Below are 100,021 nucleotides of genomic sequence, written 5' to 3'. Positions count from 1 at the left end.
TTGCTATGATACTAAAACATGCGAGCTATACCCCCTGAGTTTTTAAAAATTCTATTTGTTCAAATGTGAATTGTTCCTATCAATTATAGTAACAAATAATTGTTTTAATCCCTTACTTTTTAAATTAAATCCGGCACTAAAATGTTAAAAAAATGTTAACATAAATAAGCTTAATTTCTATTTTTTAGATAATAGGATGCTGATAATAATTATTTGATTAATTAATAATTGACTTTCTTATTATCATATTAGTTCTGATTTGATTCTAATTGTGTTACGAAAATATTAACATTTATAGCATTTCTATTTGTAATTTTGTAGTCCGTACTTCCTGTTACAGAAACGATAATAAGACGTAATATTAGTACATTTTAAGGGCTATTAGCGATTTTCCACTTCTTCATCTTAATAAATCGACTACTAAATAAATCAAAATGAAATTCTTTTTTCGATGAAACGTTTATTTCACACGATAAGCGGCAGGATATTTATTTTTTAAACGTTCGGGTTATAAATGTAAAAAAAAGCTATTGCTTTTATTACTATCTTATTTTCAAGCACTTAAAATTTTACATAATATCTATTAAATAGATAATGTCAGAAATGCCGATGAAATAACGTTGTAATGTATTAATTATCAATTATTTATGTTTTGAATTTTGCTAACATTGTCATGTAAGAAATGCCTAAATAAATTAAGGAAATGAAAACGAATGCTTTCTTACAAAAGATGAATAATGAAATTAATGATTTACGACATGAGCAAAATTACATCTTACGTAGTACTACTAGTGTGTTTGTTTTCTGTACAATTGCATGCACAACTTTCTGATTTTATATTAAACGTTACAAAAACCGACGAAACATGCCGCGGAAATGGGTCGTTAACGGTATCTGCGTCGGGTACTACTCCAAATGCTATTATTGTATACAAGGTTTTTAAACTCCCCGAAGTAAATAATCCATTTTCAATTTTAACATCAACAAACTACCTGGGTGGCCTTGTAGCAGGAAATTATAAGGTTGTGGCAATACAATCTTTTGGGAGCCTGCTTAATTCTAAGGAAGAAACGGTAACTATTGATAACAGCATTGGTACTTTTAGTTTCAATGTGTCGTCCTTAAATCACAATTGTGCGCAGGGTGGTGCAATAACCTTAGCTGCGGTATCCGGTACTATAGCGCAATGCGAAATTACCTCTGGCCCGGTAACCAGGCCGTTACAGGCTTCTACTACATTTGATGACCTACCAGGGGGGACTTATAAAATACGCGCATTTAACGAATGTGGCGTAGGCAAAGTGAAAACATATACGCTTTCGGTAATTAATTCTACACTAAACATTTCTGATCCGGTGTATCAGGATATGCCGGTAGGTATTTGCGATTCTATCAGGGTAATAAATACCATTACACCATCTTCGGGGCCTATTAATTATCCTTTAACTGTTAAGCATACATTACCTATTCTGGACATTAACGGTTCTAATATTGAAATCAATCAAATTTTTGAAACGGGTAGCGAAAATGCCCTTGAGGTGAGTGTCGTCGTGCCACGTCATTTAACAGAATCATATACTTTTGAACTTTCTGTTAGCGACAACTGTAATGCTTCTTATGCAAAAAATGACAATGTTGTAGACCCTGCTATTGGCTTATCGCTAAGTACGGGTGATGCAAAGTGTGCCGAAAAGTTTCTTATTGTAAACGCTTCAAAATACATTGGGCCTTATTCACTTAATTTTTTAAGTTATCCTGAAGGTTTTATCCCGCAGGACTATATAACCAACCCAGAGGGGCCGTTTACCGAAGCAAGTGTAAGTTTTGGTGATGCTACGCATTCAGTCCCATTTGGCAACTATGAAGTAGAGATAACCGATTTTTGCGGAAGGACTGCTACTGCATCATTACTTATAGAATTTATTAAGCCCGTGCCTAGTGGTAGTGGCGTTAATAACGGATGCTTTTCAGATTTTGGGTACTTATCTATACAGGTGCCGCCGCAAAAAATTGTTTCGGCAACCTTAGTGACAGTCGAGTTGCTAAACCCTAATTCTACTTACCCGGCTACTTTACCTCAAAATATCGATTCAAACATTACTACACAAGGCGGCATAAAATTATTGAATCTTCCATTAGGTAAGTATACCATAACCTTTACAGACGACTGCGGTTTTGAATATACAAAAACAGTTATAGTTCCTGAATATAGAGATAAAGGCTACAATATTGCAGCCTTGCCCTCTTGCGAAGAGCACTTTGGGGGTGTCCGCTTCAGAAGTGGCAACGGAGATATTACAAATGTAAAAATTATTGCCGCGCCGGCTGCTTTTGGGCAAACCTTGCCATATGATGTTACTTCGAGCCTTAATAGTGATGGCGACTTATACCTGAATAACCTTCCTGAAGGAACATACAAATTTCAGGGTACAGACGTGTGTGGGGTGATTGGAGATAAAGAAGTAAATGTAGAAGGTTATTTACGCCCAACAGATCCATACAGTTTTACTCCATATTGCGGTACTTTTAAAGTTAAAATAAAAGACGAAAGCAATGGCCTTGAAGGTGCTACTTACTGGCTGCAAAAATACTTTCCTGCAACTAACAGCTGGGGACACCCACAAACCGGAGGAAGCTATACCGAAGGCATGGAGCCTACTAACGCAAACGCCATACGGCTGTATAATAATGCAGAAAAATCTAATTTAGCCTTTACAGGCAAGTTTAGGGTTGTTAAGAAATTTGAATCCTTTGGCAACGGTACTAATGTTAATACAATTTGCGTAGAAACCTTTACGCCATTTAATTATACCGATGTGCTAACTATAAATGCAGCATATACGCTTGCCTGCCAGGGCCAGCCAAATGATGTTGCCCTGGAGGTTGGTGGTTTCCCTACTAAGTTCAGTATAAAATCTAAAAATGGAGTTAACATAAACTTTAATAACGGTAGCAGTAATATATTTACTAACCTTGAGCCGGGAGAATATGTATTTGCCATAGAAGATGATTGTGGTAATATAATTACACAGGGATATAATGTGCAGGAGCTTCCATCTATAAGTGAAGCGCAGCAACCGGCCGATTTGGTTAATTGTACCGATGTAGGCATGCCTGTTAATAATGTTTTTAACCTTACCGACCTTGATGCTGCTATATTAGGCCCCCTTTACAGCTCTATGTATACTATTACCTACCATCTTACCGCAGAAGATGCCGATGCGGGTGTGAATGCACTGCCTACTACCTACACAAGCGTAGTAAACGGCCAGCAGATATTTATAAGGTTAGTTAATAATATTGTAACCATTTGCCATGACAGCAGTAAATCGGTAAGGCTATATACTGGCGACACGCAAACAGTAGATATACAAGCAGCAGGTACTATTTGTGATGGTAAAGAACTGTCTCTTACAGCTAAGGCAGGCTTTGACAGCTACCGCTGGAGTAATGGCGAAACAACACGGACAATAAAAGTGACAGAGCCGGGCACATACACTGTAGAGGTAACAAGAAGTTATGGCACCTCATATTGCACCGGTACTACATCAATTGATGTTGAGGAGTCTTTTACGCCCAATATCAGAGATATAGAAACTTCAGACTGGACCCTTGATGAAAACATGATAACTGTAAGTACCGAAGAGGAGGGCGATTACCAGTACTCTATTGATGGACAAAATTATCAGGAAGACAATGTATTTACAGGCCTTAAACCCGGTATATATACTGTGTTTGTAAAAGACAAAGCCGGATGTGGTATAAGCAAAGAAGAAGTAGTATTGTTACACTACCCTAATTACTTTACGCCTAATGGAGACGGCCAGCACGACAAATGGCATATAAAATATTCCTTTATGGAACCACACTTTAATGTAGCTATTTTTGACAGGTACGGAAAACTTATTACCACACTGAACGCTACCAGCGATGGCTGGGATGGTAGTCTTAACGGTGTCCAACTACCGAGTACAGATTACTGGTTTGTGGTAAACAGGGAAGACGGACGCCAGCTGCGGGGACACTTCAGCATGCTTAGGTAGTTATTAGTTAAGTGTACTTAAATCCCCCCAAAGCATCCTGGGGGGATTTTTTGTGCGCGGTAGTCAGGTATTGATATTGAGGTCGCGTATGTAATCTTCATACTCATAAAAAAAACGCTCAAAGGAATCCATAGTTAAAGAGAAAAACCGGAAAGTAGCCGCCCAGCTGGCCCTGTTATAAAGGCTTATGCCGCTAAGTTCTACCCATACACGGCTTATAATCTTGCCGTTTTCCAGGTAAAAGTCGCGCTCAAATATGGCTTCGGGCAAAAATTCCTCAAGGAGTATGCTTTTAAGCGACTCTATTTTTTCAAAATATATCTTTCGTTTTTCGTCTTCTTTTGGTTCTATGTCAAGCAGCACCTGGGCTTTTTTATTATCTACATAAAATTTGAACGATACATCTTTAATCTTAGTGTTATATAATAACCATTTCCGGGGATAGGCTTCGGCAAAAGCCGTCCAGAACTCTTTTTTCATTAATTGGGCTTCCGCTTTGCTAAACATAAATAGGCTGTTTTTGCATGCTTTTTTGTACCTTTAATAATTACTGATACAAACATGCTTTTTTCTGATTTTATAAATGTACTGCCAAAGGTACTAAAAGAGCAGTTACCGGCTTTTGCTGCGCACATAAAAATGGCACCCGAAGGCCGTAAGATAACACTTGAGCCCGGTTATTACCTTAAATACAACCCAAGAAAGTCTGCCGTACTTATGCTGGTGTATGAAAAAGAGCGGCGAGCTTGCCTGGTGCTCATTAAGCGTAATGCCTATAAGGGTGTGCATTCGGCACAAATATCATTTCCCGGAGGTAAGATGGAGCTTACTGATAAAGACCTTTCTTACACAGCCCTGCGTGAGGCTAACGAAGAAATAGGGGTAAGGCAGGAAGATGTGCACCTGGCGATGCCCTTTACCGAAATCTATATACCACCCAGCAATTTTTTAGTAGCACCATACCTGGGCATATTACAGGGTGAACCTGATTTTGTAGCCGATGTGCGGGAAGTCTCAGAAATTATTGAGTTGCCATTAAGCATGCTGCTTGACGATGCCATACTAATATCGGCACCCATATATACGGAATCTGGTATAAGTGTTAATGTACCCGCGTTTTTAGTAAACGGGCACGTGGTGTGGGGAGCCACCGCCATGATTTTGAGCGAACTTAAAGAAACAATAAAAACAGCAATTAAATAATATCGTTTTCGTAAATTTGTAGCTTACTTTGCTATATATTATGGGTTTATTTAAGAGAAATCCGTTCGGACATATTTTGTTTTTAAAACGGTGGATGATACGGGTATTTGGGGCAATGACGCACCGCCGCTACCGTGGTTTTAACCGCCTTGAAATAGAGGGCTCGGAGGTTATAAGGAAGCTACCCCATACAAATGTATTGTTTATATCGAACCACCAAACGTATTTTGCTGATGTCGTGGCCATGTTCCATGTGTTTAACGCCAGCCTTAAAGGGCGTGAAAACGACATTAATAACATAGGCTACCTCTGGAAACCCAAGCTAAATATTTATTATGTTGCTGCTAAAGAAACGATGAAATCGGGCTTGCTGCCGAGGATTTTGTCCTATGCCGGTGCTATTTCGGTAGAGCGTACCTGGAGGGCGGGGGGTAAGGATGTAACTGAAAAAAGAGACGTAAACCCTAACGATACCGAAAACATACGCATAGCGCTGGAAGACGGCTGGGTAATTACCTTTCCGCAGGGTACTACCAAGCCCTTTAAGCCCATCCGTAAGGGCACGGCACACATCATAAAGCAGCACAAGCCCATAGTAGTACCGATTGTTATAGACGGATTTCGGCGCTCGTTTGATAAAAAAGGGCTGCGCCTTAAAAAGAAGGGTATCTTCCAGTCATTCATTATCAAAGAACCATTAGATATTGACTACGATAACGAAACTATCGACCAGATTGTAGAGAAAATAGAATATGCCATAGAGCAACACCCCAGCTTTTTAAAAGTTATCCCGCTTGAAGTGCTTGAAGCTAACGAGGAACTAAATAAGCAAAGGGAATGGGGTGGGTATTAATTTCCTATCTTGTTTTGTTCGCCCGGCTGGCTTCCACTGTTTATAAGATTCGTTTCCCTATCCGGTTTATTTTTGGTAGGTATTTTATAGTTGAATGAAATACCGAATCGCCTTGAGTCATACTTTTCGGTATAAGAAAGCGGCGTGCCGTAAATTCCAAACCCTTGCTTGTTTATATTTAAAATATCATTTACATATAATGATGCAGAAAGCGCGTCTGATAGGAATTTTTTAGAAAAAGTAAGGTTTAGCTGCTGGTACAGCGGCCTTTTTACAGTATAGTAGTAGTAATTTCCACCGGTATTAGAGGTGTTGAAATTAGCATTCAGTTTTACTTTTGCAGGCAATAATACCTGCGCTGAAACATTGTACTCCCAAATGCTTTTTGTGTCGATTCCCGGTATTACATACTTTTGGTTGCCCGCATAAAGATACAAAAAGTTGATTTCATCGGGATTAAAGTCCATTTGCAGGGTTTGTTTCAGGCCTTTGGTAAACAGCATAAAGGGCACAGGTATCCCTATGTTAAAATTCCGCACTGTTCCCTCAGGCAGGTTTTCGGTAATGCTGGCAAATGCATTGTCTGTAGTCAATATCATCCGGTTAATAACCTGGTTTTTGGTGTCGGTAATGCCATAGCTTATGGTGAAATATTCAAAAGCGCTAAGATTTAACTCATAATTGTTGTAAATGGTGGGGTCAAGGTTTGGGTTACCAAAAAAGCCTACGTTAGGGTTTTGGTAGTTGGTGTTATTAGGGTTAAGCGAACTCGTATTGGGCAGCTGTATCTTGTTGTTATAGTTTATTTTGGCATACACCTGCTCCATTAAAGAGTATTGTATGGTACCGTTAGGAAAGAGGCGGGTTTTTCTAAATGGTATAAGGTCAGCGGTATCGGTAGTGCCTTCTATGTTATAGCTCTCAAGGCGCAATCCCGCTATAAACTGAAAATTTTTATAATTAGCCTGACCTTCGGCGTAGGCGGCCCCGGTTGTACGATTGTAATCCAGGTTTTTTGTGCCGAAGTTTATTGCCTCAAAGTCAAGACGATCCGCCAGCACACCTATGCTAAGCTTAGATTTGTCTAAAAAGCTAAGTTCCTGATTATAGTCCGTTTTAAACTGGTAAAAATCCTGGCTGGTTTTATTGTTCAAAGCGTTAAAACCCGTAAGGCGCGATTGCTGGTCGAATTTGTTTTTTGAGTCGTTAAACGAAAACTGAAAATCCAGCTTCCTCATTGGATTGTCAAAACGCTTTTGATAGGTAAGTGCCACATCATGGTAGTACGATTTTGTCTTGCCCTTGTCATCGGCCGTAAAACCTTCTCCCTCGGCTTCAATATGGGCCGCATTATTGCTGGTACTCAGGTTATAATTTACAAGTAGCCTGTCTTTTTTCAGGTCAAACTTAAGCCCGGAGTTTAGGTAATAATAACCGTTTACCCTATCGCTGTAGTTATTGCTCAGTACAACATCCTGGTTATTGAATTTTGTTTCCCTGAAATTTTCGCTATAGTTTTGCCCACCCTGCAACTGCCAGCTAAACAGTTTATTTGCTGCGCTTACCGTCATACTGTTGTTAAAACGGTAGCGCGACTTATCGTAATTTGTATAGCCAAAACCGTTAGAATAAGTAGCGCTAAGGTATTTATTAACCTTTTTTGAAGTAACAATATTTATAATCGCCCCGCCCGATGTGGCAGGAAATTCTGCGCCGGGGTTGGTAATAATTTCTACTTTTTCAATAGAGTTTGCGGGTAGGCCTTCCAGATACGATACCAGTTCGTTTGAATAGATATTTAGCGGGCGGCCATCCATATACACCTGCAGCTGTTTGCCCTGGTAGAGCATCCCTACCATATCAGATATAATTAGGCCGGGAAGTTTCTTAAGGCCTTCAAGCAGTGAGCCGGAATTAAGGTGTGCCTGTTCAGAAAAGTCAAAAATAGTACGGTCGGCCTTTCGTTCTACTGCCTTTTTCTTTTTTTCTACAACAATTTCATTAAGTTCTGTCTTTGTTTCGGCAATACTGTCTTTTTCGTTTTGCGCAAACATACCTATAGTGCACAGCAACAATGTGCCTGTAAGCAACAGTGGTTTCATATTTGATTGGTGATTGATTGGTGATTGATTGAAATTTCCTGTAAAATAAATTATTATACCATATAGCTTGCCGATACCCGGTTTTTCCGGAATGGTTACAAATGAGTTGATTTTACTTAACGGCCTCTACTTTATACCCTTTTTTGCGTAGCAGCATTATCACGCCCTTATCGCCTGCAAGGTGGGCGGCGCCTATCCCAAAAAAAGTCGCTTTCGCCTTAGCCGCTTCTTCTATTGTAGGTATCCAGTTTTTATTACGGCCTTCGAGCATAATGTCGCTGTGGGCAATTTCATCTTCTTTGGCTATATAATCAGAAATCGCGTTAAGGTCTTTACTCTTGTAAATCGCGTTAAGTTCTTTATTGGCTTTTATTTGTTCGCCCATTCCTTCTTTAGCCATTTTTACAAGTTCATCCATTTGTTCCTTGTAGGGTATCGCATCAAAAATAGCCAATTGGTATTCTATAGTTTCCAGCCCAAACATTTCCTCACCCTGTTCCGTGCTTATACTCATTAGGTTCATTTCTACCGATTCAGCCGGGCAATCCAGCGCTTTTGGTACTATCATCATGCTGATCAATCCGGGCTTAAAGGCGTCCAGCAGTGTGGCGGGCATCCCAATGTTTTCGTTCAGGAATTTATTTACCAGTTCAAAATCCTCAGGGGCGGCCAGCTGGCTCATTTTTTGGCCATCTTTCATCAGGGCACCCTGCATCATTTTAGCCTGTAGGGCGGGGTCGTCCATTTTTACTTCAAGATAGAGTTGCCCGGTAGCATCAAGTGCGGCCAGAACGTTGGCTTCTAAAGTGGCATCACATGTAATATGCATGGTGCCAAAAAGGTATGATGGCTTTATAAGCCCATTGCCGCTTATCTTCCACAGCAGTGCGTTGTCAAGTTTTTGGCTAAAGCCAATAGCAGAAATCAATAATGTACTAACTGCAAAAATTATTTTTTTCATTTCCCCTGAATTTTTTCGAGTTCCCTGTAGTTTTTATTCAGTTTTCGCAGCAGCCTTCCATATAGTATGTTGTAAATAAAAATGGCCAGGAGCAGCATCAAAATCACAACTACTATACCGGTTAGCAATACGCTTACATCGTCAGTATCCGGGTTATAATTAAGGTCGGTAAAAAGGGTATAAATCAATATAAAAGTGATAGTGCCTATTATGTAAAACATATAGGCACGCACAATGCGGCGTACGGTGATAATATTTCGCAGCAGTTCCTTTACCGGTTTTTCGGCCGATATTTTTCGGTAATTGATGTAAAACAGTGTAATGAACACGCCCAGTATGGTGTAATTTATATAATCAAGTACCGATACGATACGGGGTAGCTGTAAATCGTCTTTACTCATGTATGGGCTTACCACAGGCCCTATTGCCCAAAAGGCAAGCTCTATGATGCTTATTATAAGAATCCATCTTACAATAGAGGAAGACCGCTTATGCAGCATGGCATAAATATCGCTTTCAGAAACCTGTGGGTAGGTTTCCTGGCTGTTCTTCCAGTGGCTTTTTAATTTATCAAGTTCGTCCATTTTTCCTCCTTACGGATTTAATATTTTTTTCAGTTTACCTTTTATCCTGTTCATTTTTACGCGGGCATTAACCTCGCTAATCCCCAGGGTTTCGGCTATCTCAGTATAATCTTTATCTTCAAGGTACATAAATACCAGTGCTTTTTCTATATCATTAAGTTGTTGTACCGCGCTGTAAAGTTGCTTAATATGTTCTTCCTCTTCATAGTTATAATCGTCCTGGTCTATCTTGTGGATTTTGTTGTCAAACTCCACGGTATAGGGCGTGCGGCCCTTTTTGCGGTAAAGTGTAATGGCAGTGTTAAGGGCTACACGGTAGGCCCAGGTGGTAAATTTAGAATCCCCCCTAAATTGCGGGTAGGCTTTCCAGAGCTGTATGGTAATTTCCTGGAAAAGGTCTTTATGGGCGTCTTCATCACTTGTGTAGAGCCTGCAAATTTTGTGTATCAGGTTTTGATGTTCCTGAAGTTGTTGTACAAATGCCTTTTCGATACCTGAACTCATGCGCTATAAGTATGTGCCGGATGAAAATTGTTACAGCAGTTTGCTACAATTCTTTATCCTTATAGTAGTTTACCAGCAGCCCGGTAAACTTGCTGTAGGTTTCGAGGCCGTCTTTCTGCTCATTGGCCTTCAAATAATGGTCATAAAAATACTCAAATATATCCTCTATAAAGGACTCGTATTTTTTGTTGAAATCTTTACTCTCCTGAAAGTTCTTCCTTATACCGGGATGGATAAGTGGCAACAGGCTTTTGGCCCTGGCCTCATCAAATTTTGCAATATTATTGATACAGTAGCGCAACGCAAAGCTGTAGCCGGAATATTTAAAATATGCATCATTACTATGCACATTAGCCATGTAACCTATAAAATTTGCCTCGCTTTCATTAGCATAGCCTATCTGGTGGCTCATTTCGTGGCACACCGTGGCCGGGTAGTTATACAGTGGCAGTTTTAGGTTTACCTGAGCCTCGTTAGTAAACGGGTTTAGGTAACCACCAAAACCCATGTATGACAGCGGCACGCTCATAAGGCTTGACTTGACGCTCGCATGGCTGTAGGCAAAGTAAGGGAATTTTTTTTCAAGGCCATTATAAGCAGCAGGGGAGAGGCTGTAAATTTGTTCTACAGTATAAGGAACAAGCACTTTAACAGAATCATTTTTTTCTATTTGCGAATGTATAGCGTTGGTCTTGTCGATAAGCCTTTTGGTAAAGTCAATAAGTGCCTGCTCGGTATACTCACGCTCTATACCCATTTTTTTATATAGCGGCATACGGCGGTAGTTGAGTGCCCACAACAGCGTGAACAAAAAATATACTACCGAAAGACAGGCAGCGATACTGGTAAGGTTTTGGCCATACTTTTTACGCCAGGTTTTTCTTGTGTTCCACAGCCAGCGGAACGCGGCAAGTATCGCAATGCCATATATCAGATCACCTATTGAAAAACCAGCCCACCCAAACACAATACGCTCAAACCTGCTGATGTACACGAAAATACCATTGCTGTAATAAGTTTCTACAAACTCAGGAAAGTAAGAAAGCACGTTAACAATAAGTACTTGTACCGGTAAAAGCAGTGCTAGGATTTTAGTACGGGTCATTGTGCTCTGTAAAAAGGTTGAGTAAATATAATTACTATTTTTTGTAATTTATTATAATTGTAGAACTGAGCATTTTGAATGCTGCTCCGTGATTTAAGCCGCAAGTTGAATATTAACGGTATTAAAGTAAATCTAGAATACGCTCAAGAGCCATGCCCCGGCTGCCTTTTACCAATATTGTTTTGTGGATGAAATTTGGCGTACCCAAATACTCTTTTAAGTATTCAAAATCTTTGAAAAAATGGGTATGGGGTTTGTTTATTTTGTTGGCATAAAAATCCTTGCCAATAAAATACACCGTAATATCATCTTCGTCGGCTAACAACCCAATTATTTTTTTATGCTCTTCAGGGCTTTCGGGGCCAAGTTCAAACATATCCCCTAAAAATGCAATCTTATTTTTAAGATCCAGTTGTATAAAATTACTGATAGCTGCCGCCATGCTGCTGGGATTGGCATTATAAGCATCCAGTATAATGTGGTTACTGCCTTTTTCTATTATTTGCGAGCGGTTATTAGCGGGTACATAGCCTTCAATTGCATCCTTTATAAGATTGTCCGGCACATTAAAGTAAGCCCCTATGGTGATTGCGGCACTTATATTTGCTGCGTTATACAGCCCAATAAGGTTTGATTGTATGTGCAGGCTTTTATAATACAGGCTAACCATTGGGTTTGCTTCTATGGTATCTAATAATACATCGGCATTGTGTGCCCCGGCCGAAAATGTAAATCGGGGCAATTCTTTCGTCTTTTCATGCTGAATATTATCATCAAGGTTTACAAATGCCATTTTAGTTTGCGCATGCAGATAACTATACAATTCACTTTTTCCTTTGATAACGCCTTCAAACCCACCAAAGCCTTCCAGGTGTGCTTTTCCAAAATTAGTTATATAGCCAAAATTTGGCTCGGCTAAACTGCATAGAAATTCAATTTCTTTTTGATGATTAGCGCCCATTTCCACAATGCCTATTTCTGTCTCTTTTGTAAATGACAAAAGTGTAAGTGGTACGCCAATGTGGTTGTTAAGGTTGCCTATTGTGGCCGTAGTACTGTATTTTTTACTAAGTACAGCGTTGATGAGTTCTTTAGTAGTTGTTTTCCCATTGCTTCCGGTAAGGGCTATTACAGGCAGGCCCAATTCCCTGCGGTGGTACAGTGCAAGTTGTTGCAGTGCCGTAAGACTGTCTGCCACCAGTAACATTCGGTCATCCGTTTTATAAGCCGGGTTATCTATAACTACACAAGATGCACCCAGATGCAATGCCTGTGTGGCAAAGGTATTGGCGTCAAATCGTTCGCCTTTAAGGGCTACAAACAGGCAACCGGGTATTATTTTGCGAGTGTCTGTGCTAATACCGGTACTGTTTATAAAGTAGCTGTACAGCTGTGTAATATCAGTCATATATATAAAAAAATAATGCCCTAAAATTAGGGCATTATTTTTAAAGTTTATCTGTTGCAGAATTAGTTTCTGGCAGTTTTTTTATTGTTTTTAGGGCCTACTTTAGACATGGCACACCTAAAACCGATGTAGTCTGTAGCCATATCCTGCGGGTAGTACCTTCTTTGGGCAGGGTCTAACCAGTAAGCCCTGTCTCTCCATGATCCGCCTTTAAAAATCCTTACGTCATCATTTATAAGGGTTGTCCTTACTTTGGTATCAAGTTTTTTAACCATGCTGCCTTCATTCGCAGAGTCTTTACTAACACCTACATAATTTTGTGGTGAGTTGTACATTTTTTCGGTGTATTTACTGTCAGGAGAATTTCCATCTTCTGCACCAAATTTGTAGTAATCACGGATAGATTTTTTATCACCGTCGTTGTAGTTACGGTTATCGCCCCTTGTATAATTCTGGCGTAGGTAAGCATCTTCTTCGGTAATAGGCTCTACCGCTATCTGACCCGGAAGGCTCCTGTACTGTATGCGGCCATTTGCAAGGGTGTCATACTCAATAGTTTCAGGTGTTACAAGTTCAGCCCTTCCGTCTTCACCTATTTTGTTTTTCATATAAACGTTACCCCTGTAGTAGTTAAAATCGTTACCTTCGTCGTCTACCATTGGACGGTATACGTCGGCAACCCACTCGGCTACGTTACCGGCCATATCATAAAGTCCAAAGTCGTTTGGTGGGTATGATTTTACAGGTGCAGTAATATCAGCGTTGTCATCACTCCAGCCTGCAATTCCGCCGTAGTCACCTTTACCTTGCTTAAAGTTAGCAAGTTGGTCGCCCCTTTTAGTCCTTTTACCATTGCGGGTATAAGATCCTTTCCATGGGTATTTTTTATTACCCCTGTATAAGTTATATTCACGGTTACCTACAAGAGATATCGCAGCATATTCCCATTCTGCCTCAGTAGGCAGCCTGTATTCAGGTAGTATAAGGCCTGATGTCCTTTGGGCATACACGTTTTTAGCTTCTTCATTTCCGTTTAGCTTATTGCCTTTGCCTTTGTAAACAATCTCCTCGTTACCGCCAAAACTTTTATTAGGACTCTCAAGGTAAGACTCTGTACTAAAGGTACTTTCGGCAGTTACATCGGTAAGTTTTGCATCTTTTTTAAGATAGCCTTCTTTTTCAAGCACGCCTTCGTTTACACGGTCTGTTCTCCATTTACTAAACTCTACAGCCTGTATCCAGCTTACGCCTACTACAGGGTATTCGCTGTAAGCAGGGTGCCTTAAGTAGTTGTTAGTCATGGTTTCGTTATATCCAAGCGCGCTTCTCCACACAAGCGTGTCGGGCAGTGCGCCTACATATATATTTTTATAGTTTTCCTCTGTTGGTGGAAATACCCTTTTAAGCCAATCAAGGTATTCCATGTACATTACATTGGTAACCTCTGTTTCATCCATAAAGAAAGATTGTACGTGCTGTTGCGTTGGCGTGTTGTTCCAATCGTGCATTACATCGTCCTGAACCCTTCCCATGGTAAAGGTTCCACCTTCCACTGCCACAAGACCCGGAGCTGCCTCCTGTTTCTTGTACTTAGAGTTGTGCTGGAAACCACCTTTCTTGTCATTGATTTTCCATCCCGTAGCACTTGAGGTGTTGCCTCCACCTGAGCTCTTTTTGCTGCAGCTGGTAAAACCCAATGTTACCGCTAACGCAAGCAACATGTTTAAAGCCGTGATTTTGTTAACTTTCATCTTTCCGTAAGTAAATAATTTCGTGGCGCAATATAATAATTAACCATTAAACTGCAACACTGTTTTAAAATTTTTGCTAAAAATCCAAAATTATGTTAAATGTACGTTTTAATAACGCCAGTTTTGAACTAATATTGCAGTTACAATTATTAAATAATTTTTTTTGTTCCGTAATAATACGGTTCAATCTGCGTTCTCCTCATGATGAAAAACGGCATTATATCTATATTATTACTCTTTTCTGCATTATCTCTTGCCCAGCAGGGCGGTGAAGTGGTTTTAAGGTGGGATGAAGTTAAGGAAATTACCATTGGCGACCAAAAATTTTCGGTGCCCCATTTTAACGCAAGTTATATGGATTTCAGGGCAGGCAGCAATGAGCTTTTTTTTAACATGCATATAGATGCCAAGGCAAAAGCTAACGAAGCCTCTATACGTATTTATAATACCGTCTATGAGAGTCTACCCGCAGCCAGCCTTGGCAGCCTTAACAGGGCGGCACTACCCAACGCTATAACCCCGGTGTTTAAAAGCATAAACTCACGAGGGGAGTGGAGTGCTTTTTTGCGTTTAAGCCCTGTTATTAAAGACGGGAGCGGCTATAAGAGGCTAAAATCATTTTCCTACTCCTGGTCGTATGCGCAAAATACAAACCGTAGTGCCCAGGCTATTATACCGCCTATATCAAACTCGGTGCTGTCTACAAGTAGTTTTTATAAATTTTATGTAGAAAAATCGGGTGTTTACAAGCTAACCCGGAGTTTTTTACAGGGACTGGGATTTGATGCCAATGTAGATCCCCGCAGTATAAGGATATACGGAAACGGCGGCCGTATGTTGCCCATGGCAAATGCTGCCGACTACCCCATGGACCTTGCCGAAAATGCGATAAGGTTTATAGGGGAAGAGGATGGTAAGTTTGACGGTGGAGACTATATACTTTTTTATGCTGAGGGTGTAGACAACTGGAATGCCGAGAGCGGTACTAATAATAACCTTTTTACTGATCGCGCATATTATTATGTAACAACCGGAACAGGAAACGGCAAGCGCATACAGCCAATGGTACAACCTGCGGGTAATCCTGTACTTACTTTAGATACATTTGATGATTACCAGTTTTTTGAAGAAGATAAGGTTAACATAGCACGCCTGGGACGTAAGTGGCACGGGGAGGATTTTACTTTAGAGAATGAACAAAGCTTCACTTTTGCTATACCTGATATTGCTACCGGCAGCCCGGTAAAGATAAGGGTTAGCGCAGCGGCTAATTCGGTGGCCGCGTCTACTATGGCTGTTTCTGCTAATAATACTGCCTTAGGCGCAATAAGTTTTGCCGCTAATACAAACCAATCGCAAATATTTGGTGTTGATGGTTTTTACAGTGGCACCTTTACGGCATCAGGTATTGATAATACAATAAAACTGGCGTATAATAACGGTGGCGTGCCGGCGGCTAATGCGTGGCTGGACTATATAATTATAGAGGCAAAAAGAAACCTAAAAGGCAGCGGAAAACAGTTCAGGTTCCGCTACCGTGCTGCAAATACACTATTAGGCGCCATACAATATAACTTTACAAATGCTTCTGGTATTAGCGAGGTATGGGATGTTACGGATATTTATAATGCTACAGCCGCCATTAATGATGAGGAGGCAGCATCGTTCTCGTTTAAGGCAGATGGAGGCATGGCACGTGAGTATGTAACGGTGGTACCCACAGATTATATGACTCCGCTGCGCGAAGGCAAAACCCGTGTAGCCGCCCAGAATCTTAAAGGGACTATATTTAAAAATGCCCAGGGGCAGTTTCAGGACATAGACTATGTCATCGTAGCCCCCGAATTTTTAACGGCAAGCGCAGAAAAGCTGGCAAACATCCATAGGGAGCGCGAGAGCATGGTAGTTAAGGTGGTAAAGCTTGAAGACATATACCAGGAGTTTTCGTCAGGCCAGCAGGATATAGGCGCGATACGCAATTTTATGCGCTATGTTTATTTTAATGCCTCAACGCCAGCCAAACGCATAAAGTACCTTAACCTTTTTGGTGAAGCCTCTTTTGATTATAAAAACCGTATACCGCGAAATACCAATATTGTGCCCATAGTGCATGCTATTAACCTTTCGCAGGATAGTTTGCTTAACTACAGTATTATACAAACCTTTGTTACCGATGATTTTTACGGCGCCATGGATGAAGATGAAGGCGCTATGACAACCAGCAGCAACTATGGCCTTGATATAGCGGTGGGCCGTATGCTCGTAACAACCACAAATGATGCGGAGGTAATGGTAAATAAAGTGGTTGAATACCTTAGCGAAGAATCTTACGGTAGGTGGAGAAACGAATATATAATGCTTGCCGATGACCCGGATATCCCAACATCAGATAGCGTTTTTATGCCAACGCTTGATTCAATTTCTGGTTCAATTACTGCAAATAAGCCCTTTGTTAATGTAAGAAAGGTGTATATGGATGCATATGTACAGCAGGCTTCATCAGGCGGGCAGCGCTACCCTGAGGCAAAAGAGCAGCTATTACGCTACATTAATTATGGCGCGCTGGTGGTAAACTACCTGGGCCATGGCGGGCCGGGCGGCATGGCAACCGAACGGATATTTGAGTCGGGCGATGCACCTGATTTAACTAATAGGTATAAATACCCGCTGTTTATTACCACCACCTGCGACCTCACCAAGTTTGACAACCCGTACCTTGAGTCTGTGGGTGAACTGCTTTATAAAAATCCCTCCGGTGGTGCCATAGCAATGATTACCACAACAAGGGCTATATATGTAAGCGATGCCTTAACGCTTAACAGAGAACTTTCGGGCTACCTCTATTCGTACCAGCAGAATAATACATATAATTATCCCAGTATGGCCGAGGCACTACGCCGCACAAAGGCGGCCCATGAAGGGGGGCAGTTTGTAAATGTTACCTCATTTATTGGCGACCCGGCCCTCATGCTGGCCATACCGAAAATTAATGTGGTGCTTACCGCAATAAACGATATACCTGTTTCGCAGTTTACAGGAACATTACAATCGCTTGCTTATGCCAAGCTGTCGGGCAGGGTTACAGATGAAAGTGGAAATACCCTTGGAAGTTACAATGGTGAACTCGAAGCATCGGTTTTTGATAAACCTATTTCGAGAACAACCCTTGCTAATGACCATCCCACTGAGAATGCACTTAAAGTTCCCTTCGATACCCTGGGCGAAACCATTTTCCGCGGCAGTGCTACCGTTACTAACGGGCAGTTTAGTTTTGGGTTTGTAGTGCCGCGCGACATCCGTATACCGGTAGGGGCAGGCAGGGTAAGTTTTTATTCCAAGAAAAACAATGTGCTTGAAGACCAAACCGGTTATAACAATACCATACAGATAGGTGGCATTAATACCAGCGCAGTCGCCGATAACACTGCACCCATTGTAAAGTTGTTTATGAATGACGAAACATTTGTGTCAGGCGGTATTACTAATGATGCGCCCATTTTATTGGCATATCTTGAAGATGCACACGGCATAAACACTTCAAGTGGTATAGGCCATGATATTATAGGTATACTTGATGGTGATGAAACCCATCCGTACCTTATGAACGACTATTATGTTGCTGATCCAAATGACTATACCCGTGGTAAAGTTAACTTTCCTTTTGTAAATCTTGAAAAAGGATTGCATACCTTGCAGTTTCAGGCTTGGGATGTATATAACAACCTGGTAACAGCCGAAATACAGTTTGTTGTGGCAGGCAGTGATGAGCTTACGCTGGAAAGGGTGCTTAATTATCCTAACCCGTTTGTAAGCTACACCGAGTTCTGGTTTAACCACAACCGCCCTTTTGAGCCGCTTGATGTGCAGGTACAAGTGTTTACCATCACCGGAAAAATTGTTAAGACCATAAACCAGCAGGTAACCACTGATGGCTTTTTGAGCCGCGATATTAAGTGGGACGGTCGCGATGACTTTGGCGATAAAATAGGAAAAGGTGTATATATTTATAAATTAACCGTAAAATCAGCAAGCAGCAATAAACGGGCAGAAAAGTTTGAAAAACTTGTATTGCTGTAAAAAATAGTATATTTGTCTCCCTTAAATTTACAAAACCCATAATGAAAAAGATTTTTTTAGCAGCCCTTTGCTTTTTAGGGATCCAGTTTGCAAAAGCCCAAAATGATAATCGGGTAATAACCACCGGTGTACCATTTTTGCTTATCGCAGCTGATGCCCGCGCTGCCGGTATGGCAGACCAGGGTGTTGCCACATCAGCCGACGCCTATTCCCAGCAATGGAATCCGTCCAAATATGCCTTTGCATTACAGGAGCATGGTGTTTCATTTAGTTATACCCCATACCTTACCAGTATTGCAAATGATATATCGCTTGGGCAGGTTACCTACTATAATAAGTTTGAAGATCGTATGGCCTTTGCGGGCAGCCTCCGCTATTTTGGCCTGGGTGATATAGAGCTAAGGCAAACGCCAAGCCCTGATGAGGTACCTGTAGTGAGGAGCCCTAATGAACTTGCGGTAGACCTTTCGTATGCGCTTAAGTTACATGAGCGTTTTTCAATGGCTGTTACAGGGCGCTTTATTAGCTCTAATTTAAGGATACCCGAAGCCTCAGGCGGCAGTAGTGATGCAAGTGCGGCTAACTCTTATGCGTTTGATATTTCTGGATTTTACCAAAGCGAAGAAACAGCATATAATGATTTTGACGGGCGCTGGAGGGGTGGTATCAACTTCCAGAACCTGGGGCCTAAAATAAGCTACGACGGAAATGACATTAACGATAACTTCCTGCCTGCAAATATGAGGCTTGGTGCCGGTTTTGACTTTATTTTTGACGAGTATAATACTATAGGTGTTAATCTGGAATTTGCCAAATTATTAGTGCCTACGCCGCCCGCTGTGGTAACCGCTACAGATGACAACGGCGATGGCGATATAGACAGCGCGGAGCAAGCTGCGGCCAGTGCCGCATATCAAACTAAACTTGAAGACTATAATAACATCAACTGGGTTTCAGGTATCTTTAAGTCATTTGGCGACGCACCAGACGGTATTAGCGAAGAACTTAAAGAAGTTACCTACTCTCTGGGTGCAGAGTATACCTACAATCAGGCATTTAACCTGCGCGCGGGTTATTTTAACGAAAACCAGCTAAAAGGTGCCCGTAAGTTCTTTTCACTTGGTGCCGGATTTAAATATAACGTGTTGAGGCTCGACCTTTCTTACTTGTTCTCTGCCTCTACGGTAAGGAACCCGCTTGAAAATACGCTGCGCTTTTCGCTTACCTTTAACTTTGGAGACGAGTACGACGAATATTAGCAGATGGAGCACCTTACTATTACTACAACTTTTACCATATACCCATCCGTGGCATATTTACCTACAGATGTGGCACAGCTCATGGAGCAGGCAGTGCTTGTGCGTAAAAAATCGTACGCACCTTATTCTAAATTTCATGTAGGTACGGCACTTTTGCTTGATAATGGTGTTGTGGTATTAGGCTCTAACCAGGAAAATGCCGCATATCCCAGCGGCTTATGCGCAGAGCGTGTGGCTGTTTTTAGCGCCGGTGCTGTACATCCTGAGGCTAAAATCTTAAAAATGGCCATTACCGCAGCCGCTGAAAACAAGTTAGTAACAGACCCTATACCGCCCTGTGGTGCCTGCAGGCAGAGTATAGCCGAATATGAATTGAAACAGGAAACCCCAATAGAAATATATTTTATGGGTGAAGAAGGTAAAGTGTATTACTCAGCATCATTAAAAAACCTGTTGCCCCTAGTTTTTGGAGGCAGCTACTTATAAAAAACAAGGGGTTTGCAATAATCCCCTTTTTTATTGTCTCAGTGTTTTAAAAAATAGTAAAATACTTGATATAAATTTTTAGTTATAAAAGGGATGTGCTATTTTTGCCTTTCGCAAATTTATGTTAAAACTGGGTTTGCGGTTCTCTATAAATCTTTTTTAAGTACTACGAGCAACATTAATTAAGCAATGAAAGAAATAACAAAAGAAACGTACCTGAAATGGTATGAGGACATGCAGTTTTGGAGAAAATTTGAAGATAAACTTGCTGCTTTATACATTCAGCAGAAAGTTAGGGGTTTCCTCCACTTATACAATGGCCAGGAAGCAGTATTAGCTGGTGCCCTGCACGCTATGGACCTTTCTAAAGATAAAATGATAACCGCTTACCGTAACCACCCTCAGCCTATTGGTATGGGTGTAGACCCGCGCCGTGTTATGGCAGAGCTTCTCGGTAAAGCTACGGGTACCAGCATGGGGCTTGGCGGTTCTATGCACATCTTTTCTAAAGAAAAAGGATTTTACGGAGGCCACGGTATTGTGGGTGGCCAGATTCCACTTGGCGCGGGCATTGCCTTTGCCGATAAATATTTTGAAACAGGCGGTGTTACTCTAACCTATTTTGGCGACGGTGCCGCACGCCAGGGTTCGCTGCACGAAGCCTTTAACATGGCTATGCTGTGGAAGCTTCCTGTAGTATTTATAGTAGAAAACAATGGTTATGCCATGGGTACCTCGGTAGAGCGTACGGCTAACCATACTGATATATGGAAACTTGGTTTAGGCTACGAAATGCCATGCGGCCCAGTAGACGGAATGAATCCCGTAAAAGTGGCTGAAGCCATGACCGAAGCTATAGAGCGCGCACGCCGTGGAGACGGCCCTACCTTCCTTGAAATGAAAACGTACCGTTACCGTGGACACTCTATGAGTGATGCGCAACACTACCGCACTAAAGATGAGGTAGAAGAGTACAGGAAAATAGATCCTATTACACAGGTGCTTGATATTATTAAAGAAAACAAGTATGCTACCGACGAGGAAATTGAAGCGATCGACGAGAGGGTAAAAGACCTTGTTGCCGAGTGCGAGAAATTTGCGGAAGAGTCTCCGTACCCGGATGCTAATGTAATGTATGATGTAGTATACGACCAGGAAAACTATCCATTCTTACCACATAAACTATAACAAAAAAATGGCAAAAATTATTACCATGCCGCGACTGAGCGATACCATGACTGAAGGTACCGTAGCAACGTGGCTGAAAAAAGTGGGTGACACTGTAAAAGAAGGAGATATACTTGCAGAAATTGAAACCGATAAAGCCACTATGGAGTTTGAGGCTTTTGATGCAGGTACATTATTATATATAGGCATACAGGAAGGCGACACTGCCCCTGTAGACAGCGTTCTGGCCATAATAGGTAAAGAAGGCGAAGATTATAAAGCGCTTCTTGACGGCAAAGGTGGCGATGCCCCGGCTGAAGAGAAAAAAGAAGAACCTAAGGCTGAAGCCAAAGAAGAATCTAAAGATACACCAAAAGAAGAGAAGAAAGAGGAGCCAAAAGCGGCTGCCCCAGCAGAACTTCCTAAAGGTGTAATTGTGGTTACCATGCCGCGCCTAAGCGATACCATGACTGATGGCACCGTGGCTACATGGCTTAAAAAAGTAGGAGACGAGGTTAAAGAAGGCGATATTCTTGCAGAGATTGAGACCGATAAAGCTACTATGGAGTTCGAATCTTTTAATGCCGGTACGTTACTCTACATAGGTGTACAGGAAGGTGAAACTGCCCCTGTAGACAGCACCCTGGCCATCATCGGCCCTGCGGGTACTGATGTTAGCGCATTTAAAGATGGCGCTCCTGCGGCTGCCCCTGCTGCCAAATCTGAAGATAAAGCGGAGGCTAAAACCGAAGATAAAAAAGAAGCTGCCCCTGCTGCAGCCGAATCAAAAGAAGAAACTACCGAAGAAGTAGCTACTGCCGATGGCGGACGCGTATTTATATCACCGCTTGCACGCAAAATAGCTAAAGATAAAGGTGTGGACCTTGCCAAAGTGAAAGGTTCCGGCGAAAATGGCCGCATCGTTAAAAAAGACGTAGAGAACTATACACCGGCTGCTGCTCCGGCTAAAGAGGCTGCACCTGCTGCTAAAGAAGGCGCTGCTCCTGCCGCTAAGCCTGCCGCCCCGGCATATGTTCCGTCTGGTGAGGTTGCTACCGAAGAGGTTAAAAACAACCAGATGCGTAAGGTTATTGCGCGCCGCCTTGCTGAATCTAAATTCACCGCGCCGGAATACAGCCTTACTATAGAGCTTGATATGGACAACGCTATAGCCAGCCGTAACGTTATCAACGCGGTGCCTGATACTAAAGTGTCGTTTAACGATATGGTAGTTAAGGCATGTGCCATGGCGCTTCGCAAGCACCCACAGGTTAATACCCAGTGGAAAGATGACGTTACCATCTACAATAAGCACATCAGCATAGGTGTTGCCGTTGCCGTTGAAGACGGCCTTCTTGTTCCGGTACTTAAATTTACCGACAACATGAGCCTTACACAAATAGGGGCTTCAGTGCGCGACCTTGCCGGTAAAGCTAAAAACAAAAAACTTGCCCCTGCCGAAATGGAAGGAAGCACGTTTACCGTTTCTAACTTAGGTATGTTTGGTATCAGCGAGTTTACCTCTATCATCAACCAGCCTAACTCTGCCATCCTTTCTGTAGGTGCTATCATCCAGCAGCCCGTAGTTAAAGGCGGACAGATAGTTGTGGGCAATGTTATGAAAGTAACCCTTACCTGCGACCACCGTACTATTGATGGCGCTACAGGTGCGCAGTTCCTGCAAACACTTAAACAGTTTATAGAAAATCCTGTAACCATGCTTGCATAAGTTATAGTGTTTATCGTATATTGAAAAACCCATCTTCGGATGGGTTTTTTGTTTTACCTTCCTGTCGTATCTTTATATTATGCTAGACCTGTTTAACCCCGAGCCTGATACCTCCCGCAACCTCCTTCCTTACGATGGCACGGTGAACTATTACGGGCATATTATGCTATTGGCGCAAGCCAATCACTACCGGGATGCACTGCTTAATACAATAGAGTGGCGCAACGATGAAGCGGTAATTTTTGGAAAGCTGATTATCACTAAACGTAAAGTGGCCTGGTATGGCGACCGCCCGTTTGAATATACCTACAGCAACACCACTAAGCACGCCCTACCCTGGACGCCCGAGCTTATCGAACTTAAAAGACTGGCTGAAGAAGTTACCCGCGAAACTTATAATTCCTGCCTTTTAAATTTATACCATGATGGCAATGAAGGCATGGCCTGGCACAGCGACGCCGAAAAAGACCTGAAGAAAAACGGTGCCATAGCCTCGTTGAGTTTTGGTGCCGAACGCAAGTTTGCCTTTAAGCATAAGGCAGATAAAAGTGTAGTTGATGTGTTTTTAGAACACGGCAGCCTGCTGGTTATGAAAGGCACTACACAAACCCATTGGCTGCACCGCCTACCGCCAACTAAGAAAGTTAGTACGCCAAGGGTTAACCTTACCTTCAGGACTATTGACGAATAGCGCGGGAATATCATTTAATTTCTTATTTTAGCCCTACAAACACATAACCATGAAAAAAATATTCTTCATTGCTTTATCTATCGGATGTATAGCAACATCATGCGCGCAAAAAAAAGCGAAAGCAACTGATTATAAAGTGGACCAGAAGTCTGTTGAGGCAACACTAAAATTTTTATCGTCAGATGAACTAAAAGGCCGGATGTCAGGCACGAAAGAACTGGAAACCGCAGGCAACTACCTCGAGGATATTTTTAAAAAGAACGGTGTAAAGCCATACTTCGCTACTTATAAAGACACACTTACTAATTACGATAAGGCAACTACTTATAACGTAATAGGTTACCTTGAAGGTGCAGATCCCGTTCTTAAAAAAGAGTTTGTAGTACTGGGCGCGCATTACGACCACATTGGCATTGATAAGGCCGCCACAACGCTGGACAGTATTTACAACGGTGCAAACGATGATGCCAGCGGTACCACTGCCGTTGCCGAAATGGTGAACTACTTTGGCAAGATGAAAAACAACAAACGCAGCATATTATTCTGCTTTTTCTCTGGGGAAGAAGAAGGTTTGTTAGGTTCACGTTCTTTGGCTGCCAAGCTAAAGAAACAGGATTTTAACCTTTATGCCATGCTGGAGTTTGAAATGGTAGGCGTACCCATGAAACGCGATATACTGGCCTACGTTACCGGCTGGGCTACCAGCAATATGGGCGATAAGATGAACGAATATGCCGGAAAAAAACTGGTTGGTTATCTTGATGTGGAGATGAAGTACCAGCTGTTCCGCCGCAGCGATAACTACAGTTTTTATAACGAATTTCATAAACCGTCGCAAACGGTATGTACATTCGATTTTGAAAATTTCGATTACTACCACCACGTTGATGATGAGTATGAAAATATGGACCTTGTCGCCATGACTAACTTTATACAACAAATGGTCCCGGTAATCAGTGGTATGGTAAACGCGCCCAAAGGCGACATTGTAATAAAAAAATAATGGGTAAAAATATAATTATTACCGGTACCAGCCGGGGTATAGGCCATGAGTTGGCATTGCAGTTTGCCAATGCGGGGCATAATGTACTGGCTGTTTCCCGCAAAATTCCGCAATCGCTTTTAGGTAATGAGAATATTACCTGCCTATCAGTAGACCTTGCCGATGAAAATGCGCTGGAAAGCGTGGGCGAATTTTTAAAAACGTCGTGGCAAAAGGCGGATGTGCTCATACATAATGCCGGTGCATTGCTGCTAAAACCCTTCAGCGAAATAACTGCAACCGAGTTTGAATACATCTATAAAGTAAACGTATTTGGCGTAGCTGCACTTAACAGGGTAGTGCTGCCTTATATGCCTGCGGGCAGCCATGTGGTAACCATAAGCAGCATGGGCGGCATACAGGGCAGTATGAAGTTTGCAGGCCTTAGCGCCTACAGCAGCAGTAAAGGGGCGGTTATTACCTTAAGTGAATTATTAGCTGAAGAATACAAAGACAAGGGCATAGCTTTTAACGTACTCGCCCTGGGCGCGGTGAATACCGAAATGCTTCAGGAGGCCTTTCCCGGTTACGAAGCGCCGCTATCGGCTAGTGAGATGTCTGATTACATTTATGATTTTACGCTTAATGGCAATAAGTATTTTAATGGCAAGGTGCTACAGGTGTCATCCTCTACGCCCTGATAATTAGAAATGGTAGAAGTTTTAGCTAAATACATCCCTGAGCATGCTGTAGAGCCGGTTTTTGAACTCATCAAAATCTACGGGGTACATCTCAAGATTGTAAACGAGCGTGTTACCCGGCATGGCGATTACCACCGCGATGCTTCCGGTTACCACCGTATTACCGTAAACGCTAACCTGAATAAATATCGCTTCCTCATTACGCTTGTACACGAAATAGCCCACCTGGCTGCTTTTGAAAAATTTGGGCGTAATATAAAACCCCATGGCGACGAATGGAAGCTTACGTTCCAGAAACTTATGGTGCCATTTATAAGGCCAGAGATTTTTCCGCCGCAGCTGCTACCATTATTGGCCCGTCACTTCCGTAATCCCAAAGCAAGTAGTGACACCGATGCTACACTTTCTATCGCGCTAAAACAATTTGACCAAAAGGCTTCCGACAAAAATTACATATACGAGCTCCCCTACGGAGCATCTTTCCGCATATATAACGGCAAAGTATTTAAAAAAGGGGCGCAACGTGTTAAACGGTTTGAATGCCTTGAAATAGGTACGGGCCGAATTTACCTCTTTAGCCCTAACGCCGAGGTTGAACTTTTGCCATAAATAATTAGCAGCAGGTAGGGTAAACTTATTTTCAACGGTTATGTTAAAATGACAATTTCCCCTTTTTAATAAGGCTAAACCCGTTATATTTATCCTAACCAATCAAAACTGCAGGAATGAAACCATTTTTACATGTAGCGCGCTTTACACTTGCCTCTCTTTTATTTTTTATATCGTTAGGTGCTCTTGCCCAATTACCTGATTTTACACTAACTGTAACCCCTACTCCGCAAACCTGCCTTGGCAACGGATCGTTGTCTTTTGCGGTATCCGGTACTGCGGCCGGTGCTGATATATCCTATGCGCTATACCTTCTGCCCAATACGAGTACCGCCATTACTAATACAAGTGCCACTACTGTAAACAGTCTTACAGCAGGCAGTTATATTGTTGTGGCTACACAGTCGTTAAATGGCGAAAGCAATACAGCTTCAGCAAATGCTACAATAAGCAATAATGTTGTGCCTCTGCAATATACGCTTGTACCCGGTAACGTTACCTGCAATAATAATGGTACTGTAACGGTAATTGTGAGCAGCGGTACCGCCGTTTCATATGAAATTACCGCAGGGCCTGTAATTAAGCCGCTACAAACCACCCCGGTATTTACCGGCCTTCCGGTGGGTTTATACCAGGTGAGGGTATATGACAATTGCGGTGAGGCAGTTGTGGTTTCGGTAACGCTTACGCAGGTTGCCGCACAGGTAAACATCGGGCAGGTTACGCTTTTGGGTGGTGCGCTGCCATCATGTAACAGCATAGAGGTTTCTAATTTATATAGCTCTCCATCTATTAACGGTATAATATATCCTATAACACTCACATATACCGTTTACCCTCCGGGTGGTGGTGCGCCTACTGTTGTAACCCAAACGGTAACTGGTGGCAATAATGAGATGCAGGGTATAGTTACCCTACCATTTTATTACGACCAGCAATATTATTATAACCTTACAATTACAGATGCCTGTGGCAACGTATTTACTAAGAATAACAATATAGTAAATACTGATCTTATCGTAAACATTGAGCCGGATTACCCTAACTGTGCGGATAAAACGTTTGTGGTAACCCCATCTAATTATGTGGCACCCTATACCCTTACATTTACCGGGTTTCCTCCGGGGTTTATACCATCAGATTTTACCACAGGCTTCCCTACTTTTACATCTCAAAACGTTCAGTTTGGCAGTCCCGGAAACCCAGTTCCGGATGGCACTTATACAGTGCAGGTACTGGATGCGTGCGGGCATACCGGGACAGCTACCATTGAAATAGCGATACCACCTGCAGAGCCGCAGGATACAACATCGGCAATTTGCGGCAGTACAACAGGCGATATTACCATCATTATACCTAACCGAATCATAACTTTTGTACAAATAACAGATGCCCCCGATGCATATACAGGTACAGTACCGGCAGACCTGTCTGCTTTTATTAATGAATTTGGAGCATTTGAATTTTTAGGAGTACCCTTAGGCGATTATGTTTTTTATATTGTTGATAATTGCGGCGATACATACACATATCCGGTAACGCTTCAGCCTTCGGCAGGAGAAGCTGGTATAACAGTAATATCAAGGGCTGGCTGCGATGAAGGTGAAGGTTCTGTAAGGGTGTTTTCGAGTTCAGGCTTATTATTTGATAGTATAGTAATTACTGATGCCCCAGATGAGTATACAGAAAGTTTACCTGATGATATTTCAGACAATATCAACCATACCGGTAATACTGCAGGACAGTTATACATGAATTCGCTTCCTGAAGGTGATTATACTATAAAATTTACAGATCAGTGCGGCTTTATGCAGGAACAAACAGTAACTGTAATAGGCTATCATGAAGAAAACGAAATAACGATTATCCCGCATTGCGGATCTTTTTATGTAGATTTGGCAAACTCAAGCACGGGCAGCTATTCGCAGTCGTTCTGGTTGCAAGAGTATGACCCCGTTACCGGTAACTGGGGTCATCCTGGCACTGGTGTACCTTATACAACAGGTTTGCCAACTGCTGTTAACTCCGTACTGTTAACTAATAATACTGTTAACATCGATAACGCTTACACCGGGCAGTTCAGGATTGTAAAGAATTTTTATGTGTACAGCAACGGTAGTAGTGCTAACTTCCGTTGTTTCCATGAAATTTATAATTTTACTTTTGATGGTGGGCCGCAAATAACAAACGCTGTAAGTTTTCCTTGTGGCGAAGGGCTTACTGAGGTCGCTATTGAAGTTACCGGTGTGCCGCCGTTTACCTACGCTATAACCAGTAAAAATGGTGATACAACCTTTACAGTAGACAACGAAGGCAGTAATTTATTCTCCGGGCTGGAGCCGGCTAACTATAATTTCCAGGTTACGGATGATTGCGGAAACGTACGTAACCGCGACTTTACGATAACTGAAGAGCCACCTATCCTAATAACAGCTACCGGTTTTTGCGAGGGTGAACTAAGTACGCTAAGCGCACCTGATTTTACCTTTTTGGGTTACCAGTGGTATGAACAGGGTAGCCCGGGTACTATATTAGGCACTACGGCAACACTTACCTTCCCCGCATTTAATTCTGCTAATGATGCGGGTACTTATGTACTTGAAATTACTGCTCAAAATCCGGAGTCGTGCCTTAACCAGACGCTTGAATATACAATAGCGCCAAATTACATACCTAACGCCGGTACTAACGGTGGGGCAACACTATGTAATGACGGCACCCCCTTAAATCTTGCGTCTTACTTAGGTACCACGTTTGATACAGGAGGCACATGGACGGATGATGATGCTTCAGGCGCATTAAGCGGAAGTACTTTTAGCCCGGCAGGAATTGCTGCCGGAACCTACCATTTTACTTATACTGTAACCGGTTTTTGTAGTCTTAGTGATACCGCGTTGATAACTATTACATTAAAAGATATACCTGCCCTGCCGGTAATAAATGCCGTTAGCGGTGTGTGTGTAGGTGCCGATATACAGCTTAGGACGCCTGCAATAACAGGTGCTACTTATGCCTGGACAGGCCCGGACAACTTTACATCATCAGTTCAAAACCCGTTACTCCCTAATGTAACCGTGGCTCAGGGTGGTGATTATTATCTAACCGTGACGGTTAATGGCTGTAGTTCGGCTACGGCTACTGTAAACATACCGGTAAGCACATTGCCTTATGCGGGTCTCGATGGTGCTGATACTATTTGTAACAGTGGCACTGCAATAAACCTAAGCTCTTACTTAGGTGCTGCGGGAAGCTTTACCGCTGGCGGCACCTGGACGGATAACGACGTATCAGGGGGGCTGACAGCCGGTACATTTAATACTTCCGGTATAGCTGCGGGAACCTATCATTTTAGCTATACTGTAGTTAACTTTTGTGGCGTGCCAGACAGTGCCACAATTACCATCACCCTTAATGATATTCCGGCGGCACCCGTTGTAGCTCCGGTTGCGCCCTTGTGTGAAGGTGCAGACATACAATTATCTGTAGCTTTGGTTACCGGTGGTACATACTCCTGGTCTGGGCCAAACGGATTTACATCTGCCGTGCAAAACCCGTTAATTGAGGAAGTGTCAACCTTGGCTTCAGGAGTATATTCTGTTACGGTAACGGTTAACGGCTGTACTTCCCCGGCGGGCAGTACTACCGTAAATGTGCAAAGTTATCCTCAGTTTGCCATAGTGGGCGATGACGTATTGTGCGACGGGCAAACCATAACCCTCACGGTAAACCCGGTAAACTTTACAACTGGCGTAACGTACCAATGGTTTCTTGACGGCGCACTGCAAGCTGCCGCCACAACAGGCACGGTACAAATAAACGAAACCGGTTTGTATGAAGTTACCATTTCTAACGGTACCTGTACAACTACCAAAGAACACCTTGTGTCGCCAAATACCAATGCCTTTGATGTATTGCTTGAGGCAGGCTGTGTTGACGAGCGTTATATAATAAGCATAACAAACCTTGATGAGATAACTGATGTAGCATCTATAAGCTGGACAGGGCCGGAAGGCTTTACTTCCGTTACCGAAGCAGCAGATATTACTGATGGGGCAGAGGGTACATACATCGCCACTGTAACCACCTTAAACGGATGCAGCGCTACAGAAGAAATTGATGTAGACAATACCCATTGTTTTATACCAAGGGGAATTTCTCCCGGCGATGGGGAGTACAATGAAAACTTCGATCTAAGTAACCTTGAGGTAAGGCACATTAAAATATTCAACAGGTACGGAATGGAAGTATATGAAAAGGATAATTATATTAATGAATGGTATGGCCAGTCTGATAAAGGCGACCTGCCTACCGGTACTTACTTTTATGTAATTACCCTCTCGGCAGGCAAGCAGGTAACCGGATGGGTATACCTGCTCAAGAAAGTGTAGAAAAATTAAAACGCTATGAATAAATTTTTTACATTCTTCCTGGTAAACTTACTGTTTACCGGGCTTTTTGCCTATGCCCAGCCACCGGCCTTTACTATAAGCGGCACCTCTGTGGCACAAACCTGTTTAGGTAATGGCTCTATCTCTTTAACAGTTATTGGTAACGACCCTGAGGCTGCTATGGAGTATGCCGTTTACCTGTTGCCCAATACCACTAACCCTGTAACCACGGTAACCGTACCTCAGGTTGCAGGGTTAGTTGCAGGTAGCTACCAGGTAATTGCAACGCAGCTATTAAATGGCGAGAGCAATACAGCAACCACCACCGTTGTAGTAGGCAGTAATGTGGTCCCGTTGCAATGTACCGCTACCGGTATATATTGTAATGGCAACGGTACTATTACGGTAAATGTAACCTCGGGCAGTGCGGCATCTTACCAGATATTATCGGGGCCGGTAACAATGCCGCTGCAACCTTCTAACACGTTTACGGGCCTGCCCATGGGCCAGTACCAGGTAAGGGTATTTGATAATTGTGGAGAAGGCATAGTTACAACTGTGCAAATGTCTGTCCCGCCTTCATCTTTGTGGTTGCTCGACCAGTCTTTTGGCGCAGGAGCATTACCATCGTGTAACAGTATTTTGGTATATAATTATTATGGTAGTAATAATGTCATGCTGTTTCCTGTAACTTTTGAATACACGGTTTATCCTCCCGGGGGTGGCACACCTGCTGTTGTTAACGCAACGCAGGCACAATATAACGATGCCCAGACCGTTACGGTACAAATTCCCTATTATGGTACCCAGCAATATACGTATAACCTTAAGCTTACAGATGCCTGCGGTAACAATATAACAAAATTGTATACGGTAAATCAGCCACCTGCTGTATCGCTTACCGCTATTCCGCAGGTATGCGGAACATTTACTTTAGATGTTGGGCTAAACCATTACATCGGGCCATATACCGTTACATTTCTTTCTGCTCCGCCGGGCTTTAACCCTTTGCAGTATAACAGCCAGCACCCCGTATTTAGCGATCCTGCAATTACATATGGTACTGAGGCTAACACAGTTCCTTCAGGCAGTTATACTGTGCAAATTACCGATGCATGCGGCAGGACTTTTACTAAATCTATAGATATTCTTGATAACCCTGTTGCCGCATATTTAGCTGTTTTTGATGGAAAAACGGGCTGCGATGGTTCTATTTTAATAAAGTTACCACTGGGCAGGATTATTGTTTCCGGCGAAATTACAGCAGGGCCTCCCGGTTTTACTCCCATACCGATGGATGTGTCAGCATATATTAATCAGGATGAACTTACTATTGGCAATTTGCCACTTGGCACTTATACGGTTGTTTTAACAGACCAGTGCGGCACGGTTTATACTGTTAACGCTACCATTACTGCTCCGCCTGTATTACCCCTTATGGTGTATTCTAAGCCGGGATGCGGTACCGATGAAGGCACTTTTTCTGCAGGTATTTACTATTATAGTTTGCAACAGGCCTTTATAACGCAGGCACCTGCTGCGTTTAATGAGGTTTTGCCTTTTGATACATCAATGTATATTAGCCCAACTGGGTGGCTAACAATGGGCAGCATTCCTGCGGGCACATACCATCTTACTACTACAGACTATTGTGGTAATGTGCGCGATGCTGATTTTGTTATACAGGGTTACGAGATATATAACAATGCTGTAGAAATAATTCGAAATTGCGGATCTTTTGATGTAGACATTCAGTTTAGTGCCAATAATACCAATGGTGAAGGGCTTTGGCTTGAGGTTTATAATGAAGAAACGAGCAATTGGGAAAACCCTGCTACAGGCTTTCCGGTGTCGTACGCAGGGGGTCTGGCGTTACAAAATAACCAGGTAAATTACAATTTTCCTTATCAGGGACAATTCAGGATAAGGCACACTTTTGGGGTGGATGCATTTGGTAATTCCGAAGAATTTTATACGTCGTGTAGTGAAGAAATATATACTTTTTCCTATTATGATGCGCCAAAGATTGTTGAAGCCTATGCGTTTCCCTGCACAAACGGCTTTTCTGAAGTGGTGGTATATGCCGAGGGAAAGGCGCCATTGCTCTACCAGATTACCGAAAAAAATGGCATACCTTTTTTAATGAACGGCCAGGGTAACGTTTTTAGCGCACTTGAAGATGCTACCTATACTTTTACCGTTACCGATGCCTGTAATAATATTGTAAACAGGATATATGATATTACCGATCTTAAAGCCCTCGAAATTATACCGCAAGGATTTTGCCCCGGCGAAGCCAGCAGCCTTTCGGTACGCGAGTTTTCTTTTTTAACCTACCAATGGTGGAGGGCTGGCAGCCCAAACCAGATATTAAGCACATCGCCCGAGCTTTTGTTTCCGGCCTTTAACCCGCAAACTCAGGGTGGGACTTATTATTTAAAGATAGTATCTACCACGCCGGGTTCATGTATAGATACTATTTTAGAATATGAGGTGTTGCCCATCGCGCTGCCTAATTCGGGTAGCGATATGTTTCTGACTTTTTGTAACCAGGGACAGGAAATTGACCTTGCAGATTTTTTAGATGCCGGTACTGATACAGATGGCGCCTGGCAAGATACACTTGCCACAGGGGCCTTAAACGGTTCTGTAGTGTCATTTAACGGCCTTGATGCCGGGCAGTATCAATTTTCTTATATTACATCGGGCTGCAATAGTACCGATGAAGCAATGGTGAACCTTGAAATAGTAGGCATCAATTCTTTTCCGGTTGAAGTTTTTGGAAATTGTGTAGATGGAAATTATACTATTGTAATAACCAACATAGCCGAAATAGATGCCAATACAATAGAATGGACAGGCCCCGGTGGTTATAATTATACGGGCGAAACGGCAAATATAGATAGCAAGGAAGCCGGTGTTTATACTGTTACCGTAACAAATACATCGGGCTGTGTAAGTACGGCATCTATACCTGTAGATAATACCAACTGTTTTATACCAAGGGGCGTGTCGCCGGATGATGATGGCAATAACGACAGCTTCGATCTAAGTAACCTTGAGGTAAGACACATTAAAATATTCAACAGGTACGGAATGGAAGTATATGAAAAGGATAACTACATTAACGAATGGCACGGCCAGTCTGATAAAGGTGACCTGCCTACCGGAACCTATTTTTATATAATTACCTTAGCCGACAAACAAGTAACCGGGTGGGTATATTTGCAGAAGAAAGTGTAAATGACAGTAAATATAAAGCACAAAAAGCTTAGGTTTCCCTAAGCTTTTTTGTTGTTATCGTTTTGATGGTTTTCTTCTTCTTCTGCAAGCAGGCTTTCGCGCACTTTTTTAAACAGCTCAGACGAATATACAAATTCAACTATCGATTTATTTCTTGTTTCAAGTATTTGCTCTTTATCGCCTTCCCACTCCTTGAGTCCATTTTTAAGGAACACAATTTTTTCGCCTATCTGCAATACAGAGTTCATATCGTGGGTATTAATTACCGTGGTAATATTATACTCCTTTGTAATTTCCTGTACCAACTCGTCAATTACAATACTTGTTTCGGGGTCCAGGCCCGAGTTAGGTTCGTCACAAAACAGATATTTTGGATTATTTACAATGGCCCGGGCTATTGCCACCCTTTTTTGCATACCCCCCGATATTTCGTTTGGAAACTTTTTGTTTGCATCTTTCAGGTTTACACGATCCAGGACCTCATTTACACGATCCCGTATTTCTCGGGCGCGCTTAGAAGTAAACATTTGCAGTGGGAACGCCACATTTTGCTCTACCGTAAGGCTGTCAAAGAGCGCGCTGCCCTGAAACACCATGCCTATTTCGGTACGTAGCGCCCTTTTTTCGTCTGGCTTAAGGTCACCATAAATACGCCCGTCAAAAGATATACTGCCGCTATCGGGTTGGTGTATGCCCAGAAGGGTTTTAAGCATTACGGTTTTACCCGAGCCGCTCCGTCCTATGATGAGGTTGGTTTTTCCGGGTTCAAAAGATGTAGAAATACCTTTAAGCACGGTAACATCACCAAACGATTTTACTATGTTGTTTACCTCTATCATTTAGCTTAGCAATAACTGGGTTAATATAAAGTCAATTAAAATAATTACCACGCAGCTCCATACAAACGATATGGTACTGGCTTTTCCTACTTCGAGCGCGCCGCCTTTCATATAAAAACCGTGGAATGATGGTATGGTTGCAAGTATAAACCCGAATATAAACGTTTTGATAAAAGCGTAGGCAATATGAAAGGGCTGAAAATCTGTTTGTATACCCCTTAAAAATTCGTCGCTAGATATAAAGCCGCCGTTTACACCAGCCAGCCAGCCCCCTACAATTCCCAGGAAAATAGACACCGCAATTACAAATGGATATAAAATAAAGGCTATAATTTTAGGGAAAACAAGGTAGTTAATAGAATTAACACCCATAACCTCAAGCGCGTCTATCTGCTCGGTTACCCTCATTGTGCCTATGCTCGATGTAATGTACGAGCCTGCACGTCCCGCCATAATAATGGATATAAAAGTTGGCGAGAATTCAAGTATAACGGATTGCCGGGTGGCAAACGCAATAAGCGATTTCGGTATAAGCGGGTTAGTAAGGTTAAGCGCGGTTTGTATGGCCACAACCCCGCCTATAAAGAATGATATAAAGGCTACAATGGCCATGGAGCCTATAATAAGGTCGTCTATCTCTTTAAATATTAACGGCCTCATTACCTTCCACTTGGTAGGTTTATTAAAAACCTCCACAAGCATAAGGAAGTAGCGGCCTATCTGGTCTAAAGCTTTTATCATTTAATGTAAGGAAAATATTGGCTAATGTACCGATTTACATTCGTTTTTTGATTGTAGTTAATAGTTTTTTAATACTTCCACGACTAAAAAACCTTCTCTTTCATCTTCTTCCAGCGGTAGTTGCGTATCCACTTTGCCTGCTCTGTAGTAACGAGTAAAGGTTTTTTCTGGCTTTTTGCCTGTAAAAATCCTTTTATATAATCTATAAACAGTAGCGGCTTTCCCTTTCGCATGGCAAGCTTTGCCCCAGCAATAGTGGTAATGGTAAGCCCGTAGCCCAATGTATAAAACGCTTCGCCCTGTTTATAACGCGCTGCTTTATTATAATTAGCACCAGTGGGCTTAAGGTGTTTAACAACCAGTTGGGGTAGTGTTACCACCTTCCAGTTATGGAATTTTGCAATAAGCTCATCAGCGGTATCCCAACCCATGGCCGTGCGCAGGCCTCCCATTTGCATAAACAACGCTTTGCGGTAAGCTTTAAATGCCCCACGTATGTGGTCTTTATCGGTAAGGCTTTCTATAACCCAGTCGCCGTTTTTTTCTATATAGGCAAAGCCACCGGCCATACCCACGTTGTCATCCTGCTTAAAAGCATCAAGCACGGTTTCAAAATAATCAGGTGGGAGTATAAGGTCGGCATCCAGCTTTACTATAATATCATAATTTTCATCTACCGTGGCATAGCCTGCGTTAAAAGCTTGCACTACCTTGCTTCCGGGCAGGTGCACAGCTTCCGATTTCTTGTTTACCAACGATATCCACGGGTATTTTTCGGTATACTGCTGTACTATTTCTCCGGTGCGGTCAGTAGAATTGTCGTTTACTATTACAGCCTTTGCGGGCAGTACAGTTTGCGCGGCAAGCGAATCTAAGGTAACGCCCATAAAGGCTTCTTCGTTGTGCGCGGGTATTATTACGTAGTATTTCATAAGGATGTGCAGAATGCTGTGCAAATATCTTTAATTTTGCGCTAACCGAAAAGAGAAACCTTGGATAAGAACGTATTTGTAATTATTGTTACCTACAACGGCGCCCGCTGGATTGATAAAAACATCCAGTCCTTACTGGCTTCGTCGTATCCGGTGCGTATTATCGCGGTTGATAACCAGAGTACCGATAATTCGGTTGCGCTGTTGCAACAATATCCTGAAGTTAATGTAATACAGACGGGCAGTAACCTTGGATTTGGTAAAGCCAATACTATAGGCATGAAAAAGGCTCTGGCCGAAGGCGCCAATTACCTCTTTTTGCTTAACCAGGATGCGTGGATTTTTGAAGATACTATTAAAAGTTTGGTTGATGCTATGGAAACCAATACACAAATAGGCCTGCTAAGCCCGCTACATTTTCAGGACAATGAAACTGAGTACGATACCGCTTTTGCAACTTATCTTTCCCGTAAAAACGGGGAAATAAACGGCTTGCCTTTAGTGCCTTTTGTAAATGCCGCTGCCTGGATGCTGAGTAAAAAATGTGTGGAGAAAGTGGGTTATTTTGAGCCGCTTTTTGGCCATTACGGCGAAGACCGCAACTATTGCGACAGGGTACTGTACCATAAGTTTTTAATAGCTGTTGATACCAAATCACGCATAGTACACGACCGCGTTATTACGCGCAACTTTAATAAGGATGTTACCCAAAGCAAATACCGCATACTCAGTACCCTGATTAACCCAAACCTCTCTTTTGGTAAAGCCAAAGCACAAGGGTTGAAAGAAGCAGTTGGCCTGCCAAAATACTTCCGCAAATTTTATAGCTCAGGCCAAATAATAAAAATGGCTTCAACCCTTATGGGGTATTACCTGAAGTTTGTATGTAACCCCGCTTCCATAAAGGCGGCAAGAAAAAATGCCATGTAATGGAGAAAAAGCGCGTAGCCCCTATGAAGCAGGTGGTGCTTTTTGCCATCATCAATTACCTGGGCACCGGTATAGGGGTAGTGTCTTCATTACTTATTTACCCTAAAGATTTTGAGTTTCAGGGCATCATCCGTGCTATAGATGGCGTTTGGGGCATACTGTTCCCTATTATGGTGCTGGGTGCCAGCCAGTCGCTCATAAAATTTTATCCCGCGCTTGACGAGCGCCACCAGAAACAGCTGTTCAATTACAGTTTAGTATCGGTAGGTGCGGTAAGTATAATAACTTTTGCATTGGTAGCCACTTATATGCAACTCAGTAACGATGCTTTTAAGAACCTTATTTACTACGCTTTCCCCATTGCGGTTACGCTGGCTTTTGTAGAGTTGTTTAAAAAGCAGTTGCAAGATTTACAAAGGATAGCGGTACCTACACTTTTTGAGAAGATAATCCCTAAAATAGTACTCCCCGCGGCATTTTTGCTGGTGGTGTATAAGATAGCAAGCAGGGAAACCGGGATATTGCTGTATATGGCAGGCTATGTATTGATACTGGTTTTTACGGCACTCTACCTGTTTAAGCGCTACAAGCCGGGCTTCAATTACCGTTTTAAAACACTTTTTGGCGAAATTTCACGAAAAGATTACTACCGCTACAGCCTGTATTCACTGGCAGGAAGCCTGGGCTCGCTGTTGGCATTCCGTATAGATGCTATTATCATCCCGAGGATGCTGTCGTATACGGAAAACGGAATTTTTAGCACGGGATCTATACTGGCTACGACATTGCAGATACCCGCCGTTGGGATGTTTGCCCTATACGCACCCATAATTTCCAATTTCCTTAAAGACCACAACCTTAAAGAACTGAGCATAAAGTATAAAGAAATTGCGCGCCTGTTGTTTTTCATTGGGGCGGTGCTGTACGGCTGTATTTTTTTGGGGTTGGAAGACCTCTTTCGCCTCATGCCTGATTATGGCAAGCTGCAGCAAACCATGCCTATCATACTAATATTGGGTTTTAGCGTACTGATTAACATGGCTACGGGCTTTAACGGCGAAATTATTACTTACTCTAAGTATTACCGCTTTAATCTGGTGGCGGTGTTGTTACTCATTATAATAAACGTATCGCTCAATATACTTCTCATCAATTCCGGTTACGGCATAGTAGGGGTGGCATGGGCATCGTTTGTAAGCATGACACTATTTAACATCAGCAAGCTGATTTTTATTTATAAAAAGTTTGGCCTGTTGCCTTTTGATAACAAGTTTTTAAAAATGGCGTTCATTTTTGGGTTGGCAATGGTGGGCGTTTACTTTTTACCGTTTGTAGCGTCGCACATTATAAACCTGATATATAAATGCGGGCTATATGTAGTTATTACTGTAGTGGTAGTATACAGATTAAGGCTCGTGTACCAGCTAAATGTTTGGGTGGGGCAACTACTTAGCAAAATCAGGCCGTCATAGTTTACTGATTTTTTTGCAAAAGCGACTTGAATTATTGATATTTGGCATAACAAAATCAATCAATTATGAAAAGCAAGAAACCGGCCGAAATGACCAATGAAGAACTTCTAAAAAGCAAAAAGATATTAGCCCCTGTAACGTATATGCTGGCAGGAATGCTAGGATTACTGTTTTGTCTAAATATATATAATTCCCTTACTAAAGGTTTTAGCGCTTTATCGGTTGTGCCCATAGCGCTACTACCCATTTTGATTATCAACCTCAATGCAATTAAAGAAATAAACAAAGAGATTAAGGCGAGAAATTTATAAGTGACTGATTATAATTAATGTAAAAAGGGATTGCTTATCACTGGATAGGCAAGCCCTTTAAATTTTAAGATTGTTGCTAAACCTTATATTTTATAAATAAACGCATTGATGTTCATACCGGCGCCTACACTTGCAAAAAGCACCACGTCGCCTTTGTTAAGCTCCTGGTTAGCCAGCTGCCCTTTAATAAGCATGTCATATAAAGTAGGTATGGTCGCCACACTGCTGTTGCCCAGCGTATGGATGCTCATCGGCATAATACCTTCCGGTGGGGTGGCATCGTGCAGTTTATAAAAACGCTGCACTATGGCCTCGTCCATCTTTTCGTTTGCCTGGTGTATCAGTATTTTTTTAACGGCGCTAAGGGGCAGGCCGCTTTTCTCTACGCACTCTTTCATGGCCTTGGGCACATTACTAAGCGCAAACTCATATATCTTGCGGCCATACATTTTTATGTAGCGCACATCTGGGTCGTGTTCTTTATTAAACGAGTTACCAAAGAACAAAAAATACGCCTCGTCATAAGTAAACGACGCGCTGGAGTGTGCCAGTATACCGCCTTCATCATCAGTGCCTTCTATAATGGTTGCGCCTGCTCCGTCGCTGTATATCATGCTGTCGCGGTCGTGCGGGTCTATCACCCGGCTAAGGGTTTCGGCGCCTACAACAAGGCATTTCTTAGCCATGCCGCTTTTTATGAACGCCATAGCCTGCATAACGCCCTCTACCCAGCCCGGGCACCCAAAAAGGATATCATAGGCCACGCAACGAGGGTTTTTAATGCGCAGGCTGTGCTTTACGCGGCTGGCAATACTGGGAACCAGGTCGGTTTGTATGGCACCGTGTTTAACATTGCCAAAGTTATGGGCTAATATGATATAATCAAGGCTTTCAGCGTCAATGCCACTGTCTTCAATAGCCTTTTGGGCAGCAAAGAAAGCAATGTCGCTGGTAAGCAGGTCGTCGTCTGCGTAGCGGCGCTCTGCTATCCCGGTTATCTGCTGGAACTTCTCAGCTATTATCTCGTTAGAATAGGGCAGTGGCGTACCTTCATCGCTTAAAAACTCGTGTTTTGCGAAATCAGTATTGGGTACTATACGGTTTGGGATATAGCTTCCTGAACCTGTAATTTTAATATTCATTGTTTTAAAGGCCTGTTTGTTTTACAATAGCTAATGTAACGATAATATTAATGCAAACACGTTAAAATTACTATGCTTGCATATTATTTTTATTCGGATGCAAAATACAATTAAACCCCTTGTTGGGCAAACTTTATTTTCATTATAGTAGCAACAGAAAGCCCCCGCGTTTTTGCGTTTTCAGCGTTTTCTCCTACAAAAAGGCCATCGACTGTAGTATTGAAAGTGCTGAGCCAGATTTCGAAATGTTTCTCTGTCAAATGCTCCTTGGCGTTGAGGTCGAGGTGCAGCTGCATCACGTTTTTGCGGTAGCCGCCGGTATGAAACAGCATTTGCTCCCAGAAATCGACGAGGTGCGGCAGGTGTTCCTCCAAATTTATTTTAGCCACATCGGTAAAAATATAGCTTATGGCAGGGTCTTTCAAAAGTTTGCCGTAAAAACTCCGGAGGAGTATTTCGAGGTCGCGGCGGTTTAGGATATCGGTCATTATTCTTCACAATGTATTTCACATTTTATTACGCAATGGTCCACAAAGTTAAACGAAGGAGGTGCAAGTTGTGCAAAATGTATGCTTTCCATACTTCGTGATATAAAAAAAGCTGCCCGAAGGCAGCTTTTTATAGTATAAAAAATCTTAGTTTTCCATATACGCTTCAATAGGCGCGCATGAGCAAACCAGGTTACGGTCGCCGTAGGCATCGTCTACGCGGCGTACGCCCGGCCAGAATTTATTTTCGTGCAGGTACTCCAGCGGATAGGCAGCTTTCTCGCGGCTGTATGGGAAATCCCAATTGTCAGCCGTAAGCATAGCCAGCGTGTGCGGTGCATTTTTAAGCACGTTGTTCTTATCGTCAGCGCTTACTTCGTCAATCTCTTTACGGATGGCGATCATCGCGTCGCAAAAACGGTCAAGCTCCTCAAGGTTCTCACTTTCGGTAGGCTCTACCATCAGCGTACCCGCAACGGGGAACGACACCGTAGGCGCGTGGAAACCATAGTCCATCAAACGCTTGGCAATATCGGTAACCTCTACGCCATTCGCTTTAAACGGACGGCATTCCAGTATCATTTCGTGGGCAGCACGGCCCATTTCGCCGGTATACAGCGTGTCGAAAGACCCTGCAAGGCGCTCTTTAATATAGTTGGCGTTCAGTATAGCATGCTCAGTCGAGCTCCTAAGGCCTTCTTCGCCCAGCATGGTAATGTAGCCATAAGAGATAAGGCAAACCAAGGCCGAGCCCCAAGGCGCCGCCGATATTGCTGTAATGGCTTTGTTGCCGCCTGTTGCAATAACAGGGTTAGTAGGCAGGAACGGAACAAGGTGTTTTGCCACACAAATAGGGCCTACGCCCGGGCCACCGCCACCGTGAGGTATAGCAAAGGTTTTGTGCAGGTTAAGGTGGCAAACGTCAGCGCCTATGGTGCCCGGGTTAGTTAATCCCACCTGAGCGTTCATGTTAGCTCCGTCCATATATACCTGGCCGCCATTTTCATGGATGATGTTTATAACCTCGATGATAGAAGCCTCATATACACCGTGGGTAGACGGGTAGGTTACCATAAGGCAGGCAAGGTTATCCTTGTGCAGTTCTGCCTTGGCTTTAAGGTCTTCTACATCTATGTTTCCGTTTTCAGATGTTTTTGTAACCACAACCTCCATACCGGCCATGTGGGCGGTAGCAGGGTTGGTGCCGTGTGCCGAAGCAGGTATCAGGGCAATGTTCCTGTGGCTTTGGCCAATAGATTCCTGGTACGCGCGTATTACCATAAGGCCCGCGTATTCGCCCTGGGCGCCACTGTTAGGCTGTAGCGTAGTACCTGCAAAACCGGTAATTTCGTTAAGCTGCTCCTCCAATTTTTTAAGCATCGTCTGGTAACCTTCTGCCTGGTTAACCGGGGCAAATGGGTGAATGCTGTTCCAGTTCGGCTGGCTAAGTGGCAGCATTTCGGCAGCGGCGTTAAGCTTCATGGTACACGAACCCAGCGAAATCATACTGTGGTTAAGAGCAAGGTCAAGGCGCTCCAGTTTTTTAATGTAGCGCATCAACGCCGTTTCGCTGTGGTATTTGTTAAACACATCGTGCTTAAGGAATTCGGTAGTCCTTACAAGGCTTTCCGGTATGTGAACCGTTTCAGTTAGCGCCGTAACAGCTTCAGCAGTTTTACCGGTTGCTTCCGAAAATACACCAGCAATATCGTTAATGTCTTTTAGCGAAGTGGTTTCGTTAAACGAAATTGAAATCGTGTTTTCGTCAACATAATAGAAGTTGATCTCCTTAGCTTCGGCAACGGCCTTAACTTTAGCAGCATCAGCCTTAACTACTATCGTATCGAAGAATGATGTATTGGTCTGGTAAACGCCAAGTTTGTTAAGCGCATCGGCAGTTGTAACGGCAGATGCGTGAACTTTATCGGCAATGTACTGTAAGCCTTTAGGCCCGTGGTACACCGCATACATACCCGCCATAACGGCAAGCAGTACCTGTGCGGTACAAATGTTAGAGGTAGCTTTTTCGCGTTTGATGTGCTGCTCACGTGTTTGAAGCGCCATACGAAGCGCACGGTTGCCATTCATGTCGATGGTTACACCAATGATACGGCCCGGCATAGAGCGTTTGTACTCTTCCTTCGTAGCAAAGAACGCCGCATGAGGCCCGCCATACCCCATAGGGATACCAAAGCGCTGGGTGGTACCCACCACCACATCGGCACCAAGTTCGCCCGGCGCTGTAAGTTTTACAAGGCTTAGTATATCGGCGGCAACGGCTGTCTTAATATTGTATTCTTTCGCTTTTGCGATAAAAGCGGCATAATCATGCACCTGGCCAAATTTGCCCGGGTATTGTAGTATGGCTCCAAAGAACTCTCCTGAAAAATCAAACTCCTCGTGGTTGCCTATTACCAGTTCTACGCCTATAGGGGTAGAGCGCGTTTGCAGCACGCTAAGGGTTTGCGGCAGTATCTCTTCGCTAACGAAGAATTTGTTTACGTTATTTTTTTTCTGGTCTCGGGTGCGCACATCAAAAAGAAGTGCCATAGCCTCAGCGGCAGCGGTACCTTCGTCAAGCAGCGACGCGTTGGCTATTTCCATACCGGTAAGCTCTATAACAGTAGTCTGGTAGTTAAGCAGCGCTTCAAGGCGGCCCTGCGCTATCTCGGCCTGGTAGGGCGTGTAAGCGGTATACCAACCCGGATTTTCAAAAATGTTACGCTGAATAGGAGCCGGAACAATGGCAGGGTGGTAACCCAGGCCTATGTAGCTCTTAAAAATTTTATTTTTATTGCCCAGTTGGGTAATGTGGTTCAGGTATTCGTACTCGGTAAGTGCCGGGTCAAGGTTTAGCGGCGCTTTCAGGCGGATGTCATCCGGGAGTGTTTCATATATTAACTGGCCCATATTGTCTACGCCAATGGTTTTGAACATGTGCTGAAGGTCAGCCTCCCTGGGGCCAATGTGCCTTAAAGCAAAAGCATCTGTTTTCATATATTTAGTTGCGTGTTTTAAAGGCACAAAATTAGTGATTTATCTTCAATTTTTTATGCCCCTGTAAACAGCTATTTGTGAATTTTTCAACACAAGTTAATAACTGTTGTGATATTGACTAATTTTGTAAGATGAAGGCGATAAAACAGCTTTTTTACCTGTACATACACGGCAGCATACATGTGGCTGTGGCCGTGCTTTGCCTGGTGCTGATGACCAACCACATGTTTAACCTGCCTTTTAGCGCGGCCATGGCTGGTTTCGCATTTTTCGGGACGGTGTTTGGCTACAACTTTATTAAGTATGAAGAACGTTTCCGCAGGCATTCATCCATCAGTTCCTATCATAAAGTTGTAGCCGCTATCAGCATTTTGTCATTACTCCTTGGCGGTTTATGTTTTTTCCGGCTCTCGCTAAAAGCGCAACTGGCCGCTCTGGTTTTGGGAGTATGTGCCGTGCTGTACGCCGTGCCGGTTTCGCCAAGGGGCAATTTACGAAGCCTTGCCGGGATAAAAATTTATATAGTAGCCTTGTGCTGGGCAGGGGTTACCACCCTGATGCCGCTGCTTAATGCCGGCTTAGATTTAGGCCATGATGCCTGGCTAAAGTTCTGCCAGCGGTTTTTACTGGTCATTATCCTTATCCTTATTTTTGAGATTATCGACCTCAGTGTAGACGACCCCAACCTGAAGACCGTTCCGCAAAAAATAGGGGTTAAGAATACCAAAGTGCTGAATATAATTTTGTTGGGATTTTTCTACTTCCTCGAATTTTTAAGGCACAGTATCGATAATAAGCAATTATTAGTTAACGTAATGCTGATATTCGCCGTAGGCCTGTTTACCTTAGGCGCATCGCCCGACCGGAATAAGTATTATACGTTGTTTTGGGTGGAAAGTGTGCCGGTTTTTTGGCTGCTGATGATATTGGTGTAGGCATTACAGCGAGATACACAGGGTAGGCACAGAGATTCATATAGCACTGCAAAAGAATAATACAGATTTAGGTAAACTGACCCTCTAATGCAGTCTCAATTTTAACTCCGTGAACCTCTGTGCCTACTCTGTGTATCTCTGTGAAACTTTTTTATACCAAATCCGCAAGCGTCCTTTCCACCTCCGCATACTCAAACTTAAACCCCGCCTCAAGCAGCCGTGACGGTACTACGTTCCTGCTTTTAAGCACCAGTTCGGTTTCGGTACCTATGACTGCGGCACCCAGTTGCAACAGCCATTTGGGTTGGGGTATGCCGAAAGGGATACCCGCAGCTTTACGCAAAGTAGTCATGAACTCACTATTACGCACCGGGGCAGGAGACACCACATTTACCACACCATCCATTTTATTTTGGATTAAGAAACCTACCGCGCGGGCAAAGTCCGTTTCATGTATCCAGCTTACAAATTGCCTGCCGTTGCCCTGCTTTCCTCCAAGGCCAAGTTGAGCCAACTTTAATAAGGCAGGGAACGCCCCGCCGCCCTTGCCTAACACAATTGACGTCCGCAACGCGGTTTTCCGGGTGGTGGGTATATGACAGCAAAAGAATGCACGTTCCCACATTTTGGCAACGTTCATACTGAAGTCGGCGCCAACTTCTCCGGTCACTTCATCCATCTGTTTGTCTTCGCTGTGGCGGTAAATGGTCGCAGTACTAGAGTTAAGCCAGTGCAGAGGAAGGTAGTCGCACTGGGCTATGGCCTTGCCCAATACTACGGTACTGTCTACCCGGCTCGCTATAATTTTATTTTTGTTTTGCTCTGTATAGCGGCAGTCAACTGATTTACCGGCAAGGTTTATCAGCACATCGGCATGTTCCAGTTCGGCCTCCCAACAGTTAAGGGTTTTAGCATCCCAATGCACGTATTTTATGTTGGCATTGTTACGGTTTTCACCCCGGGTAAGTATGATAATTTCGTCAACGGTATCTTTAAAATAGGCAGTAAGCGCCTGGCCGAGGAAACCGGTTCCCGCAGCAATTACTAATTTTTTCATGGCAGTAAGTTTTAAACGAAAAGTATAACGAGAAGCGCAAGCACGCGGTAACCTACCCAGGTTACGCAAAGTATAACCGGTAACTCAAGCAGCCTTACCCTGCGGATGTGTTCTAACAGCATTATGATAGCAGTAACCAGAAACCAGCCGGTGGTTATTAATGCAGGTATTTCAGCAAATGTTGCAGTAATAAGCATGGGCAATAGCAGTAATGCTCCGAATAGCGATACCGTCATGAGGTTGCCAAAGTAATTCAGCTGTGCCTGCTTATCTCTTTTCCTGATGAACAGCCACTGAAACGGGAGCTGGCAAAAGGCCAACAGCAGCTCCCTTGCAAAATTACTTTTTGGGATATGTGGAATTAATTCAGCATATTTAAAGAGTACCACAGCGGTAAGCAATCCCGAAAAAATGAGGTAGGCCATGCGGTAACGGAAATTAAAATCGGGCACGCATTGCAGGGCGGTATCTTGTTTTTTATTCGGGATAATAACCTTGCGGTTGTAAGAGATAAAACTGTACAACTTTTTTAGGAACCAATATACCGGCTTTACCTTTCCTACTTTTTCAATAAATGGGAATGAATGCCCCACTACTTTCAAAAGGCTGTCGATGCCGTAGGTTACGGTTTTGTTTTTATAATCTACAAGCGCAATTTCGTTACGCGCACGGTTAGCATCTATAAACTGGCAGTCGGTTTCGTTAAGGCTGGTGTAGGGCTTGCGGCCGTGGGCATCGAGCATGCCCGCTTTTATAAACCCGGCCGTATAGGCATTGCACAGCGGACAGTCTTTATCATACAGCAGGGTTTGGTTGTTAAGGGTTTTCATGATTTCCTATTTTTTAAAATCACTATAAATGCGATAGGTTACATACACAAAATAGCTGGCTATAAGCATGGGCAGGATAATAATGATGGCTATACCATAGGGCTTTATAAGCGAGGACGTTTCGATATAGTCCGTTGCATTAATAGCTATTCCCAAGGCTGCCGCTGCAACAATCCATACCAGTACAAAAGCCCAGTACCGTTTAAGAAGCCTATAAGGGCGGGGTATTTTCCATTTATAATATGCATATGTGGCAACAGCCGCCACCCCAAGCTGGTAGCATCCTAAAAAGAATTGTATGCCTATACCGCCGCCGTCGACAATTGCATAACCAATAAACGTAGCCGCGACAAATAAACAGTTTACATAGTGGGCTATGGTTACCGTGCGGTGCAGCCATGTGGGTATGAAGCGATTTGTGGCCATGGCATTACGCTTTAAAAACAATCATGTTCTCGGCATTATTTTCTTTGGCTTTCCTTTTCCCACGGAAGAAGAAATACAGGTTAAAGAACAACATCACGCCCAGGTAAATACTAAATCCGCCTATTTTGTAGCTCAGCGCTTCAACTAAAGACTGGTAGGTGTCGCTGTATAAATCCATTTGCAGTATCATTAGCGCAAAGCCAAGGTTGAGCAGGTAAAAGCCGGTTTCAAAAAGCTTGTTGGTTGCGTTGGCAATTTCTTCGCGGCCCTTAAAAATATCGAACATAAAAACTTTAGCATTTTTAAACAACGTGCGGCTTACTATCAGCGTAAGCGTTATGGTTATGGGCAGGTAAATGAAATAACCGATAAGGATTTTTGCAGTTTCCATAATAAATGATTTTATTGTTAGTGAATGATTTTTTTAATATATCGGGTAATGATGAACAGGTTAATATAATGCAGCACGGCAAGCAGTAGGATGATAAAGCCGGTGCGGTTAGCCAGCACCTCTGCAAATCCGGTAAGGGTTTCTATTGGCTGCCAGTGGGTTAGGGTAGTGGCGGTGTAGCCCAGGTTAACAAGGTAATAGCCGGTAAGCAGTATCCTGTTTATACGGGTACACAACTCCTGGTGGCCCGGCACAAGCGACAGCACATAAGTATTGCCGTTGCGGTAGCATATTTGCCCCACTGCCACAATTATATAAATGGTTATGGCAAGGAACAGGCAGTATGCGATGAGGTTAAGGTTCATTGTGTATTGATTGTATTAAACTTTCAGAATAAATTGAAATATTAAACCAAATTTTTTTACTTCATTATTTTCATCACCAGGCGGCCTATCCAGTTGTCTTTATATTCGGTAACTTTCTCAATCATATTGTCGGCTTTCAGCACAAAGTCATACAATTTAGCGGTTTGCGACATAAACTGCTTAGCATCAGCCGATTTATCGGTTATTGCAGCGGTGGAAACTTCTTTAAGTACTTTAAGCGCAGGTTTTATTTCGCGGCGGCTGCGTTCCTGTGCTACTTTTACGGCAAGTTCGTCAAGATCCTTTTCGGCTACAAAAAACTCACGTCGTTCACCGGGTTTAAGCTCTTTGTATACAATACCCCAGTCCATAAGGGCACGCAGGTTCATGCTGGCATTGCCGCGGCTTATGTGTAGCTCCTCCATTATCTCTTCCATGCTTAGGGCTTCGGGCGCTACCATAAGTAGGGCGTGTATCTGGGCCATCGTTTTATTAATGCCCCACTGGCTGCCCAGTGCACCCCAGGTTTGTACGAACTTATTTTTTGCCTCTTTAAATTCCATACCCCAAAGGTAAGTAAATGTTTTTAAACTTTCAAAATAATTTGAAAATTATTTTAATTAACCATAAGGGTCTGATGTTGAGATAAAATACCTATTTATGGGTATTTTATTTATAAGAATTACCTCTTAAATTTATCTTAAGATCAATTAATCAAAATTTATTGCAATGAGTGTATATATTATCAGCAGCAGGCCGGTGAAAAAAACGGCTAACCCGAAGAAAGAAGTATTTAGTAAGCCGGGATCGGATAGGGCACAGGCAAATTTCAGGATTGCACGATGTGATGTGAGCGAAGACAATAAAAAAATCGACTATACCATTTTGAAAGATATTGGTACTCCTGACTATAATAAGGTTGTAAAGGTGCTGAGTGGTGCTGCAAATGTTTCGAGCTTGGGAGGCACAGAGGCTATGTTTTACGATTTATATAAATCGATGAGTACTGATCCTAACAGAGCCGATGTACTGTTTTTTATTCATGGATTTGCAACATCTTTTGACGACGAACTGGAGCACATTTTATTGCTGAAAAAGCTGTATATAGATAATCCGGACTGCCCCACACAACATCTTATCTATTTAAGTTGGCCTACCTCTGATAATATGGCACTGACGTATTGGAGCGATAAAGAAGATTCTATTGTTACAGGGCAGGCACTCGCACGCATATATGTAAAACTTAACAATTTTTTCCATACCATGTTCCGCAAGTATAATGAAGAGAGCTGTGGGCAAAAGATACATTTAATGGCGCATTCAATGGGTAACCAGGTGCTAAAACAGACCATGGGCAGCCTGGCCGAAAAATATATCGTGCCGTTTTTAGGCGAAATAATCCTGGTGCATGCCGATGTTTCTTCGGATTCATTTGAGAAAAATCAACCGCTTGCAAAACTTGAAAAGCTTGGGCAGCGCACACACATCTACGTAAACAAGAGTGATGACGCATTAACTATATCCACTACAACCAAAAATTTTTCAAAAAGGCTTGGCAAAACGGGGCCTACAAATCTCAAGGAGCTGGAAGGAGAAACTTTTGTAATAGATGTAACAGGCTTAAAATGCGACACAGAAAGCGATTCGTTCTTTGAAAAATTAAAAATAAGAATAGGAGACCACTGGGGGTATATGTACAGTAAAGACCAGGTTGAAGATATTATAAGAGTACTAAAAGGAGTTGACGAAAGACGTATTGCCCATAGGAAACGTCATGATTTATTTCCCAATTATTTTTATTTAGGAGCTGAAAATATTACCGAAGTACAACGATAGCAAAAAACAAAACCCCGAAGCTCACACTCCGGGGTTATTTATTATCTCACGTCTATCATCTCTTTCGCGAATTCCCCCTTTGGGGGTTAGGGGGCCAATAACCCCGCCCTCCTAAGCAATGCCTCCGGTTTAGGCTCCTGCCCTCGGAAACGCTTGTAAAGCACCATAGGATGCTCTGTACCGCCTTTGCTCAGTACAAACTCTTTAAATTTAGTGGCGGTTTCCTTATCGAAAATACCTTTTTCCTGAAACAGTTCAAACGCATCGGCATCAAGTACCTCGGCCCATTTGTAGCTATAGTAGCCCGATGAATACCCACCCTGAAAGATGTGGCTAAACGCCGGGCTCATGGCATTTTCCTTAACGTCAGGGTATAATTGTGTGTTAGAGAATAGTTGGGATTCAAACTCTTTAAGGCTGGTAATATGGTTAGGGTCTTCGCTGTGCCAGCCCATATCCAGCAGGCCAAAACTCAGTTGGCGCAGTGTAGCCATCCCTTCCTGGAAACTGGCGCTCTCTTTTATTTTTTTGATGTATTCAATCGGGATAAGTTCGCCCGTCTGGTAGTGGTGGGCAAACAGCGCCAGGGCTTCCGGCTCATAGCACCAGTTTTCCATAACCTGGCTGGGCAACTCTACAAAATCCCAGTATACACTGGTGCCGCTAAGGCTCGGGTAAATGGTGTCGGCGAGCAGGCCGTGGAGCGCATGCCCAAACTCATGGAACAGCGTGGTAACCTCGTTAAACGTAAGCAGGCTGGGCTTACTGGCGGTAGGCTTGGTAAAGTTGCATACTATACTCACGTGCGGGCGCTCGTTAACGCCGTCAAGCACATACTGGTTTTTGAAGGATGTCATCCAGGCGCCGTTACGCTTGCCCTTACGGGGAAAGAAATCGGCGTAAAATATGGCAACAAGGTCGTTATTCTCGTCCTTGACCTCATAGGTGGTAACATCCTTATGGTACACATCTATATCTTTTATTTCCTCAAACGTAAGTCCGTACAGCTTGCCGGCTATTGTAAATGCACCATTAAGCACGTTCTCTAATTTAAAGTACGGCTTCAGCTTTTCATCATCAAGGTTAAATAACTTTTGCTTTAGTTTTTCGCTATAATAAGCGCCATCCCATTTTTCAAGGCGGTCAATGCCATCTAACTCTTTTGCAAAAGAGGTAAGTTGGGCAAACTCCTTTTCGGCAGCAGGCTTGGCTTTTGCCAGTAAGTCGTTCAGGAACGATTTTACCTTGTCCGGGCTTTCGGCCATACGCTCTTCTAAAACAAAATTCGCGTGCGATGCATAACCTAATAAGTTGGCACGCTCGTGGCGCAGCTTAACTATCTTTAGTACATTTTGCTCGTTGTTATATTCATTCTGCTGAAAGCCTTTTGCTCCAAAAGCCAGCGCCATTTTTTTACGCAGCTCACGGTTGTCGGCGTAGGTTACAAACGGCAGGTAGCTCGGGTGGTCAAGTGTAAATACCCAACCCTCTTTGTCATGCGCCGCTGCTGTTTCTTTAGCGGCTTCGATAGCGCCTTCAGGCAATCCGGCTAGGTCTGCCTCATCGGTTATGTGCAGTTGGAAAGCATTGGTTTCGTTAAGTACATTTTCGCCAAACTCAAGGCTCAGTTTACTCAGTTCCTTGTCTATTTCGCGCAGCTTGTTCTTTTTATCTTCCGGCAGGTTGGCCCCGTTGCGGCTAAATCCCTTGTACTGTTTGTCTAAAAGTGTGGCTTGCTCCGGTGTAAGGTTCAGGCTGCCTTTTTGGATATATACGGCTTTTACACGTGCAAAAAGATTAGCATTCAGGCGGATGTCATTGCCAAATTCTGATAACAGGGGAGATACCTCCTGTGCAATCTGCTGTATCTCATCATTCGTTTCAGCCGAGTGCAGGTTAAAGAAGATACTCGAAACCCTGTCGAGCGTATCGCCGCTGTAGCTCATGGCCGCGATGGTATTTTCAAACGTGGGCGCTTCTGGGTTGTTTACAATAGTGTCGACTTCAGCCCGTGCTTTTTCAATTGCCTCTTTAAAAGCCGGTAAAAAGTCTTCTGTTTTTATCCCGCTAAATGGTGCGGTATCGTGTTTTGTGGTAAATTTTTGTGTAAGTAGGTACATAATTTATGATTAGATACGTCCGTAGTATTTGCGTATCTCTTTAGTTATAGATGTAAAGCTGCTGCGGTTATCAAAAACCGTAATCACTTCAATTTCGTTATTATTAATCCGGTATAAAAAAGAGGTTTGTTTAGTAACCACACAGAGATAAAGGTTGAAAAAGCGCTTAGATTGTATGCAGCTTTCTGGGTAATTAGATATTTGTTCTAGCTTATCATCTAAGATATTTCTAAAATTATCTTTTACTTTTACAGACCATTCTTCTATTAAGTAATTGAAAAGTTGTAAAAGTTTTTTTTCTGCAAGTGGAGAGAAATAAAAAGAATATTTCAAGGCAATTTCTTTTTAAGATCTTCCCACGAAATGCGCTCGCCCCTGTCAAGCTGTTCTAAACCATATTGAATTTCCAGTTTTTGCTCTTCTGTAAATTCATCATAAAAATCTTTTTTCTCTTTAGTAACGAGTCTACGTAATTTTTTGATCAATTTAGAATCCTCTAAATCAAGTATCATTTTAGCCAGTTCTATTTTTTCAGCCTGAATATCCATACCAAATATCTTTATAACCCAAATATACAAAAACTATTCCGTACTGCTTTCAGGACATATAGGCATTTTGCATAAAAAAAGCCACCCGTGGGCAGCTTCCATTATTTATTTCTTAATACTTTCCGATGCCTTGTTTACCGCATCTTTTAGCCCCAGTTTGTAAGCGATAATCTTAGCCTGCACCAGTTTGTCCTGGCTGCCCAGTATTTGCGCTGCGAGTATACCGGCATTTTTGGCACCGTTAAGCGCTACGGTAGCGACTGGTACGCCGCCCGGCATTTGCAGTATTGATAATACACTATCCCAGCCATCTATACTGTTGCTTGACTTAACCGGTACGCCTATAACGGGTAGGGGACTCATGCTTGCTACCATACCAGGTAGGTGGGCTGCCCCGCCCGCCCCGGCTATAATTACATTTACGCCCCGGGTATGGGCCGTGGTGCTGTATTCATAAAGCTTCTCCGGCGTGCGGTGCGCCGAAACGATATCTACTTCGGTTTCGATACCAAACTCTTTTAATATATCTATGGCGTCCTGCATAACCGGCAGGTCACTTATGCTGCCCATAATCACTCCTACTTTCATTTTGTGTTGTTTTTGTGTTTATAGGAGCAAAATTAAGCTAAATGGGGTCAATATCAAAAACTGCTAGTTGTAAACCCGTGCTTCTACGGTAGTAACGTTTTTTATGGACACCTTGTGCCCGGTATATTTTAGCAAGCCGGTTTTTGTATCACGCTTTAATACCGTTGCCGTGCCTGAATTTACATTTGCCACGATAATGAATTTACCTGACGGGTCTATAGCAAACGTGCGCGGATGCTCACCACGGGTAGGCTCGTAGCCAAGCAACGTAAGCTGGCCATCTGTAGCTATGCTATAAATAGCAATATTATTTTGAGTACCACGATTAGATGCGTAAAGGAATTTTCCATCGGGAGAAACGTGTACATCAGAGCCTTCGTAGTCGTCATTCTTTACATCTTCAGGATGGGTAAACACGCGTTGTAAAGGCTGCAGCGTTCCGTTAGCGTATTTATAAACGCTAACCGCACCGGCTATTTCTTCTATGCAATACGCCCATTTTCCATTTGGGTGAAAGGCTAAGTGGCGTGGGCCGCTACCGCGGGTTGTGGGTATAAACGGTACAGGGCCTCCCTGCAATGGCTTTGCCGCGTTTTGGTTGAACATATAACAGCGTATCTTATCCGAACCCAAATCCGGTAAAAATAAAAAATTGCCATCCGGCGAAAATACGGCCGAATGCACATGCGATTTTTCCTGGCGTTTGGGATTTACACTGCCTTCGGTATAGTCAAAGTGCTGTGCCGGTTTACCTATGGTACCGTCGGCACCAACTCGATAGATAGTTACACCACCCTGGGTATAATTAGCCTCGGCCAGCCATTCGCCCCCGGGATGTACGGAAACATAGACCGGGTTTTCGCCCTGGCTGGGCTGGCTGTTTATAAAGCTGAGAGCACTTTTTTCAGCATCAAATTTATAGCTGCTTACACTGCCGGCATTAGGCGTTTTACTATCGGTAACGCTGTATACAAAACCACCGCCCGGAGAGAGTGTAAGGTATGAGGGGTTGAGCACATTGCCCAGGGTGCTTACTTTATTAAGTTTACCGCTCAAGGTATCTAACGTGTACACGTACAAACCTTTTTCAGTATTTTTCCAATTATAGGAACCAAAGAATACGTAGGTCTTTTGCGCAAAGGCAGTAAGTGAAAATAAGGTAATGAGTAGGAGGAAGAGGCGGGTTTTAAAATGCATTATGGTTCTTTAGTATATTTTATAAAACCGAATACTTCAATTTCGTTTTGTTCCGGTTTTATACGGTAGATAATTACGTATCCCTTAAAAACAAGGTCACGGATATTATCATCTTTATAATGAATAGATTTTCTATTTTTGTAGGGCATTGAAACCAATTCAGCTAATTTTAAAATTAAATCAGCCCTGAATTTTCTCGCGGCTTCAGGTTTATCTTCCGCTATATAAACCAATTGTTTCTTTAATTTAGTACTAAATTCCCGAAGTAATTTAACCCTCATATCTCTTGAGTAATTCCTCGGTTTCCTTTTCAAATTCTTCTAAAGATATAAAAGTAGCCTCTCCACTATCAATTTTTCTCAGATTTTCGTCAAGTTCTGCTTTTTCAGTTAAAAATTTTTCCGATGTCATTTTCTCTACTTCATCAACCGTATAATATGTCAATTGGCCTGAGTCACTAAGTCGTAGCACTTCCTCCAGCTCTGCCTTATTCTTCAGAAATTCTTCTGATACAATTTCAACATCATTGCGGTCAAACTGTTTTAGTAACCACATTACATGGTCGTACACCTTTGGGTTTACTTTTAAATGTATGGTTTCCATAACGCTTTAATTTTACCAAATTTACAAAAAATACATTTTATTACCGTTTATTTTAGGTGGTGGATTCAAACAAAAAACGCACCCCTAAGAGTGCGTTTAAAATCGTTAATCCACTACAATTTCGGCATCTTTTACGGTTATTGCCAGTATAGCGTCAGTTAATAATATCTCTTCGTGGTTTGTTTGCGTGCTCATATGTCTTTTTAAAAATCAGTTTGTTATTTTTTTTCCAGCTGCTTAGTAGCTCACTAGCTTAAAACGGTACATCATCGTCATCGTCATTCCGGCTGCTGTTCATGTTACTGCCAAAGGCCTCGTTAGCCGAAGGCAGGTTTTTAGTAATAAAATCGCTGCTGCTGTTCATGCTTGATGGCAGCTCGTCAAACGGGGAGCTAAAATCGTCTAGGTTGTCAAATTTACCCAGGTTGCCTATAAATTTCAGGCGTATGTTATCAAGCCCGCCGTTACGGTGTTTGGCAACAATAAACTCGGCCTGGCCTGCTGTAGGCGATTGCTCTTCATCGTCCCACTCGTCAATCTTGTAATACTCAGGGCGGTAAATAAATGATACGATATCCGCATCCTGTTCTATCGCACCAGATTCCCTAAGGTCAGATAGTAATGGCCGCTTGCTGCTGCCACGCGTTTCTACCGCACGCGATAGCTGTGATAGTGCTATAACCGGTATATTAAGCTCTTTTGCCAGGGCTTTAAGGTTTCGGGATATGGTTGATATCTCCTGTTCACGGTTACCGCCGTTCTTTCCGCTGCCTCCGGCCGTCATCAACTGGAGGTAGTCAATAACAATCATCCGGATACCGTATTGCGAGGCCAGCCTCCGTGCCTTTGCCCTAAGGTCAAATATCGACAGCGATGGGGTATCATCTATATATAGTGGCGCTTTTTCAAGATCTTTTACCTTGATGCTCAGTTGTTCCCATTCATGTTTCTCCAGCTTACCGGTACGCAATTTTTCCGACGATAGCCCTGTCTCGCTCGATATCAAACGGGTAATAAGCTGTACTGACGACATCTCCAGTGAGAATAGCGCTACTCCGTGCCCGTAGGTAATGGCTATGTTACGCGCCATAGATAATACAAATGCGGTTTTACCCATACCCGGCCTTGCCGCAATAATGATAAGGTCGCTGGGCTGCCAGCCGCTGGTAAGCTTATCGAGGTCGTGAAAACCGGTAGCCACGCCGGATAGCCCTTCCTGATTTGCAATTTCCTCAATACGCTTTTTAGCCTGCATTACAAGGCTCTGCGCTGTTTCGCTGCTGCGTTTTATGTTGCCCTGCGTTACTTCATACAGCTTGCTTTCGGCTTTGTCCAGCAAGTCAAAAACATCAGTAGTTTCATCGTATGATTCCTCAATGATCTCACTTGAAATCCTGATGAGGCTACGCTGGATGAACTTTTGCAGTATGATGCGCGAATGAAACTCGATGTGTGCCGATGACGAAATTTTCTGCGTAAGTTGTATCAGGTAAAAGTCGCCGCCTGCCATTTCCAGTTTGGCATTCTTTCTAAGCTGCGCCGATACGGTTAAAAGGTCAATAGGCTGGGTATCGTTAAAAAGCTGCACAATTGCTTCATAAATATGCTTGTGGGCATCTTTATAAAAGGCATCGGGCTGCAATATATCAATAACTTCGTCTACCCCTTTTTTATCAATCATCATTGCACCAAGCACTGCTTCCTCAAGGTCGAGCGCCTGCGGGGGCAGCTTGCCTTTTTCTAAGCTTATCAGGGTCGATTTATCTACCCGGACGGGATTGATGTTCCTTATATTTTCCATGTTACGAATGTACTTAAAAATGTAAAATTCGGGTTAAGTAATTGTTAAGACGGCTGTGTGTATAACCCGTTCATAACTTTGTGTTTTTTGTTGATAACCCAAAAAAAATCCGAAGCTACGGGGCTTCGGACTGTGTATGCAGTTTTGGATTAAAAAAGGCATTTAGCCTTTGTATTCGCCCATTTTACTGTATTTGTCCATCCTTTGCGCCACCAGTTCGGGTGTTGATAAGTCTTTCAGTTCATTATACGCTTCCAGTATCTGTTTTTCCACATTTTTGTAAGTAGTTTCCCTGTCGTAGTGGGCACCTCCTAACGGTTCAGGTATTATGCCATCTATAAGGCCCTGTTTTTTCATGTCGTAGCTGGTAAGCTTCAGCGCTTCGGCAGCCTGTTCTTTGTATTCCCAGCTGCGCCATAGTATTGATGAACATGATTCCGGCGATATAACACTATACCAGGTGTTCTCAAGCATAAAAACCCTGTCGCCCACGCCTATCCCCAGGGCACCCCCTGAAGCGCCTTCTCCTACTATAACGGTAATTATGGGAGTTTTAAGGCGGAACATCTCAAAAATATTCCGGGCAATGGCTTCTCCCTGTCCGCGTTCCTCAGCTTCGAGGCCGGGGTATGCGCCCGGGGTATCTACTAAGGTAATTACGGGAATGCCAAATTTCTCAGCCATTTTCATTAGCCTCAGCGCCTTGCGGTATCCCTCGGGGTTAGCCATACCAAAGTTGCGGTACTGCCTTGTTTTAGTATTAAAGCCTTTTTGCTGGCCAACAATCATAAAGCTCTGGCTGCCTATTTTGGCGAGGCCTCCCACCATGGCTTTGTCGTCCTTAAATCCGCGGTCGCCAAAAAGCTCCAGCCATGAGTTGCCCCCCAGTGCCTTTACATAATCCATTGTATAAGGGCGGCTTGGGTGCCTTGATAGCTGTACGCGCTGCCAGGCGGTAAGGTTTTTATATATTTTCTTTTTAGTCTCTTCGAGTTTTTTCTCGATCTGCTTACAGGTATTCGATACGTCAACATCGCTTTCCTGGCCTATGATTGTACATTTATCCAACTGCTCTTCCAGTTCCTTGATAGGAAGCTCAAAATCTAAATATTCCATGGTAAAGGCAGATATTTTAATTAATGTTGAAGCCGCAAAGATACATAAAACTGTTTATTAAAATCAAAACCGGCAGCCAATTACTTCGCTCTAACCGGGTTGTTTTTTAATATCCCATTGATAATCACGGTTACTAAAATGATGCCTGCGCCTATATAAAAAGACGTGGCCATGCGTTCTGATTGCTCAAATACCAAAAGCGCAAGAATAATCCCATAAACCGGCTCAAGGTTTATGGTAAGCATCATGGTATAGGGAGTAATGGTTTTCATTACTTTAACAGCGGCAATCTGTGCATATCCTGTGCACACTGAACCCAGTATGAGCAGCCATTTCCAGTCGTTCCAGGAAAGAGTAAAGAATTGTGGTGTAAATTGCTTTGTAAACAGCAGATAGAGTGAAAAGAATAAAATACCGCCAAGCAACTCATAAAATGATATGACCGTAGCATTGTATTCTTTCGCAAACTTGCCGTTAATGATTGCAAAAATGGTAGAAAGCAAAGCGCTGAACAGCGCGGTAAGTATACCGTAAAGGTAATTTCCCTCAAAATGAAAAATGATGTATAGCCCACCCACTACAAACAGGCCGAAGATAACCTCGTAGGCTATTATTTTCCTACCGTAAAGCAGTGGTTCCAGTAGCGAGGCAAAGAAAGCCCCGGTGCTGAGGCATGCCAGGGTAACCGATATATTACTGATTTTAATAGCATGGAAAAACGTTAGCCAGTGCACGGCTATAATCAGCCCCGCGATTACAAACCGGATGGCTGTTTTTAGCGAAACTTTAAAGGGCACTTTTTTTATAATCCCATAAATGCCTATTACCGTTACCGCGATACACATACGAAACCATACCAGCGGCATGGCGGAAAGCGTTATGAGCTTGCCCAGCACGGCGGTAAAGCCCCATACAAAAACGATGAGGTGCAGGTGCAGGTAGTTTTTAAGGTTATCGCCTTGCATTGCGCAGCAGGACAACGGCCATTATACCAAAAGCAATATTGGGAATCCAGGTAGCCAGTAGTGGCGAAAATGTAGATTTTTCGGCCAGGGTGCCAAATACTTTGTCAAAAAACACAAAGGTAAAGGCAAGGCAAATGCCAATAGCCAGGTTAAGCCCCATACCGCCCCGGCGTTTCATGCTCGATACAGCAACTGCTATAATTGTTAATATAAAGGCTGATACCGGAATGGTAAATTTTTTGTAGAGTACAACAAGATAGGCATTTATGTTGCCTGAACCGCGCTTGCGCTCTCTGTCGATAAAGTCGGTAAGCTCTCCATAGGTCATGGTTTCGGCGGCATATACGGCCGGGGTAAGGTCATCGGGCTTAAAGTTGAACTTAAAGTTTTTAGTGGGCGCGCTTGCCAGTATATCGCCCATAGCGCCAACGGTACGGCTGTTGTAGCCGCTAAGGGTGTAGGTGCTGTCTTTATCGTTAAAGCGTATGCTGGTTGCTGTTACCTTACTAACCAGCTTACTATCGCGAAACGTTTCAAGGTTAAAGTTGTAGCCTTCTTTACGCTCATAATTAAAGCTGCTTACATATATAAACTCATTGTCGCTTATCTGCTTGTATACATCAGTGCTTTGCCGTGCTTCTTTCCGGCTCAGGTAGGTGTACCTAAAATCGTTGAATCCCTTGCTGGCCCTTGGTAAAAAGAAAAAGCCCATAAGAAGCGCCAGTACCGATATAAAGCTTGCGCCAATGATATACGGCCTTAAAAAGCGGTTAAATGAAATACCTGAACTTAATATGGCAATAATCTCGGTATTATTAGCGAGTTTGCTGGTAAACCATATTATGCTTAAAAACAGGAATATGGGGAATAGCAGGTTTGCAAAGTATACCGTAAAATCGGCATAATATATGGCAATCTTATTAAATGGCACCTTGTTTTCGAGCATGCGCCCCACTTTTTCAGACACGTCTATAACTATCCCTATAGGGATGAACATAAGGAGCATTACAAAAAATGTGGCCAGGTAGCGCTTAAGTATGTACCAGTCTATTATTTTCATGTACTATTTTGTTGTTTAGTCATTGGTTGCCGGTTGCCAGGAGCTCCGTCAACTGATAACCAGGAGTCATAAAACTACAAATTAAAGCCTTTGGCTCATATTCTTCACCATCATTTCTTTCCACTCCCTAAAATCGCCTGCTATAATGTGCTCCCGTGCCTCGCGCACCAGCCACATATAAAAGCCAAGGTTGTGTATGGTGGCTATTTGCTTGCCCAGAAACTCGTTGGCGGCAAAAAGGTGGCGCACATAGGCCTTGCTGTACTGGGTATCTACAAAGGTAATGCCCATTTCATCAAGCGGGGAAAAGTCATCCTCCCATTTTTTGTTCTTCATGTTCATGGTGCCGTTAGCCGTAAACAGCATGCCGTTACGCGCGTTGCGGGTAGGCATTACACAGTCAAACATATCAACGCCCAGTGCGATATTCTCTAAAATATTTATCGGTGTGCCCACACCCATAAGGTAACGGGGCTTGTCTTCCGGTAGTATGCTGCACACCACATCGGTCATGGCATACATTTCTTCGGCAGGTTCACCCACGCTTAATCCGCCTATGGCATTACCCACGGCTCCGGCATTGGCTATATATTCGGCGCTTTCCTTGCGAAGGTCGGTATAGGTACTGCCCTGCACTATAGGGAAAAACGCCTGGCTGTAACCGTATTTAAATGGCAGCTTTTCAAGGTGCGCAATACATCTGTCCAACCAGCGGTGCGTCATGTGCATGCTGCGCTTTGCGTAGCGGTAATCACAGGGGTACGGTGTACACTCGTCAAACGCCATGATAATATCGGCACCTATGGTTCGCTGAATTTCCATAACGCTCTCCGGGCTAAAAAAGTGGTACGACCCATCTATATGGCTCTTAAACTTTACACCTTCTTCCTTAATCTTTCGGTTTGCCGAAAGCGAATACACCTGATAGCCGCCGCTATCGGTAAGTATAGGGCGGTCCCAGTTCATAAATTTGTGAAGGCCGCCCGCCTGCTCCAGTATCGCGGTTTGCGGGCGCAGGTACAGGTGGTAGGTGTTGCCCAGTATAATATCGGGGTTTATGTCGTTTTTAAGCTCGCGCTGGTGCACGCCTTTTACGGTACCGGCAGTACCTACGGGCATAAAAATGGGGGTTTGTATGGTACCGTGGTCGGTAGTTATGGTGCCCGCGCGTGCCTTGGTTTGCGGGTCTTTGGTAATCAGGTCAAATTTCATGGCGCTATTTTACAGGGCGCAAAGATAGCAATTTAAGATTGTAGATTTGAGAATTTAGATATATGTACTATACGGCTGGTTTATTTAGTTATGTTTGATGTAACCAAACCTCTATACTATGAAGCCATTTTATCTACTTCCCTTTCTTTTATTGTTGTTATCCTGCGAAAACGAACGTGAAGCACAGATAAAGCGAGATATAGTGGGGGAGTGGAAATATATTGAAGACTTTGACAGCATACCCTACACCGATTCATTGTTACCGCCACCGCCGCCTCTTGATGTTATGTATGATTTCTCTGTTCTTGATGATACTACCTATCTTGATAAAAGCGGTTATTGGAAAAAAAATGAAAATGAACCTGGCGGACTCATATATTATTCAGGCAGGAAAACAAAGTATAAAATTAAAGACAGTATGCTTATGGTGTTTAACCCGGTTGAGAAAAATTGGTACTTTGAAAAGATATACTCGCTTAATGGCGATACCCTTATATACAAGCTGGAAGCGAAAAAGTACCGGAGGTTTACCAGGCAGCACTATAAAATTAACCCTAACGAAAAATATGATGCCATAATTGTTTCTGCGTCCCCCTGTTTCGGCAGTTGCCCTATTGCCGACGTGCGGATAGACAGGAACGGTACCGTTACCTACCAGGGCAGTTACAACAATTTAAAAAACGGAAACTTCACCGCTACAATTTCTGCCAAAGATTATCTTGCCTTAGAACGGGAGTTTAAGAAAGCAGGTATTGACAGCCTGGAAACCTATTATGCCGCGACACATACTGATGACCAAACCATAACTGTTACTTTTATAAAGGATGGCAAAATTTATAGAACGATTAGCGATTACGGTTTTCAGTCGCCGTCAGAATTAAGGAGCGCCTGTAATCAGGCACGGTTTTTATACCAGCAGCTTGAACTCAAAGAAGCCGCATTGCCTTACCCTGATTTGAGACAAGGCTATGTAGGTTTTGATAAGAGCAATAAGAGCTGTGTTCTTGAAATGTCAGAACAATTTTTTCTTGTTACCGAACTCGAAAAGGCAAAGCCTGTAAGGCATGTATTTAATGGTAAATTTATTTTTCAATTTGGTAAATATGGGCACAAAAAGTTTATAGTAACCGATGGGCGCTACTACAAACTCCCACCTGAAGACGGCGGCGAGACCTTAGACCTTGGCTATAATTTTATTGAACGTAATGGGCTTGAAAAACGATTTGAGAAACATGAATAGGCATTACCATATTTGTGATTTTTTTAAGTAATTTAGTCTTCCCAACCAAACATTCATGAAGGAAGATTTTCTGCATTATATATGGAAGTTTAAAAAGTTTGACGTTTCGGCCCTCAAAACTACGCAGGGCGAAGTGCTGGAGCTTATAAACGGCGGGCAATACCTGCAACAAAGCGGCCCTGATTTTTTTAACGCGCAGCTCGTTATAGCCGGGCAGCGCTGGGCGGGCAATGTAGAAATCCATATAAAAAGTTCCGACTGGTACCACCACAGCCATGAAACCGACAGCCATTATGATAATGTGGTGCTGCATGTGGTATGGGAGCATGATGCCGAGGTGCTTCGCAAAGACGGCACCGAACTTCCGGTGCTTGAATTACGGCGGTATGTAGACGGTATGCTGCTTGCAAATTACCAGCAGTTGTCATCAGCCAAAACCTGGATAAATTGTGAAAAGGAACTTGAAACAATCAATTTATTTGTTTTTGATAACTGGAAAGAGCGCCTGTTTTTCGAAAGGCTGGAGCGCAAGGCATTACCCATTTTGCAATTGGCTGCAGCAACAAGTAACGACTGGGAGGCTGTGCTTTTTTGTTTCCTGGCAAAGAATTTTGGGCTGAATACTAATGGCGAAGCATTTTTTTCTACAGCAAAGTCGTTACCGTTTAACGTGGTACGCAAAGAAAGTTTTGAAATAGAAAACCTGGAGGCCCTGCTTTGTGGCCGTGCCGGTATGTTGGACGAAACATTCGAGGAAACATACCCTGCCGACCTTAAAATGCGATTTGAATATATAGCGCACAAATACCAATTGCAGCCTTACATTGCCCCTCCGGCAGAGTATTTCAGGCACCGGCCCGATAATTTCCCCACGGTACGCCTGGCACAGTTAGCCGCGCTATACCACAACCACCAAAACCTGTTTTCGGCCATTATGCAAGCCGGCAGCCTCCAGGCCATCTACACCCTTTTTAACGTGAATATTTCTGAGTATTGGCTGCGGCACTACCGTTTTGATAAGGAGAGCCCGGCTAAGCGCAAACCGCTGTCTAAATCGTTTATTGACCTGATTATTATTAATACCATCGTGCCAATTAAATTTGCTTATGCCAAAAGCATTGGTAAAGACGAAACCGAAACCCTAATCGAACTCTTACAGCAAATCGATGCCGAGAAGAACAATATTGTAGATAAGTTCCGCTTCTACAAAATCCCGGTCGCGTCGGCTTATGACAGCCAGTCGCTCTTGCAGCTTAAAAATGAATACTGTAACCACAAGCGCTGTATGGACTGCTCTGTAGGGCTCGAACTTTTAAAACGCTAACCGAATTTTTGTTATCTTTGATTTCAGGTAAGAGTAAGCAACTTTACAACTTTCGACTTTATAACTTTATGACTGTGATAACTAACCTTCGCCATTTTTTTGAAAAACATGGCTTTGAAGTGGCCAGCCGCCTGGCAGACCGCATAGGTATGCGTGCTACAAATGTGCGGCTGTTTTTTATCTACATTACATTTTTTACAGTAGGGCTGTGGTTTGGAGTTTATCTTACGTTGGCGTTCTGGCTTAAGCTTAAAGATATGATATATACCAAGCGCAGTTCGGTTTTTGACCTGTAACAGCTTTAAAACTTTCAATATCCCAACTTTTGAACGCAAACCAACCAATCCGCCTTACTTCCGGCCAGCGCAAAGGGCTGCTTGCTTTGTGCGGGCTTATTGTTTTGGTACAGGCGGCGTGGTTTTTTATAAGCAGGACAAGCACTGAAAAGAAAATTACTTCTGAGGAAGAAAAAGAATGGATTGCCCTTCAACCAGAGCTTGATGCCTTAAAAGCAACGGCAGACAGCGCAGGGGTATATAAAATATATCCGTTTAACCCCAATTATATTACCGATTATAAAGGGTATTCACTGGGTATGACCGTCGCGCAGATAGATAAGCTAAAGGCATTTCGCAAACAAAATAAGTGGGTTAACTCCGCGGCCGATTTTCAACAGGTAACCGGTGTTTCAGACAGCCTGCTTGCCGTAATGGTGCCGTATTTTAAGTTCCCGGATTGGGTAACTAAAAAGCAAGCTGCCAAAGATGAAAAACAGTTTGCGGATAGTTATCCGGATAAAGAAACCTATTATAAAAACCAGGATGCTAAAAGGCCCGCCGTTGTAATAAAACAACTCGACATTAATGATGCACTTGAGGAAGACCTGATATCCGTACGAGGGATAGGGCCAGCCTTCGCTAAAAAGCTGCTGCGCCGCCGTGCCGACCTTGGCGCCTTTGTAAGCATGGACCAGATGGATGAGTTTAAGGAATTTTCACCAGATGCTGTTGCCGGACTTAAGGCAGCGTTTAAAGTGGGACAAAACCCGCCGGTTAACACCATCAATGTAAATACCGCATCGCTACAACAGCTTACACATTTCCCTTATTTTAATAAGGATATTGCCAGGGCCATTATTACACAGCGCAGTATGAAGGGAAAAATTAGTGGTTTTGATGAATTGTCAAAAATAGACGATATTTTTGTGTTAAAATCAAAAATTATCTTCTTATATTTGGAATACTAAAATTATAATCACATTTATGGTATTTGAAGCGACAGAAACCCAAGAGATGATTGCGGCTTCTATAAGGGAGTTTGCGGCGGTTAACATAACGCCGTATTATATGGAGTGGGATGAAAGCCAGCATTTTCCGGTAGAGCTTTTTAAAAAACTGGGAGAAATGGGGTTTATGGGTGTGCTAGTTCCTGAACAATACGGAGGAAGTGGATTGGGCTACCATGAATACATCACCATAATAGAAGAGATATCTAAAGTAGACCCCTCGGTAGGGCTATCTGTCGCAGCGCACAATTCGCTGTGCACTAATCACATTTTAACGTTTGGCAATGATGAGCAGAAACAACGCTGGCTGCCCAGGCTTGCCACTGCCGAATATATAGGGGCCTGGGGCCTTACGGAACACAACACCGGCAGCGATGCAGGCGGCATGAATACCACCGCCGTTAAAGATGGCGACCACTGGATTATAAACGGGGCCAAAAACTTTATTACCCATGGCAAAAGCGGCGATATAGCCGTAGTAATAGTGCGTACCGGTGAAAAAGGCGATTCTAAAGGGATGACCGCGTTTGTGGTAGAAAAAGGAACACCCGGATTCAGTTCCGGTAAAAAAGAAAATAAATTAGGCATGCGTGCCAGCGAAACCGCAGAGCTGGTATTTGACGGCTGCCGCATACCTGATGAAAACAGGCTTGGCGAAGTAGGGCAGGGTTTTGTACAGGCCATGAAAATACTCGATGGCGGGCGCATCTCTATAGGGGCGCTTTCATTAGGTATTGCTAAAGGAGCTTATGAAGCGGCGCTTAAATACAGTAAGGAGCGCCACCAGTTTGGCCAGCCGATAAGCAGTTTTCAGGGGATATCTTTTAAGCTGGCCGATATGGCTACCGAAATTGAGGCAAGCGAACTATTATTGCACAAAGCTGCATGGCTTAAAAATAACCACAAACCTGTAACAACTGCCGGAGCTATGGCGAAGATGTTTGCCAGTGAAGCCTGCGTACGCATTGCTAACGAAGCTGTACAAATTCACGGGGGCTATGGCTATACCAAAGATTTTCCGGTAGAGAAGTTTTACAGGGATGCCAAGCTGTGTACCATTGGCGAAGGTACTACCGAGATACAAAAAATTGTTATCGCGCGTAATATTTTGAAATAACACTACTTATATATAACCATTGACGCGAGGCTCTTCCTTCTTATTTAGGGAGGGCTTTTTTATGCTGAAAGCTGCCAAAAATGTATTGCAAGTGGCTATTCGCTCCCTCAGGTGCAGGGAACAGACAAACCTTGCCTGTACAAGGAGTAAAAATTTCCCGGCAACTCTGTGCGAACTTGCATAGCTTCAGATAAATGGCTGTTCATGCAGTTTTCGGGGGGATGCTAAAGTGTGTAGTTTGTTAAATAATTGTAACTTTTATTTGGTTGCTAATTATTATTTCGATTATATTTGTACCCGTAAACGAGAGGAGGTGTCATACTTATGTTGATTATACCAATTAAAGAAGGAGAAAATATCGATAGGGCGCTTAAGCGTTATAAACGTAAATTCGATAAAACCGGTACTGTACGTCAGCTAAGAGCGCGTCAGGCCTTTACTAAGCCATCTGTATCAAGGAGGGTTGAAGTACAAAAAGCAGCTTACATCCAGGGTCTTAGGGACGCCGCGGAGAACTAAGATAATTTTTTGGGGCTTTAAATAGCAGCCGTTAGCAGTTAAAGTTTAACTTTGCTGTTAGCGGTTTTTTTATGCCTTATGATTAACAACACAGATGCTTTTGCTGAATATCTTTTAAAAGAGAAAAACTACAGCCTCTTAACGCTGCGGGCATACCTTGATGATGTGCGCGGTTTTGAGCAGTTTATAAAAAAAGATGATTCCGGTGCCACACTTCAGGACGTGCACTACACCCAGGTGCGTTCCTGGATTGTAAGCCTGGTAGAAGAGGGCGGCCTCTCTAACCGCTCGGTAAACCGTAAAATAGCTTCCCTTAAAGCGTTTTACCGGTTTTTACTAAAGGCAAAGCAAATAGAGTTCAGCCCGCTGCAAAAACACAAAGCGCTTAAAACCGAGAAGAAAATACACCTGCCATTTAGCGAAAAGGAAATGCAGGATGTGGTGGAGTATAACGATTATCCTGATGATTTTGAGGGGGTGCGCAACCGCCTTATTATAGAACTGCTTTATACTACGGGTATCCGCCGGGCAGAACTTATAAGTTTGCACCTGGGTAGCTATAATGCGGAGAGTAGTACGCTAAAGGTGTTGGGTAAGCGCAATAAGGAGCGTATTGTGCCGGTACTGCGTTGTACTTCAGATGTATTGTCTGAATATATGGTTAAAAGGCGCGCACTGCCTGAGGTTATAGATAGCCAAGTGTTAATTTTGAATGCATCGGGAAAAAAAGTGAGTGAATCTTTTGTTTACAGGTTAATAAATTGTTACTTTAGTGTTGTCTCCGGTAAGGTGAAAAAGAGCCCGCACGTTCTTAGGCATACTTTTGCCACCCACCTTTTAAATAACGGGGCCGATTTAAATTCAGTAAAGGAATTATTAGGGCACGCGAGTTTAGCATCTACACAAGTATATACCCATAGCAGCCTGGCTGAACTTAAAAAGGTATATAAAGATGCGCATCCCCGTAACCGAAATAACTCCTGATTTGTTTAACCTAATTGTTTTTATTATGAAAGTAAATGTTCATGCAGTTAACTTTAATGTTGACAGGAAATTGGTTGGCTATGTTCAGGGAAGAATGGATAAGCTTGAAAAGTATTACGACCGTGTGGTATGCTCGGATGTTTTTTTTAAGCTCGATAATTCAAGCATCAAAGAGAATAAAATTGCTGAAATAAAAATTAGTGTCCCGGGCGATGAATTCATCGTAAAAAAGCAATGCAAATCCTTTGAAGAAGCTGTAGAGCTGGCGGCAGATTCCATTGAACGTTTACTTGTAAAAAGGAAACAGAAGGTAAGGGCACATTCTTAGAGAAAAATTTTTAAGAAAATGTTTTGATTAAAAAATAAATTCTATACATTTGCAGTCCGTTAGAAATAGCGGGCTTTTTTATTGAGTTGCCGGTGTAGCTCAGCTGGCTAGAGCAGCTGATTTGTAATCAGCAGGTCGTGGGTTCGAGTCCCTCTATCGGCTCAAAATATAATGTTCTTTTTAAAAGACTGGAAAAGTAAAGGTTAGGGGAGATACTCAAGCGGCCAACGAGGACGGACTGTAAATCCGTTGAGAAATCTTCGCAGGTTCGAATCCTGCTCTCCCCACATTTTTATTTTAAATGATGAATTTTAAATTTTGAATTATGGCTAGCGGCCTAAATTTAGAATAGTGGATTTTAAGTTTAGGATAAGAAAAAAGGCCGGTGTAGCTCAGGGGTAGAGTGCTTCCTTGGTAAGGAAGAGGTCACGGGTTCAATTCCCGTCATTGGCTCAATGTTTAGAAGAATTTGAACACTAATTATAAACTAAGATTAAATTATTAAATCATGGCAAAGGAAACTTTTGATAGGTCGAAGCCGCACCTTAACATAGGTACAATCGGGCACGTTGACCACGGTAAAACTACGCTAACAGCGGCTATTACTAAAGTGTTGGCTGATGCAGGTTACTCTGAGGCAAAATCATTCGACCAGATTGATAACGCTCCTGAAGAAAAAGAAAGGGGTATTACTATTAATACTTCTCACGTAGAATATGCTACTGCTAACCGTCACTACGCTCACGTTGACTGTCCAGGTCACGCGGATTACGTTAAGAACATGGTTACAGGTGCTGCCCAGATGGATGGTGCAATACTTGTGGTTGCAGCTACTGACGGACCAATGCCACAAACACGTGAGCACATCCTTCTTGGCCGCCAGGTAGGTGTACCTCGTATGGTTGTGTTTATGAACAAAGTAGACATGGTTGATGATGCTGAGCTTCTTGAACTTGTTGAAATGGAAATCCGTGACCTACTATCTTTCTACCAGTATGATGGTGATAATGGTCCGGTTATCCAGGGTTCTGCCCTTGGTGCACTTAACGGTGAGCCGAAATGGGTTGATACAGTACTAGAGCTTATGGCTGCTGTTGATACATGGATTGAGCTTCCTGCACGTGATATCGAAAAACCATTCCTTATGCCGGTTGAAGACGTATTTACGATCACTGGTCGTGGTACTGTTGCAACAGGCCGTATCGAAACAGGTATCGCTAACACTGGCGACCCGGTTGAGATCATCGGTATGGGTGCTGAGAAACTAACTTCTACTATTACAGGTATCGAGATGTTCCGTCAAATCCTTGATAGGGGTGAGGCTGGAGACAACGCAGGTATCTTGTTAAGGGGTATTGCTAAAGAAGATATCCGTCGTGGTATGGTTATCATCAAGCCAGGATCTGTTAAGCCACACGCTCACTTTAAAGCTGAGGTTTATATCCTTAAAAAAGAAGAAGGTGGACGTCACACTCCATTCCACAATAACTACCGTCCTCAGTTCTATGTACGTACAACTGACGTAACTGGTACTATTTCTCTACCTGCTGGTGTTGAGATGGTTATGCCAGGTGACAACCTTACTATCGAGGTTCAGCTGCTTAGCCCTATCGCTCTAAGTGTAGGTCTACGTTTCGCTATCCGCGAAGGTGGCCGTACAGTAGGTGCAGGTCAGGTTACTGAAATACTTAGCTAATTATAGTTAATTAAATTATATAAAGCCGGCCGGTGCTTTTTTGCCCCGGCCGGTTTTTAATCAAACGGGTGTAGTTCAAGGGTAGAATAGCGGTCTCCAAAACCGTTGATGGGGGTTCGAATCCCTCCACCCGTGCATAAGAAAAAAGCGATATAATATGAAAGTTACCAATTATATATCAGAAGCGTTTACTGAGCTTAAAGAAAATGTAACCTGGCCGGAGTGGGCAGAAGTGCAACGCCTTACCATAATAGTTGCAGTGTTCTCTGTGGTATTTGCTTTGTTGACTTTTGGTATAGACAAGGGCTTTGAGGTTACTGTAGCTAAGTTATATGCTTTCTTAAAACAATAATTTTATTGCAATGACTGATAACAATGTTCAAAAGTGGTATGTGGTAAGAGCGGTAAGCGGTCAGGAGAATAAAGTTAAAAACTATATAGAGACTGAGATTAGTAAAGCCGGGCTTTCAGATTATGTATCGCAGGTTCTGGTGCCTACCGAAAAGGTAGTTCAGGTGCGCGATGGTAAAAAAATCAGTAAAGATAAGGTATACTTTCCGGGCTATGTAATGGTTGAGGCTAACCTTACGGGCGAAGTTCCGCATATCATAAAGTCCATTACCGGTGTTATCGGCTTTCTTGGTGAAACGAAAGGTGGAGAGGCTGTGCCTTTAAGGCTTAGCGAGGTAAACAGGATGCTGGGTAAAGTAGATGAGTTATCGGTTAAAACAGATAATGTATCAATACCTTATACACCGGGTGAAACCGTTAAAGTGATAGACGGGCCGTTTAACGGATTTAACGGTACTGTTGAAAAAGTTAACGAAGAAAAGCGTAAGCTTGAAGTGATGGTGAAAATCTTTGGAAGAAAGACGCCGCTTGAACTTAGCTTTATGCAAGTAGAAAAAGTATAATTTTTGTTACACTTATTATAAATCACATCCTCGCTTCCAATTGATGATGTGCTAAATCTTTTAAAAGAAATGGCTAAAGAAATTAGTAAAGTAGTTAAACTACAAGTAAAGGGAGGTGCCGCGAATCCATCGCCACCGGTTGGACCTGCTTTGGGAGCTGCTGGGGTTAACATCATGGAGTTCTGTAAGCAATTTAATGCCAGGACCCAGGATAAACCAGGCAAAGTTTTACCGGTACAAATTACCGTGTACAAAGACAAATCTTTCGAGTTTGTTGTAAAAACTCCCCCTGCGGCTATACAGCTGCTGGATGCTGCCAAACTTAAGTCGGGTTCAGGGCAACCTAACCGTAAAAAAGTAGCAAATGTTACCTGGGATCAAATCAGGGCTATCGCTGAAGACAAGATTGTAGATCTTAATGCCTTCACTATAGAGAAAGCAATGAGCATGATTGCAGGAACAGCAAGGTCTATGGGTATAACCGTATCAGGACCAGCTCCTTTTTAATCGTTAAAGAGACAAGAAATGGCAAAATTGACAAAAAAACAGAAGGAAGCTGCTTCTAAAATCGAAAAGAACAAACTGTATTCGTTGAAAGATGCTTCTGCATTAATCAAAGAGGTTTCTTCTGCTAAATTTGATGAATCAGTGGATATCGCAGTGCGCCTTGGTGTAGATCCAAGGAAAGCAAACCAAATGGTAAGGGGTGTTGTTACACTTCCTCACGGTACAGGTAAAGATGTAAGGGTACTTGCCCTTGTAACTCCTGATAAAGAAGCTGAGGCTACAGCTGCAGGTGCAGACTTTGTAGGCCTTGACGATTATCTTCAAAAAATCAAAGACGGCTGGACAGATGTTGATGTTATCATCACTATGCCTGCTGTTATGGGTAAGCTTGGTCCTTTAGGTAGGATCCTGGGTCCTCGTGGCCTTATGCCAAACCCTAAAACCGGTACTGTAACTATGGATGTGGCTAAAGCCGTTCAGGAAGTTAAAGCCGGTAAAATTGACTTTAAAGTTGATAAAACAGGTATCGTTCACGCAGGGATCGGAAGGGTATCATTTGATGCTGACAAGATTGCTGAGAACGCTCACGAAATTATCCAAACATTAATCAAAATGAAACCAGTTGCGGCTAAAGGTACTTATATTAAAGGTATCCACCTTTCTTGTACTATGAGCCCTGCTATTGCTTTAGATCCTAAAGCGGTATAATTGGTAGTTAAATAATTTTTATTATGACTAAAGAAGAAAAATCAATTGTTATTAAAGATTTAACTGCCCAGTTAGCCGATACTAATGTAGTATATGTAGCTGATATATCCGGCCTTGACGCAGAGGCAACTTCTAGCCTTAGAAGGGCTTGCTTTAAAGCGGGTATTAAACTGGAGGTAGTTAAAAATACATTGCTTGAAAAAGCAATGCAAAATGTGGAAAGCAACAATTACAGCGATTTACCGTCTGTACTTAAAGGCAACACCGCTATACTTATTGCAGAGAATGGTAACGCCCCTGCTAAATTGATAAAAGAATTCCGCAAAAGGTCTCAAAAGCCTGTACTTAAGGGTGCTTACATCCACGAGGCAGTATTTATAGGAGACAATCAGCTGGATGCCCTTGTATCTCTTAAATCTAAAGACGAGGTTATTGGCGAAATCATCGGCCTGCTTCAGTCTCCTGCTAAAAATGTTATTTCTGCCCTTAAATCTGGCGGTAATACTATTGCAGGACTTGTTAAAACGTTATCTGAAAGGTAACAACCCCGCGTGTACGCACTTAATGAATTATATATTACAAACTATTTAAAACGATAGAAAAAATGGCAGATTTAAAACAATTCGCAGAACAACTAGTTAACCTTACTGTAAAAGAAGTTAACGAACTTGCTACAATATTAAAAGATGAGTATGGTATAGAGCCTGCAGCTGCTGCTGTAGCTATTGCTGGCCCTGCTGCTGGTGGAGATGCTCCTGTTGCTGAAGAGCAAACTGAGTTTACTGTAGTTCTTAAAGAGGCTGGTGCTTCTAAACTTGCTGTAGTTAAAGCGGTTAAAGAACTTACAGGACTTGGTCTTAAAGAGGCTAAAGACCTTGTAGACGGTGCTCCTGCTAACATCAAAGAAGGCATCTCTAAAGATGAGGCTGAAGGTCTTAAAAAATCTCTAGAAGAAGCTGGTGCTTTAGTTGAGCTTAAATAAGCTTACATCGGTTAAAACCCTTAGGTTTAGGCCTTGAGAAAAACTCTCAAAGGCCTAAACCATTTTTCGTATAATAAACTTTTATACGCGCATATTATTATTTTAATCAAAATTTTGTCCATTGATGATAACAAATCAGACTGAAAGATTAAATTTTGCCTCTACTAAAAACATCCCTAGCTATCCGGATTTCCTGGATATTCAGGTAAAGTCGTTTAAAGACTTTTTCCAGTTGGAAACAAAGTCGGATGAGAGAGGCAACGAAGGTCTTTATAACACCTTCATGGAAAACTTTCCGATTACTGATACGCGAAATCAGTTTGTGTTGGAGTTCCTTGATTATTTTGTAGACCCGCCACGTTACACAATTGAAGAGTGTATAGACAGGGGCCTTACATACAGCGTGCCGCTTAAAGCGCGCCTGAAACTGTATTGTACCGACCCTGAACATGAGGATTTTGAAACAATTGTGCAGGATGTTTACCTGGGTACTATACCTTATATGACTCCTAGTGGTACATTTGTTATCAACGGGGCTGAGCGTGTTGTTGTATCGCAGCTGCACAGGTCACCCGGTGTATTCTTTGGCCAGTCGTTCCACGCTAACGGAACAAAACTTTACTCTGCAAGGGTAATTCCTTTTAAAGGATCCTGGATAGAATTTGCTACAGACATTAACAGTGTTATGTACGCGTATATCGACAGGAAGAAAAAACTTCCGGTAACTACCCTTTTCCGCGCCATAGGCTTTGAAAGGGATAAGGACATCCTTGAGATTTTTGACCTTGCCGAAGAAATCAAAGTATCTAAAAGCAGCCTTAAAAAATATATAGGCAGGAGGCTTGCGGCACGTGTGCTTAACACATGGCATGAAGATTTTGTGGATGAAGACACTGGCGAGGTAGTATCTATCGAGCGTAATGAGATTATATTAGACCGTGATACCCTTATCGACAAAGATAACGTTGAGGAAATCCTGGAGGCTAATGTAAAAGCCATTTTGTTGCACAAGGAGGATAACAACCAGGCAGATTACGCTATTATCCATAACACGCTGCAAAAAGACCCTACAAATTCTGAAAAAGAAGCCGTAGAGCATATCTATCGTCAGCTGCGTAACGCAGAACCGCCTGATGAGGAAACCGCGCGCGGTATTATAGATAAACTGTTCTTCTCAGACCAGCGTTACAACCTAGGTGACGTAGGCCGTTACAGGATGAACAAAAAACTGGGCCTTGACATCCCTATGGAAAAGCAGGTGCTTACCAAAGAGGATATCATTACCATAGTTAAATACCTTATAGAGCTTATAAACTCTAAAGCAGAGATTGATGATATTGACCACCTTTCTAACCGTAGGGTAAGGACTGTGGGCGAACAGCTTTCTGCGCAGTTTGGGGTAGGCCTTGCCCGTATGGCACGTACTATCCGCGAGCGTATGAACGTAAGGGACAACGAGGTATTTACCCCGATAGACCTTATTAATGCTAAAACGCTGTCATCGGTTATTAACTCGTTTTTTGGTACAAACCAGCTTTCGCAGTTTATGGACCAGACGAACCCGCTTGCAGAGATTACCCACAAGCGCAGGCTTTCTGCACTTGGGCCGGGTGGTCTTAGCCGTGAAAGGGCAGGTTTTGAGGTTCGAGACGTTCACTATACCCACTATGGGCGCCTTTGCCCGATAGAAACGCCTGAGGGGCCAAATATCGGACTTATATCATCACTTGGTGTGTATGCTAAGGTAAACGGTATGGGCTTTATAGAAACTCCGTACCGCAAGGTAACTAACGGTGTAGTAGATTTAGAGTCTACCCCGGTTTATCTTAGCGCTGAGGAAGAAGAGGGCAAGATGATAGCCCAGGCAAATATCGCGATGGATGCCACTGGTAAAATTACTGCCGATAAGGTTATTGCCCGTGAGGAAGGCGACTTCCCGGTGGTAGAGCCAAGCGTAGTACATTATACTGACGTAGCACCTAACCAGATTGCCTCTATATCGGCTTCGCTTATTCCGTTCCTGGAGCATGATGATGCTAACCGTGCGCTGATGGGATCTAACATGATGCGCCAGGCCGTACCATTGTTACGCCCTGAAGCCCCTATAGTAGGTACTGGCCTTGAGCGCCAGGTAGCGTCTGACTCAAGGGTACTTATAAATGCCGAAGGGCATGGTATCATAGAGTATGTAGATGCGAACCAGATTACCATTAAATATGACCGTACCGACCGTGAGAGAAGTGTAAGCTTTGACCCGGACGAGAAAACATACCAGCTTATCAAGTTCCGTAAAACGAACCAGAGCACAAGCATCAACCTTAAGCCTATTGTTCGCAAAGGCGACAGGGTAGTGCCGGGCCAGGTTTTATGTGAGGGCTATGCCACACAAAACGGAGAGCTTGCTCTGGGCCGTAACCTGCAGGTGGCGTTCATGCCATGGAAGGGCTACAACTTTGAGGATGCTATCGTAATATCTGAAAAAGTGGTTAGAGATGATATCTTTACCTCTATTCACGTAGACGATTATTCTCTTGAAGTAAGAGATACCAAACTGGGTAATGAAGAACTTACCAATGATATACCTAACGTATCTGAAGAAGCTACCAAAGACCTTGATGAGAACGGTATGATAAGGATAGGTGCCGAGGTTAAGCCTGGCGACATACTTATAGGTAAAATTACCCCTAAAGGTGAATCAGACCCTACACCGGAAGAAAAACTGCTTCGCGCCATCTTTGGCGACAAAGCGGGAGATGTTAAAGATGCTTCGTTAAAAGCATCTCCGTCACTTCATGGCGTGGTTCTTGATAAGAAACTCTTTGCACGTGCGGTTAAGGATAAACGTAAGCGTACTAAAGATAAAGATGATTTAGGCAAACTTGAAACTGATTTTGAAGTTAAGTTCACAGAACTTAAAGACAAACTTATAGACAAGCTGTTTAATATCATTAACGGTAAAACATCACAGGGTGTGATGAACGACCTTGGGGAGGAAGTGCTTCCTAAAGGTAAAAAATATACCCAGAAAATGCTTTACGCGGTTGAGGATTTTGCACACCTTACCAAAGGGCAGTGGACTACAGATGATGAGACCAATGCTATGGTAAATGACCTTATCCACAACTATAAGATTAAGCTGAATGACCTTCAGGGTGCATTAAGGAGGGAGAAATTTACCATTACGGTGGGAGATGAACTGCCAAGCGGTATCCTTAAGCTTGCTAAAGTTTACATTGCTAAAAAACGTAAGCTGAAAGTGGGTGATAAAATGGCGGGACGCCACGGTAACAAAGGTATTGTTGCTAAAATCGTTCGTGCTGAGGATATGCCGTTCCTTGAGGATGGTACCCCTGTAGATATCGTGCTTAACCCGCTGGGTGTACCTTCGCGTATGAACATCGGGCAAATATATGAAACAGTACTTGGATGGGCAGGCCTTAAACTGGGCAAGAAATTTGCAACGCCAATTTTTGATGGTGCATCTTTAGACCAGATTAATGAACTTACAGACGAGGCAGGTATACCGCGCTTTGGCCACACGTATCTTTATGATGGTGGTACCGGAGAGCGTTTCCACCAGGCAGCAACCGTAGGTGTTATCTATATGCTTAAACTGGGCCACATGGTTGATGATAAGATGCACGCCCGTTCTATCGGTCCGTACTCACTTATCACGCAGCAGCCACTTGGTGGTAAGGCACAGTTTGGTGGGCAGCGTTTTGGTGAGATGGAGGTGTGGGCACTTGAGGCCTACGGCGCATCGAGCACACTAAGGGAGATACTGACTGTTAAATCGGATGACGTAATAGGAAGGGCTAAAACTTATGAAGCCATCGTTAAAGGAGAGACAATGCCTGAACCGGGCTTGCCAGAATCGTTTAATGTATTGATGCATGAGCTTAAAGGCCTTGGATTAGACATCAGGTTAGAGGAATAATTTTCTATGGGAATGGTGCAGTGCGCCATTCCCTTTCTATACTTTTTAATAAATTGGTAGATTACATATCATGACAAGATTAAAAGATAAAAATACCGTAAAAAGGTTTAACCAGATTTCAATAGGGCTTGCTTCGCCTGAGAGTATCCTGGCTGAATCGAGGGGTGAGGTTTTAAAGCCTGAAACCATTAATTATCGTACCCACAAACCAGAGAGGGACGGCCTTTTCTGCGAGCGTATTTTTGGCCCTGTAAAGGATTTTGAATGTGCGTGCGGAAAGTATAAAAGGATCCGATACAAAGGGATTGTTTGTGACCGATGCGGTGTTGAAGTTACCGAGAAGAAAGTGCGCCGCGACAGGGTGGGCCACATCAACCTTGTGGTGCCTATCGCGCATATATGGTATTTCCGTTCGCTGCCTAATAAAATAGGCTACCTTCTTGGCCTGCCTTCTAAAAAGCTGGACATGATCATATACTACGAAAGGTATGTGGTTATTCAGGCCGGTATTGCTAAAGGGCCCGATGGCGAATCGCTTAAAAGGCTTGACTTCCTTACCGAGGAAGAATTTATAAACATTGCTGACAGCCTGCCTGCAGACAACCAGTACCTTGACGATACTGACCCTAACAAGTTTATCGCTAAAATGGGTGCTGAGTGTATTATGGACCTTCTTGCAAGGATAGACCTTGATACACTTTCGTATAACCTGCGCCACAGTGCTAACACCGAAACGTCTAAACAACGTAAAACTGAAGCCCTTAAAAGGCTACAGGTTGTAGAGTCGTTCCGTGAGAGTAATATGAACAGGGAGAACCGCCCTGAGTGGATGATACTTAAGGTAATACCTGTTATACCACCAGAGCTTCGCCCACTTGTGCCGCTAGATGGTGGCCGTTTTGCAACGTCTGACCTTAACGACCTTTACAGGAGGGTTATTATACGTAACAACCGCCTTAAAAGGCTTATGGAGATTAAAGCTCCGGAAGTTATCCTTCGTAACGAAAAGCGTATGCTGCAGGAATCCGTAGACTCACTATTCGATAACACAAGGAAAGCTTCTGCAGTAAAAACTGAATCTAACAGGCCGCTTAAATCATTATCAGATTCACTTAAAGGTAAACAAGGCCGTTTCCGTCAAAACCTTCTTGGTAAACGTGTTGACTATTCTGCACGTTCGGTAATCGTCGTTGGGCCTGAAATGAAACTCTTTGAGTGCGGTTTGCCAAAAGATATGGCTGCCGAGCTTTACAAGCCGTTTGTTATCCGTAAGCTTATAGAGCGCGGTATCGTTAAAACGGTAAAATCGGCTAAAAAGATAATCGATAAAAAAGAGCCCGTAGTTTGGGATATCCTTGAAAACGTAATTAAAGGACACCCGGTACTGCTAAACAGGGCCCCAACCCTTCACAGGCTTGGTATACAGGCATTCCAGCCTAAACTAATTGAAGGAAAAGCAATCCAGCTGCACCCGCTTGTATGTACGGCATTTAATGCTGACTTTGACGGTGACCAGATGGCAGTGCACCTTCCGTTAGGCCCAGAGGCTATCCTTGAGGCACAGCTGCTTATGCTTGCGTCGCACAACATACTTAACCCGGCAAACGGTGCTCCTATTACCGTACCTTCCCAGGACATGGTACTTGGTCTTTACTATATGACCAAAGAGCGCCTTTCTACTCCGGAAAAGAAAATTTTGGGCGAAGGCCTTACATTCTATTCGGCAGAAGAGGTAAATATTGCGCTTAACGAAAACAGGCTTGAGCTTAATGCCCGTGTAAAAATACGTGCTAAAGACTTTAATGAAAACGGTGAACTTGTTTACAAGATCATCCAGACTACTGCCGGACGTGTACTGTTTAACGAAGTAGTGCCTGAGGCAGCAGGATATATAAATGAGATCCTTACCAAGAAATCGCTTAGGGACATCATTGGTAAGATTTTAAGTGTTACCGATGTGCCTACAACAGCGGCGTTCCTTGACAACATGAAAGACATGGGTTACAAATTTGCCTTCCGCGGTGGTTTGTCATTCAGCTTAGGTGATATTATTATCCCTGCAAGGAAACAGGAACTTATTGATGACGCTAACGAAAAAGTTGATGAGATATCTGTTAGTTATAACATGGGTCTTATTACAAATAACGAGCGTTATAACCAGGTAATTGACGTGTGGACCTCTACCAATGCATTGCTTACAGAGCTAGCCATGAAAAACATCCGCGAAGACCAGCAGGGCTTCAACTCGGTGTATATGATGCTTGACTCCGGGGCGAGGGGTAGTAAAGAACAGATACGCCAGCTTACAGGTATGCGTGGTTTGATGGCTAAGCCTAAAAAATCAACTGCCGGTGGTGGTGAGATTATCGAAAACCCTATCCTTTCTAACTTTAAGGAAGGCCTTTCAATCCTTGAGTACTTTATCTCTACCCACGGTGCACGTAAAGGCCTTGCGGATACCGCCCTTAAAACGGCCGATGCCGGTTACCTTACCAGAAGGCTTCACGACGTTTCTCAGGACGTTATCGTGAACTCTGTAGACTGTGGTACCCTTCGTGGTATCGAGGTTTCAGCACTTAAGAAAAACGAGGAGATTGTAGAAACCCTTGGTGAAAGGATATTAGGCCGCGTGGCACTTCAGGATGTAATTAACCCGCTTACTACCGAGGTACTTGTACACGCCGGTGAGCAGATTACCGAAGCCGAAGTTAAAGCCATTAACGCAGCGCCTATTGAGGCTGTTGAAGTACGTTCTCCGCTAACATGTGAGGCTACTAAGGGTATATGCGCCAAATGTTACGGCCGTAACCTTGCTACCGGTAAGATGACCCAAAGGGGTGAGGCTGTAGGTGTTATCGCTGCACAGTCTATCGGTGAGCCGGGTACACAGCTTACACTACGTACCTTCCACGTGGGTGGTGTTGCCGGTGGTATATCGGAAGAGTCGAGCATTGTTACACGTTTTGCAGGCCGTCTTGAAATAGAAGACCTTAAAACGGTAATAGGCGAGAACAACGATGGTGAAAAAGTAGACATTGTAATATCACGTTCTACCGAGCTTAAACTTGTAGATGCCAATACAGGGATAGTGCTTAACACGCACAACATACCTTACGGTTCTAGCATCTTTGTTAAAGACGGCGATGTGGTAACACAGGGAACTACCATCTGTAAGTGGGACCCGTATAACGGTGTTATTATCTCTGAGTTTACCGGTAAGGTAGCTTATGAAGACATCGAGCAGGGCCAGTCTTTCTTAGTAGAGATAGATGAGCAAACGGGCTTCCAGGAAAAAGTAATTTCTGAAGCGAGGAATAAAAAACTTATCCCTACGCTATTGATATATGGTAATGATGGCGAGCTTATCCGTTCATACAACCTTCCGGTGGGTGCCCACCTTATGGTTGATAACGGCGAGAAGATTAAAGCCGGTAAAATCCTTGTTAAGATACCTAGGCGTTCGTCTAAAACGGGCGATATCACGGGAGGTCTTCCACGTATTACCGAGCTTCTTGAAGCACGTAACCCATCTAACCCGGCTGTAGTTTCTGAAATTGACGGTGTGGTTTCATTCGGTAAAATCAAAAGGGGTAACCGCGAGATTGTTATCGAATCGAAATTTGGCGAGGTTAAAAAATACCTTGTAAAACTGTCTAACCAGATACTGGTTCAGGAAAATGACTACGTAAAAGCAGGCTTGCCACTATCAGACGGTGCCATTACCCCTGAGGACATCCTTAGGATACAGGGCCCATCGGCAGTGCAGCAGTACCTTGTAAACGAAATTCAGGAGGTATACCGCCTTCAGGGTGTTAAGATTAATGACAAACACTTTGAGGTTGTTATCCGCCAGATGATGCGTAAGGTACAGGTTCAGGACCCGGGCGATACCCTGTTCCTTGAAGACCAGCTGATACACACGTCTGATTTTATTGTAGAGAACGACAAGCTATATGGTATGAAAGTGGTTGAAGACGCGGGTGACTCTGCAAACCTTAAACCGGGGCAAATTGTTACGCCTCGCGAGCTAAGGGATGAAAACTCGATACTGAAACGCAACGACCAGAACCAGGTTACAGCGCGCGACGTAGTTCCGGCAACGGCTACACCGGTACTTCAGGGTATCACAAGGGCGTCGCTTCAAACTAAGTCGTTTATATCGGCTGCATCGTTCCAGGAAACTACAAAAGTACTGAACGAAGCTGCTGTAGCAGGTAAAGTTGACGGACTTGAAGGCCTTAAAGAGAATGTTATTGTAGGCCACCGTATACCGGCAGGTACGGGTATGAGGGACTATGACAACACGATTGTAGGTTCTAAAGAAGAATATAATGAGCTATTAACTCCGGAAAAGGAATATAACTATTAATAATGAGCGACCAGAAACCGCAACAAGGGCAGATAAACATAGAGCTTGATGAAAAAACCGCCGAGGGAACGTACAGTAACCTGGCCATCATTAACCACTCTGCATCTGAGTTTATTGTAGATTTTATTACCATAATGCCGGGCGTGCCCAAGGCTAAAGTAAAATCGCGCATTGTGTTAACGCCCCAGCATGCCAAGCGCCTGCTGAAGGCTTTAGGCGAAAACATCCACCGCTTTGAGAGTGCCCACGGCATCATCAGCGATACGGAACAACCCGCCATTCCACTGAGTTTTGGTCCCGCGGGACAGGCTTAATAAATACCAAACCCCTTTCGGAAACGAAAGGGGTTTTTTTATGGAGTTTAATGAATGATGATAGTGTTATGTGATGCTATCATGCATACCTAATTTCCACTTCACTGTTTCAATATCATCATCAATTTTATAGGTTTCGTCATCCATTTCTTTTGCCTTGATGAAGTGTTCGAGGGCTGTGCTGTAATTGCCTTTATCAAAGTGATATAAGCCTAAGTTTTTATAATAATATGAATTATTAGGGTCAAGTTTATTAGAGGTTTCAAAGTCTTCAAAGCCTTCTTCAATAAACCCTAACTTTAGTTTTGCATATCCTCTGTTGTTATAAGCATAAGCTTGTTCCGGTTCTATAGCTATTGCTTTTTCAAAATAAGGTAAAGCCTCGGTATATCTTTCTAATATATTCATCGAATATCCCATGTTATTAAGGGCATTCGCGTTTTCCTCTAAATTTAGAGATTTTTTATAATAGTGCATTGCTGACTCATGGTCTTCAAGGCGGGAAAAGTATACCCCAATGTTACTCAAGTCGTCTTTATTGAAATTTACCGTTTCATAATGTTTGAATACAAAATCCTTCAACCGATTTAAATCTTTGTTGCTATACAATGAATATAAGTAATAAGTATGTATCAGCCGGTCGGTTATTTTATGTTTGTCAATTAATGCCGCAAAGTGTATCGATCCATTGGTATAATCTTTAGCATTAAAGTAGTCGGCAGCAATGCGGTATTCTTTTTGAAAAGAGCGGTTTTTTAAAGTATTTAATATAAGCCTTCCATCATTAAATGTCTGGCTGCCATCGGTAAGAATTATAGGTCTGCTACTTGGAATCAGGCTCTTTAAAAAACTAACGAAGCAAAATATAATAAAGAAAATAGCGGCGGCTACCCAATTGTCATTTAAATAATGGACGCAGAAAGAATAAAATAATATTGCTATCGATAAAGGCAATGCGGGACCTGCAAAAATTAATATTAATTCTTTGTAAGTTTTATTAGTATGATGATGCACGCACATTCCTCCTCCCAATTTAAATTTTGGCTCAATGTATAATTGTAGTCTTCCAAATGTAAACTCACGGGTTTTTTCAGTTTTGCCATAAGAGCCAACAAACATTTTGACTCCCTGCTTGGTAAACAAAAGCGCAAATATTGAGTGACCCAATTCATGTAAAAATATAATGACAGGTGTGCTTATTATTAGCGTTAAAAATAATAGTAATGCAAAAGGGCCTTTCATGACTTTGGTAATGGTTGCATGTAAATATACAAAACAAGGTTGCACATCGCTTTCCCCATCCCCCAAAATTTCCTTACCTTTGATAAACCTATAAAACAACAGTTACACACACAATGTCCAGCATCATTCAGCTTCTTCCAGACCACGTTGCCAACCAGATAGCCGCCGGAGAGGTGGTGCAAAGGCCGGCGTCGGTAGTTAAAGAACTGCTGGAAAATGCTGTGGATGCCGGCAGTACCGAGATAAAACTGATTGTAAAAGACGCCGGTAAAACCCTGATTCAGGTTATTGATAACGGCAAGGGCATGAGCGTTACCGATAGCCGCCTGTGCTTTGAGCGCCACGCGACCAGCAAGATACGCCACGCCGAAGACCTTTTTGCACTGCATACCAAAGGCTTTAGGGGAGAGGCGCTGGCATCTATCGCGGCCATTGCGCACGTAGAACTTAAAACCCGCCAGGAGCAGGACGAACTGGGTACGCACCTGGTTATAGAAGGCAGCAAGTTCACCAGCCAGGAAGTAGCCGTGTTGCCTAAGGGTACCTCATTTTCTGTAAAGAATTTATTTTTTAATATACCTGCCCGCCGCAACTTTTTAAAGAGCGACACGGTAGAATTTCGCCATGTAATCGACGAGTTTGAGCGCGTGGCCATGGCACACCACAACATCAGTTTTGTTCTGTACCACAACGGGTCAGAAATGTTTAACCTGCCCTCGGGCAACCAGCGCCAGCGCATTGTAAACATCTTTGGTGGGCGTACTAATGAGAAACTGGTTCCCGTAAAAGAAAGCACCGAGATTGTACAGATAGGTGGTTTTGTAGCGAAGCCGGAGTTTGCCAAGAAGAGCAGGGGAGAGCAGTTCTTTTTTGTAAACAACCGTTTTATAAAAAGTCCGTACCTGCACCATGCCGTTATGGCAGCTTATGAGGGGCTTCTGAAAGACGGTTGCCAGCCCGGTTATTACATCTATATGGATGTACCGCCCCATACCATAGACATCAACATTCACCCTACCAAGACCGAGATAAAATTTGACGATGAGCACGCGCTCTATGCCATATTGCGCAGCACCATAAAACATGCGCTGGGCCAGTTCAATATTGCCCCGGTGCTCGACTTTGACCGTGATGCCAACCTCGATACACCTTACGATTACGAAAAGCGTGATGCTGTGATACCCGGCGTAGTGGTAGACCGTAATTATAATCCGTTTGCAGAGGAAAGCCCTGTAAAAAGCGAAGGCTCGTTTGCATCGTCGTCAGGAGGTAATAGCTTTAGGGGCGACAGTTACACGCCTTCGTTTAAAAAAGAGCGACAGCCCGCGTGGGAAAGCCTTTACGTAGGCACCAGTCCCAGCCGGGAGGATATTGCCGACATCAGTTTTGAGTCGGAAGAAGTAACCGGTTCGCTGTTTAACGATAATGAAGTAATGGAGGCTGTGCAGCGCACCTACCAGATTCACAAAAAATATATTGTAAGCCCCATAAAATCGGGCATGGTAATAATTGACCAGAAAAGGGCGCACCAGCGTATACTATATGAGCAGTTTTTGCGTAATATTACAGTGCAGCAGGCCTCAAGCCAGCAGCTGCTGTTTCCGCTCGTGCTCCACTATAATTCAGGCGAAATGGCCATCATCCGCGAAATGCAGGAAGCGCTGGTAAACACCGGTTTTGTATTTGCCGAGTTTAACAGCGACCATATTGTGGTAAGCGGCCTGCCAGTTAACGTAGCCGAAAGCGAGGTGTCAATTTTACTGGAGGAAGTAATAAATGACCTGCAGCAGGAAGTGCCCGACAGTAGTTTTAGCCAGAGTGACCGCATAGCCAAATCTATGGCACGGAGTTTGGCGGTAAGAACCGGTACGCTGCTTACCGAAAAAGAGCAGGAAAATATGGTGAACGCGCTCTTTGCCTGCAAAGAACCCGACGTGTCGCCTTTTAATAAACCCACCTTTATAACCGTAAGCGTGGAAGACTTAGACAAACGTTTTGCCCTATGATGAAGATCACCGATACCGTAAAGCATTTAATAATAATTAATGTTATATTTTTTGCGGCTACCTATTTTATTGGAGAGGAGACTATGTATAACATTTTTGCCTTGCATGCGCCCACCAGCGATAAGTTTCAGTTTTGGCAGCCTGCAACACACATGTTCATGCATGGCAGTGTGCAACACATATTATTCAATATGCTTGGGTTATGGATGTTTGGCAGCCCGTTAGACCACTACTGGGGTACTAATAAATTTTTATTCTTTTATTTTTCGTGCGGTATAGGAGCGGCAGCCTTGCATCTGGGTGTTAATTATTTTGAGATGCAGCAAGTCTTAGAGAGTGTTGCCGGATTAAATCTTTCGCACGATACAGTGCGCCAGATATTAAATATAGATTTTATAGTAAACAATTATCCCGACACCGAGATTTTCAGGCAACATGCAACCCGGATTTTACAGGCGGAGGGAAAATTCCATCTTCTGCAACAATATCCAGGAGCCGCGCAGGGCCTTTTTGATGCCGCGATACAAAACCAGTCGCCCATGCTTGGCGCGTCGGGTGCGCTGTATGGTGTTATTGTTGCATTTGCCTTTATGTTCCCCAATGCGGAACTTATGATGATATTTTTACCGATACCCATTAAGGCAAAGTATTTTGTGCCATTATTGCTCGTTGGCGACTTGTTTTTAGGCTTAAGAGGGCAGTCTATTTTTGGCAGCCAGTGGGAAGACGGCATAGCCCACTTTGCCCACCTTGGCGGGGCGCTAATAGGCTTTATCATGATGATGTACTGGAGAAATAAACGCTTTAATCACAATCGCTGGAATTAGGTTATGGGATTTATAGACGATCTTAAATTAGAATATAAAATAGGCGGCGTAGTGCAGCGCCTTATATTTTGGAACGTGGGGCTTTTTGTATTCCCGCTTATTATTTTCAGCCTCCTGAAACTCGGCGGTATAACATTGCCTGCTTTTGACTGGACTACAGGGGGCACACAAAACTGGTTTACCGTTAATTCTAACCCGGCCGACCTGCTTTGGAAACCCTGGTCGCTTATTACTTATGCGTTTTTACATTATGGTTTCCTGCATTTACTTATGAACATGCTGTGGCTGTTTTTTGCAGGCAGGATGTTCCTTACGTTTTTTACCCAAAAGCAATTTTTTGGGTTGTATATCTTATCGGCTATATTTGCAGGGTTGGTTTTTATAGCAAGTTACACCTTACTGCCTATTTTTAATGGAATAAATGCATCCATGGTAGGCGCTTCTGCGGCTGTAATGGCAGTACTTGTTGCGGCCGCGGTATATGCCCCGTATTATGAAGTTAGGTTTATGTTCATTGGTACAATAAAACTATGGCATATTGCTGCTTTTTTTATAGTGCTCGACCTTATTTATATTTCAGCAGAAAATACAGGCGGGCATATAGCCCATTTATCTGGGGCATTGTTTGGCTACCTCTATATTGTACTATTAAGGAAGGGAACCGACCTCAGTACCGGGGTTTCGGCTGTGTTAGCTTTTTTTACAAATTTATTCAGGTCAAAAAAATCGGCACCGTTCCGCAAAGTACACCGTAATAATGCGCCAACGCAACCTGTACGCAAGCCGGCTGCGTTTCGAACTAAAGACCTTACACAGCAGCAAATAGATGATATACTTGATAAAATAAGCCAGAGCGGGTACGACAGCCTTACTAAAGATGAAAAAGATTTCCTGTTTAAAGTAGGTAAATAATCAGTAGCTTTATACACGCCTAAATAAAGCATAGCCCACAGAAAAATGAAGAAGCTTTCATGGTTTAATAAACTCATGTATTTTTTTAACATCGTGCTTACCGTACTCACGGTAATATCGTATGTGCTTCCTTTTGTGGCGCCTAAGCTGTCGCCCATACTATCGGTATTCACTTTGGTAATGCCATTAATGCTGGTACTTAACGGTTTCTTTTTTTGTTACTGGCTCATACAGGTAAAAAAGCAAATGCTGCTTTCCGGCCTCATACTGCTTATAGGCATTACGTTTATCAACAAAATGTTTAAGTTTAGCAGTAAAGACGAACCCGCCGAAACGGGCGACTTTACCCTTATGAGCTATAACGTGCGCCTGTTTAACCTTTATGAATGGCTACCCGATACCGGAGTTCCTTCTAAAATAAAAGGTTTTATTAAGGCGCAGGACCCCGATATTGTGTGCCTGCAGGAATACAACAGGCAAGGTGCGGGAGAGGCTGCTTTCAAAAAGTATAAGCACCGTTATATTTTTTCGGTAAAAGGCCAAACGGAGCAGGCTATCTTTTCTAAATTTCCCATTATAAATACCGGAGATATACAGTTTCCGGGTTCTGCCAATAATGCGGTGTTTGCCGATATTAAAAAGGGGAAGGATACCCTGCGTGTGTATACCATGCACCTGCAATCAGTTAAAATAAGCCCCGACATCCATGAATCTATAGATGAAGAAAGGGGAAAAGTTATCTTTAAACGTATAAGCGCTGCCTTTGAAAAGCAGCAGCTACAGGCCGAGCTTGTAGCAAAGCACAAAAGGGAGTGCCCGTACCCCATGATTGTTTGCGGCGACCTTAATAACAGTGCCTTTAGCTATGTATACCGGAGTGTAAAAGGGCAGATGAAAGATTCGTTTGAAGAAGCAGGTAAGGGCTTTGGCAAGTCATATAACTTTAAGTACTACCCGGCGCGCATTGACTATATTTTTACCGACAAGTCAATAGAGGTGTGCGAATATACAACCTACAGCAATTTTGTAAATTCCGATCATTTTCCTTTAATGACAAGGCTACGCTTTGCGGAAAAAGAACAAGAGTAAATCAAATTACAAAAACCAAATACCTCACAGTGCGATTTCTAAAGTTTGTAATTTGAGATTTGTTTTTTCGAATTTAAACCAATTTTTGTCTTTTTAAATAGTCTAATGCATAACGGCCTTCGTTAAAAAGTAAATCCAGTATGCTCAGGTTATTTATATAACCATGCTTGTCGCCAAATACCTGCGTGTATTCCTCAAACAGGTTAAGGTCTTTTTTGCCGTTTGCTAAGGTGCGTAAGTCATCAAAGCCCACTGCGTCATGAAAATACTCCTCTGTTTTGGCGTATTCAAAAGGCATCCCCAGGCACTGCGTTACAATTTCAAGGGCCTCAAAGTTAAGATCCATCATGTAAATGTGCTTTTTCTCAAATAGCGGGCGTATATCATCCTCAAAATATTCGAAGAAGGGAGAAGCCCTATAAGCTGCTTCAAGCGACTTAAAATGCTGTTTTTGCCAGTCAAATGCCGTTTCTATTTTTACATCCTTAAACTTCTGGTGGCCGGCTTTAGGGTTGTGCTTTACCGGTATGTTAAGCAGCTGCATTCCGTTAGGACTGTAAATATACATCCGGTTCCGGTTTGTTTGTTTCTGGAAGTTATCCTCCACCTCAAATGTAATGGCATCGGCCTGTGCCATAGCAACAAAGTGGCTGATGGAAGGAAAGTACGTAGGGTGGAGGAGGAGGTTCATTGTGTAAGTATTGCGGTAATTCGGTAATTCGGTTATACGGTAATGCGGTGGTAATTGGTTATTTGTTTATTTGGCTTAGTTGGTATTTCTTTAAGCCATTCAGTTTATTAGTTATTCCTTCAAGATTATTCCTGGCCGCTAAATAATTAGGCTCTGATAGAAAGCCAAGTTCATGTGATATTATAAGTTGGTTAAGTATTTCAACTGCCGAACTAAAGGCCATATTAGTAAAATGCGCTTTATCCTTAAAAGAACTTCTGGCCGAACCTTCAGCAAGATTGGAACATATTGATACAGAGGCACGGCGTAATTGTGATACTAATCCAAATTTCTCAGAATCAGGAAAGCCTGAAGTAAGGATATAAATATTTTTGGTAAACATTTTTGAATCTATCCACACTTCAAGCTTTTCAAATGAGTATTACATAAAGTATTATCGTATTACAATATAACCAAATTACCGCATTACCAAATTAACTCTTCGCTTCTTTCGTCTTTTTTATAAAGAAATCATATACCAGCCATAAGCCCAACGCGATAAGAAAATATTTAAAGTATGATACCGGCTCTCCGCTTCCGCCCACAGTGGTAAACATCCTGTCCCAGCGTATTTTTTTGCCTATCTGTTTCCAGGGTACATCCTGGTCAAGGCTTAGCCATATAAACACGGGCTTGCCTACTACGTGGTCTTCGGGAACAAAGCCCCAAAACCTGCTGTCTTCAGAATTGTGGCGGTTGTCGCCCATCATCCAGTAATAATTTTGCTTAAAGGTATATGATGTGGCAGGTGTGCCGTTAATACGTATCTCGTCTCCGGTAACCTTTAGGTCATTATGCTCATATTCGCCAATTATCTTTTTATAAAACGGCAGGTTTTCAGTAGTAAGCTGCACTACGGCATCTTTTTTAGGTATCGTAAAAGGACCCATGTTATCCTGCGTCCAGTTAGGGCGGTTACCAGGAAACACATTACCCGGTTTGTTTATAACACGAATTACAGAGTCTACACCCGTAACAGCCTTAACTTTTTCAGCCTGCGCAAGCGTAATGTTTGTGGGTATATTATTGTCAAGGTTTTGCATAAGGTTTATCTGGTACTGCGCTACAAGTTGCGCGGGTATGCCCTGCGGCCCGGATATTATGGTAATAGAGCCGTCCGAATTTTGATAACCTCCTTTGGCATAAGGGCGCACCGCGTCAACCTGTTGCTGCGTGGTGCCCGGTGCTAAAACATACTTTACGTCGGCATCAATATCAAGTGCAGCAAGGTCGGTGCGTGAAACACCGCTTTTAGAATATATGGTATAATTGTACTGCACCTTAGCCCTGTCAGACAATTTTAGTTCTTTGCCATCTATAAATACAAAGCCGTCGCGCAGTTCAAACACATCTCCCGGCGTGCCCACACATCGCTTTACGTAGTTTGATTTTTTATCCACGGGCTTACGGATACCAAAGCTGTTTGTGTCGAAGAATTTGGTAACCGTATCGGCAGGCCAGTTAAATACAACAATGTCGTTTTTAGCGGGTTTTTCATAGCCGGGCAGCCTCATATAGGGCAGCTGAGGCCATTTTCTGTACGATGGTATATTGATAAGGGGAATGGTATCGTGTACCATGGGCGCCGCTATGGTGGTCATGGGTACACGGGCGCCATAGTTAACCTTGCTCACAAACAGAAAGTCTCCTATAAGCAATGTTTTTTCAAGCGATGCAGAAGGTATGGTAAACGGCTGTATTACATAAGTATGTACTATAGTGGCTACCACAATTGCAAACAATAGCGAACTAAGCGTGCTTTCGCTTATCTGGGTATCAGGATTATAATTTGCTTTGTCAGAATAATTTAGTGTGTAAATATAAAGGCCCAGGGTAACTATGCCCACTATATAATCGGTAGTGCTGGTTTTACCGAAGGCCTTAAGGGTTTGCACCCATACCACAGGAAACATTATTAGGTTTACAATAGGAATAAACAGCAGGATGGCCCACCATGGCGGCCTGTTGATAATCTTCATTAAAATAACAGCGTTATAAACCGGAACGGCTGCCTGCCACGGCTTGTAGCCTGCCTTTTCATACAATTTCCAGGTTCCGGCAAAGTGAATTACCTGTACTACCAGGAAGAATATAATCCATTGTATTGGTGTCATGTGCTTTGTATATTTTTTACTATATGTGTATTTTAATTAAATAATGTTACAGCCCCAGTACATCTTTCATGGTATAAATGCCTGTTTTGCCCGCAAGCCATTCGGCTGCTACAACAGCCCCTAAAGCAAAACCTTCGCGGTTGTGGGCAGTATGTTTTATCTCAATACTGTCGATGTCAGAATCGTATGTTACAATATGGGTGCCGGGAACGCCTTCTACACGTTTTGCATCAATAAATATATCACCTTCTTTAGGGTTGCCAATGGCCCATCCGGCGTAATCAGAATTATTGATAATGTCTTTAGCGAGTGTAACTGCCGTGCCGCTGGGTGCGTCGAGCTTCTGGGTATGGTGAATTTCCTCCATACTAACTTTATACTGCTTTAGTGTGCCCATCATCTTTGCAAGCTGTGTGTTAAGCTCAAAGAAAATATTTACTCCAAGGCTAAAATTTGAGGCGTATATAAAGGCACCATTTTTTTCGTCGGCAAGAGCCGCTATTTTATGATAGTCCTCCAGCCAGCCGGTAGTGCCAGATACTACAGGGATATCGTTATTAAGGCAGGCCGATATGTTGTCTGTAGCGGCAGCCGGTATACTAAAGTCAATAGCCGCGTCGGCATCAGTAAGGCCATCAAAAGTGCCGGCACTGGTTTTACGCAGCACTATCTCGTGACCCCTTTCCAGGGCAATGCGTTCTATAACTTTGCCCATTTTTCCGTAGCCTAAAAGTGCTATCCTCATATTTTTAAAACTGGTAGCTAAGGGTAACCCCCATGCTGTATTTATAATCTAACTCATTTTGCTGCAGTTCAGGCCTGAGCGAAAGGTTGTCGTCCACATTAAACTGGCTAAGGTGGGCATCTACATTTGCTTCAATAATATTAAGAATATATATGCCCGCGGTTATGAGTGCCGAAAGGTCGCGGTTGCGCTGGTGGAAACGTTGTGCGCTTTCAAGGCGTTCACGGTCAAAACCCTCAAGTTTGCCTGTAAGGGTTTTACCGGCTATTAAATCCTTATAGGCATCGCGGTATTCGTGATGTTTCTTGTTATTCCAGGTATAAGAATAAATACTTAACCCCAGCCCGCCCCATACAATTGGCGCTTTCCAGTAACTTTTATTATATATCTGCCCAAGCCCGGGTAATACGCCCGAATAAAATGCAGCCTTAGCCGGAGCCAGTGCGTTATATTTATAGGGCTTTATAACCGGTTGGGTGGTATCAACGGCTACAGGGGCTGTGGTGGCCGGTTTTGGGTCAGTAACAGGTGTTTCCTGTGCAAAGCATGAAATGGTAAACAGCAGTAGTGCCGCAAGTATGTATTTGTAGCTTTTCACTAACCCTGAATCAGTTTTATAATCCTGTTAAAGTCCTCTTCTGAATGAAAAGGTATGGTAATTTTCCCTTTTCCTTTAGCATCTGCCTTTACATCTACCTTTGCACCAAAGAAACCCGTTATTGCCTTACGGGCGTCTTCCTGTATCGTAAATGCTGTGCCGCTTTCCGTTTTTGCGGTTGCCGGCTTCTGGCCTTCGTGGTAGCTTTTAACTAACGCCTCTGTTTCGCGTACCGAAAGGTTACGGCTCACTATTTTTTGGTAAATATCGGCCTGGGCATCAAGGTCGTCTATATTAATAATAGCACGTCCGTGCCCCATGGTTATAAACCCGTCGCGAATGCCGGTTTGTATAATAGGGTCCAGCTTTAAAAGCCTCAGGTAGTTAGCAATGGTAGAGCGTTTTTTGCCCACGCGTTCGCTCATCTGTTCTTGTGTAAGCTGTATTTCATCAATAAGCCGCTGGTAAGAGAGTGCTATTTCTATAGGGTCAAGGTCATGTCGCTGTATGTTCTCTACAAGGGCCATTACCAGGCTCTCGTTATCATTTGCAATGCGTATGTAAGCGGGTATCTGCGTAAGCCCGGCAAGTTTGCTGGCACGCAGCCTGCGCTCGCCCGATATAAGCTGGTACTTGTTGTAATCGGTTTTTCTTACAGTTATGGGCTGTATTACGCCAAGTTCGCGTATACTGGTGCTCAGTTCCTGCAGCGACTCTTCGTTAAAGCTGGTGCGGGGCTGAAAGGGGTTTATTTCTATCGCGTCAATTTCAAGCTCTATGATGTTTCCCACAACTTTTTCAGCACCCTTATCCTCTACCGATTTGATGTCGTTTTCCGGATCCTTAAGTAATGCCGATAGGCCTCTTCCCAGGGCTTGTTTTTTTATTGCCTTTGTCATAGACTTACTTTACTGTTTTTCTTTAATATCTCTTCTGCCAGGTGCAGGTAGTTAGTAGCCCCTTTGCTGGTAGCATCATAATTTATAATGCTTTCGCCAAAGCTTGGTGCTTCACTAAGTTTTATATTCCGCTGAATGATAGTATTAAATACCATGTCGTGGAAATGCTTTTGCACTTCTTCGACCACCTGGTTGCTCAGCCTCAGCCTGGAGTCATACATTGTAAGCAGCAGGCCCTCTATATCTAACGCCGGATTGTGTATTTTTTGTACGCTCTTTATGGTGTTTAACAGTTTGCCCAACCCTTCCAGCGCAAAATATTCGCACTGTATGGGTATCACAACGCTGTCGGCAGCGGTAAGGGCGTTAAGCGTAAGCAGCCCTAATGACGGCGCGCAGTCTATAAGGATGTAGTCATATTCATCTTTAACGCTTTGTAATGCCTGCTTAAGCATATACTCACGGTTTTCTTTATCCACCAGCTCTATTTCAATGGCTACAAGGTCAATATGTGCAGGTATTACCCATACGTTTGGCGCAGAGCAGGTTACAATAACCTCATGTGGGGTGCTGCTGTGTTCCAAAACCTGGTAGGTGCCTGCTTCAACGGCTTCTACATCAATGCCCAGCCCGGAGCTGGCATTTGCCTGAGGGTCAGCATCTATGAGCAGCACTTTTTTTTCCAGCACGCCCAGGGCAGCTGCCAGGTTTACTGTAGTAGTCGTTTTACCCACACCGCCTTTTTGGTTGGCAATAGCAATGATTTTACCCATTTTTTTGATTGAAATTTTGAACCGTAAAAATACAATTAATTATGGTTCCTGAAAACGTAAATTGTTAACAGTTTAAAATAAAAAAGCCGTGTTGTAACACACGGCTTTAAAACTAAAAAACTATTGATTTTAACTACCGAACAATCAGTTTTTGGGAGGTTGTGGCAGCGCCTACTGTACAGCGAACTATGTACACGCCTGCGCTAAGGGCGCTTATGTTGATGCTCTGACTGTTGCCGTTTACATCGCTTTCAAGCACTTTGTTTCCTGTTATGCTGTAAAAGCTAACAGTGCCCTCGCTACCATTAACAACAATGTTTACAGTGCCGTTTGCCGGGTTAGGGTATAGGTTAAAGCTGTTTTTGATGATGCTACCGGTACCGGCTTCTGCGTCCCAAACCACGTTATCAGTAACCGCTGCCTGGTGTACGCTGCCGCCTGTGTACTGAAAAGCAATGTGCGCATTGCCTGTTAGTTCAGGATATTCTACCATGTAGGTAGCAACATCGCCGGTAAGTGTTATTGCATCGCCTACGGTTACAAATGTTGTAGCATCTGTTGGGTTAGTCAGGTAACCTGTTTGCAGGGTTACTACACCCCCGGTTGATTTTCGTGCATCAAAAGAAAGATAATGGTTACCATCAAACGTAGAAACCTCAGGAGACACAAGGTAAGCCGCAACGCCGGCACTTGTTGAAGCATAAAAAGTAATGCTACCGCCCGAGGTGCCTGTGTATATCATAGGGCCGTTTGCAATGCTGCTCCAGCAGTTGAATGGAAGTGTTACAGATTGTGTAAAATCTGTAAAATCCTCATTGATTGTTTCTACTGCGTTACATGCCGGTGCCGGTATGGCTTCCCATGTTACATCATCTATAGCTACCGCGTTATGCTGGTTAGCTGTAGAAAACCTCCAGGCAATGTGGCTTCCTGCAGGTGCCGAGGGTATAACAATCTCGTCAAACGTTACAGCGCCCTCCGCACTTAAAGCGATGGCTTCGCCAAAGGCTACAAATGTATTGGAGTCGACAATATTAGAGATAGTTCCTACCTGTATGGTTACTGTACCCGCCGGAACGGTGCCTCCCTGTGCTAATTTCCAGGTAGTGAAAGAAAGCTGGTGCGCGCTGTCAAAAGTTGAAACTTCAGGCCCTACCAGGTAAGAAAAGGCTTCGTTTCCGCCTGCGCCATAATATACGGCATATTTGTTTGCAGGCTCGGTCGTTTCATCGGCATAAACCACGCCATGTGGATAGCCGCCTGCGATTGCGCTCCAGCAGTTTTGGGGTAGGGCCGTTGTACCTACTGTAAAATCGCTAAAGTTTTCACTTAACGTTGCAACAGCTTCGCACGTTTGTGCCTGCGCTGTAAGGGCAGCAAGGATGAAGCCAGCAGAAAGTATAATTTTCTTCATAATGCTTATTTAGATTTATTAAAAATAGTTTGTGCTGCAAATATAATTTTTATTTGTAATAAGTCTAAATAAAAAATTAATATTTTTTTGTAAGAATTTGACCCAGCACCAGTGGTCAGTAGGCAATAGCTTCACTCATGTGGTTTGCAATTAAAAACAAGTCCATAAAGGTGATAACCTTATGGACTTGTTTTTATAGTTATTATATTAGGTTAAGTAAGCGTGCAGAGTGAAGCTATTGCCTGCTGCTACTGCAAACTGAATACTATTTTTTCTTCGCCTTAATCATTGCTTCCAGCTCGTCCCACAGTTCTTCCGGTATGGCTTCTAACAAATTAAACTGCCCAGCGCCTTTCAGCCATTCGCCTCCATCTATGGTAATTACCTCACCATTTACATAGGCTGAAAAATCAGATACCAGATAGGCAGCAAGGTTAGCCAGCTCCTGGTGGTCGCCCACACGCTTCAGCGGTACTTTTTTAGCAAGGTCAAACTGCTCCCTTAAGTCGCCCGGCAGCAGCCTGTCCCACGCGCCTTTAGTAGGGAAGGGCCCCGGAGCTATAGCATTACTGCGGATGCCGTATTTTGCCCATTCTACCGCCAGGCTGCGTGTCATGGCGAGTACGCCGGCCTTAGCCGTGGCACTGGGTACAACATAAGCACTTCCGGTCCAGGCATAGGTGGTAACAATATTAAGTATGGTGCTGCTTTCCTGTTTTGTATCTATCCAGTGTTTGCCAAAGGCCAGTGTGCAGTTCTTGCTGCCTTTTAGCACTATATCAATAATAGTGTCAAATGCGTGTGCGCTTAGCCGTTCGGTAGGCGAAATAAAATTACCCGCCGCGTTGTTAAGCAATACATCTGCTTTGCCCCAGGTATCGAGCACAACCTTTAGCATGTTCTCTACCTCGTCATAATTACGAACATCGCATTGCACAGCCAGGCATGCACCGCCGGTTTCGGCTTCAAGTTCCTGTGCGGTAGCCTGTAACTTATCAAGGTCGCGGCTGGTAATGGCTACTTTAGCGCCAAGTTCCATAAAATATCTGGTCATAGACTTACCCAGCCCGCTGCCGCCACCGGTAACTACTATTACTTTTCCCGCAAGGGCGTCATCACGCAGCATCTTATTTGTATAGTTCATTGTTTAGTATCCTTGATATTGTAAATATAGTAATATTATGCATGCCTAATGTTTCCTAATTTTAAAATTAACGTGTTTTACTATTGCAATGTGTATTTTTTTATACCACACGCAACCTTTTAACATTATTGTAATCTATAGAATGTCAAACCACTATAATTATGAAATATATCAAACACTTTATTATTGCCCTTTCGGCACTTTTGCTCCAGGGTTGCTGGGGTTGGGGCTATAGCAATGACGACGATTTTTCGGGACCGCAACAGCAGCAAAATTTTAAGGCCGTAACCATGAAGCGCTCCCAGCTTGAAAGTTCTATTGCGCTTAAACCCGCTAAAGCGGTTACGGATGCCGGTAAAATTTATATTAAGAATAATACCATGTATGTAACCGAAGTAAACAAAGGCTTTCATGTTTTTAACTATACAAACCCTGAAAACCCTGTGGCAGTGGCATATATTGAAGTGCCCGGCGCTACTGACCTTGCCATACGTGATAACAGCCTGTATATTAACCAGGCGGTAGATCTTGTTACCCTAAATTACACAGGCAATGCCGTAACGGTTACCGGCCGTGTGCGTGCTGTTTTTCCACAAAAGCAGGCTCCGGACGACAGCTATGAGAGCCTGGGCGAAGACGAAATAATTATTAACTGGATACCAAAATAGCCATGAAAAAGATATACTTATTTATTGTAATGGCTGTTTTTGTAATAGCCTGTAACAGCGACAGCCAGGAAGGTATAAACAACGCCGGCAGCGATGGCCAGGGCGGATCCACAGCAATTTTTGCCCTAAAGGGCGATTACCTTTACAGCGTAGACCACAATAACCTGAATGTATTTTCACTACTGAGTACTACAGGGCCGGTACAGGTAAATACGGTACAGGTAGGCTTTGATATAGAAACACTTTTTGCCGATGGCGATAAGCTGTATATCGGTTCGCAAAACGGCATGTTTATTTATTCGATTACAAACCCTGAAGATCCGGAAATGCTGGCTTCGGTATCGCATTTTACGGCCTGCGACCCCGTAGTGGCAAACGGTACACACGCGTACGTAACCCTGCATACTAATACCTGGTGCGGCAACAATACCAATGCCCTTATGGTATATGACATTGCCAATATAAACGAACCGGTTTTAGTGCATTCACGCACACTTATAGCGCCTAAAGGTTTAGGGTTGTATGCAAATTACCTGGTGGTGTGTGACGATATTATCAAAATATTTGACATAACCAGCCCAGAGGAGCCGGTTTTGGCAACAACCATAAACAGGCCATGTAACGATGTTATTATAAGGGGTAACGAACTCTTTGCGGTAGGCGATTTTGGTATATATAATTATACGCTTAATGCTGAAAATATAAGTGCTTTTACCCAAAACAGAGAGGTTTCATTTGCGGAATAAGATGACTAAAGTACAGCTTCTTTAAACTGTTTTGCATTGATTAACCCCGCAGTGCTTGCTGTGTTATTAAAAAAGATGAATGCTTTACTAAAGCCTGATTGGCCTGCTAGTTTATAGGCAAGGGCACTTATATATTCCGGGCTGTATTCTGAATAAAACAATTTTTCGCTACCGTGCAGCCTGACGTAGCCTGTTGCTGAAGTAGCGATTATATCTTCAGGAAGCTTAGGATAGCTCACGCTGCAAAAAGTAATATTATTTGCAGAGAGTGCGCTATATACCTCTTCGCGCCACCAGCTAGTATTGCGGAACTCTACCACGTTGGTAAATTCAGGGTTTAAAGCAGTAACTATCATATCAAGCCGTTCTTCGGTATACGAAAAGCTGGGCGGCAGCTGAAAGAGTACAGGGCCGAGTTTCTCTGCAAGCCCTTCGCGGCATACGCTGTAAAATTGGGCTATTTCTTCTTCGCAGCCGGTAAACCGTTTCAGGTGGGTGCTAATTTTTGGGGCTTTAACTGCATAAACAAAATTTTTCGGCGCACGGTTATACCAGTTTTGCATTACCCGTAACGTGGGAAATTTGTAAAACGTAGCGTTTATCTCAAACGTATTGAAGTGCTTGCAGTAATAGCCGAACCACTCCTTACCCGGCATGCCTTCAGGATAAAAAATACCCACCCAGGCCTTGTTATAAAACCCTGAAGTGCCAGTATGTATTACCGGCGCGCTCATGAGTAAAGTTTTTGGCAATTAGTACAGAAAAAGCTACGGCGCTTTTTAGTGCCGGTATATTCTTTATGCAGAGGAAGGTCGCACCGCTGACAGGTTTTTTTGCTGTGGGCAAGCCAGTGCTTTTTCAGCACACCTTCTTTTTTCCATTGTAAAAAATCAAAACTGTAGTTGCGTGCTTCGGCTATCATTTCGTCAATCTTTTCGCCGGGCAGCTCCCCAACTTTCGACTCGGGGTGCACATAAATACGGTACAGCACTTCGTTCTTAATGATATTTCCCACACCTGAAAATATATCCTGTTCTAAAAGTGCGTCACACACCATTTTATGCGGTATGGCTTTAAGTTTTTCTTTTGCAGCCTTTGCATCCCAATCATCATTCATTACATCGGCAGCCCAGTCGTAAACCGCGTTGAGGTCGCCGTCAATTTCTTTAATTGCAGCAGTATAAAAATTCAGTTCGCCATCAGAAAAGTGCAGGCCAAGGCGTAGTTTGGCTTCCTTGGTTTCGTTAATGCGATAGGTGCCAAACAGCAAAAAATGTACACGTAGTGTAAAGCCGTCAAAGCACAGCAGCAAATGTTTGCCCCAGGTTTTTATGTCGAGCAGCTTTTCGCCATGTATGCGGTCTATGTTAATCTTCGCATTGCCAGCTGCGGTAAGTACTTTTTTCCCGATAAACAGGGAGGCTTCTTCTTTAACAATAATAAGGCTGGGTCCTTCAGGCATTATGTAATTTTTACTTAAAGTTACCGAGTTAACGCTTTAATTGCATCGCTTTTATCTAAGGTTTAACACCTGCCCCAAATGAAAAACCGGGGCGATTGCCCCGGTTTACTGTTAATAATTTTGATAAAGAAATTAATGCTTTATTTTATATTTACGCTTACTTCTCCTTTAATATCCCTTGAAGAGCTACCCAGTTTAAAGGTGTAGGTACCCGATTCTACCGTCCATTTTTTTGTGGCAACGTCATAATACGCTAACTCTTTAACCGGTACTTTTATGGTAACGCTTTCTGTACTTCCGGCTTTTACCAATGCTTTCGTAAAGCCTTTAAGTTCTTTATTGGCACGGGTTACCTTGCTGCCTCCGGTTTTAGACGCATACAGCTGTACTACTTCTTTACCATCGGTTTTGCCTGTGTTTTTAACATCTACAGTAACGGTAATGGTATCATCTGTAGCGTATTCTTTTTTATCGGCTTTTGCATTGGCAAACTCAAATGTAGTGTAAGAAAGGCCATAGCCAAAAGGGTACAACGGCGTAACATTTTTAGTATCGAACCAACGGTAGCCTACAAGGATACCCTCCTTATACTCTTCGGTAGCGCCACCCGGGAAGCTTTTTGTAGCATGTGCAGGCGAATCTTCCAGTTTTACAGGCATGGTCCAGGGCAGCTTGCCCGATGGGTTTACTTTTCCAAGCAGTACATCTGCCAGGGCATTGCCCCCTTCAGAACCGTTATACCAGCTCCATACTATAGTTGAGTTTTCTTTTTCGGTCTTGTTAAGGTCATAAGGCGCCCCGGCAATAAACACTACTATGGTTTTTGGGTTTGCGGCCTTTACGGCATCAATTAAACCCTGCTGGCCAAAAGGCAATGACAGGTCCATACGGTCAGACGCCTCGGTTTCATAATCGCGGTTAGCGCCCACAAACAGTACTGCCACATCAGATTTTTTAGCTGCAGCTACGGCCTCAGCAATCATTTTAGGGTCAAGTGTGTTTATAGGCACATTTACTTCCTGTACAACATCACCAAATTTGCCTTCACTCCTGGGCTTAAATTCTGTTTTATAGCCCGCGGCATAATTAATAGCAACCGATGAAGGCAGCTTGGCCTTAAGCGCGTCAAGCGGAGTAATTTCGTGTTTGGTCTTTACACCGGCACCAAATCCGCCCTGGGCGTGTGTTTTTGTTGCATTGGCACCAATAACGGCAATGCTTTTAAGTCCGTCTGTTTTTAGCGGAAGTAAGTTTTCGCTGTTTTTAAGTAACACAACCGATTCTGACGCAATATTATATGCGTCTTTAAAATGCGCATCGGTACTAATGCTGCCTTTGGCACGGCCAGCGGTATCGCCCATAGCTTTAACAGCAAATAATAATTTAAGTGTGCGTTTTACGTGCTTGTCTATTTCAGCTTCAGTAACTGTACCGGCTTTTACGGCTTCAAGAAGCGGCTTGGCGAAGTAAAAATCGTCAAAGGTAGGCTTGTTTGTACCCATCTCAAGGTCTGTACCGGCCTCAAGTGCTTTCTTTGTGCTGTGCACGGCGGCCCAGTCTGATATTACTATGCCTTTAAAACCCCACTCATCCCTAAGCACGTCTTGCAGCATGTAGCTGTTTTCGCAAAGGAAATCACCACGGAATTTGTTGTACGCCCCCATAACGCTGTAGGCCTTT

General features: G+C 43.2%; 88 protein-coding genes and 4 tRNA genes (1 of these 92 running past the window's edge). 47 read left to right on the top strand and 45 right to left on the bottom strand.

Annotated elements, in window-relative coordinates:
* The first annotated feature begins 737 nt into the window (after positions 1-737).
* Complete coding sequence (locus ACLI09_RS11730; protein ID WP_411419815.1) at positions 738-4,043, top strand: T9SS type B sorting domain-containing protein; 3,306 nt, start codon at positions 738-740, stop codon at positions 4,041-4,043.
* A 63-nt stretch (positions 4,044-4,106) separates the two neighbouring features.
* Here the strand turns inward: ACLI09_RS11730 and ACLI09_RS11725 are convergent, their stop codons facing one another.
* Positions 4,107-4,550, bottom strand: coding sequence for a DUF4268 domain-containing protein (locus ACLI09_RS11725; RefSeq protein ID WP_411419814.1), 444 nt, complete (start codon positions 4,548-4,550; stop codon positions 4,107-4,109).
* Between the two features lie 54 nt (positions 4,551-4,604).
* Here ACLI09_RS11725 and ACLI09_RS11720 point away from each other — a divergent pair, with 54 nt between their 5' ends.
* Both ACLI09_RS11720 and ACLI09_RS11715 read left to right on the top strand, forming a co-directional pair.
* Entirely contained in the window at positions 4,605-5,246 is a 642-nt protein-coding gene (locus ACLI09_RS11720) for an NUDIX hydrolase (RefSeq protein ID WP_411419813.1), read from the top strand.
* A gap of 40 nt (positions 5,247-5,286) precedes the next feature.
* A complete protein-coding gene (locus ACLI09_RS11715) occupies positions 5,287-6,099 on the top strand; it encodes a lysophospholipid acyltransferase family protein (RefSeq protein ID WP_411419812.1) in 813 nt (270 codons plus the stop codon).
* Here ACLI09_RS11715 and ACLI09_RS11710 read toward each other — a convergent pair.
* The 7 genes from ACLI09_RS11710 to gldJ all read right to left on the bottom strand — a co-directional run bounded on the left by ACLI09_RS11710 (position 6,096) and on the right by gldJ (position 14,514).
* On the bottom strand, positions 6,096-8,201 hold the full coding sequence (locus tag ACLI09_RS11710; RefSeq protein ID WP_411419811.1) for an outer membrane beta-barrel protein: 2,106 nt from the start codon (positions 8,199-8,201) through the stop codon (positions 6,096-6,098). The two genes, ACLI09_RS11715 and ACLI09_RS11710, sit on opposite strands and share 4 nt — an antisense overlap.
* A 112-nt stretch (positions 8,202-8,313) precedes the next feature.
* Positions 8,314-9,162, bottom strand: coding sequence for a TraB/GumN family protein (locus ACLI09_RS11705; protein WP_411419810.1), 849 nt, complete (start codon positions 9,160-9,162; stop codon positions 8,314-8,316).
* Positions 9,159-9,746, bottom strand: a complete 588-nt coding sequence (locus tag ACLI09_RS11700) for a hypothetical protein (protein WP_411419809.1) — start codon at positions 9,744-9,746, stop codon at positions 9,159-9,161. Before ACLI09_RS11700 ends, ACLI09_RS11705 begins: the two co-directional genes overlap by 4 nt.
* A gap of 9 nt (positions 9,747-9,755) precedes the next feature.
* Positions 9,756-10,250, bottom strand: coding sequence for an RNA polymerase sigma factor (locus ACLI09_RS11695; RefSeq protein ID WP_411419808.1), 495 nt, complete (start codon positions 10,248-10,250; stop codon positions 9,756-9,758).
* A 43-nt stretch (positions 10,251-10,293) separates the two neighbouring features.
* Positions 10,294-11,355, bottom strand: a complete 1,062-nt coding sequence (locus ACLI09_RS11690; RefSeq protein ID WP_411419807.1) for a DUF3810 domain-containing protein — start codon at positions 11,353-11,355, stop codon at positions 10,294-10,296.
* 121 nt (positions 11,356-11,476) lie between these two features.
* A complete protein-coding gene (locus ACLI09_RS11685) occupies positions 11,477-12,763 on the bottom strand; it encodes a UDP-N-acetylmuramoyl-tripeptide--D-alanyl-D-alanine ligase (protein ID WP_411419806.1) in 1,287 nt (428 codons plus the stop codon).
* Between the two features lie 62 nt (positions 12,764-12,825).
* Positions 12,826-14,514: a gliding motility lipoprotein GldJ gene (gldJ, locus tag ACLI09_RS11680; RefSeq protein ID WP_411419805.1), complete on the bottom strand. Its 1,689-nt coding sequence runs from the start codon at positions 14,512-14,514 to the stop codon at positions 12,826-12,828.
* A gap of 201 nt (positions 14,515-14,715) precedes the next feature.
* On the opposite strand from gldJ, the gene porU reads away from it, so the two are divergent.
* From porU to ACLI09_RS11625, 11 genes are all read left to right on the top strand, one after another.
* Positions 14,716-18,591 (top strand): type IX secretion system sortase PorU, encoded by a 3,876-nt coding sequence (gene porU / locus ACLI09_RS11675; RefSeq protein ID WP_411419804.1) that lies wholly within the window; start codon positions 14,716-14,718, stop codon positions 18,589-18,591.
* Between the two features lie 41 nt (positions 18,592-18,632).
* Entirely contained in the window at positions 18,633-19,850 is a 1,218-nt protein-coding gene (gene porV, locus ACLI09_RS11670; RefSeq protein ID WP_411419803.1) for a type IX secretion system outer membrane channel protein PorV, read from the top strand.
* A 3-nt stretch (positions 19,851-19,853) separates the two neighbouring features.
* Positions 19,854-20,336 (top strand): cytidine deaminase, encoded by a 483-nt coding sequence (locus ACLI09_RS11665; RefSeq protein ID WP_411419802.1) that lies wholly within the window; start codon positions 19,854-19,856, stop codon positions 20,334-20,336.
* Positions 20,337-20,525: 189 nt separating this feature from the next.
* Complete coding sequence (gene pdhA, locus ACLI09_RS11660) at positions 20,526-21,524, top strand: pyruvate dehydrogenase (acetyl-transferring) E1 component subunit alpha (RefSeq protein ID WP_411419801.1); 999 nt, start codon at positions 20,526-20,528, stop codon at positions 21,522-21,524.
* 7 nt (positions 21,525-21,531) lie between these two features.
* Positions 21,532-23,232 carry a pyruvate dehydrogenase complex dihydrolipoamide acetyltransferase gene (locus tag ACLI09_RS11655; RefSeq protein ID WP_411419800.1) on the top strand — a complete coding sequence of 567 codons (1,701 nt, stop codon included), beginning with the start codon at positions 21,532-21,534 and terminating at the stop codon, positions 23,230-23,232.
* Positions 23,233-23,311: 79 nt separating this feature from the next.
* Positions 23,312-23,923 carry an alpha-ketoglutarate-dependent dioxygenase AlkB family protein gene (locus ACLI09_RS11650; protein WP_411419799.1) on the top strand — a complete coding sequence of 204 codons (612 nt, stop codon included), beginning with the start codon at positions 23,312-23,314 and terminating at the stop codon, positions 23,921-23,923.
* Between the two features lie 49 nt (positions 23,924-23,972).
* Positions 23,973-24,926 (top strand): M28 family peptidase, encoded by a 954-nt coding sequence (locus ACLI09_RS11645; RefSeq protein WP_411419798.1) that lies wholly within the window; start codon positions 23,973-23,975, stop codon positions 24,924-24,926.
* Positions 24,926-25,606 carry an SDR family NAD(P)-dependent oxidoreductase gene (locus ACLI09_RS11640; RefSeq protein WP_411419797.1) on the top strand — a complete coding sequence of 227 codons (681 nt, stop codon included), beginning with the start codon at positions 24,926-24,928 and terminating at the stop codon, positions 25,604-25,606. Before ACLI09_RS11645 ends, ACLI09_RS11640 begins: the two co-directional genes overlap by 1 nt.
* Before the next feature lie 9 nt (positions 25,607-25,615).
* On the top strand, positions 25,616-26,215 hold the full coding sequence (locus ACLI09_RS11635) for a SprT-like domain-containing protein (RefSeq protein ID WP_411419796.1): 600 nt from the start codon (positions 25,616-25,618) through the stop codon (positions 26,213-26,215).
* Between the two features lie 116 nt (positions 26,216-26,331).
* Positions 26,332-30,603, top strand: coding sequence for a gliding motility-associated C-terminal domain-containing protein (locus ACLI09_RS11630; protein ID WP_411419795.1), 4,272 nt, complete (start codon positions 26,332-26,334; stop codon positions 30,601-30,603).
* A gap of 15 nt (positions 30,604-30,618) precedes the next feature.
* Positions 30,619-33,846, top strand: a complete 3,228-nt coding sequence (locus ACLI09_RS11625) for a gliding motility-associated C-terminal domain-containing protein (protein WP_411419794.1) — start codon at positions 30,619-30,621, stop codon at positions 33,844-33,846.
* 38 nt (positions 33,847-33,884) lie between these two features.
* On the opposite strand, the gene ACLI09_RS11620 is transcribed toward ACLI09_RS11625, so the two are convergent.
* The 3 genes from ACLI09_RS11620 to ACLI09_RS11610 form a co-directional block, all read right to left on the bottom strand.
* Positions 33,885-34,685 carry an ABC transporter ATP-binding protein gene (locus tag ACLI09_RS11620; protein WP_411419793.1) on the bottom strand — a complete coding sequence of 267 codons (801 nt, stop codon included), beginning with the start codon at positions 34,683-34,685 and terminating at the stop codon, positions 33,885-33,887.
* Positions 34,686-35,426 carry an MlaE family ABC transporter permease gene (locus ACLI09_RS11615; protein ID WP_411419792.1) on the bottom strand — a complete coding sequence of 247 codons (741 nt, stop codon included), beginning with the start codon at positions 35,424-35,426 and terminating at the stop codon, positions 34,686-34,688.
* A gap of 83 nt (positions 35,427-35,509) precedes the next feature.
* Positions 35,510-36,358, bottom strand: coding sequence for a glycosyltransferase family 2 protein (locus tag ACLI09_RS11610; RefSeq protein WP_411419791.1), 849 nt, complete (start codon positions 36,356-36,358; stop codon positions 35,510-35,512).
* Positions 36,359-36,418: 60 nt separating this feature from the next.
* On the opposite strand from ACLI09_RS11610, the gene ACLI09_RS11605 reads away from it, so the two are divergent.
* The 3 genes from ACLI09_RS11605 to ACLI09_RS11595 all read left to right on the top strand — a co-directional run bounded on the left by ACLI09_RS11605 (position 36,419) and on the right by ACLI09_RS11595 (position 39,071).
* Entirely contained in the window at positions 36,419-37,288 is an 870-nt protein-coding gene (locus ACLI09_RS11605) for a glycosyltransferase family 2 protein (RefSeq protein WP_411419790.1), read from the top strand.
* Complete coding sequence (locus tag ACLI09_RS11600; protein WP_411419789.1) at positions 37,288-38,760, top strand: lipopolysaccharide biosynthesis protein; 1,473 nt, start codon at positions 37,288-37,290, stop codon at positions 38,758-38,760. The genes ACLI09_RS11605 and ACLI09_RS11600 overlap by 1 nt, the downstream gene beginning before the upstream one ends.
* 65 nt (positions 38,761-38,825) lie before the next feature.
* Positions 38,826-39,071, top strand: a complete 246-nt coding sequence (locus ACLI09_RS11595) for a redox-active disulfide protein 2 (RefSeq protein WP_411419788.1) — start codon at positions 38,826-38,828, stop codon at positions 39,069-39,071.
* A gap of 83 nt (positions 39,072-39,154) precedes the next feature.
* On the opposite strand, the gene ACLI09_RS11590 is transcribed toward ACLI09_RS11595, so the two are convergent.
* The 3 genes from ACLI09_RS11590 to gcvP all read right to left on the bottom strand — a co-directional run bounded on the left by ACLI09_RS11590 (position 39,155) and on the right by gcvP (position 43,698).
* A complete protein-coding gene (locus tag ACLI09_RS11590) occupies positions 39,155-40,213 on the bottom strand; it encodes a 3-oxoacyl-ACP synthase III family protein (RefSeq protein WP_411419787.1) in 1,059 nt (352 codons plus the stop codon).
* 110 nt (positions 40,214-40,323) lie between these two features.
* Entirely contained in the window at positions 40,324-40,701 is a 378-nt protein-coding gene (locus tag ACLI09_RS11585) for a group III truncated hemoglobin (protein ID WP_411419786.1), read from the bottom strand.
* Between the two features lie 147 nt (positions 40,702-40,848).
* Positions 40,849-43,698, bottom strand: a complete 2,850-nt coding sequence (gene gcvP, locus ACLI09_RS11580; RefSeq protein WP_411419785.1) for an aminomethyl-transferring glycine dehydrogenase — start codon at positions 43,696-43,698, stop codon at positions 40,849-40,851.
* 131 nt (positions 43,699-43,829) lie between these two features.
* On the opposite strand from gcvP, the gene ACLI09_RS11575 reads away from it, so the two are divergent.
* Positions 43,830-44,633 carry a hypothetical protein gene (locus tag ACLI09_RS11575; RefSeq protein WP_411419784.1) on the top strand — a complete coding sequence of 268 codons (804 nt, stop codon included), beginning with the start codon at positions 43,830-43,832 and terminating at the stop codon, positions 44,631-44,633.
* A gap of 151 nt (positions 44,634-44,784) precedes the next feature.
* Here the strand turns inward: ACLI09_RS11575 and ACLI09_RS11570 are convergent, their stop codons facing one another.
* Genes ACLI09_RS11570 through ACLI09_RS11545 form a run of 6 tightly spaced genes read right to left on the bottom strand, consistent with a single transcriptional unit; the run spans position 44,785 to position 48,265 of the window.
* Positions 44,785-45,690 (bottom strand): TIGR01777 family oxidoreductase, encoded by a 906-nt coding sequence (locus ACLI09_RS11570; protein ID WP_411419783.1) that lies wholly within the window; start codon positions 45,688-45,690, stop codon positions 44,785-44,787.
* An 11-nt stretch (positions 45,691-45,701) separates the two neighbouring features.
* A complete protein-coding gene (locus ACLI09_RS11565) occupies positions 45,702-46,520 on the bottom strand; it encodes a hypothetical protein (RefSeq protein ID WP_411419782.1) in 819 nt (272 codons plus the stop codon).
* Positions 46,521-46,526: 6 nt separating this feature from the next.
* Positions 46,527-46,946, bottom strand: a complete 420-nt coding sequence (locus ACLI09_RS11560) for a hypothetical protein (protein ID WP_411419781.1) — start codon at positions 46,944-46,946, stop codon at positions 46,527-46,529.
* A gap of 4 nt (positions 46,947-46,950) precedes the next feature.
* The gene (locus tag ACLI09_RS11555) at positions 46,951-47,337 is read right to left on the bottom strand and encodes a hypothetical protein (protein ID WP_411419780.1); all 387 of its coding nucleotides are present in this window, start codon (positions 47,335-47,337) and stop codon (positions 46,951-46,953) included.
* A gap of 17 nt (positions 47,338-47,354) precedes the next feature.
* A complete protein-coding gene (locus ACLI09_RS11550; RefSeq protein WP_411419779.1) occupies positions 47,355-47,702 on the bottom strand; it encodes a hypothetical protein in 348 nt (115 codons plus the stop codon).
* Positions 47,703-47,758: 56 nt separating this feature from the next.
* The gene (locus ACLI09_RS11545) at positions 47,759-48,265 is read right to left on the bottom strand and encodes a GbsR/MarR family transcriptional regulator (RefSeq protein ID WP_411419778.1); all 507 of its coding nucleotides are present in this window, start codon (positions 48,263-48,265) and stop codon (positions 47,759-47,761) included.
* A 166-nt stretch (positions 48,266-48,431) separates the two neighbouring features.
* Here ACLI09_RS11545 and ACLI09_RS11540 point away from each other — a divergent pair, with 166 nt between their 5' ends.
* Entirely contained in the window at positions 48,432-49,538 is a 1,107-nt protein-coding gene (locus ACLI09_RS11540) for an alpha/beta hydrolase (RefSeq protein ID WP_411419777.1), read from the top strand.
* Between the two features lie 86 nt (positions 49,539-49,624).
* Here the strand turns inward: ACLI09_RS11540 and ACLI09_RS11535 are convergent, their stop codons facing one another.
* From ACLI09_RS11535 to tgt, 12 genes are all read right to left on the bottom strand, one after another.
* Complete coding sequence (locus ACLI09_RS11535) at positions 49,625-51,658, bottom strand: M3 family metallopeptidase (RefSeq protein WP_411419776.1); 2,034 nt, start codon at positions 51,656-51,658, stop codon at positions 49,625-49,627.
* 9 nt (positions 51,659-51,667) lie between these two features.
* Entirely contained in the window at positions 51,668-51,991 is a 324-nt protein-coding gene (locus tag ACLI09_RS11530) for a type II toxin-antitoxin system RelE/ParE family toxin (RefSeq protein WP_411419775.1), read from the bottom strand.
* The gene (locus ACLI09_RS11525; RefSeq protein ID WP_411419774.1) at positions 51,988-52,206 is read right to left on the bottom strand and encodes a hypothetical protein; all 219 of its coding nucleotides are present in this window, start codon (positions 52,204-52,206) and stop codon (positions 51,988-51,990) included. The genes ACLI09_RS11530 and ACLI09_RS11525 overlap by 4 nt, the downstream gene beginning before the upstream one ends.
* 105 nt (positions 52,207-52,311) lie before the next feature.
* Entirely contained in the window at positions 52,312-52,794 is a 483-nt protein-coding gene (purE, locus tag ACLI09_RS11520) for a 5-(carboxyamino)imidazole ribonucleotide mutase (protein WP_411419773.1), read from the bottom strand.
* A 63-nt stretch (positions 52,795-52,857) separates the two neighbouring features.
* Positions 52,858-53,991 (bottom strand): lactonase family protein, encoded by a 1,134-nt coding sequence (locus ACLI09_RS11515; protein WP_411419772.1) that lies wholly within the window; start codon positions 53,989-53,991, stop codon positions 52,858-52,860.
* Positions 53,991-54,272: a type II toxin-antitoxin system RelE/ParE family toxin gene (locus ACLI09_RS11510; protein WP_411419771.1), complete on the bottom strand. Its 282-nt coding sequence runs from the start codon at positions 54,270-54,272 to the stop codon at positions 53,991-53,993. Before ACLI09_RS11510 ends, ACLI09_RS11515 begins: the two co-directional genes overlap by 1 nt.
* Positions 54,262-54,594 (bottom strand): hypothetical protein, encoded by a 333-nt coding sequence (locus tag ACLI09_RS11505; protein ID WP_411419770.1) that lies wholly within the window; start codon positions 54,592-54,594, stop codon positions 54,262-54,264. The genes ACLI09_RS11510 and ACLI09_RS11505 overlap by 11 nt, the downstream gene beginning before the upstream one ends.
* Positions 54,595-54,847: 253 nt before the next feature.
* Positions 54,848-56,395: a replicative DNA helicase gene (dnaB, locus tag ACLI09_RS11500; protein ID WP_411419769.1), complete on the bottom strand. Its 1,548-nt coding sequence runs from the start codon at positions 56,393-56,395 to the stop codon at positions 54,848-54,850.
* A gap of 162 nt (positions 56,396-56,557) precedes the next feature.
* A complete protein-coding gene (locus ACLI09_RS11495) occupies positions 56,558-57,511 on the bottom strand; it encodes an acetyl-CoA carboxylase carboxyltransferase subunit alpha (protein WP_411419768.1) in 954 nt (317 codons plus the stop codon).
* 80 nt (positions 57,512-57,591) lie between these two features.
* A complete protein-coding gene (locus tag ACLI09_RS11490) occupies positions 57,592-58,476 on the bottom strand; it encodes a DMT family transporter (protein WP_411419767.1) in 885 nt (294 codons plus the stop codon).
* On the bottom strand, positions 58,463-59,536 hold the full coding sequence (locus ACLI09_RS11485; RefSeq protein ID WP_411419766.1) for an LptF/LptG family permease: 1,074 nt from the start codon (positions 59,534-59,536) through the stop codon (positions 58,463-58,465). The genes ACLI09_RS11490 and ACLI09_RS11485 overlap by 14 nt, the downstream gene beginning before the upstream one ends.
* Positions 59,537-59,617: 81 nt before the next feature.
* Positions 59,618-60,748 (bottom strand): tRNA guanosine(34) transglycosylase Tgt, encoded by a 1,131-nt coding sequence (gene tgt / locus ACLI09_RS11480; protein WP_411419765.1) that lies wholly within the window; start codon positions 60,746-60,748, stop codon positions 59,618-59,620.
* Positions 60,749-60,866: 118 nt separating this feature from the next.
* Here tgt and ACLI09_RS11475 point away from each other — a divergent pair, with 118 nt between their 5' ends.
* The 22 genes from ACLI09_RS11475 (at position 60,867) to ACLI09_RS11370 (ending at position 80,972) form a co-directional block, all read left to right on the top strand.
* On the top strand, positions 60,867-61,988 hold the full coding sequence (locus ACLI09_RS11475; protein ID WP_411419764.1) for a DUF6438 domain-containing protein: 1,122 nt from the start codon (positions 60,867-60,869) through the stop codon (positions 61,986-61,988).
* A 55-nt stretch (positions 61,989-62,043) separates the two neighbouring features.
* Positions 62,044-63,312, top strand: a complete 1,269-nt coding sequence (locus ACLI09_RS11470) for a DUF2851 family protein (protein ID WP_411419763.1) — start codon at positions 62,044-62,046, stop codon at positions 63,310-63,312.
* Between the two features lie 68 nt (positions 63,313-63,380).
* Entirely contained in the window at positions 63,381-63,608 is a 228-nt protein-coding gene (locus tag ACLI09_RS11465; RefSeq protein ID WP_411419762.1) for a PspC domain-containing protein, read from the top strand.
* 29 nt (positions 63,609-63,637) lie between these two features.
* Positions 63,638-64,558 (top strand): helix-hairpin-helix domain-containing protein, encoded by a 921-nt coding sequence (locus ACLI09_RS11460; protein ID WP_411419761.1) that lies wholly within the window; start codon positions 63,638-63,640, stop codon positions 64,556-64,558.
* Positions 64,559-64,574: 16 nt separating this feature from the next.
* Positions 64,575-65,714: an acyl-CoA dehydrogenase family protein gene (locus ACLI09_RS11455; protein ID WP_411419760.1), complete on the top strand. Its 1,140-nt coding sequence runs from the start codon at positions 64,575-64,577 to the stop codon at positions 65,712-65,714.
* 324 nt (positions 65,715-66,038) lie between these two features.
* A complete protein-coding gene (gene rpsU / locus ACLI09_RS11450) occupies positions 66,039-66,233 on the top strand; it encodes a 30S ribosomal protein S21 (RefSeq protein WP_411419759.1) in 195 nt (64 codons plus the stop codon).
* A 78-nt stretch (positions 66,234-66,311) separates the two neighbouring features.
* Positions 66,312-67,217: a tyrosine-type recombinase/integrase gene (locus tag ACLI09_RS11445; protein WP_411419758.1), complete on the top strand. Its 906-nt coding sequence runs from the start codon at positions 66,312-66,314 to the stop codon at positions 67,215-67,217.
* A gap of 25 nt (positions 67,218-67,242) precedes the next feature.
* On the top strand, positions 67,243-67,545 hold the full coding sequence (hpf, locus tag ACLI09_RS11440; protein ID WP_411419816.1) for a ribosome hibernation-promoting factor, HPF/YfiA family: 303 nt from the start codon (positions 67,243-67,245) through the stop codon (positions 67,543-67,545).
* A gap of 88 nt (positions 67,546-67,633) precedes the next feature.
* Positions 67,634-67,707: transfer RNA gene (locus ACLI09_RS11435), tRNA-Thr, on the top strand.
* A gap of 44 nt (positions 67,708-67,751) precedes the next feature.
* Positions 67,752-67,832, top strand: a tRNA-Tyr gene (locus ACLI09_RS11430).
* Between the two features lie 94 nt (positions 67,833-67,926).
* Positions 67,927-67,998 (top strand) — tRNA-Thr (locus tag ACLI09_RS11425).
* Between the two features lie 55 nt (positions 67,999-68,053).
* A complete protein-coding gene (gene tuf, locus ACLI09_RS11420) occupies positions 68,054-69,241 on the top strand; it encodes an elongation factor Tu (protein ID WP_411419757.1) in 1,188 nt (395 codons plus the stop codon).
* Between the two features lie 64 nt (positions 69,242-69,305).
* A tRNA-Trp gene (locus ACLI09_RS11415) sits at positions 69,306-69,376 on the top strand.
* A gap of 22 nt (positions 69,377-69,398) precedes the next feature.
* On the top strand, positions 69,399-69,593 hold the full coding sequence (gene secE / locus ACLI09_RS11410) for a preprotein translocase subunit SecE (protein ID WP_411419756.1): 195 nt from the start codon (positions 69,399-69,401) through the stop codon (positions 69,591-69,593).
* 10 nt (positions 69,594-69,603) lie between these two features.
* Complete coding sequence (nusG, locus tag ACLI09_RS11405) at positions 69,604-70,155, top strand: transcription termination/antitermination protein NusG (protein WP_411419755.1); 552 nt, start codon at positions 69,604-69,606, stop codon at positions 70,153-70,155.
* Between the two features lie 69 nt (positions 70,156-70,224).
* Complete coding sequence (gene rplK, locus ACLI09_RS11400) at positions 70,225-70,662, top strand: 50S ribosomal protein L11 (protein ID WP_411419754.1); 438 nt, start codon at positions 70,225-70,227, stop codon at positions 70,660-70,662.
* An 18-nt stretch (positions 70,663-70,680) separates the two neighbouring features.
* Positions 70,681-71,370, top strand: a complete 690-nt coding sequence (gene rplA / locus ACLI09_RS11395; protein ID WP_411419753.1) for a 50S ribosomal protein L1 — start codon at positions 70,681-70,683, stop codon at positions 71,368-71,370.
* A 23-nt stretch (positions 71,371-71,393) separates the two neighbouring features.
* The gene (rplJ, locus tag ACLI09_RS11390; RefSeq protein ID WP_411419752.1) at positions 71,394-71,912 is read left to right on the top strand and encodes a 50S ribosomal protein L10; all 519 of its coding nucleotides are present in this window, start codon (positions 71,394-71,396) and stop codon (positions 71,910-71,912) included.
* Positions 71,913-71,974: 62 nt separating this feature from the next.
* On the top strand, positions 71,975-72,352 hold the full coding sequence (gene rplL / locus ACLI09_RS11385) for a 50S ribosomal protein L7/L12 (RefSeq protein ID WP_411419751.1): 378 nt from the start codon (positions 71,975-71,977) through the stop codon (positions 72,350-72,352).
* 124 nt (positions 72,353-72,476) lie between these two features.
* The gene (rpoB, locus tag ACLI09_RS11380; protein WP_411419750.1) at positions 72,477-76,289 is read left to right on the top strand and encodes a DNA-directed RNA polymerase subunit beta; all 3,813 of its coding nucleotides are present in this window, start codon (positions 72,477-72,479) and stop codon (positions 76,287-76,289) included.
* Between the two features lie 70 nt (positions 76,290-76,359).
* On the top strand, positions 76,360-80,658 hold the full coding sequence (gene rpoC / locus ACLI09_RS11375; RefSeq protein WP_411419749.1) for a DNA-directed RNA polymerase subunit beta': 4,299 nt from the start codon (positions 76,360-76,362) through the stop codon (positions 80,656-80,658).
* Positions 80,659-80,660: 2 nt separating this feature from the next.
* On the top strand, positions 80,661-80,972 hold the full coding sequence (locus ACLI09_RS11370) for a DUF3467 domain-containing protein (RefSeq protein ID WP_411419748.1): 312 nt from the start codon (positions 80,661-80,663) through the stop codon (positions 80,970-80,972).
* 66 nt (positions 80,973-81,038) lie between these two features.
* On the opposite strand, the gene ACLI09_RS11365 is transcribed toward ACLI09_RS11370, so the two are convergent.
* Complete coding sequence (locus tag ACLI09_RS11365; protein WP_411419747.1) at positions 81,039-82,280, bottom strand: tetratricopeptide repeat protein; 1,242 nt, start codon at positions 82,278-82,280, stop codon at positions 81,039-81,041.
* A 47-nt stretch (positions 82,281-82,327) separates the two neighbouring features.
* On the opposite strand from ACLI09_RS11365, the gene mutL reads away from it, so the two are divergent.
* Genes mutL through ACLI09_RS11345 form a run of 4 tightly spaced genes read left to right on the top strand, consistent with a single transcriptional unit; the run spans position 82,328 to position 87,048 of the window.
* On the top strand, positions 82,328-84,220 hold the full coding sequence (gene mutL / locus ACLI09_RS11360; protein ID WP_411419746.1) for a DNA mismatch repair endonuclease MutL: 1,893 nt from the start codon (positions 82,328-82,330) through the stop codon (positions 84,218-84,220).
* On the top strand, positions 84,217-85,047 hold the full coding sequence (locus ACLI09_RS11355) for a rhomboid family intramembrane serine protease (protein ID WP_411419745.1): 831 nt from the start codon (positions 84,217-84,219) through the stop codon (positions 85,045-85,047). Before mutL ends, ACLI09_RS11355 begins: the two co-directional genes overlap by 4 nt.
* 3 nt (positions 85,048-85,050) lie before the next feature.
* Positions 85,051-85,959 (top strand): rhomboid family intramembrane serine protease, encoded by a 909-nt coding sequence (locus tag ACLI09_RS11350; RefSeq protein ID WP_411419744.1) that lies wholly within the window; start codon positions 85,051-85,053, stop codon positions 85,957-85,959.
* 45 nt (positions 85,960-86,004) lie between these two features.
* The gene (locus ACLI09_RS11345) at positions 86,005-87,048 is read left to right on the top strand and encodes an endonuclease/exonuclease/phosphatase family protein (RefSeq protein WP_411419743.1); all 1,044 of its coding nucleotides are present in this window, start codon (positions 86,005-86,007) and stop codon (positions 87,046-87,048) included.
* A 73-nt stretch (positions 87,049-87,121) separates the two neighbouring features.
* Here ACLI09_RS11345 and ACLI09_RS11340 read toward each other — a convergent pair whose 3' ends face one another.
* From ACLI09_RS11340 to ACLI09_RS11300, 9 genes are all read right to left on the bottom strand, one after another.
* Positions 87,122-87,739 carry a WbqC family protein gene (locus ACLI09_RS11340; protein WP_411419742.1) on the bottom strand — a complete coding sequence of 206 codons (618 nt, stop codon included), beginning with the start codon at positions 87,737-87,739 and terminating at the stop codon, positions 87,122-87,124.
* 58 nt (positions 87,740-87,797) lie between these two features.
* Positions 87,798-88,139, bottom strand: coding sequence for a four helix bundle protein (locus tag ACLI09_RS11335; protein ID WP_411419741.1), 342 nt, complete (start codon positions 88,137-88,139; stop codon positions 87,798-87,800).
* 73 nt (positions 88,140-88,212) lie between these two features.
* Positions 88,213-89,892 carry a signal peptidase I gene (gene lepB, locus ACLI09_RS11330; RefSeq protein WP_411419740.1) on the bottom strand — a complete coding sequence of 560 codons (1,680 nt, stop codon included), beginning with the start codon at positions 89,890-89,892 and terminating at the stop codon, positions 88,213-88,215.
* 46 nt (positions 89,893-89,938) lie between these two features.
* Positions 89,939-90,637: a 4-hydroxy-tetrahydrodipicolinate reductase gene (dapB, locus tag ACLI09_RS11325; RefSeq protein WP_411419739.1), complete on the bottom strand. Its 699-nt coding sequence runs from the start codon at positions 90,635-90,637 to the stop codon at positions 89,939-89,941.
* Positions 90,638-90,641: 4 nt separating this feature from the next.
* Positions 90,642-91,235 carry a DUF5683 domain-containing protein gene (locus tag ACLI09_RS11320; protein WP_411419738.1) on the bottom strand — a complete coding sequence of 198 codons (594 nt, stop codon included), beginning with the start codon at positions 91,233-91,235 and terminating at the stop codon, positions 90,642-90,644.
* Positions 91,235-92,134, bottom strand: coding sequence for a ParB/RepB/Spo0J family partition protein (locus ACLI09_RS11315; RefSeq protein ID WP_411419737.1), 900 nt, complete (start codon positions 92,132-92,134; stop codon positions 91,235-91,237). Before ACLI09_RS11315 ends, ACLI09_RS11320 begins: the two co-directional genes overlap by 1 nt.
* Positions 92,131-92,907 carry a ParA family protein gene (locus ACLI09_RS11310; RefSeq protein WP_411419736.1) on the bottom strand — a complete coding sequence of 259 codons (777 nt, stop codon included), beginning with the start codon at positions 92,905-92,907 and terminating at the stop codon, positions 92,131-92,133. Before ACLI09_RS11310 ends, ACLI09_RS11315 begins: the two co-directional genes overlap by 4 nt.
* Positions 92,908-93,040: 133 nt before the next feature.
* Positions 93,041-94,321 (bottom strand): T9SS type A sorting domain-containing protein, encoded by a 1,281-nt coding sequence (locus tag ACLI09_RS11305; RefSeq protein ID WP_411419735.1) that lies wholly within the window; start codon positions 94,319-94,321, stop codon positions 93,041-93,043.
* Between the two features lie 265 nt (positions 94,322-94,586).
* On the bottom strand, positions 94,587-95,465 hold the full coding sequence (locus ACLI09_RS11300) for an SDR family oxidoreductase (RefSeq protein WP_411419734.1): 879 nt from the start codon (positions 95,463-95,465) through the stop codon (positions 94,587-94,589).
* A 161-nt stretch (positions 95,466-95,626) separates the two neighbouring features.
* Here ACLI09_RS11300 and ACLI09_RS11295 point away from each other — a divergent pair, with 161 nt between their 5' ends.
* Both ACLI09_RS11295 and ACLI09_RS11290 read left to right on the top strand, forming a co-directional pair.
* Entirely contained in the window at positions 95,627-96,133 is a 507-nt protein-coding gene (locus ACLI09_RS11295) for a hypothetical protein (protein ID WP_411419733.1), read from the top strand.
* A 2-nt stretch (positions 96,134-96,135) separates the two neighbouring features.
* Positions 96,136-96,879 (top strand): hypothetical protein, encoded by a 744-nt coding sequence (locus tag ACLI09_RS11290; protein WP_411419732.1) that lies wholly within the window; start codon positions 96,136-96,138, stop codon positions 96,877-96,879.
* A gap of 5 nt (positions 96,880-96,884) precedes the next feature.
* On the opposite strand, the gene ACLI09_RS11285 is transcribed toward ACLI09_RS11290, so the two are convergent.
* The 3 genes from ACLI09_RS11285 to ACLI09_RS11275 form a co-directional block, all read right to left on the bottom strand.
* On the bottom strand, positions 96,885-97,613 hold the full coding sequence (locus ACLI09_RS11285; protein ID WP_411419731.1) for a DUF72 domain-containing protein: 729 nt from the start codon (positions 97,611-97,613) through the stop codon (positions 96,885-96,887).
* Entirely contained in the window at positions 97,610-98,341 is a 732-nt protein-coding gene (locus tag ACLI09_RS11280) for a DNA-formamidopyrimidine glycosylase family protein (protein WP_411419730.1), read from the bottom strand. Before ACLI09_RS11280 ends, ACLI09_RS11285 begins: the two co-directional genes overlap by 4 nt.
* A 140-nt stretch (positions 98,342-98,481) precedes the next feature.
* On the bottom strand, positions 98,482-100,021 hold the 3' portion of the coding sequence (locus tag ACLI09_RS11275) for a glycoside hydrolase family 3 C-terminal domain-containing protein (RefSeq protein WP_411419729.1). It continues 710 nt past the right edge of the window; the window shows 1,540 of its 2,250 coding nt (coding positions 711-2,250); its start codon lies beyond the right edge, outside the window — the gene reads right to left on this strand; the stop codon is at positions 98,482-98,484.

Origin of the sequence: Flavobacterium sp. RHBU_24 (genome assembly GCF_046613695.1) — a bacterium.
In the GTDB taxonomy this organism is placed as follows: Bacteria; Bacteroidota; Bacteroidia; order Flavobacteriales; family Flavobacteriaceae; genus Flavobacterium.
The sequence above is the reverse complement of the archived record's forward strand: the minus strand, read 5'-3'. Positions and strand labels throughout refer to the sequence as shown.

Bases quoted from the DNA above. Each gene is read 5' to 3' on its own strand.
- ACLI09_RS11610 (WP_411419791.1), bottom strand. From the start codon at position 36,358: ATGAAATACTACGTAATAATACCCGCGCACAACGAAGAAGCCTTTATG.
- ACLI09_RS11465 (WP_411419762.1), top strand. From the start codon at position 63,381: ATGACTGTGATAACTAACCTTCGCCATTTTTTTGAAAAACATGGCTTT.
- nusG (WP_411419755.1), top strand. From the start codon at position 69,604: ATGACTGATAACAATGTTCAAAAGTGGTATGTGGTAAGAGCGGTAAGC.
- ACLI09_RS11350 (WP_411419744.1), top strand. From the start codon at position 85,051: ATGGGATTTATAGACGATCTTAAATTAGAATATAAAATAGGCGGCGTA.
- ACLI09_RS11710 (WP_411419811.1), bottom strand. From the start codon at position 8,201: ATGAAACCACTGTTGCTTACAGGCACATTGTTGCTGTGCACTATAGGT.
- ACLI09_RS11715 (WP_411419812.1), top strand. From the start codon at position 5,287: ATGGGTTTATTTAAGAGAAATCCGTTCGGACATATTTTGTTTTTAAAA.
- ACLI09_RS11305 (WP_411419735.1), bottom strand. From the start codon at position 94,321: ATGAAGAAAATTATACTTTCTGCTGGCTTCATCCTTGCTGCCCTTACA.
- ACLI09_RS11545 (WP_411419778.1), bottom strand. From the start codon at position 48,265: ATGGAATTTAAAGAGGCAAAAAATAAGTTCGTACAAACCTGGGGTGCA.
- ACLI09_RS11575 (WP_411419784.1), top strand. From the start codon at position 43,830: ATGAAGGCGATAAAACAGCTTTTTTACCTGTACATACACGGCAGCATA.
- ACLI09_RS11550 (WP_411419779.1), bottom strand. From the start codon at position 47,702: ATGAACCTTAACCTCATCGCATACTGCCTGTTCCTTGCCATAACCATT.
- ACLI09_RS11600 (WP_411419789.1), top strand. From the start codon at position 37,288: ATGGAGAAAAAGCGCGTAGCCCCTATGAAGCAGGTGGTGCTTTTTGCC.
- ACLI09_RS11490 (WP_411419767.1), bottom strand. From the start codon at position 58,476: ATGCAAGGCGATAACCTTAAAAACTACCTGCACCTGCACCTCATCGTT.
- porV (WP_411419803.1), top strand. From the start codon at position 18,633: ATGAAAAAGATTTTTTTAGCAGCCCTTTGCTTTTTAGGGATCCAGTTT.
- ACLI09_RS11630 (WP_411419795.1), top strand. From the start codon at position 26,332: ATGAAACCATTTTTACATGTAGCGCGCTTTACACTTGCCTCTCTTTTA.
- ACLI09_RS11665 (WP_411419802.1), top strand. From the start codon at position 19,854: ATGGAGCACCTTACTATTACTACAACTTTTACCATATACCCATCCGTG.
- lepB (WP_411419740.1), bottom strand. From the start codon at position 89,892: ATGACACCAATACAATGGATTATATTCTTCCTGGTAGTACAGGTAATT.
- secE (WP_411419756.1), top strand. From the start codon at position 69,399: ATGAAAGTTACCAATTATATATCAGAAGCGTTTACTGAGCTTAAAGAA.
- ACLI09_RS11290 (WP_411419732.1), top strand. From the start codon at position 96,136: ATGAAAAAGATATACTTATTTATTGTAATGGCTGTTTTTGTAATAGCC.
- ACLI09_RS11570 (WP_411419783.1), bottom strand. From the start codon at position 45,690: ATGAAAAAATTAGTAATTGCTGCGGGAACCGGTTTCCTCGGCCAGGCG.
- rplK (WP_411419754.1), top strand. From the start codon at position 70,225: ATGGCTAAAGAAATTAGTAAAGTAGTTAAACTACAAGTAAAGGGAGGT.
- ACLI09_RS11340 (WP_411419742.1), bottom strand. From the start codon at position 87,739: ATGAACCTCCTCCTCCACCCTACGTACTTTCCTTCCATCAGCCACTTT.
- ACLI09_RS11720 (WP_411419813.1), top strand. From the start codon at position 4,605: ATGCTTTTTTCTGATTTTATAAATGTACTGCCAAAGGTACTAAAAGAG.
- ACLI09_RS11295 (WP_411419733.1), top strand. From the start codon at position 95,627: ATGAAATATATCAAACACTTTATTATTGCCCTTTCGGCACTTTTGCTC.
- pdhA (WP_411419801.1), top strand. From the start codon at position 20,526: ATGAAAGAAATAACAAAAGAAACGTACCTGAAATGGTATGAGGACATG.
- ACLI09_RS11540 (WP_411419777.1), top strand. From the start codon at position 48,432: ATGAGTGTATATATTATCAGCAGCAGGCCGGTGAAAAAAACGGCTAAC.
- ACLI09_RS11560 (WP_411419781.1), bottom strand. From the start codon at position 46,946: ATGGCCACAAATCGCTTCATACCCACATGGCTGCACCGCACGGTAACC.
- ACLI09_RS11475 (WP_411419764.1), top strand. From the start codon at position 60,867: ATGAAGCCATTTTATCTACTTCCCTTTCTTTTATTGTTGTTATCCTGC.
- ACLI09_RS11645 (WP_411419798.1), top strand. From the start codon at position 23,973: ATGAAAAAAATATTCTTCATTGCTTTATCTATCGGATGTATAGCAACA.
- ACLI09_RS11655 (WP_411419800.1), top strand. From the start codon at position 21,532: ATGGCAAAAATTATTACCATGCCGCGACTGAGCGATACCATGACTGAA.
- gcvP (WP_411419785.1), bottom strand. From the start codon at position 43,698: ATGAAAACAGATGCTTTTGCTTTAAGGCACATTGGCCCCAGGGAGGCT.
- rplJ (WP_411419752.1), top strand. From the start codon at position 71,394: ATGACTAAAGAAGAAAAATCAATTGTTATTAAAGATTTAACTGCCCAG.
- ACLI09_RS11565 (WP_411419782.1), bottom strand. From the start codon at position 46,520: ATGAAAACCCTTAACAACCAAACCCTGCTGTATGATAAAGACTGTCCG.
- rplA (WP_411419753.1), top strand. From the start codon at position 70,681: ATGGCAAAATTGACAAAAAAACAGAAGGAAGCTGCTTCTAAAATCGAA.
- ACLI09_RS11345 (WP_411419743.1), top strand. From the start codon at position 86,005: ATGAAGAAGCTTTCATGGTTTAATAAACTCATGTATTTTTTTAACATC.
- gldJ (WP_411419805.1), bottom strand. From the start codon at position 14,514: ATGAAAGTTAACAAAATCACGGCTTTAAACATGTTGCTTGCGTTAGCG.
- rpoB (WP_411419750.1), top strand. From the start codon at position 72,477: ATGATAACAAATCAGACTGAAAGATTAAATTTTGCCTCTACTAAAAAC.
- dapB (WP_411419739.1), bottom strand. From the start codon at position 90,637: ATGAGGATAGCACTTTTAGGCTACGGAAAAATGGGCAAAGTTATAGAA.
- ACLI09_RS11690 (WP_411419807.1), bottom strand. From the start codon at position 11,355: ATGACCCGTACTAAAATCCTAGCACTGCTTTTACCGGTACAAGTACTT.
- ACLI09_RS11370 (WP_411419748.1), top strand. From the start codon at position 80,661: ATGAGCGACCAGAAACCGCAACAAGGGCAGATAAACATAGAGCTTGAT.
- tuf (WP_411419757.1), top strand. From the start codon at position 68,054: ATGGCAAAGGAAACTTTTGATAGGTCGAAGCCGCACCTTAACATAGGT.
- ACLI09_RS11620 (WP_411419793.1), bottom strand. From the start codon at position 34,685: ATGATAGAGGTAAACAACATAGTAAAATCGTTTGGTGATGTTACCGTG.
- ACLI09_RS11515 (WP_411419772.1), bottom strand. From the start codon at position 53,991: ATGCATTTTAAAACCCGCCTCTTCCTCCTACTCATTACCTTATTTTCA.
- rpoC (WP_411419749.1), top strand. From the start codon at position 76,360: ATGACAAGATTAAAAGATAAAAATACCGTAAAAAGGTTTAACCAGATT.
- ACLI09_RS11470 (WP_411419763.1), top strand. From the start codon at position 62,044: ATGAAGGAAGATTTTCTGCATTATATATGGAAGTTTAAAAAGTTTGAC.
- ACLI09_RS11700 (WP_411419809.1), bottom strand. From the start codon at position 9,746: ATGGACGAACTTGATAAATTAAAAAGCCACTGGAAGAACAGCCAGGAA.
- ACLI09_RS11455 (WP_411419760.1), top strand. From the start codon at position 64,575: ATGGTATTTGAAGCGACAGAAACCCAAGAGATGATTGCGGCTTCTATA.
- ACLI09_RS11725 (WP_411419814.1), bottom strand. From the start codon at position 4,550: ATGTTTAGCAAAGCGGAAGCCCAATTAATGAAAAAAGAGTTCTGGACG.
- ACLI09_RS11485 (WP_411419766.1), bottom strand. From the start codon at position 59,536: ATGAAAATAATAGACTGGTACATACTTAAGCGCTACCTGGCCACATTT.
- tgt (WP_411419765.1), bottom strand. From the start codon at position 60,748: ATGAAATTTGACCTGATTACCAAAGACCCGCAAACCAAGGCACGCGCG.
- ACLI09_RS11525 (WP_411419774.1), bottom strand. From the start codon at position 52,206: ATGGATATTCAGGCTGAAAAAATAGAACTGGCTAAAATGATACTTGAT.
- ACLI09_RS11535 (WP_411419776.1), bottom strand. From the start codon at position 51,658: ATGTACCTACTTACACAAAAATTTACCACAAAACACGATACCGCACCA.
- ACLI09_RS11730 (WP_411419815.1), top strand. From the start codon at position 738: ATGAAATTAATGATTTACGACATGAGCAAAATTACATCTTACGTAGTA.
- ACLI09_RS11310 (WP_411419736.1), bottom strand. From the start codon at position 92,907: ATGGGTAAAATCATTGCTATTGCCAACCAAAAAGGCGGTGTGGGTAAA.
- ACLI09_RS11625 (WP_411419794.1), top strand. From the start codon at position 30,619: ATGAATAAATTTTTTACATTCTTCCTGGTAAACTTACTGTTTACCGGG.
- purE (WP_411419773.1), bottom strand. From the start codon at position 52,794: ATGAAAGTAGGAGTGATTATGGGCAGCATAAGTGACCTGCCGGTTATG.
- hpf (WP_411419816.1), top strand. From the start codon at position 67,243: ATGAAAGTAAATGTTCATGCAGTTAACTTTAATGTTGACAGGAAATTG.
- ACLI09_RS11635 (WP_411419796.1), top strand. From the start codon at position 25,616: ATGGTAGAAGTTTTAGCTAAATACATCCCTGAGCATGCTGTAGAGCCG.
- rpsU (WP_411419759.1), top strand. From the start codon at position 66,039: ATGTTGATTATACCAATTAAAGAAGGAGAAAATATCGATAGGGCGCTT.
- ACLI09_RS11445 (WP_411419758.1), top strand. From the start codon at position 66,312: ATGATTAACAACACAGATGCTTTTGCTGAATATCTTTTAAAAGAGAAA.
- porU (WP_411419804.1), top strand. From the start codon at position 14,716: ATGATGAAAAACGGCATTATATCTATATTATTACTCTTTTCTGCATTA.
- ACLI09_RS11685 (WP_411419806.1), bottom strand. From the start codon at position 12,763: ATGACTGATATTACACAGCTGTACAGCTACTTTATAAACAGTACCGGT.
- ACLI09_RS11695 (WP_411419808.1), bottom strand. From the start codon at position 10,250: ATGAGTTCAGGTATCGAAAAGGCATTTGTACAACAACTTCAGGAACAT.
- ACLI09_RS11640 (WP_411419797.1), top strand. From the start codon at position 24,926: ATGGGTAAAAATATAATTATTACCGGTACCAGCCGGGGTATAGGCCAT.
- ACLI09_RS11315 (WP_411419737.1), bottom strand. From the start codon at position 92,134: ATGACAAAGGCAATAAAAAAACAAGCCCTGGGAAGAGGCCTATCGGCA.
- ACLI09_RS11705 (WP_411419810.1), bottom strand. From the start codon at position 9,162: ATGAAAAAAATAATTTTTGCAGTTAGTACATTATTGATTTCTGCTATT.
- ACLI09_RS11615 (WP_411419792.1), bottom strand. From the start codon at position 35,426: ATGATAAAAGCTTTAGACCAGATAGGCCGCTACTTCCTTATGCTTGTG.
- ACLI09_RS11355 (WP_411419745.1), top strand. From the start codon at position 84,217: ATGATGAAGATCACCGATACCGTAAAGCATTTAATAATAATTAATGTT.
- ACLI09_RS11590 (WP_411419787.1), bottom strand. From the start codon at position 40,213: ATGAATATTAAAATTACAGGTTCAGGAAGCTATATCCCAAACCGTATA.
- ACLI09_RS11595 (WP_411419788.1), top strand. From the start codon at position 38,826: ATGAAAAGCAAGAAACCGGCCGAAATGACCAATGAAGAACTTCTAAAA.
- ACLI09_RS11505 (WP_411419770.1), bottom strand. From the start codon at position 54,594: ATGGAAACCATACATTTAAAAGTAAACCCAAAGGTGTACGACCATGTA.
- ACLI09_RS11495 (WP_411419768.1), bottom strand. From the start codon at position 57,511: ATGGAATATTTAGATTTTGAGCTTCCTATCAAGGAACTGGAAGAGCAG.
- mutL (WP_411419746.1), top strand. From the start codon at position 82,328: ATGTCCAGCATCATTCAGCTTCTTCCAGACCACGTTGCCAACCAGATA.
- ACLI09_RS11510 (WP_411419771.1), bottom strand. From the start codon at position 54,272: ATGAGGGTTAAATTACTTCGGGAATTTAGTACTAAATTAAAGAAACAA.
- ACLI09_RS11585 (WP_411419786.1), bottom strand. From the start codon at position 40,701: ATGACCGATATCCTAAACCGCCGCGACCTCGAAATACTCCTCCGGAGT.
- ACLI09_RS11555 (WP_411419780.1), bottom strand. From the start codon at position 47,337: ATGGAAACTGCAAAAATCCTTATCGGTTATTTCATTTACCTGCCCATA.
- rplL (WP_411419751.1), top strand. From the start codon at position 71,975: ATGGCAGATTTAAAACAATTCGCAGAACAACTAGTTAACCTTACTGTA.
- dnaB (WP_411419769.1), bottom strand. From the start codon at position 56,395: ATGGAAAATATAAGGAACATCAATCCCGTCCGGGTAGATAAATCGACC.
- ACLI09_RS11280 (WP_411419730.1), bottom strand. From the start codon at position 98,341: ATGCCTGAAGGACCCAGCCTTATTATTGTTAAAGAAGAAGCCTCCCTG.
- ACLI09_RS11285 (WP_411419731.1), bottom strand. From the start codon at position 97,613: ATGAGCGCGCCGGTAATACATACTGGCACTTCAGGGTTTTATAACAAG.
- ACLI09_RS11300 (WP_411419734.1), bottom strand. From the start codon at position 95,465: ATGAACTATACAAATAAGATGCTGCGTGATGACGCCCTTGCGGGAAAA.
- ACLI09_RS11650 (WP_411419799.1), top strand. From the start codon at position 23,312: ATGCTAGACCTGTTTAACCCCGAGCCTGATACCTCCCGCAACCTCCTT.